The sequence below is a fragment of the Aliiglaciecola sp. 3_MG-2023 genome, from assembly GCF_030548205.1.
Classification (GTDB): Bacteria; Pseudomonadota; Gammaproteobacteria; order Enterobacterales; family Alteromonadaceae; genus Aliiglaciecola.
The window spans coordinates 230687-346029 of record NZ_JAUORV010000001.1; the positions used below are offsets into that span (position 1 = coordinate 230687).

Below are 115343 nucleotides of genomic sequence, written 5' to 3' on the forward strand. Positions count from 1 at the left end.
TCATAGATTTGGTTAAGCAACATCATTTAACTGAACATGTTCAGTTTGAAGGATGGGTTGATAGCAATCAAATATATACTTATTTCAAATCCTCGGATGTTTTTGTCGGCCCATCCAAACAAAGTTCTACTGGCTGGATTGAGGCTCAAGGTCTCACGTTTGTAGAGGCAATGCTAGCGGAATGTGCGGTTATTGGCACCAGAAGTGGCGGTATCCCAGATGCGGTTCAACCGGGTAAAACGGGTTGGCTGTGTGAACCCAACAATGCGGAAGATTTATCGAAAACAATCGAAAACGTTTTATTTCATCAAGACAACGTTCCTGACATTATTCAAAATGCCCGAAAATTCGCAGTTGAAAACTACCTCGTAGAGCATGTAGCACGTAAATTTATCAGCTCAATTAATATTGGCAAAGTAGATGACTAAAAAGTATTTCAGGCGCATGGAACCGTTAACAACGTTACCACCTATGGTAAAAATATGTACGAATCCAATTTGAGGCAGTTTAGTTAATGGCTAATAAATATAAGCGCATACTTTTAATTGGAAACTGTTTTTCATCTAATATGGATATTTCTCAGAATACCCAATACCGTAGTTACAAATTACAAGAAGCATTCGCTGAATATGGTGTAGAGGTTAAATTAGTATTAATTAATTATAAAAATACTAAGTGCTATATTTCCGAACATAAAAAATTATGTGTGTTAAGTGCCCACCCTTCTAAATGGTTGAAAAGCCGAAATCTATTAAGAACATTTTTAGCCACCGACAAACCAGATGTTTATTGGTTTACTAATGGTCCAATAGTTGCTTTTATCTCTATGATATTTATAAATATATTCAAGAAAAAAATCATTTATGAAGTATTAGACAATTACTCTACTTATTACCCCAAAATACTTTTTCCAATAACGTTACTTGATAAGTATATTAGGAAGTCGGCATTACTTTGCATATACGTTACCGCTGAATTGGCGAAATTAGATAAAAATAAAACGACAAGAAGGCTTGTGAATATCAATGGCTATGACCCCGATATTTTCACAAAAATGGATAAAAACGTTGCAAGAGAACAGCTGGAAATACCAGCAGGAGTCCAAGTCATAGGATTTGCCGGGTCACTCGACCAAAGAGTGAACTGTAACCTTGAATATTTATTCGAATCTCCTAAATTTAAAAATTGCATATTTGTAGTAGCAAGCAATTCAACTGCCCCAGAGTTCATCAATAAAAGCAACGTATTATTTCTAGGGAAAATGGAGATGAACCAAATTCCTTTGCTTATCAATTCTGCAGATATAATGCTAATTCCAAATCGGCATGATGAGTTTACTAAGTTTTGTTTTCCAAGCAAGCTAATGGAGTACGAAGGTTGTGAAGCAAACTATATCTATACCCCAATGAATAAAACTGTTCGAAAGATATCATCGGGTTATGAATCTTCCTTTGATATGAGTATTTTTGCCAGTGACCTAGAGCAGCTATTAAATAAACCGCCTGCATTAATGAAACAAAATAGTAAAAAGTTTGACTGGCACTATTTAGTAAAACGTTTGCAACAAAGACTAGAGAGAACATCTTAATTTGAAATATTTAGCCTACAATCCAACATGAAGCTCAAAACTTATTTTTACAATGCTAATTGGCTCATTATTGAAAAGCTGATTAGTTTACCCATTGGATTAATTACTAGTATTTTTCTGGCTAGATACCTAGGGCCTGAATACTTTGGTGTATTTAGTTTTTTAATTTCAGCCGTTTATATTTTCCTTCCGTTAATGCAATTTGGTTTAAACTCCGTTTTAACAAAAGAGCTTGTCAGCCTTACTGAGAAAACCAGTGAAATACTATCAACTGCTCTGACTATACGTATATTGGCATCTCTATTTACGTTTATAATTGGCGCAATCTCAGCGGTATTATTTGATTGGATAGATGAACGTCATCTTCTTCTATTCTTTTTATTGCTTTTTTCTCACACATTCTCCGCTTTCGATATCTTTAATTTTTGGTTTGAATCTAAGAAAAATAATCGACCAGTAGCAATTGTAAGAGTATTAACCTTATTACTTTTCAGTATTTTAAAAGTATTTGTAGTCATTAAATTTGAATCATTAAGCTTACTGTTATTGGTGCAAGCTTGTGAGTTAATGACCGGCTATCTTCTATATTATTTTTTGGCGAAGGTTTACCAATGTCATTTTCAATGGCAACCTTCCTACTCCTATGGCAAACAACTCGTTAAAAAATGTTGGTGGTTAATTTTTTCTGGCATCGCAGCAGCGCTTTACATGAAAATCGACCAGGTAATGTTAGGCACAATTGCATCAAAATCTGAGGTCGGCATATACTCTGTTGCAGTTCGCTTTTCAGAGATGTCTTACTTCCTCCCTGTTGCAATTGTAACTGCATTTTTTCCTTACCTAATTGAGCGTAAACAGTTGAGCGCTCCAGCATACAACAACACTTTAGCTATATTTCTTGGCGGTTTGTGTTGGTTAGGTATAGCAGTTGCGATTGTCGTTACATTAATCGCTACTTACCTCATAAAGATATTGTACGGAACAGAATATAATGCCTCTGCCTCAATTCTAGCAGTGCATGTTTGGGGCGGGGTATTTGTTTATATGAGAGCATTACTAAGTAAGTGGTTAATCATTGAAGATCTTTTGTACTTTTCATTAGTGACTCAAGGAACTGGCGCAATCGTTAATATTATTCTAAATCTACTCCTGATACCTGAGTATGGCGCCCTTGGTGCTGCCTGGGCGACCATTCTATCACTCGCTTTTGCTAGTTGGTTTTCATTCTTTTTCACTAAAAAAACAGTTAAAATAGCGGTTATTATGACATGCGCCCCATTTATGTTTCCAAAGCATTGTTTAAGCCTGATAAATAACAAAAAGTAGGACTGTAATGAGTTTAAAGTTGATCAAGAAAATACTGCCGCGTCCTATAGTTACGTTTATACAATCAATACTCGCTAAATTAGGAGAATTAAAAGAAGGCATTGCTTTTCAATGTAGTAACAGCATGTTTCTTTCTTCTACCTATTATTTTTTATTTTCTCGCGCATTTGATAGAGAACATTTATCTGTTTTGCACGGAAAAAAGCGATATGCCAGTGATATAAAACATGGAAAAGCAGGCCTAACCCTTCTTCGTCGAAATGTTCACCGACTTGAGAAGGGCTTAATTATGAAACCTCGTAGGCCAATTTTCGCAAAGGACTATATAACTGAAACGGTAGAATTCTTACACAAAGTTGTTACCGAAAACCCTGAAACAGAGGTTGATGAACTTAACTGGTTTTGCGATGTTTTAACAACCTACTTTTTAGCTGTTCAGAGCGATCCTGTGATTGATAAAGCAAAAAGTTTGTTTGACGATACCGTTAAACTTAGAAATCTTAAGATTACAGACAAAATCCCCTATGTTAGGAATTTTTCAAACAATATCCCGAGTTTCGAGCAATTTGAAAACCTTAGCCTTAGAAGACGCTCCGTTAGGTGGTTCGAAGATAAAGCTGTCCCTCGCGACCTTATAGATCAAGCAATACTAGTTTCCTCTCAATCACCGAGTGCTTGCAACCGCCAACCTTTCAGATTTCATATTTTTGATGACCCATCTTTGGTACAAGAAGTGTCAAAAATTCCAGGTGGTACCGCAGGGTTCAATCACAACTTCCCTGTATTTATAGCTGTAATTGGCCAATTACGTGCCTATTTTGATGAACGTGATAGGCATGTAATTTATATTGATGCATCCTTAGCAAGTATGTCTTTTTTATTTGCTTTGGAAACTCTAGGATTAAGCAGTTGTGCGATTAATTGGCCTGATGTTCCGGAGCGAGAAAAGAAAATGAGCAAAGCCCTTGCCTTAGATGAAGATGAGAGGGTTATCATGTGCATAGCTGTTGGCTATCCAGACAAAAACGAAAAAGTACCGTTTTCACACAAGAAGTCCTTAAGTCAATTAAGGAAATATAACTAGGATGTCAAAAATGATTTTCGAAATTCACGGTGGCCAGTTTAAAAACAAAGGCGCAATGAAAATGCTCGTTACTTGTATCAAGCAACTCGAGCAACGGATCCCAAATGTTACTTTTGTTGTTGATGGCTGTGTCGGGAATGATCAGCAATTAGACTCATTAAATCTTAAAAAGCTCTTATTTAAACGTGGGTGGATGGGCTCTAAACGGTTTGGTCTTGGATTCTTAATACAACGAATTTTGGCAGTATTAGCCTCACTTTTTCCTTTTTTATTTAAGAATGCTTATACATTAAATAAAATCGACGGGGTAATTGACGTCGCAGGTTTTGCTTACACCGATCAATGGGGTTATAAACCAAGTGAGGATTTCGCTAAGCTCGCGAGCTATTATCACCGAAAAGGTAAGAAAGTTGTTATGCTTCCTCAAGCATTTGGCACATTTACACAACCTAAAATAATCAACGCCATAGAAAAGATTATTAATAACACAAACCTTATTTATGCCAGAGATTCTTCGTCATTTAAGCACCTTACAGAAATATCGAATAACACTGATGTTCTAAAAAGAGCCCCGGATATTACACTGTTTGTAAAAGCTAACAGTAATGAAAACCAAATTGTCAGCAATACAGTAGCAATAATTCCCAATATGCGCATGCTTGATCAAGGGAGCGAATTTTGGAAAGAGAACTACATCCCGTATCTCAATATGACCATCGATACCTGCATTGACAATAACTTAGATCCTATCTTTGTTATTCATGATCAAGCAGGTGAAGATATAAAAGTAGCTCAAAAAGCGTTGCTAGAAAGAACTGACGATATTCAAGTTCTGCAAATAGATGATCCTTGGGAGCTGAAATCAAAGTTAAGCACTATGCAATTTGTTGTTGGCTCTAGGTTTCATGGTTTAGTCGCAGCACTCTCCAACAATGTCCCTGTTATTTCTATAGGCTGGTCTCATAAATACGCTGAACTGCTAAGTGATTTTGGGTTGAGTGAGTTTCTTATTTCAGAGCAACATGGAAAAAAAGAGCTATCGTCACTCATTAACGTGTTAACAAATGAGAGTGAAAATAAACTTAAACGAGATATTGTTAAAGTCAATTTTGAAAAACAAAGAGACACTAACAAACGCATGTGGAATGAGGTTGTAGAAGTTTTACAAGGCAATTGCCGTTGAAAGTACTCCATTTAACCTCTGGCAAATTGTCAGGAGGGGCTGCAAAAGGCGCTTTACGCTTGCATAAAGGCTTGCTGGATATTGGCGTTGATTCGCATCTCTGCGGTTATAATAACACCCAAGAAAAAATAGAAAACTTAATTGAATGGAGTTTTTTTGATAAAATTAAATACTCCTTAAATCGTAAAAAAAATACGTTTGACCTCAAACACTATAAACACAAAAGTGATGAAATATTCAGTGTCGGTAATGACCTGTTTAATTGTTTCAAACACATCGACTTTAGCCATTACGATATCGTAAATTTGCACTGGGTAAATTACTCATTGAATATTCGGTTCATTGAGTATCTAAAATCTCAAACTAAAGTAGTTTGGACGTTGAGAGATATGTGGCCCTTCACTGGAGGATGCCATTACTCTTTGAACTGTATCGGATATAAAGAGGTGTGTGGAGATTGTCCGAAACTGAATTCAAATACCGAAACAGACATATCTAATTCTCTTCTTCTAAAAAAACAATGGGCTTTTAAAGATATTAACTTCATTGCCATCTCTAATTGGCTAAAATCAGAAGCGTTATCTAGCACTATTTTAAACAACTCATCAATTGATACTATTTATAATTCAGTGGATGTCTCCAAATTTAATATCATAAATGACCAAAATACGATTAATAATATAAAGAAGATATTTGGTATTGAAACAAGCAAAAAAATAATCATTACCGGTGCACAAGATGTTATGGATATTTATAAGGGTCCAGATTTTGTGCGTGAATTTATTAAATTACATGCTAATGACTTTTACTTTATTATTTTTGGCCAAAACGCTGAAATTCTAACTAAGGGTTTAAATCTTGAAAATATTAAACTTGTTGGTTTTCAAGACGAACCTTCTTTAGCTAAACTTTATAACATCGCTGATTACTTTTTGATGTGTTCTGTTCAAGAAGGTTTTGGTAAGACAATTGTTGAATCACTAGCATGCGGTACACCGGTTATCACGCTTTCCGGGGGAGCACCTGAAGAATTGATATTGGCGACAGATGGCGGATTCATATGGGATGGCGAATCGAAACTTGATTTAACTAGTCCCAAAACACCTGAAAAGTTAAGACTAAATGCAAAAAATAAATTTAGTCTAGAAACTATTGCAAAACTATATAAGTCAAAATACTCCCAGATTACTTCAGCTTAAACTTAATACTGCCCTAACCCTCTGAACTTCTCGGTAACTCATATTCAAAAGTTAATTAATCAAATATTTGAGTCGACGATAGGGAAGATAAATAAGCCAATATAATTTATGGATAAAAGTATTCAATTTAGTCGATGGGTTGGTAGCTTGCACTTTACGCTCTTCATCGAAACGAGCTTGTAAAGATTGCCAATCCTGTTTGGAGCTCACACCAGTATCTCGCATAAAAGATAAAGTGAGATCTACTGTTTTAGATCTTATTCCCTTTCTATAAATTCTGAGAAAAAAATCGTAGTCCATACAAATTTTGAAAGACTCATCAAATTGCCCATATTTTTGGAACAAAGTTCTCTTACAAACAGCTCCTTGATGATGAACACCTTTGAAATTAGTTTTCCAACTCAGTGGTCGAGCGATTAAAGTAGAATCGTTTCTACCATATTTAACATTGCATAGTACAACGTCATCATTTTCACTCATTTGACTGACTAATTGACTAATTGTAGTCGGCTCAAATAGATAATCATCTGAGTGAATAACAATAATGTAATCACCACTGCAGTTTTTGATCCCTTTGTTCATTGCATCAGAGATACCTTTATCCGGTTCGGAAATTAAAATATCTATTTTGTCTGAATATTTATTGGCAATATTTAAGGTTTTATCTGAAGAACCACCATCGATAAAAACATATTCAATATTGGTATATGTTTGCTCAACTATGCTGTTTATGCAGCTTTCAACATATTTTTCGCCATTAAAAACAGCGGTAACAATGGAGATTTTAGGTAAAAATTGAGTCACAACAAGATCGCCCTTAAATATGCGTAGGAATGAACTAACATTTATTGAATACCTTCAATTACATATTTTGCACATGCTATTTCTCTATCCTTACGATATTGAATCATGAACTTTTCAATTTTATCCTCGGTTAATTCAGATAAGTACTCATTATCTGAATCCGAGTAATGATAATCATTGTGATTGAAAACAGGACCATCTTCTAGATAATAACGACTAGTCAGGCTTATATTTAACATATTTAGCGTACCAAAAGCACCTAAAAATGCCATTAAGACGAGAACGCCTTTATTGTAACCTTTGCCTTCAATAACATTAATATACACAATCAACACTGTCGCAAGAGCTAATGGAGGCCAAAACTCTGTTATATAGCGGTGAGCAATTGTTGGATAGGTTAATTGAAAAAATGCACCTATTGAGCTAAAGACAAGTATGCCAATTAACAACAATGGGTTACCTTCCCTCCTCCTGCCAATTCCCTGAGCTAGAACCATCAAAAAACAAAGACATGATAGAGGCCACAATTGATAAATTGGGACGACGGGATCTTCAATTCTTCCAAAGCCAGTTTCTAAATTTAATCTTAAATACTTATAAATTTCCATATCAGCGGTAAAATAAATATAGAGATTTGGAATTATCCTAAGGACTTTTGCAAACTCCCCAACAGGTAAAACTGGACAACGCCGCTCGGTAAAACCTTCCAGAAAATTATAGCCATAGTTGTGCCCCATAAACTCTATGGCATCACCAAACTTCAAGTAATTTAATATCAAAACACTCGTACCAAAAACGAACATAATCAAGAGTGGTGTCGTATAGTTGCGAAAAACGATACTAAAGAAGTTAACTATATATTTTTGCTTAATACCTTGGCTACGCATGGTTCTTAAAATACAAATTAGCATTAAGAAGCAAGTTACACAGTAAAGTGCTAGTGCAGTAGGCATTCGAGTATGAACACATAAGCCAGCGATGAGTGCATAGAAAGCAAAATTATACTTTTTCTGTGTATCTAGGAAAAAATTGTCTTTGATTAATAAACCAAGAAATATGTTACTCAAACACAATGCTGCGGCATAGGGCTCATGATAAATCACCGAATTTTGAAGTATAATAAACGTTCCCGAGCCAAACCAAAGAACAATTAGTAACCCAAAAATCGCAAGTAAACTTGTTATAGAAAAACGATTAAACGCAACGTATCGCTTCCAAATACTAAAATGCAGAAAGACTTGTCCAAAAGTCGAAAACAAAAAAACCACCAATGTTGAAAGTGGTGTTGTTTCAAGATCTACGAATGGACTTAGGATAAACCTAGGCAATGTGGGAAGCATGCCATAATACATATAGACTTTTGAATCGATATAATTACCTTCTTGCCCAATAGCAAAGGCGGGTATGTCCAATCGCCCATCTAGCATAGCAAGGGTATAATAATTATAAGCTTTCCATAAAAATTGTGGCTGGAAGAAATCGAAGGTAAAATTCGTTGCAAATGCTGCATATGCAATGACCCCAATCACGACAAAAAGAAAATTGACCATTTCGATTTTTTTCAACTGAGTGGAATTATCCATAATTTCTCTTCAAAATATTAGTTATCTCAATCTGGACTTGATTAGCCGCCCATGAAACTTAAGAGCTGAGGTATCCCAAGGGGTAAACCGTTTTAATCGATGCAAATCGTCTCCATAAGCTGACGTTCCCCAATCTGTCACTACAGCGGTTTCATATCCAGCCTGTTTCACCAATTGTACGGTTTCATCGGTTAAATCTTTCCCATAAGACCCATTTGGATAAGCAAAGTGCTTCACGGGTTTCCCTGTCCAACTTTCCAATTGCACTTTACATTGATGAATTTCTTCAAATTGCTGCTCTTTAGAAAGCACTTTAAGAATGGGATGGTTAACGGTATGTCCGCCAATTTCAACGCCTGTTTCGGAAAGCTGTTTAATTTGCTGAGGATTCATCATCCTAGGTTCAGGATCGGCTAGGTTATTGTCATCATAAAGTTGTTGTACACCTGCAAGGCGCTCATCAATAGGAAGGTATTTTAGTCGCATCAACTGTTCTTCAGCTAACCGATTGCGATTGTTCCAATCCCCTAAAGCCACCTGTGTATTTTCTATGATCAAATTATCCAAGCGAGGATCTTTAAATAAATCCAACACCCTATCATTCCACATATCCGCCCCTTCGCTAAAAGCAGTGGCAACGTAGACAGTAGCAGGAACCTTATATTTGGCTAAGATAGGTTGGGCAACCGTTAAGTTATTTAAATATCCATCATCAAAAGTAACGCATATTGCGCGCTTAGGAACAGTATTGTTTTCTATGTGTCTAGCTGCTTCACACAAGCTAATGGGTGAAAAATGTTTGGATATCAGTTGCATATGCCAATCAAAAGTATCCGCAGTGACTTCATAGGGGCGCATGGGATCAAACTGTTCTAACACCTGATGGTAAATTAGAATACTGAGTTTATTGCCACCAAATAGACTATTTATCGCCCCTAGAATACTATGCACGAAAATCCTTAGCTTCTTTTTGTAGCCACAATTCTAATACCACCATTATCCAAATAAGCTCACCAAAATAGCCAGCATGCACACTACCATGTGATTCAAGTGCTTGTTCAACTAGACTTTGCTTAACAATGTTGCGTTTTTTAAAACTATTCAATGCCGTTATGGTTAAATCTTTTAATGTTTGATTTTCATTCATCCACACACCAAAGGGTAACCCAAAGCCATGTTTACTTTTATTAAGTGTTTCATCGGGTAAGAACCCTTTGCAGGTTTTTTTATAAAAATCTCGTAACTGACTCCCAGGCAATTTAACATCTGCAGGAATAGTACAACTAAAATCCACAATATTTTTATCTATCAATGGGTAACGTACTTCAACTCCTGCAAGTTCACACATTTTGTTGACCTTAACTAAGTCGTTATCAGCAAGGGTAAACTTCCAATCTAGATATAACATACCATCAACTGGGTGCTCGCTTTTGCAGTCATGGAAACGACTTTTGAGCTGTTGAGCAGGTTCTGTCACATCAACATTATCAAGTATTTCCTGTGAGAAAATGGCGTCGTTACCCAATTGATTTACGAAATTATGGGTTTGTAGCCGCCCCGGTAAAGCCACTTTTGCTTGGGCAATATAACTGGCGACTTTTTTAAATAACGGAAGTTTTCGTGTAAATCCATTATTCAATAATACGTCCAAACTATTGGCTAGCCATGTTGGTAACTTAGTGAAGTGCTCAAACACTTTTTGTTTAGCATAGCGCTCGTTTCCAGCAAAAAACTCATCTCCACCATCACCCGCCAAGAGGACCTCAATGCCCTTGCTTTTCGCAAATGTTGCACAAAAATATGCAGCCATAGCCGAAGAGTTACCAAATGGCTCATCAAAATACTGTGCGACCTTAACAAACTCCTTGGCTGCTTCTTCCGGTTTTAAATATAAGACTTCATGATTTGTGTCGAAGTGTTTAGCGGTGATCAGTGCATATTCCGTTTCATCATATCCCGGCACTTCAAAACCAATGGAAAACGTTTTGGCTTTTTCAGGCTGATCTTTTCTACCTTGAATTTTAGCCAGCATACCCGCCACGGTTGAACTATCTAAGCCTCCACTTAAAAAAGCTCCTACATTATCTGTAGAATGGGACTCAACCGCTGTTTCAATGGTATTTAAACAGGTTTTTAAAGCCTCGTTGGGATCCTTAATATGAGTGGCAAATTCAGGGCAATATAATAATTCATTGTTTACCACACCATCTACACCAAAATATATTGCTTTACCTGGCTCGACTTTATAGACATCTTCGTAAACAGTTTTTGGTGCAGGAATACAGTGAAAGTAGATATAGTTGTATAAAGCTTGTTTGCTGATCATTAGTGACACATTATCAATGGCTTTTATGGCCCGTAACGAATCACTAATAAACAACTGATTGCCCCTTTGATAATAAAAACAAGGTTTGGTCGCAAGGTGATCGGTCAACACAATAACTGGCGAATTTTTTTCACTAATGACTAACCAAAACTGCCCGGAAAGCTGCTCATAAAAATCACTTAAAGAAGCACTTGAAGAATACGCATCTAACACTAATTCTGGGTCGACTTTAACGCCATTAAGCAGAATATAACCGTGAACGATTAGACTTCTTTGCTCAGAAGTACAAGAACTCGTTTGTTTATGATGATGAACGAACAGCTCTAACTCATTATCATCGGCTATTTGATACCAATCGGCTAATTGCACGCTGATTTATCCTTTATAAGTACGAAACAAATTTATTTATAACCAAAAGCCTTATTTAAAGCTAGGCTTTCAAGTGTGTTTTCAGGTTTTCCTCGTAAAACGTAAAGTAACATTATGGTAGCTAAATAACTCATTCCACCAACAGCAACTTTGGCCAATAGAACGATAAATAGAGGCCATTGGAGAACAGGAAAGAAGGTTAAAACGGCAAACATAGCAAAAGCGCCGGTCAATGCCGGCCACCAGCTACCAAAAATACGTTGCAAAGATATATCCAGTTCACGACTGATACTTACCAAAACCATAGGCAGTGCAAGTAAAGCACTAAAAAACAACATTTTAGGTAAGTCGGAAACTTGCTTAAATGAAAGCGTTAGGACTATGGTACTGATCAAAATGATATTGCGAGCCCACATCAATCGATTAGAAACAACCTCTTTTTCCATCATGACCAAAAACTGCTCACTAAAAAACATCATTATCCCGCCAATCATGGCATACAAGCTAAACCACTGCAGCATAGGGATGGCTGCGAGCCACTTGTCACCCAAAAATACAGGAACAAACTCTTGCGCTACCATTGATAGACCAATACCAACAGGCAGAAACACATACACAGCAGCGGCAAAGGTAATTAGTAAGATATCTTTAAAATTAGCACTTTCCCTAAGTACAGCCAAATTAGGTATTAGACCTCGGATAACTGGCATCAGTAATTCTTTGGTGAATAGACCAGCTAAATTAACCGCTATATGATAAATACCAAGAAACTGCGCTGAGGCGACTCTACCTACAATGGCAACATCAGCCTGATTATTGATATACCTGGCGATACTCAGAGGCACAGTGGCTTTCGAGTATTTAAGCATATCTCGCCAATTATATAGAGATAATTTAGGACGGAACGGGTGTAAGAAATAACTTAATATACAGCCAATAATTGACGATACTAATTGACCAATAACCAATGCCCAAAAACTTTCTAAATACCAAGCAAAACCAATTGTTGCAGTGAGATAACTCAATCGCGTCCAAATAGTTAACACGAAATCGATTTTAAAGTTCATCTCTTTCTGGGCAATGATTATTCCAAAATTGTTCAGCCCCTGAATAACGCGAACAACGGCTAAACAATATATCACCTCGGTAAGTACAGGTTGACTGTAAAAATCTGAGATAAAAGGGGCGATTATCACCAGTGGTACTGCAATCAAAAACGATTGAATTATGCCGACTGTCCAAGCTGCGTTAAATACACGGTTATCATGCTCTTTATATCTTAATATATACAAGTTTAAACCAGCTTGAGTTAATGATTCCAACAACGCAACGACGATTGTCGCCATTGCAATTATTCCGAAATCAGCAGGTGCAAGCAGCCTGGCAAGTACAAAAGTACTTACCATTCCGATGAGCTTAGAGCCCCACTTAGAAAGAATTGACCAGACAATACTAAAAAGCGTATTGGTCTTTATTTCGTTACTCATAATTGAAAGGCAAAATACCGTAGATAGCGTCTATTAAACCTTCTGGTGTAGTGTAAATTCTCTCAACTTTTTTAGTTCTGATGTTCAAAGCAACAATCAAAGAGTTGTTACCAGAAGAATATTTAAAGTTTCCTTTGGTTAAAAATTTGATTTTGGATTTCAAATTGGTTTTTCTTAATTTCGAATACCCAATGTAAAAAATATCACCATCAATATGCAATCCACGGCACCATCCCATAGGACGATTTAATGCTCCACTGAAAGGATCAAAAGTATCGAGTGTCTTTTTAGATTTGGGATCACTAAACACAAGGTAACCATCTACTCGCGTAAATACGAGCTTATTCTCCCACCAGATACCATCATGAACACTGACTTCACCGCCAAGGCTAATATCGATAATTTCTGTAGGTTTACTCAAATTCACCGCATCTTCTTGAGTACAGCGCGTTGCCCAAAGGTCTTCGTCAATTTTAAACACAAAATTAGGATGACTATCGTGGGGTCTGGTGGAATGAACTAAGCGATAATCCACATGCTTATCAAATCTATGCCAAGGATCTTTACCTTCGGTATTTAAAATGGACTTAATCTCGCCATTTTCAATATCCATTACCACAACGTTATCTAATCCTGTAGAAGTCACTACCAGATCGCCATTTAAAACATGAACAGAATGAATATTGTGAAAACAAGGATGAGAAAAAATAGACAAGGGTTTTAACCCTGGCAGACTATAACAATGCACTTCTGTATCGGTAGGTAACCATAATTTATCCCCATCGACACAGCCTGCTGTAAATTGTAAATTTGGGTGTTCTTTAGGATAATTTTCACCACCTTCAGTTTTAGTTAGAAGTTGAGAGAATTCTCCGGATTCTAAATCTAATAACACTAAACTGGCTTTTCCGTAATACTTACCTTCCCCCAACTCAAACCCATTCGGGCGTAGGCAACCGCCAGATAACATCAGCTTTTTAGACACCCTAAACTCCTAATTATTTTTAGCTTTTTCTAGCTCTGCAATTTTCATTTTTAAACCTGGCAAAGGATAACCTAATTTATAGGCCGCTTCGGCATACTTTTTCGCGTTAGCAATATCATTCACTTCGGCATATGCAAGCCCAACATTGTATTTTGTCTCTGCTGAACCAGGCGATAGCTTATCCGCTTCCAAAAACTTCTCTAACGCACTTTGGTGTTCTCCACGACGATAGTGATAAATTCCCCATGTTAAATATGTTGATGCCTGACCAGGATAAATTTTAGCTGCACGTTCAAAAAAACAACCGGCGTCATATTTAGGCGCACCAGTATTTAAATTGGCCTTAAATGAGCGTGAATTCTCCCACTGGTATTCATAACGTGCATAAGCGTCTAGTGCAGCAGGATGATTGGGGATAGACCCTAACACGAACAACAAATCTCCAGGCTGCTTACCGGTATTTCCCTCGGTAAGACGACGAACTTTTTTAGGAAAATGTGCGGATTCTACCAAATACAGTAAACCGCCTCGGTATGTACCGGTACTTTGCCTAGTCTCAGCAGCATAATAATCAAATGGCTTCCCTCGTCGCCATTTCATTTCCATACAATTAGATTTAGCAAAAGCTTCGCCTACTTGCCCCAAAACCAATAAGGCGAGAAAACCTGACTGTATCAATACCGTTTTCGTTATTTTAATCTTAGCCATAGTTAACATCTTATACCTGCTTAATAGGTTGTCTTCCAAAAGCATTATTTTCTATTACTTTCTTTGGATTCACAATATGAATAGAAATCGCACAAACTATACCCACTATGGTATAAAATAAATCAAAATAAGCCAAACTCACGTTTCCACCAGTAATACAGTAACCAACCAGGGTAAGCGTTAAGGCTTTACTTAAATTGACTAGCCAAACTTGGTTATTCTTCTCTGCCCACTTTTTATTTTTAAAATTCATTCTTAAGGTGCCCAACAATATCATCATAAAAATAAATAAGCCGCCAAAGCCATGATCACCCAATACTTGCATATAAATATTGTGTGCGGCTTTTGCACCTAGAGTCGGCGGAATAGGTGGCGTTTCAATGGGACCAAAATTGGGAGTCATAGGCGCGTAATAGCGCCAAAGCGGTTGGTTTTTAACCGCATGGAAGCCGCCACCAGTCAACGGGTAATCAAGGGCAATTAGAGTAGATATTTTCCACGCCCACAGTCGCCCGATAAATGAACCATCTTTGCTCGCCGCTGTAGAAACCGTGTTTTGCCTTTCTTTCCACTCTCCTGGGGCAAAAGCAAAAAACAAAGGAATGATGATTGCGGCCACAACTCCGTACAACACCTTTCGTTTCGAGGTCCACCAAAATGCGGCTCCCAAAATAACCAAACCTATAAATCCACCTCGAGAATAGGTACCGATAATTGCCAATATGTTCAGAACTAGTATTATTTTTAAACCACGTTTAATTACGAAGTTTTCAGTTACCGATATTAAATAAATAACTAATGGAATACACATATTGATAGCAACCGCCAGGTCATTTCTATCCCGTATAATACCGGCCTTACCCACTATGCGGTGGCTTCCTCCAGATAACATGAATTTCACAGCTTCCATTGCTGCAAAAGAGGAAATAGCCAAAACTATGGCCCAAATCATCGTATTGAGGTGTAGTTTTTTATAAATAGTCAAAGTAATAAATAAAAACAATAGAATGACTTTTATAAACTGATTCCAATAATCCCACACATAAGCGGAGTAAGAGGTTTGATTGGTTGCTGTAGAGATCAATGTCCATATTGCAAAAATTAACATCCAAAATGTTAGTCCATTAAACTTCCACTGTTTATATTTTTGGACAATGATGTATGACAGAGCTGTTATCACCACTATGGTTAAATTCAGACGAAAATGACTGGAAAAACCAAAAGCCCATTTCGCAGGTGCAGTTAGTGCTATCCATACCCACGCAGCAGTGCCGATATACGGACGTTTAAAACTGTAATAAATGGCAACAAATAGGAAGCCAACGAGTAGCAGGTCGCGCATTAATCATCATCCTGCAAACTTGACCACCAAAACATATAACAAATTGCTGCAATATCAGCCATAAGATACAAACTATCTATCATGTTATGCTCACTTTACTTATTACATAGCGATATTTGCCCGACTTTTCCGGAGCAATTTCGTTTAAAGATTCTACAGTAACAGATACATTATCTCCAAGTCTCGCTTGAATCCCGGTCACAATAATATTTTGTATCTGCTCATCCACTTCGCCCGTTTTTGATACAACTTGAACGTGAGTATGCTGTTTCGTTTCTTGAACTATCTTGAAGGCTTCAATACTTTTAATATCCCGCAAGATATAAATCAAAGAAAGCCCATGTAAAATCGTGCCATCTGCAGCCACCACGAAATCAGTACTACGCCCCTCAATTGACTCAAGCATAGGTAATCCGCGACCACAGGCACATTTTTTATCGGACATAATCGCAATATCACCTGTGCGATATCGGATAAAAGGAAATTCAGATGTTCCCATGTGGGTTACAACAATTTCCCCAGACTGACCTGGTGGCAGAGGATTGCCTTGAGGATCAATTATCTCCACCACTATGTCTTCGTAAGACAAGTGCATGCCCCCTTCTGGGCATTGATGGGCAATAAACCCAGCATCTCTGCCGCCATAACCATTAGCCACCGGGCAACCGAAAACAGCCTCAATATTTTCCCGTTGATATGGATACAATCTTTCTGAGGTTACGAACGCAACCTTGATACCTAAATTATCCATCTGCATACCATGTTGTTTAGCGGTTTTAGCCAACAAATCAAATACTGATGGATAACCAAATAGCATTTTAGGCTTGGTTTTTTGGATGGTGTTCAAAAATGACATTAACTTTTGTTCTGTCATATCAAATGCGGGAATTAATTCTGAACGAAATAATCCATCTCGTATTAAACGCACTTTATCTTGCGCGCCAAGTTCTATGGGAGAGCCCCAAGCAACAATCTCTTTGTCGCCTATATCTACATCCCACCAGCGAGTGGCGCGCCATTTTTCAGCGACATCAAAGGACACACGTTCATTGCCCAAAAGAAATATCAAGGGCTGGCCACTGGATCCTCCAGTATTGAATCGCGCCAGTGGACCGGCTATATCCGATTTTAGAGCATCAAAATTCGCGGAAATTTTGCTTTTATCTAAAAATGGCAGCTTAACCAAATCTTCCGCAGATTGAATCTCATCAGGAGTGATATTCAATGAATCAAACAATTCTCGGTAGTAAGGTACATGTTTGTAGACTGTTTGCATAAACCCCTGCAAACGCAGGGATTGTTGTTGTTTTAAGGTCTCTTGATCAAGCCATTGAGACTTTTCTAAAGACTTACGAATTTTGACCGTATCGTGCTTTTTGAGCTTTTCATGTAATGGAAATAATACGTTAGATACAAATTGAGTATATAGACCAGTCATCCACTAATGCTCCCTTAAGCTGACTAAATTGTTGTAAATTTCCATAATCTTGGCCATCCTTGTATCCCAATGATTTTGTTGGGCGTAGTTAACGATTGCCTGCCTATCCCACTCTTTATTGAGGCCTTGCTTAATCGAGGTAAACAATGCCGGATGGTCATCAAATGGCACAATCTCGCCAACATCGTCACTGTTTATCACTTCGCTATTACCGCCCACATCACTTGCAATAACCGGCGTGCCGCAGGCCATACTTTCAAGAATAACATTTGCCCACCCCTCATTGGCTGTTGAGAGCACAAAAAGATCAGCAGATGACAATGGTGCACTGAGTTTATTCGGTGGTAAAGAACCTAAAAACTTAACATGCTCCTCTAAATCCAAGCTGTTAACTTGGGCACGCAATTCAGCTTCAATATTGCCCTCTGCACTTGCCCCCCCCACAATTAAATACACCAGATTAGGATAGCTCAACAGTAACTCAGGAAGGCAGTCGATCACTCGATGAAAACCTTTTCGTCTAACTAAACCACCAACCGTAATCAGCACTTTAGCATCTTCATCAATGCCCATTTGTCTTCGCGCGTTTTTCGGCTCCAAAGCAGAAAACTTATGGGTATCGACTCCGTTACCTACAACAGTAAATTTGTCTTCTTGAGCTCCCAGTGAGACAGCAAGCTGCTTCAATGAGTTTGCCACACAGAACATGTGATCGGCATCTTGCCAAGCCTGTAACATTAACTTTAACTTTTCAGGATCTTGACTATGTGTCAATTCAGTACCGCGAAGTGTAATAGTAACCTTCTTATTGAGTCGCTGGGCAACTTTGGTTGCGGCTAATCCATCAGGATAGGTAAAGTGACTATCGATAATATCAATTGTTTGTTGCAGTTCTAATTGCTTAGCAACTTTGTAAGCCGCTCTAGCCATCATTGTTCCGTCTAGTTTTCGAAAAAATTTGGGGATAGATAAAAAACGCGGGAAATGCACAGTGATCCCTTGCTGAACTTCCTTTTTTGCTGGCATTGGACGATAGTTTGGTTTGAATAATCGGATCAAACCTTGCCCAGGAAACCAAGGGACGGGACTGATGACCTCAATGTCTGCGAATTCTGCGACCCGAAACATCCTTTCACGCACGAACAAGCCTGATTGCTTTCGCACTGAGTTTGGAAACAAGGAACTCAATACAACAATTCGAAGGCGTTTCATGCTCATTTTCTCAGTAAATTTTCGTAAATAGACTGATAATTAGCCACTGAGTTTTTCCAGTTTCTAATTTGCATCACAAAGTTGCGGCCATTTTCAATCATGTCAGGCCAAGAATCACGGTTCGATAAAACGTTTACCGCGGTACTCGCAAGTTGGTCTATATTGCCACTGTCGAATAACCACCCTGTTTTACCATCTTCAATGAGCTCTTTATGCCCTCCCACATCGGATGCCAGAACCAATTTACCTTGCGCCATCGCTTCTAGCGGTTTAAGTGGCGTCACTAATTCGGTTAAGCGCATTGGCTTTCGAGGATAAACCAGTAAATCGACCAAACTATAATACTTGTCAACTTCAGAATGAGGAACACGACCAGGCATAATCACATGTTTTTGCAAGCCAAGTTGGTTAATCTGATTTTTCAAATTTTGTTCTTGAGGCCCACCACCGACGAATAAAAAGACAGCATTAGGAATAGATTGAAGTATTTTGGGCATAGCAGCAACGATCAAGTCTAAACCTTCATAACCATAGAAAGATCCCAGAAAACCTAATACCACCTTGTCTTTTAATTGGTATTGATTTTCTAACGACTCATTGCGCTCAGTGATAATATTAAATTGTTCAATATTGACGGCATTGGGTATGACCGTGATTTTATTGTCTGCAATCCCCCTTGAAAGTAAATCTTGTCGCAGTCCTTCACATATGGTGGTCACTGCATTCGCCTTGTTGACCACATGAGTTTCCATTTTTTGGGTCAAACGATAGCGTAAATCCCCTTCTTTACAAGTACCGTGGTCAACCGCCGCATCTTCCCAAAACGCGCGGATCTCATAGACTAGGGGCAATCCTGTTTTTTTTGCCGCTTTGATAGCAGCTAAGCCGTTTAGTGCTGGAGAGTGGGCATGTAAAATATCAGGTTTTTCAATTTCAATGGCTTCTAAAATCCTGTCTCTTAACGGATTAACTAAAGACAATTGATTCAAAACCGGTAATTTACTGGCAATGCCATCGGGCGGCGTAGTGCGATAAAATTTTAGGCCATCAACCTCTTCAATGTTGGCCTCACATATTCCTTGTTTAGCACTAGTAACATGACAAGTTTCCCAGCCCCTTGCACGCTGCTGATTCAGGATAGAGCGAGTACGAAACGTATAACCGCTATGCAAAGGGATAGAATGATCCAAAATATGCATTATTTTCACAACTTACTGGGCCTTCTGTTGACGTAAAAACGACTCAAACATCATTAATGTCCATAATGACGCACTATTATCTCGTCGCCCCGAGACATGATCATTAATCAATCGTTGTAACTGAGATTTGTTAAAATAACCTGATTCTGTCATTTGCTTCGACAGGACGCCTTCGTAGAGACGCTCTTTCAAGGGCCCTCTAAACCAATTTGCTAACGGCACCGCAAAACCCATTTTTTTGCGATAAAGAACATCGTGGGGAAGATGTGGTTCTAACGCCTTTTTAAATGAGAGCTTACCCACGCCATTTGCAAGGTTTTTACTTGTGGGAACATTAAACGCCCACTCTACAAATTTGTGATCGATAATAGGCACTCGGACTTCCAATGAATGGGCCATAGATGCCCTATCCACTTTAGTTAAAATATCGCCAACTAAATAGGTCTTCATATCGATATATTGTGCAATTTTGGTTTCATCCAAATGCTTAACTTTGTCACCGTATTTTCTAAAAATCTCTAGTGACGTATAGCCATTAAGGCTTTGTTTATAGTCTTCAGAAAATAATTTAGCTCGATCACCTGTGCGCAGAATACTCATGGTATTGTGATACCCTTCGACGGTATCCATAGCCATAGATTGAAAGGTTGTTTTTGCTCGCAGAAACTTCGGTGCCCAATCGGCTTTAGGATATAACTTGCCCAGTGGACCAAAGATAGGTTTGCGTATTCCCAGCGGCAATAAATTACGAATTTTTTCTTCCCCCTGGTGCATTCTGTAGCGACTATAACCAGCAAATAGCTCATCACCACCATCACCAGATAAGGCAACGGTCACATGCTTCCTGGCTAATTCGCACACCCTAAAAGTGGGGATTGCCGAACTATCCGCGTAAGGCTCATCGTATAAATGTGCCAACTGATCCACCAGGTCAAAATCATCCTGCCCAACGACTTCAACTCGATGATTAGTTTTATAGCGATCTGCCACTGATTGAGCATATTCGGTTTCATTGAACTCTTTGACATCAAATCCTATGGCGCAGGTATTCACGGGATCGGATTGTAACTGTGACATCATGGCGACAACCGCACTTGAATCTACACCACCGGATAAAAATGAACCTAGAGGCACATCAGCCACCATGCGAATATCTACAGCTTCCTTAAGACGTTCGATAAGTTGTTCATCGATTTCTTTTGGATCAATAGGCTGCTCATAGTTGAGTGGCACATCCCAATACTCTTTCGGTTCGGCTATCCCTTTATCACCTTTATGTAACATTAAAGTATGACCAGGGGATAACTTAAATGCGTTTTGATAGATGGTGTTCGGCTCAGGTACATAACCTAAGCTGAAATAATCTTCGATTGTGGTATTCCTAAGATCACGATTAAATGCCGGATGAGCTGTAATGACTTTTAATTCAGAGCCAAATATAAATTCGCCACTGGGCAATAAACTATAGAAAAAAGGTTTGATTCCTAAACGGTCACGGGCAATAAATAAACACTCTTTTTGCCTATCCCAAATAGCAAAAGCAAACATTCCCCTTAACTTATGTACACAATCTTCACCCCACTCCAACCAAGCATTGAGGATGGTTTCAGTATCACCGTGGGTGTTGAATGTATAACCTTTAGCTGAGAGTTCTTTGTGTAACTCTTTGAAGTTATATATCTCACCATTGAAGACAACACATGCACGCTTATCAGCGCTTAACATGGGTTGTGGGCTACCTTCTAGATCAATTATCGACAATCGTCTGTGCGCTAAGGCCACACCGGGATCAAAAAAGTAATCTCCTGCGTCTGGGCCTCGATGAATTTGTCGATCATTCATCTTTGCAATCAAATCCGCATCAATTCGGGATTGATCTGATAGGTGAAAAATACCGGCTATTCCGCACATTTGTTAATCCTTAATTGCTAAAGGTTTGATAAAGCTCATTATATTTCTCTACCATTGTATTTATACTAAAATTTTCCACGCAGTGCTTTCTTACTAACTGACTATTTTTTTGTATAAGCTCAGGCGACACAACATACTGGCTCATTGCATCAGTCAGTTCAGTGACATTGTTTACTTCAACTAAATGGGATTTTTGCAACGCGTTTGCAATCAACTCAGGGTTACCGCCAACATCGGTGGCGATGACAGGTAAGCCACTTGCCGAAGCTTCAAGTATGGTGTTAGAAATCCCTTCGGCTAAAGAAGGCAACACAAAAATATCCATGCAGTTCATTAATTCCGCTACATCGGAGCGGTTTCCAGCAAACCAAACTTGGGATATCAAATCAGCTTCAATGACTCTAGCTTGCATCTTTTCCAGCAAGACACCAGCACCTACGATAATCAAACGAAGACGCTCTTTATGTTCCGGAAACTGAATAGTAAGGGCAATGAATGCTTCGAGTAAGAAAGTCTGATTTTTAACTTCGGCTAAACGACCAACAGTGCCGAAAATCAGCATATTGTCGGTTACGAAACTGGAAGGAAGAATACTAGGATCAGATTGCTTAGGCGTAAACTTGTCCACGTCTACGCCATTACATATATGATTGATATCATCAACGCAGACCCCTATGGTATCTCTTAGGTAATCAAACGCTTCAGTTGATAGGGCCACATACTTATGAATATAGGTTTTCATAAAGCGTCTTAGCATCTGATATTTTTTGTTTTGGCCATGCATATCGTTGACATCCCAACCATGTTCACCATGAATACGGTAAGGCACACGACACCACCACCCTACTAGTTGGTTTTCTAGCGTCGCGGTATTGCGTGTATGCAGAATATCGGGTTCGAGCTGTTTTAATAATTTGCGTAGCTTAAAAAAGATACTGATATCATTACCATCTTTTTTGGCTAAATCAAAAAACTGTACATTTTGAGTTTCAATACGCTGACAAAAAACCTCTGAGTACCCTTTCAGAGTAACAATAGTATGTTGATACTGTTGTGAATCTAAACGGTTTATCAGATTGACCACGCCATTTTCTAATCCACCGGTATCAAACCGATAAATAATATGCATGATATGCGTTTTTTTGAAATCCATATCGGTGTCATTCCCCTCGTGATAATGCTTACTGCCTGCCAACCTTATTTATAACGGTAATATGTATCATCCACCATTACGCTCACTCAGTATTGATTGTAATTCACTGTTAAAAAGCTCTTCTGACATATCTTCTAAGGCTTGCTTGCCTTTCTCATTCTTATTATCAGGCACTGATAACATGATTAAATAGCCATTTTGCGCTTGACCTAACAAAGCTTGAACTGCCTGAACTAATTTAATCTCTAAGGGTTTATGTGTCACCCGCCAAGGAGAAACATAGGTATAGGTTAATAAACGTTTATTCCCATAATTATCAATTATCTGCATAGTTCGATAAGTTGGATTTCTATCTTCTGACACGATTGACCATCTTTCGATGTTATACAATTTATTACGACCGTTAATCAGTTCTTGCCCTTGAATATTGGCATTGTAATACGCGATATAAAATTCAACCCCACCTTTAGTGCCACGATAAACATTGGTTGGATTATGAAAAACAGGCAACCATGTCGCGTCATTGTTAATTCCCTTTAAGTTAAAGGCCTTGGCAAAATCAGGATTGACAGGGCTAACTGGGTTTTCAAAAGCCGACTTATAAGTAATGCTTAGGGACAAAATAACCACTAAAGCACCAATTGGTTTGATAATTGATGAAATTGGATATTTAGGCCCAAATTCATTTTCTAACTTTTCAGCTTTTGGCAGCGGATCGGCCCAGCGCCCCCCTACCGTAAACATAATCAGAATAACCAAACCAAAAAATAGCCAACCATATATTAAATGATCAACACCAGTGGCGTACTGCATATCTGACAGATGGGCTATCATAACGATACCGTAAGCTCTAATGCCATTAGCAATTAGTGGTAGAAAGATGGAAAACAGGATAAAAATTATGCGTTTTTTAGCATTGTTATAGTTTAAATAGGCAAACAAGGTACCTAGGGTAAATGAAGCGATTAAATAACGAATACCTGAGCAGGCGACTGCCACCTCAAATAACCCACCAGGAATAGCGATATAAAGTCCTTCGCGAAAAACAGGGATACCGGTTAATTGAATAGCAAAGACGGTAATATCTGCGGTTAATTCCTGAAGCTGAGGGATCAAAAACTCGCCTGCAGGAACACTAAACAACCAAAAGAAGGAGGTAAATAGCATAATTCGCGCGACTTGATTACCCATGACGCACCAAATCATCATAGGTAACATCGCAAAACTTGCGAGCTGCTCTATCACCAGTACTTGTGCCATACTGCCAAACAACCAGACAAAAACTGTACCTAAAACAAAAATCAACGATATATAGGATGGTTTAAGGCTAGCGTTGTTTAATTTAGTCCATTTGAGTTTAATCAGATAAATACAAATGGGAAGAATAATAAAACAATGGGTGAAGGTTTCAGATCGAATCCAGATGGCCACAGTTGACGCGATACTGTCATGGAAAACCGCGCCCCATAATACAAATATCGTGATTAAATATTTAAAGATGCTACTTTTCCAAAATGTCATAACTAAACCTTAAATAGTGCAGGTAACTTGCCCATAGTGGCAGTCCACTGTAAATTTTCCATAATCCACTGACGACTCTCAGGTACTTCAGTTTTCGAATCCAAATAATCACACACGGCCGAACAAAAATGTTCAGCATCATCAGTCACTTTGATATGCACATTCTTTGCATCAATGCCTTCAATTGCCATATTTGTTGCAACAACAGGTTTTGCCATTGCTAACGCTTCTAATACTTTATTCTGAATGCCTCTGGCAATCTGCAATGGCGCTACAGACACTTTAGCGAGACGAATGAAAGGTCGAACATCTTTCACTCTTCCAGTCACCACAATTCCATCGGTGTTATTTAACGACAATATTTGAGCCGTTGGATTGCCCCCTACCACATAAAAACTGGCTTTGGGATATCGCCTTCGAACGCTAGGCCAAACATGGTTAACAAACCAAATCACAGCATCTACATTGGCCCAATAATCCATCGCTCCGGTAAACACAACATCAACATTCGACGAGATGGGTTCCATCTCTGAATCCGGTGAAAAATATTCGACATCAACCCCATTTAACAACCCTTGCACTTTGTGAAATTGCGTATCGGCTAGTTGTTGTTTGAATAAATCGGCTTCAGGATCGGAAACAAATAAAGCATATTGTGAGCGCTCGCAAACTCGGGTTTCAAATGCTTGCAGTTTATGATGTTCACGATGATAAACCCACTTGGAGATACCTGATTTATTTTCTGCGTATTGGCGCCACTTGTCAGAATCTACGTCCACGTAATCAACAACTTGATGAATACTTTTGCTATGGGCAGAGGTATACATTGCCATCACTGAGGAATAAATAAACACTTGCGTAATATTTTGTTGATCCAGTGTTTTGTTAACCCATCGCTGCATTTTAGAATTGGCATAATAGGGTTCAGATATGGATTTGCCGGTGATAAAAGCGGTTAACCCTTTTACTTTAGCCCAGGTTTTATTCTGCCCAAGTAGAAAAACTTGCTTGCAATATTTATCTAATTTAGACGCATACTGCCAATCATAAGGATCATCAACAAAACTACCTAAATAAATATCGAATTGCTCGCTCAAGACTTTGAGCATATTGAACGAGCGAATCTTGTCGCCCTTGTTAGGCGGAAATGGTATACGGTGACACAAAAACAGCAGTGGTGGCTTAGTCATTCACTTCTATCCCAAAAATTTGGATAGAAAGGGGCCGATACGACGGCTCAACCAAACAGGTAACTTTTGCCACATTTTAATAAAAAACTGATATTTTGGATTATTAGGACTTAAATTAGGTAAGGCCTGGCTTTTTACCAAATGAAATTGGTAATGCAATGCAACGGGTTCCATTCCCCAGGTGCGTTTGTATTTAAATGCACCGGAATCATCCTTACTTCGACCAAAATCGAAATACGAGCACTCCTTGTTTTCTCGTGCATAGCACATTAATTGATAATACATAAAGTCATTACTTTTTAATGCTCTAGCATCAAACAAACCACCACCGTAAAAAGGTAACACTTGATTCTTATAATAAAAACTTAGTACCGACGAGACCGCTTTTTGATCTTTTTCCACGGTTAACACATCGCAATTATCACCAAACTCTTGTTTCAGTGATGCAAAATACTTCTTCGGAAAAACCGGTGTACCTAGGTTTCGTACACTTTCTGAATAAACATCGTAGGCGGTTTTAGTATCTTCTTCGATACGAAAATTCAAGTCGTTTTTCAACGAGTGCCTGACTACCGCTCTCTGTTTCTTTTTAATTCCCGCAAGAATGGCCTCAGGTGTTTCCGCAAGCTCCCATCCAAAGGAAGAATGAGCGCATTTTTCAGTCAATTCAGGGTTATTACGAGTAAAAGGGTAACGCATTTCTAAATAATCGACGCCCAATTTGTGCGCAAGTGCAATAGCCTGGTTTTCGAGAAATAAGGTAGCGTCTTCAGAGTTAGAAGCAACGCCACCATAAACACAAAATGGTGTGGAAATAAGAGCATGGCCAAAGAGTAAACTTTTTTGTTCAACTAAGGGAAGCACACCGACAATTTTGTTATCGGTTGTGGCGTAGAGATAATGACAGGCATGCCCGTAGACTGATTCGATAACCCGCTTCCAGCCGGTCAAGTGGAAAAAGGTGCCGGTTTCAATACTATCTACAAAATCATCCCATTTTTGCGACTCTTGCGCGTCATCACCTAACCTACAGAGTTGGTAGTTTTCCGTCACTTATGCTACTCCATATACATCTTTCATCGTCGACCAATTAAAGTCTGCCAGTAATCTCTCTAATTTTGCCTCAGTTTTATCCAAATTTATATAATGTCTAAATCGAGACTTTAATGGTGCATTGGTTAACCTAGGTTGCTCACCGTCAATCTCCCACGGGTGAAAATAGAAAGAATAAGGTTGCTTTTCCTGATTCAAATAACGATTGACTAGCATTCGAGTCATCTTATAAGGATATAAACGAAAGTAACCACCGCCACCAATAGGAACTTGTTTTCCCATTAATTTCAATGTCGGAATAGGAATTTCAATGATATTTTCAGGACGTTGGTAGGCAAACCTTGGCCAGTCTGGCGTGCCGTACAAATCGTGTTTGACCGGATAGGTACTCGAACTATACTTAAATTTAAGCTCCGCCAAGACTTCAAACGCCCACTCATTGTCATAACCGATTGAAAAGCTCGGTGCTCGATAACCAATGACATCTTCACCAATAAGATCTTCTAAATGATTTTTTGAGCGAATAATATCTGCGGTCAGTTCTTCACGTGTTTGCTGGTAAGCCCGCCTATGAGCATATCCATGACTGGCAATTTCATGACCTTGGGCATGAATATCTTTAATCAATTGAGGATAAAGTTCAGCCACCCAACCGAGTACAAAAAATGTCGATTTCACATTCGCTTTGGCAAAAACATCGAGCAACCTTCGGGTGTTAGCGTCAACACGGGGTTTGTACTGATCCCAATCTTCAGGCTTGATAATTGAGTCGAACGCAGAGACGTGAAAAAAATCTTCAACATCAACTGTCATTGCATTTAGAGCCGTATTTTTCGCCACTTCATCGTCCCTTTCCAAACAGCACCACTTCGACTGTTCGAATAAAAATAAGCATATCTAACAATAAACTTTGATGTTTTACGTAATAAAGATCAAATTTCAACTTTTCCATTGAATCTTCCACACTCGCGCCATAAGGGTAATTGAGTTGAGCCCAACCAGCTAATCCGGGTTTGACGTTATGGCGCTGATTGTAATATGGAATTTCTCTAATTAATTGCTCAACAAATTGAGGCCTTTCCGGACGCGGACCAATAAAAGCCATTTCACCTTTTAGCACATTAATTAACTGAGGTAATTCATCAATACGATACTTACGTATAAAAGCCCCTATGCGGGTAACGCGGTTATCATTTGCCGAAGCCCACTTCGCACCATCTTTTTCGGCATCTGGGCGCATACTACGAAACTTGATAATTTTAAATAGCTTACCGTTTAGCCCTACCCGTTCTTGCTTATAAAAAACTGAAGTTCCTGTACGTCGACCATCATCCAGATAAATAATGACGGCGGTTAGCAACATGAAAGGCCAGGTAAACAGCATCACAAAAATCGCCACAAAGGCATTGATACCATATTCAAGAATATCTCTTAAATAGTTTTGCGAATTAAATCCATTCGAATATACCACCCAACTCGGATACATCAAGTTCACCACAATTTGGCCCGTTTCCCGTTCCATGAAATCAAGCAAATCGGTAATCTCAACACCGCGTAACCTGCAATCAAATAAAACTTCGATCGGTAAGGTACCTCTTCGCTGGTCGCAGGCAATAATAATTTCGTCAATTTCATTATCAATAACGTAATTACGGAAATTGTCGTCAATTTTCACATGTACAAGGCGCTCATTACGAATACCGTCTTCTCGATTGTCTCCCGGGATAGGGATGAAGCCCAATAATTCAAAACCTAACCTATCCACATCTCGGCGCATGCGCTTTTCAATAATAGAGGCTCTTTCCCCCGCCCCAATGACGACAATTCGAGTACGCCCGAGTCCCAGTAGTCCTAAACGATTGGTAAAATAGCGGAATGTCACCAGAGACAGAATCACCACGCCTGAAGCAACCGGCAAAAAATAAGGATGCATCCTCAGTTCTTCCATGAAGGTACTGGTAATGACCTCGACGACAAAATAGGTTAACGCTAGGCTGACAAAAATGCGTCTTATAATTCCGCGGAATGTTTCTCTTAGTTTAGCTTCGTATAATCCCACAGAAAGTGAGGAAACTAAGACTAAAAATGTCATCAAAGATATATTTGCGGCAAGCTTTAAAAAGCTTGGTGACTCCACATCTAGAATACTCACTACTAGAAAGTTTGCTAAGTAAGCTGAGTACGAAACGATCACTGCTTCTGCTATAACAAGAGCATTGGACCTTTTATTTTGTTTGTTGGTCGCTGCCATTAGCTCTTACCTATGGATTTATTTGATAAATTTATCATATGCTAAACGAATTATTTGAGATAGACTAACTTTTCTGGTCAGCTATTATAGAGATTAAAACGCTCGGGTAAATGGCTGATTTGCTACATTTGTTTCTGTTTGGATAGGAAAGACATAATATGAAAGCAAGTAGAATAGCTCAGTTACTGATTGCAGCAGCTGCATTTACGGCAATAAATGCATGTACTAGCTCAGGCAGTTCGTTGCCTCAGGCAACAACAAGAGCATCTTTAACCACTAATATCGATGACTATAGCTATTTGATTGGTCCAGGTGATAACCTTTCGATTTTTGTATGGCGCAACCCCGATGTATCCGGATCATTTTTAGTGCGTCCAGATGGTATGATTACCACCTCGTTGGTAGAAGATATCCCAGTTTCTGGTAAAACCCCTACCGCCCTGGCTCGAGACTTGGAACAAGAGTTGGGTAAATATATTCGCGATCCTATTGTCACAGTTAGCGTCAGCGGGTTTAATGGCCCCTTTAGCGAACAAGTTCGAGTGGTAGGTGAAGCTTCATCACCTAGAGCGATTAGTTATTCAGAAGACATGACATTATTAGATTTAATGATTCAAGTTGGTGGTTTAACTGAGTTTGCTGATGGCGACGGTGCAAAATTAATTAGAGTCGTTAATGGTGAGCAAAAGGAATTTTCAGTGAAATTGGATTCACTGGTCAAAGAAGGGAATATTTCAGATAATGTAGACATACTTCCCGGTGACATATTAATTATTCCAGAAGCTTGGTTTTAGGCTTTTACACTTAGCAATAATTAATAATTTAAAGGTTAAGAAGACATATCTATGTTAGGAATTCAGGAAGCGATAGATCAAATCCAAACCTATGTAAAAGGTGTATGGATAAAGAAACGCTATATTATTATATCTACTTGGTTAATTTGCCCTCTCGGTTGGGCATATGTAGCTAATTTACCCGATCAATATGCATCATCTGCACGTTTATTTGTTGATACTAGTAGCCTGTTACGTCCTCTTTTGAGAGGCTTAGCGGTCTATAATAACCCTAGTGAGCAAGTTAATCTTGTGGCTCGAACCTTGTTAAGTCGTCCTAATTTAGAAAAAATTGCGAGGGAAGCGGATTTAGATATCACCGTGACCACGCAAGCTGAAATGGATGACTTGATAAATAATATGCGCAGGGATATTAAGCTTAATAGTACTGCTGAACAGAATATTTATAATATTAGGTATAATTCCCAATCTCCTGAATTAGCTCAGAAAATCGTGCAAATCACCCTCAATGAATTTGTTGAAAACTCTTTGGGTAATAACCGCCAAAGTAGCGATTCCGCTGAAGAATTTATCAATCGACAAATTGAAGAATATGAACAACGCCTGGAAGAAGCCGAACAACGATTGGCGGCTTTCAAGGTGAGTCGTATTGACCGAGCTCCGGGCTCAAGTCGTGATTATTACAGTCAGTTGCAGCGTCAAATAAGTGAATTGCAATCCACAGAGTTGCGAATTCTCGAATTAAACTCCCAACTAGAAGCGGCAAAAGCGCAAATGGTTGGCGAGGCACCTGTATTCGGTTTGGCCGCTCCCGATTCACGCGTCGCGCCTTCAATTGCTACAAAGTATGACGACCGTATTGCCGCACTCGAAAGTAATATCGATGACTTACTGATCCAATATACAGAGATTCACCCTGAAGTTATCAAAACCAAAAACCTACTCGAGAACTTATATGATGAGCGAGAAGCTCACATTAAAAGTTTGAGCGATGTAGCTGAAGAAACGGGTTCTTATAGCCAATTTGGTAATATTAATCAAAACCCGGTTTATCAAGAATTAAAACTGTCTGTTGCCCAATATGAAGGACAGTTATCACAACTGAATGTACGAGCGGACAACATACGGGCGAAAATCGTTGAGTTAGAAAAAATTGTTGATTTGGTTCCGCAAATTGAAGCGGAAGCCCAAGGGTTGAACCGTGATTATCAGATAACCAAAGAAAAGTACCTAGAGCTAATCAGCAGACGCGAACAAGCTGAATTGTCTCGTAAAGCAGAGGCCACCTCAGATGATGTGCAATTTAGGGTAATCGATCCTCCCACATTGCCAACTAAGCCTTCTGGCCCTAATCGGGTGTTGTTTTATTCGATGATTTTATTTGTAGGTTTTGGTACAGGCCTGGGTATTGCATTTTTAGTGAGTCAAATTAACCCCGTTGTATTAAGTCCAAGTCAATTGGTCAGCAATTTTGGTATACCTGTTTTTGGTAAAGTATCTCATATTGATGCAAAAGCTATCGCGAAAGTGGATAGGCGAAGAATGTTGGTATTCAGCGCATCTAGCCTCGCACTATTTTTGATTTTCATTGGTTTAGTCTATGCCGATATTGTCTACGGAAGATTGCCTATTTATCTTTTGGGGAATTTAATATGAGTACTATAGAAAAGGCATTGCAAAAGAATAAACAATTGAAGGCTGAAAACTCAGAGAAATCGACTTTGGAAGCCGCCCAGGAAAAAGCCCAAGAAATAGCGGCAGGTACAAAACAAGAACAGGTTGACCAGAGCAATAGTCCAGTTAGTGGTAGCAGCGTAGATGCTCAAATACAAAGTTCAGTAACGGAATCTAGTGCCACTCAGAGTCAATCAAATGTAAAGCAAGAACCTGTCATTTCTACAGAAGAAACGGGCACTTTGTCGTACGAGACTTCTAAAGAAAAATTTATTCCTTTAACTCATATTCAAAAAGACGGTTTTGTCTCAAATATGGGTAGAAATACTATTAATGAAGAATATCGAGCCATTAAACGAAAAGTGCTTAGCAATGCGTTCGGCCCTTTGTCTAAAACATTGACCAACGCCAATATTGTGATGGTCACTAGCCCTAACCCTAATGAAGGGAAAACATTCACAGCTATTAATTTAGCCTTGAGTATCGCCTTAGAGCAAGATAAGACGGTGTTATTGGTTGATGCAGATGTGCTTAGACCAAGCGTTATGAAAACCATTGATCAACCGTTCGAAAGTGGCTTGATGGAATATTTATTAGGGGAAGTGGATGATTTGGCCGATGTGATCCACCACACCAGTCTAGATACGTTGAGGATTATCCCGGCGGGTAAATCTCACCATTTGTCCACCGAACTATTAGCCAGTGAGAAAATGCTGGAGTCTGTGAGCGAATTTGCGAATCGTTATCCAGATAGGGTAGTTATTATCGATAGCCCTCCTCTGTTAGGCATTAATGAGACCGCTATTTTGGCTAATCTGGCAGGTCAAGCTGTGGTGGTAGTTCAAGAAGGCAAAACTTCGTTGAATAGATTATCTCAAGCCGTTGAGCACCTTAATCCAGACATGGCTAAAGGGTTTGTACTGAACAAATCTAAGCAGAATAATAGCGATAGCGCTGGGTATTACGGTTATTACTATGGTAGTGACGATAAAAAGTAGTAGGGAAGAATTTTGAGACTAGTTTATGTTTTTGCCTCTGGGACGTTGATACTTTCGTCATTAGCTAATGCCGAACTAAAATTTAATTCTGACGTCACAACTTCTTACGTGAGGCACTCATCTAACTCCGAAGCATTTAGCAAGCGGGATTCTGACATATTCACCTTTGAACCTTCTTTGGGGGCAACGTATGAAGCCAACAAAATACAAGGGGCGGCAACGGTTCGGTATTTACAGGTCAGCAACAATGCAAGCAGTGCATCGACCGATTTAAACCTCGATCAAAACTACAATTTCACTAGCTTTAACTATAACGGCAGACTCACAGCAATAGATAATGTGCTGTCGTTTACCGCAAGAGGTTCCCAGTCTTACCGAAACACCATTGCAGGGAACGCGTTAGTAAATGATGAGCTGTATGGAAGTCAGGAACTTTCAAAGACACAAAGCAATTCTGCAGGCTTTAATTTTAGCTTGTCGCAAGGAGACTGGGTACGAATGGGCTTAGAGGGTAATTACTCTAAGGTTAAAAGTGATCGACAGGTTTTTTTAGATAGTGATTTAGACACGAGCAATACATCAATAACGTCGCAAATATATTCTGGTGATGAGGTTAAACGCGTAAACTGGAATTTATCTGGTACCTATAATGAAACCCTAGGCTCTGGCTTCAATGACTCTAGATCAGAATTATACAGCGGTGACTTTCGCATTGGTTTGATTAATGAATTTAGTCTAGTTTTTACTGGGCAACACGAAAAAAATGAGTTAAGTAGTGAAAGCGACGGGTCTGACGTTAGTAGTAATTTTAACTATAGTAGCTACGGTGCTGGACTTTCGTGGTATCAATCATCCCAACGTTTTATAGACCTAACTTACAATCGTTCTACTGAAAACGAAGATGAATCCGAGAATTTTTTGGGTTTAAAATTTAATTGGCGTTTTACGTCTCGCACATCGTTAGATGGGGAATACGGGAGACGTTTTTATGGTGAAAGTGGAAACTTAAACCTCACTCATAAAATAAGAAAATTTCAAACACAAGTTACTTACGAAGAAAATATAACTAACTACACTCGCTTGATCGCAGGAGATACCGTAACGGGCTCTTTTGTATGTCCGATTGGGGCTTCACAAATTACTGAATGTTTCCAACCTGCAACTATAGATTACGTCCTTCAACCTGGTGAAGAATTTTCTAACTTTAATTTCATTATTCCAGACATTACAGAATCAGACATCATCAGAAAAAGTCTATCTACAAATATTGGATACAGCTATCGAAAAGTTCAGAGTAGTTTAACTTACAGAAGTACAAATACTGAATATATTGATGGCTCGAGAGAACAAAAAACACAAACAATTTCCCTAGACTCAAGTCTACAAATGAATCGAAAAACGACGCTCAGTGGCTCAATAATATACACGACTTATGATAATACTGTAGATGATGATAGATTAAGTGCTGATAATGATGATGTGTATACAGTCACAGTAAATTATACAAGAAAGTTAAATCGTGACCTTAACGCAACGGTAGGCTTCCAGCACACCACTCGCGCCTCCCCTGTAGAAAACAGAGATTATGATTCTAATCGCCTATCCTTAGAACTGGTTTACACATTATTTTAATAAGGTAATCAAACTCGTTTGAATTAGTGCGTTTTTGAAGAGGAAACGGGAAGTAAGTCAACCCCCTATAGTTAGAGTGTTACCTAAGGTAGGAGCTAATTTTAAGCAGTAGCTTTTATGCCTGAAGCGAATAACCTTTGAACAGTGAACATTGAACAGTGAACATTGATTAGTATAAAAAACGGTCAACCATATAGTGTTGAGTTAACTCACACTTTCAATATTGACAGGCTTTAAATAACCTTCGCACTATTTAAAATCCAGCTTAAAATAGATATAGCAATGATCAGGGTAAATATTTCTTTATTATATTTCCCATGAAAATAAGCCTTTCTTCTATTTCTAAATTGTTCGTGAAATCTAGCTCCGCTGCTACCCGAACTTTTTAACGGTCGCATAACGCCCCCTTGAATATAGGTAAAATATATACTCTTCATCGGTTAGATATCTATACACACAATTAGTTCAATTTTCAACCAATTGTTCTGATATTTTTTACAATGTTGCAGTATTTTTACCTAAATCACTAATTAATTCAATAAATTAGTAACAAATCAAGGTCTAGTTTTTAATCATCAGATTTTAAGCGAACATAGGTTTTGTATTTTTTCTTTAATAAATTATCTATATATCGAGTCAACTTTATTTTGTGGCTGATGGCGTCGTCTAACGCATCAGTCAACTCATTTAGCATGGTTTTGTAATATTGCACATCTTTGACTCTGCCATCAGGTGTCAATTCTGACATCACCTCAGCCCCGCCATCGGTCTGGGCTTCACTAACGTTAACCTTAGGTTGAGGTTGCCCGGCTGCGGGTAATGGGGGCTGTGTGGCTCCCGTGCCTTCCTCTGGGCGAAACATTTCATCTGCCACTTCGGCTGTAACTGTGTCTACTGCGGTTTCATCTAACAGGGTTAATTCTTCTAAAAATCCATACAGTAGAATTCTATCCATTAGGGTGTTAATTCTGCGAGGAACACCATTGGTGAACTTGAATATCTTGTCAAATGCACCATCGGCAAACAACTCGTTGTTTTCTAACCCTGCATGTTTCAATCGGTACTCGATGTACTCTCGGCACTCAGGTTCGTTTAACGGCGCTAGGTGACACGACGCCACAATACGCTGTCGAAACTGCTCCATATTAGGCGCCCTTAATATTGGCTGTAACTCTTCTTGACCTAATAAAAAGCTTTGCAGAAGAGGTTTTCCCTGTTGTTGAAAATTGGATAGCATGCGCAATTCTTCAATGGTTTCTAAGGGTAAATTCTGCGCCTCATCTACAATTAATAACGCCCGTTTACCTGACTTATGTAAATCAAACAGGTATTTTTCCAAGTCTTTAAGAATATCGGCTTTGGTTTTGTTAAGGGTGCCAACTTCAAATTTACTAGCAACCATTTTGACCAATTCATCTGGTGACAGCTTTGGCGTAACAATTTGCGCGGCAACTATATCATCTTCGATGTTATCGAGAAGGCTATTGGCTATGGTTGTTTTACCAGTACCAATATCCCCTGTAATGACAATAAATCCTTCTGCCTGAGACAAACCATACTGAAGATAAGACATAGCTCTTTTGTGCCATTTACTGGCGAAAAAGAAGCTAGGATCAGGTGTCAGTTGGAAAGGCTTCGACGTGAGTCCATAATAATTTTCATACATAGAGCAAAATCACCTGAGAAACTGATTATTTTTTGAGTTGCGTAGCTTAGCGGGGAGCGCTGCAAGTCGCAAATTTTTTATACAAAATGACAACGTTTAGTCTTTGAAGACTTTAATATTACAATCCATAGAATAAAATTTATGCTTTTTTGTCTAAACTTTGCAATACTTTTGTTTCAATAAAACACGAAACGGTACAGAAAATGGACGAAACTATACAAAATGGCTCAGATACGATCGATATGATCACTGAGACAGGAATAGAGTTATCGATGACCTACGGACCAAAGCTGTTATTAGCCTTGGTGGTTTTAGTTGTCGGTTTTTGGGTCATTGGCATCATTTTAAAAGGAATAGATAAAGCACTAGCTGGCGCTAAAGTTGATGAAACATTAAATAAGTTTTTACATAGTATAATAAGTGTCACGCTTAAATTAATGTTAATAATCGTATTTGCATCAATGATAGGGGTAGAGACAGCATCATTAATCGCCATGCTCGGTGCAGCTGGATTAGCCATAGGTCTAGCACTACAAGGCAGTTTAGCCAATTTTGCTGGCGGGGTGCTGATCTTATTGTTTAAACCGTTTAAATCTGGAGATGTGATTGAAGCTCAGGGTTTTTTGGGGACCGTCAAAGAGATACAGATTTTTAATACTATTGTGCTGACGTTGGACAATAGAAGAGTAGTTATCCCTAATTCATTGCTGTCTAACGGTTGTGTAACTAACTTATTTTGTGAAGAAACTCGTCGTGTAGATGTCACTTTTGGGATCAGTTACGATGATGATATTGGCAAAGTAAAACAGATACTAAAAGAGGTAATAAGCGCGGATGAACGTATTTTAACTGATCCAGAAATGGAAATTTATGTATCTGCACATGCCGATAGCTCTATCAATATATTGACCCGTTGTTGGGTTAAAAGTGAAGACTATTGGCCTGTACATTTTGGATTGCATGAAAAAGTGAAATACGCATTTGATGAGAACGATATCACAATTCCTTTCCCACAAAGGGATGTGCATTTATTCCAAGCCAAATAAATTAACGAGGGTTATTTCAAACCTAGATTAAACACTCCCAATTTACGGATACTTAACTAAGTATCCGTGGATTGTACAATGGTGTTTATAATACTAGTGGTGGAAACACCATCTTCAAAATTAAGCACTTTCACTTCCCCACCATTTGCAATGACTTGCTTGCCACCAGCAATTTCAGAAACTTTATAGTCCCCTCCTTTGACTAGCACATCGGGTAATAACTCGCTGATCAATCGCTCAGGGGTATCTTCATTAAATTCCACTACCCAATAAACCGACGCTAAGCCAGCTAGAACTGACATGCGCCGATTAACATTGTTCACAGGTCTACCAGGGCCTTTCAATTCGCGAACGGAATTATCGGAATTAACCGCCACTATTAACTTATCACCGAGTTGTGCAGCATTTTCTAAATAGGAAACGTGACCTGCATGGAGAATATCAAAACAACCATTGGTCATGACGATTTTGTCACCACTGCGCTTTGCGCTTTGAACGGCAATAGACAGCTGTTGTTGAGTCATAACACCGCGGCCATAATGCTCTACCTTCTCCACAGCTTGTCGCAACTCTGAACTGCTTACGGTTGAAGTTCCTAGCTTACCAACTACGATGCTAGCGGCGGTATTAGCAAGGAAACTTGCCTCGGAAAAACTGCAACCAGCAGCAATGGCCACAGACAAAGTGGAAATAACGGTGTCGCCAGCCCCTGTGACGTCATACACTTCTTTTGCTTTGGCGGGGAAATGGGTTTCATCCTGATCAGACTGCAGCAGCGTCATGCCATTTTCCGAGCGTGTCAGTAAAAATGCATCCAAATTCAAGTTGGAGATCAGCTTCTGAGCCTTCTCCACCAGTATACTTTCATCATCGCACTGCCCCACTATAGCTTCGAACTCCCCCATGTTGGGTGTCAGCAAAGTAGCGCCAGAATACTTTTCGAAATCTTCACCTTTAGGATCGACAACCACGGGAACGTTATGCTGTTTAGCCAGGGCGATTAAGGTTTTTACCTCACTCAATGCACCTTTCGCATAATCGGATAATATAACCAAATCGGCATTCTCAAGGTGTTGTGTAAAACGCTCTTGCAATGATGTTTTATCTACTTGCGCAAAACTTTTTTCAAAATCTAAGCGAATTAATTGTTGATTACGACTTAACACCCTAAGTTTAGTGATGGTATCAAATTCAGATATTTGACAGAAATCACACAAAACCCCTAATGAGTTTAGGCTGCGCTGTAGAATTTGTGCAGACTCATCCTGCCCTGTCATGCCCAATAATGTCACTTTAGCGCCCAAGGCGGCCACATTCATCGCGACATTTGCCGCCCCTCCAGGTCTATCTTCGATATCACGAATTGCCACGACTGGCACTGGTGCTTCTGGAGAAATGCGGCCTGTAGGACCATTCCAATATCGGTCAAGCATAACATCGCCCACGACTAAGATGCGACATTGTGAAAAATCAGGTAACAGCATAAACCTATTCCGTACTTAAAATGAATTACCTGAATTATACTGAAGTTGCAGGGAATTGCTTTACTCTAAATAACAAAATAGTAAATCGCGAAATAATGGCATGCGCAGCCAGCAATAACAAAAAGATGCCAAATCGCATGGGTAAATGCTAAATGTTTTTTAACATAAAAAATCACGCCAATACTAAAAAACAGCCCTCCCGACAAAAGTAACAGTAGACCGTAAGTGGCTAGGTTTTGGTATAAAGGGTAAATTAAAATAATCGATAACCAGCCCATCACCAAATAGGTAATCACCGACACTTTAGGAAAACGGTGGCGTACAAAACACTTAAACACCACCCCAAAAATTGCAATTGACCAGATAACCCCTGTGGATATCCAGCCTATCCATCCGCCAATACTAATAGCCAAAATAGGCGTGTAAGTACCCGCTATCAATAAATAAATTGCACTATGGTCTAACAGTTTGAAAAATTGTTTAGCTTGGCTTCCCCTTACCCAGTGATAAATTGTGGAAGACAAAAACATAATGGTTAAACTTGCGCCATAAACCGCAGATGCGGTGACAGATGTTGCTGTGTCGCTTCTCAAGACAAGATATACTAAGCCAACTATAGCGAAAATTAAGCCAATACCGTGACTCACGACATTCATCACTTCTTCTTTCACAGAATAAGCCTGATGGGATGTATTGAATAGTGGAACGGGTTTCACATTAATTTCCACACAAAAACTTTTGGGGAGTTAAGTCTACCCATTGAGCGTACACTTGTACACTGAAAAAATAAATAAGGATTGCATGGCTGATACAAAATGGTTTATTTACGTGGTCGAAAACCGTTTAGGAATGACCTATTGTGGAATTTGCACTGATTTAGCTCGGCGCTTCCATGAACATGCGAGCAACTCAAAGCGTTGTGCGAAAGCGCTAAGGGGAAAAGGCCCTTTAAAACTCAAATTTGCAGCCCAAATGGAGGGGCATTCTAATGCTTTAAAAACCGAATACTGGTTCAAAAAACAAAGCAAGACGGCTAAATTGAAAATCATCAACGGCGAGGTAAATCTTCCCTCTAATCCAATCAAAGTGTCACCAATCCAGCTTCAGAATCTGCAATCTACAGTAGAAGAGAGGATCTCAAAAAACGCCTCGTCAGAAAACTAACCTAAAGACGAATTATTTAAGTAAATAATCCGCTAACGATCAACGCCAGACCAACACTAAGCACCATTTCAATACTGGCTACACCCACATTGTGTTGCTGTTCGACTTCTTGCGCTAGGTTTAATCCGGCTAATATGATTTTTTTAGCCACAATAACTAAAACCAACAACATCAGGGTTAAGCCCATGCCCACAATTAGCCAACCAGTCAAATTGCTAACGTAACCTTGCGGGGTGTAAATTAATAGGCTGCTACTTGCAGACACCACTATTGCTGTGGCGAGTAAATTACCGGAATGTTGAACCGCAACAGCCAATTGGCCTTTCGCAATGGTTTGTTGAAAAGTATTGCTTTGGCTTAGAGCTAAAAAGCGTCGTTCATAGATCCGCGTGCGCAACAATAATATGGCTTGGGTAACGATAAACCCCGATATAACGGCGAACAATGCATTTAGATCAGTACCAATTACCCACAACATAACGTTGCTGACTATCAAAGCGGTAGACACCGAACTCGCAGCATCGACAATGGCAACACTGGTATTGCGATCTTTAATCATCGCTTCTTTGTTAATACGATTAAGGATAATTTTGTCGTTTAAAATGCGGCCAATTTTAATCAATAAAATACCAACTAAGCCGTACAACAACATACTCATTGCTGCTTCTTCAAAACCATTGGTATCAGAACTGGCTGCCGCGGCTGATAATACAAGACACAGTGCTAACATTCGTCCAGCAACACTGATCCCAAATGCAATATTATCCTGAGAGCCGAGCTCCTCTGTTGTGCTCACTGAAGCCATTTTCCCAGACATCAGCCTCAAGGCATATAACAGACAAATGGCAATGCAAATATCAATTCCAAGATAAAACCAAGTTTCAGGTAATAATGGCACCAAATTAACCAAATCTTGCATAAACAATTATTCCAAACTGCAGGGTGTCGAAAAGCAATATTAACAGTTAAACGTCAAAAACAAATTAAAAGTTCAGAATTAGCAACGAATTAACTTAACCTATTGATTGTACCGACACATGATATAGCATTGGCAATTAAGAATTATCAAGACGACTCAAAATTGGCTGCAATCATTATGAATACATCTTTCCCATTACTCACTAGCACCGCCGATAAATATTGGCAGCAATTATGCGAAATATCGTCTATCGAGGAACAGCCGGAACCCATTCAAACACAAATAAAACGACTCCTTGGTTTAAGTGACTTCATCCGAGACACCGTGTTATCTGATCCGTTAAAACTTCCCCCGTTGATCGAAACCCTAACGAATCCAAGACAAAATATTGATTACCAGAAAGAATTAACGACTCAACTTGAAAAGGTGTCAACTGAGGCCGAGTTACTGGATTGTTTACGTATATTTCGCAAACAGCACATGGTGGCAATCGCAGCGCTGGATTTATTAAACCTGCAATCTATAGAACACTCTTTGACGGTAACCTCTGAATTAGCGGATGTCCTCATAAAGGGCACGTATTTTTGGTTGTACGAGCATTTTTGCGCCCGTTATGGCACGCCAATGGGTGAGTTCGGCCCCCAACCTCTATTAATACTGGGGATGGGTAAACTTGGTGGCAAAGAACTCAACTTTTCGTCCGATATCGATCTGATTTTTTGCTATCCAAGCAAAGGGGAAATTGAGAACGGTAAAAAAACCTTAGAGCACCAACAGTTTTTTAATCGTCTAGCACAACGCATTATTCACGCCCTTCATCATACCAACCAGCAAGGACAGGTATTTCGTGTGGATATGCGATTACGCCCGTTGGGTGAAAGTGGTCCACTGGTTATGCACATGGCCGCGTTTGAAGATTATTATCAAGAGCAGGGCCGAGAATGGGAACGCTATGCCATGGTCAAAGCGCGTATCCTAAATGATCAATCTGAATACGCTGAGGAACTACATAACATACTCAAACCATTTATTTACCGACGTTACCTAGACTACAGCGCCATCGATTCCCTCAGAGAAATGAAATCCTTGATCAATCAAGAAGTCAGACGTCGAGGTTTAACCAATAATATTAAACTAGGTTCAGGCGGGATCCGTGAAGTAGAGTTTATTGCCCAAAGTTTCCAACTCATAAAAGGCGGCCGGGAACCACGATTGCAATTTCCTAGCATCCTATACACTCTTGCCCAATTAACTGAGCTAGATCTGCTGCCTGAAGAAGAGTATTTGCAGTTGAAGAAAAGCTACTTGTTTTTACGTAAAGTAGAGCATTGTTTGCAGCAATTTGCTGATAAACAAACCCAAGTACTGCCAGATACGCCGTTAGATCAAGCGCGCTTAAGTGCGGTAATGAATTGTGACGATTATTGCCAATTGCAGCAACAGTTGAATGAGCATAGCAGTTGGATTAATCAACAATTTCAAATGCTAATTGGCGACAATTCTAATGAAAATGAAGCACAAGATATGACACAAACGAGTGCGTTTGTAGATGCTTGGAAGTTGGATTTAACACCACAAGAAATTTCCGATTTATTTACTCAAGTGGCGTCGAAAGAGACATCAGAATCACTTGCTCATCACATCCTAGAATTGAAAAGTTCGGTAGAGAAAAAACACCCCTCGCCTAAGGCAATCGTTGCGCTGAACACATTAGTGCCGCAATTATTAGCAAGTATTATCTGTTTAGATGAGAGCAATTTAGATGGTAGCGAACTATCCGTTTTACTAGATAGAATTGCCCACATTCTGTTGACCGTGTTAAGACGAACAACCTATCTACAGTTACTCGTAGAGAATCAAGGTGCGCAACAACAACTAGTGAGATTGTGTCATGCTAGCCCATGGATAGCGGAGCAAATAGCCAAATACCCAATTCTATTAGATGAATTACTTAACCCTGTGCTGCTTTATCATCCCACAGAGCTAAAAGAGTACCCAGATGAATTGCGCCAATCATTGTTGCGAGTGGAACCCGATGATCTAGAGCTACAGATGGAAACCCTTCGTCAATTCAAACAAATTCAGCAGCTAAAAATTGCAGCAGCAGATGTCACTGGTGTATTGCCAATAATGAAGGTCAGTGATCACCTTACCTTTTTGGCTGAGGCAATTATCAATGAAGTGGTGAATATGGCGTGGGAGCAAATGAAACAAAAGTACGGCATTCCTGACGGGAGTTCGGACCAAAATAAAAAGTTTGCCGTCATCGGATACGGCAAGTTAGGCGGAATAGAGCTAGGTTATGGGTCAGATTTAGATTTAGTATTTGTCCACCAATGTGATTCACAAATTACCACTAATGGCAAAAAATCAATCGAAGCTAACCAGTTTTATACCAAACTAGCCCAACGCATTATGCATTTGTTTATGACCAAGACCCCATCAGGCCAATTGTATGAAATAGATATGCGCTTGCGCCCTTCCGGTAATGCAGGTTTGTTAGTATGCCACGTAAATGGGTTTGAACAGTATCAATTGCAAGAAGCGTGGACCTGGGAGCATCAAGCATTAGTTCGCGCAAGAGTCGTGATTGGCAGTCCAGAGCTCACCCAGCATATTGAAGCAATCAGACGGGACGTTTTATGCAAACCTCGAGATATAGAAACTCTGCAACAAGATGTGACTAGCATGCGACACAAAATGCGAGAGCATTTAAACAAGGGCAACGAAAACTGGCTGGACGTAAAACAAGATGCCGGAGCAATGGCTGACATAGAGTTTTTAGTGCAGTTTTGGGTACTCAAGAATGCCCAACATTGTCCTAAAATGGTAGATTGGTCAGATAACGTTAGATTACTGCAACAGTTATGCTCAGCCAATTACATTAGTGCTGATGATAAAACGCGATTAACAGAAGCTTACCTTGATTATCGTAACCGCTCACATCGATTAACCCTATTAGAAAAAGATAACCTGGTTGATAAAAGCCAATATTCAGAGCATCAAAAGAATGTAAAAGCAATTTGGGAAACCACATTTGAGCAACCCAGTTAAATCTGCAGATTTAGATTAAATGCTTGTTGATAACATTGTTATTCAAGCAAATAACAATTCTTTAGAACATAATCATTGGTTTCTTGAGTAACAATCATTGAGCGCTGTTTAGGGCAAATATAGGCTTTAACCTCCTTTTCAAAACTGCCATTCACTGCGCTGGCAATTTCGGCCATTGAGCCGGTAATGGTATCGTCTAATTGAAACTGACTTTTGATAATAAAATCTTTATCCAGCTCCCATAATACTTGCATCCCCTCAGATTGCGCATAATTAGTGATGGCTTCTCGCAGAGTACTGCCCGCGCGGAAACTCCGATATTTATGCTCCCCTACCCACCTAGAATTAATATTACTCTGAATACTTACCATCTTTCGCAAACGTTGCTCTAAGGGCTCTTTAGGAGGATTAACCGGCAAAACAAAGTCACCGATGTCATCTTCAAACGGTTTTGAGGAAGACATTCTATAGGCCGCATAAAAATCCGTCATGCCTTGGGACACACTTTTTTGTTCAGACTTTCCTTCAGGTTTGGGACTAGACATATTGAAACGTTGTAAATTAAGCACGATGGCAGCGATAATAATTAACGCTATCGCTAAGCCAATGTGTCTAGCCCAAAACAAAAAGTTAGATGTTTTTTTGCTCATTTTAAGAGCCTCATTTCTCAATTAAATCGCTAATCATAGAGTGAAGGATCATCCTCATTAGGACGCGTTTTAAAACGTTTATGCATCCAAAGGTATTGCTCTGGTGCTAAATTGACTAACTCTTCCACTCTCTGATTTATTCTCGCTATATCTTGTTTATCGTCCCCAGACGGGAAATGATTAAGGCCAGGGACAAACTTAACCTTATAACCATCTTTTGTGCGTATGGAAACAATAAAGACCATTTCACTATTGGAATTTTTCGCAAATAACATGGTTCCTTTGGTTGATGCCACTTCCTTTACGGCAAAAAAAGGAACGAACTCACTAAACTGACGGCCATAATCCTGATCGGGTAAATAGAAGCACACTTCTTTTTGATTTAATGCTTTAATTAACCCTTTAGCATTACGTTTATGGATCATGTATTTGTTAGAACGTGCCCTGCCGTGATACTGCATGTATTCCATTAACGCATTATTATGTTTGCGATAAAACGCCACTGATGGATTTTTTAGACCTGCGATTCGGCAACCAAGTTCCAAATTCATATTATGAATCGCCAAACCAAACACCCCTTTGCCTTTATCTAAAATGGCCTGGACATGCTCATAACCTTCTATTTCTGAATGTCGTCTTACTCGCCAGTCCGGCCACCACCAGCCCATACTAGATTCAAGAACCGCCATTCCGGCATACTCGATATTTTTTGCTAACATGGCTTCTCGCTGTGCTTCCGTTTTTTCTGGGAAACACAACTCAATATTACGTTTTGCCACTGCAACACGCTTTTTACCTAAGACTTTTAATAAAAAACTAATTCCTTTGCCGATAATTACCTGCAACCGGTAGGGTAACCATGAAATGCTATAAAGTAGTCCAATACTCAACCAAACCGGCCAATATTGAGGTAATAGAAAAGACATTTTAAATGGTGGGGCTTTAACCCGAGCGTTTGACAAGCGATAACCTCTCGTTTGAAATTTTCGCTATTGTAATTAACAAATGGCGCAGTTACCAATACTGTCACTGTGAAAAGTAAGTGGCTAACACAACCAAGTCTAATAACTAACGCATGCAGATGACTAAGTGTCACGATTTCAGCCTCTAGATTTCAATCTCAAAATAAAGGTTAAAAATAAGATTAGAACGAAGAGAATGCCCATCGATTTGAGCTAGCCTTTAGATCTTTTATATATTCAGCGGTATTCAACTGCACTTCATTACTGCGAGCAGCGTATTTTTTAAATAAATTAGGACTGACTGTAAACTTTATGTTTTTTTAGGACACCGTTTACGTCAATATGCTTACTGTCTTTCGATTTATCCTAGTTTTGCTTTTTCAATCAATTAGCAGCACTAAATAATGATATAGTTTGAGCTGAAATTGTGTTTCATTATAGTTTTAAAGGCTTGACGAAAGTTAAAAAATTGACCGTAAAAATGAGTAATTAATCTATAATTAAATTGATGGAGAACTTTATTATTAGGATCTTAGAAAGTGGCAAAGCAAAATAATTGGAACCAAGCTATTGCTCACTGTTTATTTGAGCAAAGTTCCATAGCAATGATAGTGTGTGATTTAAAAGGTAAAATCGCAAACGCAAACTTGGCTGCTGGGCAATTATTTGATGTAGATGCATCTTCCATAAATGGAAAACAGGTTTGTGATCTTTTCACTTTAAGCTTTAGTAAGTCCATCTTTGTCGCCTTTTTTGAACAACTGCTAAGCTCTCAAACACCTGAAAAACACACTAAGTTGAATAACGAAGAGCCAATTGCTATTTCAACGCCCACTTTCGCCATCCACTATGTTACAGCAGTCATTGACCTATTACCTAAGGACCAATTTGAAGGATTGGTGATAACACTTAGCCCAGCTAAAAAACTCGTATCGGCACAAACGGTAGTAAATAATTTATTGGCAAGGTATGAAGTCGCTAAACAGTCAGGTATTGGTGTGTGGCAATATGACTTTTCGTCAAAGAAAGTCATCTGGGACGAACAGATGTGCCGCTTGTACGACATTGATGCTGATCACTATGCAACAGATCTTCAAGACTGGTTCTCATTTATCCATCCCGAAGACCGGGAAATGGCGTTTAATGAATTTCAACAAGCCGATTCCCTAAATAGTAAATACCAAGCGGAATTTAGAATCAAAACCTCGTCGGGGAAAGAAAAATACATTCAAGCTTTTGGGCAAGTAATTGATACATCAGGCAATCATGTACTTAAACATACTGGCATTAATATAGATTTAACCGAACAGTATGAAACCCAACAAAAATTGTTAGACAGTAAAGCGGAAAACGAATTTTTAGCGTCAATTGTGCAGGAAGCCGAAAATGCAATAGTCGTTTGCTCACCCGACATGGCAATTGAATGGGTCAACCCAGCATTTATAAAACTAAGTGGCTACACGTCTGCTGAAGTTTTTGGGCAATCACTACGAGATTTTGTATTTGGCCCTAAGACCGACGCTGCGACAGTACAGAAAATTAAGCAGGCCATTGCAGAAGGTAAAAGCTATAGCTATGAGTTGATAAATTATAATAAGCAAGGGCAACCTGTTTGGCTACGTGCAAATATTAAACCCCTAAAAGAAAATGATAAAATTGAACGAATTGTTATTGTTGCCACTGATATTTCGAAACCAAAACAACAAGAGCTGGAACTTTTAAATTATAGTAATCTGCAAGAAGCTATTCTAAATAGCGCTAACCTAATCGTTATGTCTACTAATCTATCGGGTCACATCATTACCTATAATAGTTTTGCACAAAGAACGCTGGAATATGATCGTAATGAGGTAGTTGGCCAAGTAAGGCCGGAACTATTTTTTGCCCCAGAATCTTTGATTGAACACGCAAAACAGCTGAGCAACAAAGTCGGCAAGACAATTCCTTCAGGTATAGAATCAATTACTTACTCTGCCAGACAAGGCATAGCAGACGAATATGAAACTCAATTTGTTAGCCGCAGTGGGAAAAAAATCCCAATTCAACTGGCGGTAACCGCCGTAATGGATTCTCAAAAGGAAGTTGAAGGCTTTTTGTTAATTGGCCGAGACATTTCGAAGCTCAAGTATATTGAAGGTGAAAAAGAGCGCAGTGCATCCTTATTAAAAGCCACAGGAAAAGTCGCAAAATTAGGTGCCTGGGAAGTCAATATAAACACCAACGATATATATTGGTCTGAAGAAGTTTACCGTATTCATGAGCTCCCCATTGGCAGTGAAATCGAGCTTGAAAATGCGATTAATTTCTACCTTCCTGAACATCGACAAAAAGTAAAAGATGCGTTAGACGAAGCGATTAATAATAATGTCCCATTCGATTTTCAACTGCCCTTTATCACTGCCAAAAACAATAAAATATGGGTGAAATCATTTGGCTTTAGAGAACTTAACCAACATGGGGAAATGATTCTACGTGGTGCATTCCAAGACATAACAGAATTAAAAGAGGCCGAAGAAAATGCCAAAGTCGCCAGTCAGGCGAAAAGTGATTTCTTAGCAAATATGAGTCACGAAATTCGCACCCCCATAAACGGCATTATTGGAATGAACGACCTTTTGCTAAATACCCCTTTGACTGAGCAACAGCACAAATATGCAGAGCTTGCACAAAACAGTGGTCACATTTTACTTACCTTGATTAACGATATTCTAGATTTTTCCAAGATTGAAGCGGGCAAATTAGAAATCGAAAATATAGAGTATGATTTGCACGAAATGCTAAACAAATTTGTTGAAAGCTTCTCACTGCGAGCCCAAGAAAAGAAACTAGAACTCATTTTTTCTATGCACCCTAAGGTTCCGCGGTGGATCAAAGGAGATCCCGGCAGAACAAGGCAAATACTGGCAAACCTTACCAGTAATGCCATCAAATTTACCCAAAAAGGCGAAATCGTCATTAAAGTAAATTTGGCTAGTGAAAATAGCCTCATTTTTTGTGTAGTCGACTCAGGAATTGGTATTTCACAAGAAAAGCAGAAACAGTTATTCCTTAAATTCAGTCAAATTGACGCGTCAACCACTCGTAAATTCGGTGGTACAGGTTTGGGGTTGTCTATCGCGAAAGAACTTGTTGAGTTGTTATCTGGAGAAATAGGGGTTAATAGCGAATGGCAAAAAGGTTCCGAATTTTGGTTTACCCTTGAATTTGAGCCAGCAAAAAATAACCACGATCAGCAGATTTACGATTTATCTAACACCAATTTGGCGGATCTGAGGGTATTAGTTGTTGATGATAACCAAACCAATCGAGAAGTATTATCTTCTATACTGTCTTCTGAAAATATCACTGTGATCCAGGCAAAGAATTCACCAGAAGCATTAAAGTTACTGCGTAAGCATTGTGATATTAAGCAGAATATCGATATTGCCATTATTGATGCTGATATGCCTGGGATAAGTGGTACTGAATTAGGAAAAGCGATTAAAAGTGACGAAAGATTTGCTCAGTTAAATATGATTTTAATGACATCCGCGGCAAAACGAGGGGATGCTCAGAAATTTAAAAGTATCGGCTTTGATGCGTTTTTCCATAAGCCCGTTAAGAATGACGACCTATTTTCCGCAATCTGCCAAATAGCGAACCAAAAAAACCAACCATTAGAGCACTCACAGCACGAGCTTATCACCCGTCACAATGCAAGTAATAGGATAGTTGGGCGGCCACGTATATTGCTAGTTGAAGATAATCAAATTAACCAAGTGGTTGCGAATGAAATGCTTAACAAATTAAATTGTCTTACTGAAGTAGCAAATAACGGTTTAGAGGCCATTGAACAGTTAAGTCGCGCGTCGACTCCTTTTGATATTGTACTGATGGACTGCCAAATGCCTGTTATGGATGGGTATGAAGCCACTAGAATCATTCGCGCACACAAAGGTGATAAGTTTAATCCTAACATCCCAATTATTGCATTAACCGCAAACGCCATGAAAGGGGATAAAGAGAAGTGTTTTAACGCTGGAATGGATGGTTATCTTAGTAAACCTATTATTATTGAGGATTTGAAACAAGGCTTACTTAAATGGAATAACAAGCGGCACTGATTAAAACGACTAATTAGAGCGGAAAAGAAAAAGGGTGTGTCTAAAATAAATTAGACACACCCCAGAGAATTTTGAGAATCCCTCTCAGCTATCCTTCGCTATTAAACCATCCCGGTCAACATCCATATACGCCCCTTTCCTTCTATTCTCGCTCATCCCTAAGTGAGTCACTCTCCCTGAGTGAGTCCCTTTCCATTGATCCTAAAATAACTGTACATCCATATTGACAGTATTTCTCATCCTTAAGATTGTCCTCAAGCTTCCCTAACTATCCCTGTGTTTGTCTTCCGTTACTTAATGTTCACCTTGAACATTTACTTTCATCCAATGAAAGTGTCCTTTTGGCTTTCCCTAAGTCTTCCTGACCCGTCGTATTTCCCTGTGACGAGGTATAAGATAGAGGAATTAAAAGTTTCTACTAGTACCCCAAAAACATTTTTTTTGTAAGCCATCAGACTAAAGTCTAAATTAAAAATTTTAATTTAATAAATTCAGTCACTTAATAAAACAGTAAGCCTTACTCTAGGGGTTTATTCCGCTTAAAACCTACAGCCATGTAAGAAATATCGTACAAATTAAATAGCCCTTTTCTTACGCGCCAGTTTGAGTCTATTTAAACTATTCAGGTCAATTTCAATATTTTGTCGATTTCAATGATGTTCTTTGCTTAAAAAGTGACATTAGAAGCCTGTCATTAAAGTAAAATAGAATGAGCGAAAGAGGATAGGAAAGAAGAATAGAAGCAGAGAAGAAAAGTATTAATTTAGCTTTTCTTCTCCTGTGAGATGAGCCCCTATTGCTCTGAGCGGGGTTTAAACATTATTTGACCATTGATACGAGACACTTTGAGTTCCTCTATGTGTTCATATTTACCATCAGTAAAAAACGATAAACATTTAGGCAAGGTCACGTATACACCCACACCTTCACTTTTTTGCTCTTCAAGGACAATACTATCAATAGCGCTCATGAGTATATGACCAAGACCTCGATGTTGATGATCTGGATGCACGCCAATAAACGACAGCATATGATATTTTTCGTGGGGAATACGCTCCCTAACACGCTGTTCCTTTTCAATCATTTGCTTAGTACCTATATACCCAGCGGTAAGTAACATCTTCAAGCGCCAGTGCCAGAAGCGGTCTGGGTTGAAAGCACTATCAGGTTTAATTAAGCAGGCCACCGCCAATAAACGGTCATCTTCAAACAGCCCAATCATAGGTTGCTTAGCGCTCCAAAACGCATTTAGTTCTTCTCGGATAGCACCGCGCAACCGGGATTCATACCCCTCTTTCTCAGAGTCGAAAATATCTAAAAACAGCGGATCATCATGATAAGCTTGGTATAAAATCGAAGCAGCGATCTTGAGATCTTCAGCAGCAAGGTAAACAGCTTTGATATTATTTAACGGGGTTATGTCTTGTGCAGTATTTGACATAGTTCGACTCTCTTCAGTTAGGAATTTTCACTTTACATAATTATTAACCATTTGTTAACAACTCATTAAACACAAGGTCAAACAATTTGTACTATTTTGTGCTGAACAGGTTGATTTATAGCCTATTCCCCCCAAGACTTAAAGAGTGCAATCTAAAAGTATTCGCAGCACAAGAAAAGTAGCTAGGCGAGCAAAGATAACAGCAATTGTTGTATTGAGTATCAATTGAACTGAAATGCCAAGATGTTAAAGAATAGAGTTTCATAAAGGAGACATTAGATGTTAACTGAAAATCTAGAGATGAAAGATTTGTTTATGCAATTAGGTTTAGCCAATGATGATGAGGCAATTGAGCGTTTTATTAGTGAACATAAAGGGTTAGATAAATCGGTTAAACTTGAAGAAGCCAGCTTCTGGACCCAAACGCAATCGACCTTTATACGTCAGTCCTTTTTTGAAGATGCGGAATGGACAGAATTAATAGACCAACTTGATAATCGACTGCGTTAACATACCTCGCTAGCCAAGCAAACAGCCTGGCTAGCGTAAATTCGCTTACATGACGTTTAGAATGGTACAACTTATATATTGCTGTACGCAGAATCTCCCCACCCAATCAAATTGCCATTTTTAAAAACTAGAGGGGTACATTCGTCTTTGGTGGTAACCCCATCTCCTTCGCGACGCTGCGTGCGGTAAAACAACACATTGATTTCATCGTTATTTTCTTGATACAACTCACTGAAATCAGGCGTACCTAGACGGCTTCTAATATCTTCGATGGCGGTATTTGACTCTAACCTAGCAATTGCCTTCCTGTTTTTACGTTCTTTTTGTTCCCAATCAGATTGATACGAGTAGTCTCCTTCTCCACCAACAGATATCACACATCCGGATAAGGTTAGAGGTAAGGCTAATGCTGCAGCAACAAGTATTTTTTTCATTTTAGTTTCCCTGTAGTTCCATTTGTATTATTGAATTGAATTGCATTCCACAATACAAAATTAAGGCCAAAATATAACTTGTTGTTTTATAAGTAGATATATAAATGCATGTGATTCTCAATACCGCTAAAATAGTCACATTAACTAATTATTAGCGTTTTTCATCATGTCAAATCAGTTCCAGTACATTGCTTCCCTATGTAAAAATATACAATCTAACGGGAAAGTGCCAAGTGTCGCATTAATTAAAAAAGCATCTAACCGGCCATTACCCCTGCGGGAGGTGATTGAGGTATTAAGACGCTGGCAAAACGAACCAGAACAGTTCTCAGAGATAGTTGAGGACGAAGCACCAGTGCAACAACCCACTGATTTAACACAGCACGTAAAACAATTAGAAAAACGCATCGAGTCATTGGAACAGCAAGTGTTACATTTAACCCGCACGCTGAAAAAATAATTCCCCTCACCTGTAGTCGGGTGCTTTAGCCCCGAGGCACACGAGAAAACCCGGCCCCTCGGCCCCATGGCCTAAAGACCATGCTACAGAACACCTGTAGTCGGTGGCTTTAGCCCCGAGGCACCCCGAGAAGAAACCGCGTAAACCCGACAACCCCATGGCCTAAAGACCATGCTACAAAACACCTGTAGTCGGTGGCTTTAGCCCCGAGCCACACGAGAAAACCCGGCCCCATGGCACCATGGCCCCCCATGGCCTAAAGACCATGCTACAAAAACACCTGTAGTCGGGTGCTTTAGCCCCGAGGCAATCATCGCCGCTAAATCCATGGGCCAAAACCCCATGGCCTAAAGACCATGCTACAAAAACACCTGTAGTCGGTGGCTTTAGCCCCGAGGCAATCATCGCCGCTAAATCCATGGGCCAAAACCCCATGGGCCCCTCGGCCCCCATGGCACCTCCATGGCCTAAAGGCCATGCTACAGGCGGGGGGTGAGCTGCTGGATAAATTCGGTTAATGAATCGGCCAAGGTTTCTTGGGGCTCTAGGCCTATCTGTTCCAACATTACCCGTCCTGTCTGATTGTGTACGCTAACAATAAAATCATCTTCATCGGTAATGGCGAAGAACAAGGTGTCGTCTTGTCCTAAGCGCCTTTTCATCAACACATGGGCAACTAAATTTTGTTGTAACCGCTCAAAATCGTCATCGTTCCAAGGCATCAATAATTGCAGGTTTCCCCTTGGGGTTTTCGCATTTAGATTATCACTCCAAAAGCAGGTATAGTACTGCTTAAGTTGTTCATCCATTTTAATTTCAAGGGCGTTTTCAAAGTGTTCGAAATGCTGGTCACTTGTTTGTTTAACCGGTAACCAAGGCACCCATTCATCTTGTTCACCACGTTGCTGATAACATTTTGATGGCCAATTTTCATCGAATTGAATAACCAATGGGTGTTGATTGCGTTGATGACAATCGACATATTCAGAAACAAAATTTTGTAGTGCCGAATCAATGCTCACAGACTACACTTCCTTTAATTTTAATTAAGATGACTTGAAACAACCTAAGTGAATACCAATTAATTGCACTAATATGCGAAATGAATGTGAAAATGGCAAAAACGCCTAAGATAAAAAGATAAATCAACACACAAGGTATATACACTGCATAAGCATTGTATAACGAGAAGATTAAATGACAAATAAAACCGATGAGATAAGTACTTCATCTTCGGCTCTAGACAAACTGACACTCGGTAAAGCAGTTGAATATGTACAAACCTATTCTCCAGAACTCTTGCAGGCGGTTCCACGCAGCTTAAGTCGAGAAGCCATAGGGCTAACCGATAAATTGCCGTTTACCGGCGAAGATATCTGGAACGCTTATGAACTGTCATGGCTCAACTCACGGGGAAAGCCCGAGGTTGCCATAATGCAATGTGTAGTTCCGTTTGACTCCCCCAATTTAATTGAATCAAAAAGCTTCAAACTCTATTTAAACAGCTTCAATCAATCTAAAATCGAATCCGTTGAATCCTTAACGACGACCCTAGAAACAGATTTATCACACTGCGCCGGCAAACCTGTGGCAGTAAAAGTGATATTACCCAAGGATTTTGCCAGTCAAAAAATTGAAGACATGCCGGGGCAAAATATCGATGATCAAGATATCGAATTTAGTGACTATCAACTCGATGCCTCAGCATTAAAAACCCACGCTAACCAAGTTAGTGAAACACTTAGCAGTAACTTACTTAAATCCAATTGCCTGATCACAAATCAGCCTGATTGGGGAAGTATTATGATCCGTTATTCTGGTACTCAAATAGACCGAGAATCACTGCTGCGCTACCTCATTTCTTTTCGCATGCACAATGAATTTCATGAACAATGTGTAGAGCGAATTTTTCGCGATATAAAGCACTTCTGCAAACCATCTGAGCTAACCGTTTATGCGCGATACACTCGTCGAGGAGGTCTTGATATCAACCCCTTCAGAAGCGATTTCGAAACGCCATATAACATGCCAAGACAGGCTCGTCAGTAAGGTCGGAAATAGGACAATCTATGCTTTCAATTCAATTAAATCCAGTTGGCCCCCTGAGTCAATTGTCACAGTTCGAAGTAGATAGACTAAAACAATCAGTCAATAGTGACCTGTATAAATTATTCAGGAACTGCTGCTTAGCCGTATTGAATTCAGGAGTGGAAGAGGATGATTTCGAACAACTCTTCACTCCCTATGAAGACTTTGAAGTGAATCTAATTAGACGTGAGCGCGGCGTTAAAATAGAGTTGGTCAATCCCCCCGCAGTGGCATTTGTTGATGGCCAACTTATCAAAGGTGTCCACGAGCATCTGTTTGCCGTTCTCCGAGATATCTTACATATGGGTGTAAAATATCGATTTAGTGAAGCTCATCTCATTGATTCAAAAGATTTAACTGACATCGTGTTTGATATGTTGCGTCATGCTGAAGTAATTAAAGTGGGCAGCGATCCAAATATGGTTGTTTGCTGGGGCGGTCACTCCATCGGAGAAGTGGAATATAAATACACCAAAGAAGTGGGCTACCAACTTGGCCTTCGGGAAATGAACATTTGTACCGGCTGTGGCCCTGGGGCGATGAAAGGCCCCATGAAAGGAGCCGCTATTGGACATGCTAAACAGCGCTATAAAAACGGACGCTATTTAGGCATGACCGAGCCTTCGATCATTGCCGCAGAGCCACCTAACGCCATAGTCAATGAACTGGTGATTATGCCCGATATTGAAAAACGCTTAGAAGCCTTTGTGCGAATTGCCCATGCTATTGTTATTTTCCCAGGCGGCGTAGGAACAGCTGAAGAACTTTTATATTTGCTGGGCGTGATGTTAAATGAAGATAATCGCGAGCAAATAGTGCCTATTATTTTAACGGGCCCTGCCCACAGCAAAGACTATTTTGAATCCATCGACAAATTTGTTGGCGAAACCCTAGGGCCAGAAGCCCAAGCTTTGTATGAAATTGTAGTGGATGATGCAGTTAAAGTTGCGCAAAAAATAAAGAGTAAACAACTTGATGTGCGCACCCATAGGCGAAATACCGGCGACTCCTACCTGTTCAATTGGCTGTTAAAAATTGAACCTGAATTTCAGCAGCCTTTTGAGCCTACTCATCAAAGCATGCAAGAGCTGAATTTGCATTTTTCCCAGCCCAAGGCAGAATTAGCCGCAGCATTGCGCAAAGCTTTTTCTGGGATTGTTGCTGGCAACGTAAAATCCGAAGGCATTACCCAAATACGAAAGCACGGACCTTTTAAAATCAATGGCGATCCGAAATTAATGAGTATGCTTGATACGTTATTGGAATCCTTTGTTAAACAACAACGTATGAAACTGCCGGGTAGCGACTATAGCCCATGCTATCAGGTAATCACCTAAGGCAAGCGATACGCTTTTCGCGTTTAGTGGCCTTTATTCATCCCAGTGATTTGATTACCATGGGGTTAATTAAACATGAGATATAATTATGAATACTAAAGTAATACAACGTATCGGAATTGGCGTATTTATCTACGTATCTCTAGTTGTAATGCTGATAATATTTAACCCTGACGATACCACCAGCATGGGATGGGAAGATCGTCAGGAGTATAATAAAGTTCAGTTAACTAAAATCAAGATTGGCGATCTTCGTTCAAGTATTGTTGAATTGTTAGGTCCGCCAGATATAAGCGAAGCCAAACAGGTAGGCGATGCGCAGTTGCAAGTGATGTTTTACCGCACGACCTGGAATCAATCAGACGGTATCACCACACAAGATGAGTGCACCCCACTGCTATTTCAAAATGATAAGTTAATTGCTTGGGGTGAAGGCACATATCAAAGTTATTTAAAGCGCTAGTGTTGCACCCACATTCGCCAGAGTTACCTGTAGCATGCCAACTCAAGGCTTAATAAAAAGCTTTGGGCAGGTTTCCACCGTACTGGATGAAGTGCGGCAGAACCCTGTTGGCCCTGAACAAATCAAACGGATCGTTAAAGTATCTGAACATTTTCTAGGGGCATTTAAACTCGCCCCTGACATTTTTGTATCCCAACCCTTATTGTATAAATCCAGAAGTGGCTTTTTAAACAACTTTGTATTCAATGGCTTGGTCTATTGCGCCCTCATTTGCAATCGAGCACGCATCAATGACTTATGCTGCCAACAGTTATTAAGCTGCTTATTAGCACTGTATTGCGAACGCCAAGAAGATCTGGAAAAGTTTTTCGAGGAAAATAAACGCCCTTCACACCACCGTAAAAGCGTTCGGCTGTTACAAATTCTGAATAAAGCACACTTACAAACGTGGATGGACGGCTATCATGCATATAAATGGTTATTCTCTAAATTTGAGACTAGCCGTTCCTGGCCATTAACCTTAACCAAAAACCAGCAAATCATCTTATTAGCCCATCAACTTGCTTCCCGCGTAACGCCATGCCAATCGAAAAAGCCTGTGCATTTTTCCGCGGCGCTGCGACAACTGATACAAACCGTGCCGGAAAATTATGCATTCAATCTAGATGGCTTATTAGAATACCCATCGTTACTTAGCCCCGGTAGCCTAGTGAAACTAGACAAACAAGATCCGGCAATAATACTCAGTATTTGCGAAGACAAGGTGCTGGTAGCGATAATTAACCCCAATAGCACTGGCGTGCCGCAACTAAAACGCGTTTTTAGTGACAACATCCAACGGGTGTCCGCTACACAAACTCTATCAGGTTTTAGTCAAATTCAACGATGGTGGGATATCAACTGGCAACTGGAAAAGAGCGATTGTTTTGATCCAATAGAAACAAATTTCCCATTAGACAAGCCACCAGCCCTGCTACTCGAAGTACAAAAGCACTTAAATAGCGGAGCTGTAGATATCGACAGGTTGGCACTGCAAATCAATTCAGAACCGGCTTTTGCCGATTATTTAAAACAAACCGCGACAATTTCAAATAGAAATAAACTGCCCATTCAACAAGTTAAACATGGCTTAATGATGCATGGGTATGTGAAAGCAAACTCCATGCTGATACAACAGGCACTATTGCTAAGGTTGAATCAAAGTCACTTTCCATTGCAGCAAAACTTCACCCAGTTCATACGCTTAGCCAGTCAAATTGCGGCTAACCTCAGTTCTCAGAATAAACACTTATCTCCTGAGGAAGCCTCCACGTTATTGTGCTTTGCATGTAGTGGTTTATTTACCCAGCCAGCCCTTAAAACCCGCACAAAATGGAGCCTCAGTGTTGAACGTCAGCAGGATATTCGTTGTCTGTTCGATTTTCGCAATGCTGAGACACTGCGCAGTCATTGTTTAAAGTTATGCCAAGCGTGGCAACAACCTGCTTTGTATGCCGAAGCGATTGTTGCAAATGGTTTGCTATCGGATGAACTACCCAAAAAACCCATACTTAAAACCATGATCATGACCCTTGGCTTGAGTTTATTATTAGCCAGAAGAATTTATTTCAGTGAACAGATAGCCAATAACCCCTCTCAAAATTATTATTCTCAGTGCCTAAGCTTTTTTAAATTAAATGAACAAAACGTTAGTGAATTGTTAGCCAATTCACTGCAACTCAGCCATAGTTACTGTGCACTCCCCTAATATCCGTAAATTCAGCAACAAAACTGCGGAAATCGTCGTAATACATGGAAAATCAGCGCTAAAAATGGTATAAATCTGCCCCTTAAATTCAGTCTGTACGCCGGCTAACTCCCCAGCCCTCGAAAGTGTAAAATAGGAATAGATCATGACACAACAACGCATTACCGTTATCAAAGGAGATGGTATCGGACCTGATATCGTCGATTCGGCCCTCCAAATATTAGAAAAAGTTGGCTGCGACTTTGAGTATGACTTCGCCGATGCAGGTTTGATGGCGTTGGAAAACCACGGTGAGTTATTACCTCAAGAGACTCTAGATCTTATTGAAAAAAATAAAGTCGCGTTAAAAGGCCCACTAACTACCCCAGTAGGCGAAGGCTTTACCTCCATTAACGTTAGCTTGCGTAAAAAGTTCCAAATGTACGCAAACGTGCGCCCAGTATTGTCCTTTAAAGGAACGAAAGCACGTTATGAAGACATCGACATCATTACCGTCAGAGAAAACACTGAAGGCATGTACTCGGGCCTAGGACAAGTGGTTTCTGATGATGGTACAGAAGCAGAAGCGAAAAGTATTATTACCCGTGAAGGCGCTGAGCGCATTATTACTTTCGCATATGAATTAGCCCGTCGCGAAGGTCGTAAAAAAGTAACCGCCGTTCACAAAGCCAATATCTTAAAATCGACTTCAGGTTTATTTTTAAAAGTGGCCAGAGAAATAGCCGACAAATATCCCGACATCGAATCAACAGAAATGATCGTGGATAACGCCTGCATGCAATTGGTGATGAACCCTCATCAATTTGATGTAATGGTAACAACCAACTTGTTTGGCGATATTCTTTCCGATCTTTGTGCTGGATTAGTCGGTGGTTTAGGCATGGCTCCTGGGGCTAACATTGGCTCAGACTGCGCTATTTTTGAAGCGGTTCATGGATCTGCACCAGATATCGCAGGTAAAAACCTAGCCAACCCAACGTCAGTTATTTTAGCGTCAGTACAAATGCTTGAATATTTACAAATGGGTGATAAAGCCGAAAAAATTCGTAATGCCCTTAAAGACGTTATCGAATCAGGTGATCGCACCACACGTGATTTAGGTGGTGAGCACGGCACAACTGACTTCACTCAAGCGGTTTTAGATAGACTTTAAACAAAAGATTTAGAAGCTCTCTACACAAGCCGTTGCATTGAATAATGTAACGGCTTTTTTCATTTTGAACTGTCAAAATATTTTACACAACTAATCCGACCACTCGCAAAAACACAAATAAATCAATTAAAATCAACAATTTAAATGTTGGCACAAGTTGTGCTTAATCATGTTTTTAAATAATTTTTAGTATCATAGGAAGCAGTCATGATAAATCTTTTAAAATCTGCCTTATTGGCAAGCTTTGTAATTTCCGCATCAGTTAACGCAACTGTCATCACCCTAGAATCTCGCGACATTGCTGGTAGTTTTGATAGCAGTGATCTGCAAGCCGCATTCGATTTATTGCCTTCATCTTCAGTGAATAGCATTAGCTCTACTGATAACTTCAATACAGCTCAAGATAGCGTGAACTTATTAACTGTTGAATTTAATATGGGCTATGAAGGAAGTTGGACACTTGAAGCAGGCCTAGACGCCGGTTATGGAGCCGAGCTTTACTTAGATGGAACGTTAGTATCTGAACGCACTGACAACCTTTGGTGGAAATATAATTGGGGTAACTCAGATGTATTTTCTGTTGATTTGAACGACATCGCCATTGGTAGCCACACAATCGAATTGTTTTGGGCTGAAAACTGTTGTAGTGGTAACAACTCAATTAGGCTAACCGAAGTCAGCTCTGGCGACGTTCAAGCTTTATCACTTGCTTCAGTAGAAGCGGCTAGCGTACCTGAGCCAGCAGGCATTCTATTACTAGGTATGGGTTTATTAGCGCTTCGCCGTAAAAAATAACCCTGCGTAAAGCTAACCTGAATATTCTACTAAACAGTAGAGTCTAGCTAAGGTCCTTTTCAAGGGCCTTTTTTAATTGCTTAGAAAAGTGATTATTTAAATACTCTCCTCGACACGCTTTCCCCCTCTAACTATGTGGCACCCCCAAAAACTAGACTTTACATATAAACAAAGCCGGACTAATTTTAAATCGTGCAAATGACGCACTCACGGATTAAAAATGAACACGGAGATTCAATATGAAAAAGTTCTTACCCACTTTAGTTATTGCTTGCGCAGTTTTTCTGGCAGGCAGCCCACTCACCCTTCATGCTAAAAGTTTAAATCAAAAAATGGACACTGCGAAAACCCAATTGCAGGCGCAAGCAACACCTATCAATCTGAATACGGCTACCGCCAACGATTTAGAAGCCTTACCTGGTATTGGTGCGAAAAAAGCGCAAGATATTGTGGCCTATCGAAAAGCCAATGGCAGTTTTAAGCGTGTGGAAGATATTACCAATGTGAAAGGGATTGGTGATCGCATGTTAGAAAAACTGAAAACTTCGGTTTCTGTAAAATAAAAAAATGGCGCCGATTGGCGCCACTTTCATGCAGTTTTAACACCTATTTAATGGTTTCTTTTAAGAACTCAAGAAACTCATCTTTGATTTCTTCATGGCGTAAACCGTACTCAATGTTGGCTTTCATATAACCAAGTTTACTGCCGCAATCATGGCTCTTACCCGTCATGTAATACGCATCAACCTGCTCTTTTTCCATCATTGTGTCTATGGCATCGGTTAATTGAATTTCATCACCCGCACCAGGCTGAGTTTTTTCCAACTCATCCCAAATACTTTCAGATAAAACGTAACGACCCACTACGGCTAAGTTAGATGGCGCTTCTTCCAATGGTGGCTTTTCTACCATTCTGTGTATCTTAGCTGACTCACCTTCACCTAAGTCTTTACCTTCTAAATCAACCACGCCGTATTTATGTACCAACTCTTCAGGTACAGCTTCAACCATAATTTGACTGACCTGGCTGGTATTAAAGGTAGCGACCATGTCGGCTAAGTTGTCCTTTTTAGGGTTACAAGCAGCATCATCAATGATGACGTCTGGCAAAACCACTGCAAAAGGGTTATCACCGATCATTGGACGAGCACACAAGATAGCGTGGCCCAAACCTTTCGCTACACCTTGGCGTACGTGCATAATAGTCACGTCTTTAGGACAGATAGCTTGCACCGCTTCTAACAATTGGCGCTTAACACGTTTCTCAAGTGTTGCTTCTAACTCAAAACTAGTATCAAAATGGTTCTCAATGCTGTTCTTACTTGCATGGGTCACCAATATAATTTCTTTCAAACCCGCGGCGACACACTCCGCTACCACATACTGAATCAGTGGTTTGTCTACAACTGGCAGCATTTCCTTTGGAATAGCTTTTGTTGCGGGTAACATTCTTGTCCCCAGTCCTGCAACTGGAATGACTGCTTTTTTAACCTGACTCATATTAACGTTCCTTTATTGATAATCCACGACCTATAGCATAGTAATGCAATCCGTATTCCTGCATTAGCTTAGGTTCAAATAAATTTCGTCCATCGAATAATAATGGCTCAGTTAGCGACTGTTTTAATAATTCAAAATCAGGTGCTCTAAATGCCTGCCACTCGGTGCAGATAACTAAGAAGTCAGCACCTTTAAGGGCCGCTTCTTTGGTGCCAGTTAGGCTCAGATCGTCACGTACACCGTAAATACGCTGAGTCTCTTCCATGGCCTCAGGGTCGTAGGCCTGTACCTTAGCGCCAGCTTCCCATAAATGTTCCATTAAAACGCGGCTGGATGCTTCGCGCATGTCATCTGTATTAGGTTTAAATGACAATCCCCAAATAGCCGCAGTCTTGCCTTTTAAGTCATTATTGAAATGCCCAGAGATATACTCGAACAGCTTTTCTTTCTGTTTGTAGTTTACCGCTTCCACAGACTCAAGAATTTTAGCTGTGTAACCCGCCTCAGTTGCACTACGAGCGAGCGCTTGCACATCTTTGGGGAAACAAGAGCCGCCATAACCACAACCAGGATAAATAAACTGGTAACCAATTCGTGGGTCAGAACCAATACCTAGTCTCACATTTTCAATGTCAGCACCGAAAACTTCGGCTAAATTCGCCATTTCATTCATAAAACTGATTTTAGTTGCCAACATACAGTTCGCTGCATATTTAGTTAGTTCAGCGCTACGGATATCCATAACAATAATTTTGTCATGGTTGCGGTTAAATGGTGCATAAAGCTCTCTTAGCTTCTTCTCTGCACCAACACTGTCAGTACCGATAATAATACGGTCAGGTCGCATGCAATCATTAACCGCTGCGCCTTCTTTTAAAAACTCTGGGTTAGAAACCACATCGAAGGTAATTGATTTACCAAGTGACTCTTGTACGTCAGTAATTTTTGCTCTGACTTTATCCGCAGTCCCCACTGGAACCGTAGATTTGTTGATTACAATTTTATGCTGATCCATCGCTTCAGATATGGTTTTAGCCACAGCTAGCACGTATTTAAGATCGGCAGAACCATCTTCATCGGGCGGCGTACCTACAGCAATAAAAATTACATCGCCGTGCTTCACTCCAGCCTCTGCATCGGTGGTGAACTCCACCCTACCGGCATCAAAATTAGATTTAACTAAAGGTGTTAAACCGGGTTCATAAATAGGAATAATTCCTTTCTCAAGGTTGTCGACTTTGCTTTGGTCAACATCAACACAAACAACTTGATGCCCAACTTCAGCTAATACAGCTGCTTGTACTAACCCCACATAACCAATACCAAATACGGTTACCTTCATTATCTTTAGTTCCTTTAATCAATTAGCTGTATTTCTGACAGCAATTATCGTGCAAATATTTTAAACTACGAATGTTGTGATTCATATTACAAACGGCAGTTAGTGTATAACTTCAAAATTAAAAAATATAGGTAGAAAATAGCGAGTAAAGATCTTTACTCAGAAGGTATTACCAGTTGTCGGAAAATGCGCCATCTTTTTTACAAATTCCGTCCCATAAACCGCACAACATAAATTTCAGGCGTTCTAATTTACGATCTTGTAATAAACTATTGGCAAAAAAACGAATGGGTAACACACATAAATTGCGAGTTTTCCAATATTTAGGCACATAGCCTCTGCGTGATAACAACAAAATATTGCGAAACTGATAATATAACCTTACGGGGCTGCCTACTTTATAAGTAATGCCAGCAAATTTGCTGCGGGAGTCGCCCAGGCGGTGGATCATCTCAACTTTGTCGGCAATCGCCACCATTAAGTTCTGCTGTTTCGCCCGCCAGCACCACTCGTGATCGACCCCATCAATAAACAAGCTTTCATCTTTATAACCAATGGCTTCCAAATGAGACAAGTCAATCATCATGCCCGAGGATATAATTTGGGTCACACAGACAATCTCGTCATACACCAAAACTTCCCGCTGCACTCTGGGTTTAACGGTTTTTTCAGAAAATGAACAAATAATACGTGGGCCAATGGCAACAACAGGTCGCTTTTCCACCTTAGATGCCACCAGCAACGAAGACAGTCTAAAAGCGAAGTCTTCATCTATAGTGCTGTCTTGGTCCAGCAACATGCCATACTCACAGCCAGCGGCACGCAGATCTCGCAAGCCCACATTATGGGCTGCAGCAATACCAATATTATTAGGAAAATGATGATAATGCAGATTGGTTTTATCGAAACGTAACTCGGTGGCAACCGGGGAATTATCCACAATGGAAACCACATCAACTTGTTTTAAAACCGCTTCAAGAAGATCTTGGGTGATCCCCATATCCGGTTTATATAAAATGACTGTCGCGCCTATCACTCGTGTCTAACCCGCTTATTCAAAAGATAACGGTCTATTTTATACGCTAATTTTACAATTTTGGAAGGCATGAGCCGTAAAAAGAGTACCGCACAAGCGTAAACTATATTGCCTAAACTGTAGCGCTTTAATACTTTCATGGCATAAAAACGGGCTTTAAACTCATTAATTGACTTACTCAAACCACGGCGTTTATAAAAATCATTCACTCGCCGAAATTCCAGCAAAGGCTCTACAAGATTAGCAAATTTGTATCCTGCAGCACATAACTCTATCCACAGAAAGTAATCTTGGGTGTTCGCCAACATTTCTTTGTATCGATGACCAGCTAAAAGAACATTTGAACGAATAGCAACTGTAGGATGATTTATTGCGCAGCGTTTGGGTAAAATACGAATAATTTGATGATGGGCAGTAGGTAACTTTCTTTTACCAACTGCTTTACCAAATTCATTTATTTCAATTAAAGCTGTACCTAAGACTGAGATTTTTGGATTAGAATCTAAAAACTCTATTTGCTTCTGAATTCGATCATTAGTTGAAATGTCATCGGCATCCATCCTTAGGAAATACTTAGTCGTCTTTTTAACAAAAAGATCGATAATTAAGTTCATGCAACAACTTAATCCTGAATTAATCTTATTATCGATTAATATTAGATGAGAATTTTCTGATTCTATTTTTATCAAATATTCAAAAATTGCTTTATTTACGGGACCATCTAAAACAATAACCAATGTAAAATCAACGTCTTGCGACAAAATACTTTCTACAGCCCGAGATAACCATTCAACACGGTCTCCAGAATAAACAGCCATACCAACTATAGTCGTTGATATATGTTTGTTTTCAATATGGCTTAATAATGAATAAGAACGAGTCAAACGATGTCACTACCTAATAATAAGAAAATTCTAAATGTCAAAAAAGCGAAACAGTATACCAGATAATTAAAACGCATATTTAATTTATAACTTTTCACTGGAATTGTGTTTTAAATACTCTTTATATGCTTCCTCAACATCCAACAATTCAACATTTTTAAGTATTTTTTGAAGTGTGGTATTTTCAGATTTAGGAGCCGTTCTAATCATATTTAAAACACTGATATACCGTTCTAAAACAAGCTCTTTACCCTTTTTAATCTTTTCTTCGAGTTTATACTTACTAATAAATAGTCTTTTTTGTGATAGATAGTGTTTAATTAAATCCTTTGGTAAATTAATATTTTGATTTTTAGAGTTATCAAAAATACCGCTACGATTGTTTTTGAAAATTGACCCTTGTTTATCTCCACTCATTGGTCTGCCGCGTTTTAATGCGGCGATGTATTCCATTTCACTGCGTATCATTCGATGTAAAATAAACGCCTGTTTCACTTCTTTTCGTAATTCGATTACTGGAACTCGCGAAAAATTGTCAAGACTCACTTTATATTCCGTACCATCTGCCAATTGATAACGGCATTTACTAGATAGCATATTATGGGGATTGGCGTTTGTTGGTAATATGGAAGTAGATACAATTGACTTTACTTGCTGTGCTCGTCTCCCAACAAGTTTACTTTGAAATGGCTCAAGAAAAGGGCTATTTTCATCCATTCTATGGATCCATTCTAAACAACACACATCCGCCCACATTTGACTCACAAAACCTTTAATACTTAATTGAAAATCAGATGGCGTGTAAAATTCATCAATATCTAAAAACATCACGTGTGAATACCCTTCCCATCGCGATAAACTGAGTTCTCTTTGATAGATGGCCATTTGTGGTGAACGTTGCCTATCGTCAAAATATGGATCACCATCTTTAAATTTAACAGACGATAAACTTTTTAAACTCTTAACTATTTCATCAGAATTGTCTGACGTATTATTGATATAAATGACAAGCTGATCAAAATCAAAATATAAGTGATGAAAAATCCAATCAGTTAGGTAAGCGGCTTCGTCTTTTGCAATTGCTACTAGCTTTATTTTAGGTTTAATTTGTTCCTTTGGATATTTCGTTTTGACATACATACAGCCCAAAACGTCTAGACTTCTGCGCATATTATTAAGAAGCCGATTTACGCCTGACTTATTTAAGATTCGCTTCAATTTTTATACTCTTTTATGGCAAAATTTTCGCGAGATAAAGTTAAATTTGGATTATACGCAGGATCATACTCGATATAATTTGCCCAAGACGTTTGCAAATAATTGAGTTCTCGCATAAACCGAGTTCGCTTTTCATGTGTGTCGTCGAACCCTCGACTAATCGACTCATAGTGATAGAGCTCAGCCTCTGCACAATATACATTCCTTTTTCCAAGGGAAAGCACTTTAAGACAAAAATCGACATCGTTAAAGGCAACCTGTAAAGACTCGTCTAAGCCCCCCACTTTCAAATAATCCGTTTTTTTAACTAATAAACATGCTGCAGTAACCGCACTATAATTACCTGTCGCAGCTAATCGCTTTAGATAACCTGGATGGTATCTAGGAAAATATTTGTGTGCATGGCCAGCACCTCCACCATAGCCAAGAACAACCCCTGCATGTTGTATTCTACCGTCTGAATATAGCAATTTTGCTCCTACGCAACCGATCTCTTCCTTTAAGACCCAGCCTAACATTGACGATAACCAGTTTTCAGAGATGACTTCTATGTCGTTATTAATTAAGCCAATAACAGAACCTTTTGCTTTACTTACTGCAAAGTTATTTATTGACGAATAATTAAACGCTTGAGGATACTTTAACAAGCGTATTTTGGGGTGCTTATTAAGTTCAGCGAAGTAATTAAGGCTTTCTATTTCATCAGAATTATTGTCAACTAGTAATATTTCAAAGTTAACATAGCTCGTTTTATGTAAGATAGATTCTATACATGCTTGCACTAAATCTTTGCCGTTTTTAGTTGGAATAATAAGACTTACCAATGGCTCTGAATCTATAGGCCACTGTAAAGCAATAACCTCAGTCGATTTATCAAAACTCATATTTACACTGCTCCCTACAATGGATGAAAGCAATGTACTAAATTTATCTAAGCTAATTGATTCTTTCCTAACTCGACTTAACAGCACCAGAGGGATATGGCCAACTTCAATATTATTGGTTAAAGCAAATTTAGCTACTTGAATAGCGACACTTTCAATTTTTGCTTTGAAATTATCATCAAGTAATACTTTAATATTTGAAATCCATACACCTGTATTCACATAAGCTGTAGATAACTGCAATTCAGGGTTCCAGTCTGGCAACATGTGTGGGTTTGTATGCTTTTGTTTTTCTATACAATCAGTATCGACATACAAGATATCACTATATTTTGCAGCGTAATGCAATATAACAAATCCAATTAATGGGTGTAATATATCCCCAGAATACATAAAAAATGCTGAAGTATTTTTGTTTGATGCAAGAGTTGAATCTAATTTTATATTGTTAAAAGACGACAAATATTTATCGCTAATATTTTTACACTCGATTAAATAACGGTCATCGCACAGTATAAAAACACTTAAATCTGTATCAACTAACTTACTAAGGCTTTCTAAGGTAACCTGCAATAGCCCTTGTTTGCCATTAGGTACAAGGATTACGATGCTAAATTCACACCTTTGAAACCGTTTATAATCGCTAATTAAATTATTTTGTATTAAACGGTTCTTCGTATATAAAGCATCTAATTTTTTACGAGAAGGAAAACCATAAAATAAGCCTGATTTTTGTAAGCTTCGACTGTAAAACGAAGTGAGTACAGGAGATTGCTTAAACCAAGCTCTGATACCTTTAGGAAAGAGTCCAACAGCGAACTTTATGAATAACATTAAATACTTTTTCAAAACTCTGCTTGGATTCAATTTTCATTTACCTTTTGTGGCGAAAACCTAGGCTCAAGAAGTGAAGAAATTTGCTGTTGAGCACGTTCAGGCGAAAACCTAGACAAAACGTATTTACAGTTTTCTTCGCCCATAGAAAGTCTATCGCTTTCACTCATTTCATACACCTGAGCCATAAGCTCGGAAGCGTGATTTAAATTGGGTTCAGCCCAAATTTGATCTTTAGAAAATGGGTAATCCATTTCTGCTAAAGGCTTCAGCTCAAAGGAAACTAACAGTTCAGAGTTTGGGGGTATGATGTCATTGCTACCAGACCAAGAAGTAGCGATAATCGGTAAATTATGCATTGCAGCCTCTGCAATAGTGCGCCCAAACCCCTCTGAGCGATGAAGTGAGACATAACAATCAGCTTTGCTGTACAACGATGTTAGCTCAGGTTTATTCAATTGCTGCTCAATTAGTTTAATTCTATTATCGGCAGAGCAGGCTGATTTTAGCGTGGAATATTCATCATTATTCTTTGCATTGCTGACTTTCAACAGCAACAACACCTCTTCATTGTTATAAAATGCGCGTTGGAAGGCTGTAATTAAACCTAAGGGATTTTTTCGCGTTAAGTATGAACCAGCATCAAAGATATACAGGAAAGTAAATGGCTTCTTTTGAACTAAATGAGTAACGTTAGGTTGTACTTTCACCGTTTCAATTGCAGGGTATACATGAGACACATTCGTTAAATTTGCTTCAATTAGTGCACTTTCAACAAATGTAGAAATCGCCCAAAATTCATTTACTGTTTGTACTGCATGAATAAACTCAACTGGCAAACGCGGTAATTCCCAGGGCGCTTGAAGAATAATATGTCCGAAGGCATCCATATTGTCGAAATTAGCAACAAATTTTTGATACTCGATAATATTCATACAAAAAATGGATGTGGAGTACCTTGGAAAATAAGTTTCATTTACTACACATGAATAAATAGCTGAATCAGAAATATGTCTAAGAGAAATAGTACAAAATGGTATACCAAGATTTTCAATTGTATGAATAATGGTTCTAACATCTTCACCAAGACCAGTAAGTGACCTAGCGTAACCAACAATGTTGACACCCGTTTTTTCCTTGGTTAACTCGTCTCTATTTAGGAAAGTATTGTCAGTGTCAAGTAGCGTCACTAGGTGATCAATTGCAAATGATTTTTCCCCAATTGAAAGATACCATTCTACAAGCGCGTAGCGCTGTCGATAGTCATTGAGGTTCACATTTTGATGGGTTTTAGAATAAATCAGAACCATCAGGTGGGTAATGGGAATGGATTGATCTTGCTCTACGCTAGGATCAACCTCAAATAATACTAACAGGTCTTTGCGTTGAAATTGTGAAAGATGCTTCTTTGACCAGGGCATCACATCTTGGATAAGATTCATTTTTTGTTTAGCTCTGGATCGGTTGGTAGATTCAACTGCTCTTGGTATTCCGCCAATTTAGCAGTAATCACAGGTCCATTGGGTCTTAAATTATTTGCTTCTTTCATCAATCTAAATGCAAACTGGATTTCGCCATTTTGTTCGCAATATAACGCTAATTCACGAAAAATCTCTGCATCAGAGACTTCATTACTAATCATTAACGCATGGCGAATACGCATGCTATCAGTAACAGGAGTATTTATATCACTCGACGCCTTTCTTGTAGTGGTCATATACAACTGCTTGACGTGATATTTAAACTTGAAATAACGTTCTCTTAAAGCAGTACGATATAAATATTTTTTAGGGACACAAGACCTAATAATATCGATAAACTCTGACTTTTTAACAACTAAACTAGAACGCTTTTTAGCAAGTTGGGCTAGACCGTAGACCAATCCGGTATCATAGCTAGCCAAGTTGTTCATCACAGCACGAAAGTCATCAGGATTAATGTTTTGAGGAATAAAAGGCTTCTGTTCTTTCGCCTTTAATTCGAGCAAATACTCTTGACTATTATCAACTGAGTACTCTTCAAAAAACCTTTCCAACTTATCAATAAAAAACTGCTTAAAATACTCATACTTTTTAGGCTGAACAAGTGAGTATATTGTGGTTCCAGAACTTAGTGATTGTAAGAAACCGTCTACCCTGTCTTGATATTCTGGAATTAAAAATTGATTCAACCAACGTTTCACTTCAAGAGATTCAAAAGTATATGATGGATTTACAACGATCTGCTTAGATTCGGGCTCAACTTCAATACCAAATATAGATAGAAAATCGCAAACAATATCTCCCTTATAAAAAATATTTTTCGAATAAAATCTAATTAGAAAGGATTCTTGGGTAAATTTACCCAACATTAATTCTAGTTGACGTAAATGGTAAGCCTGTGGCTCTTCGGCAATTCCGAGAGCCTTGACCTCGGAATGTCGTTTAACACTCTGGTTGTACGAAGACTCTATTACATCTAGAGGGAAACGAATATAAGCAATAAATTTAGCTTCAGGAAAAACAGATAACAATTCAGTTATCTGGAAGAAAAAAAATTCAGAGGACAGCAATAGAATTTTGCACCCTGAAGATTCGCAGTCAGTTACAACTCTATCTACTTTTTGAGGAGATAAAACAAGTTTCTTATCTACCGTACGCTCAAAGATATTTAGTACATTACCCGAACTGACACCATTATTATCCGTTTCATGTTGCGGATAAAAAATACCTTTCTCTTTTAAAAAAATAGTATTATTTGACAGCCATTTTTGAATGGCAGAAGTTCCTGTCTTAGGAGGACCGATGTGAATAAATACTTTCAATCAACAACACTCTATAATTAATGCGAATAAACGCCAAGGCTTTTTAATTTATGCTCTATGATATCAATATAATTTGGTATTTTAGCTCTAGGAGTATCGCTTTCTCTATCTAAATAATTGAAAACATCTTCTTTAATTGATTGCTTAAACTCACTTTCTGACCAAGAATCTAAAGAAATTTTCAGGATTTTAAACAAGTCACTTATTTTATTAGTTTGAGCAATCGTTATACCCGTGCTCATTGCAGGCTGACCAACTGCATTTATGCCGCAAACCAACTCTCCAGCCGGATAATATCTTAGGGTTTTACAACGTTTAGTTAGAAACATTTTAGACATCAAATGATTAGGTCTACGACATAAAATATGCACATCAGATTTAATATGACCAAGCAATTGTAAACCATGCAAGGCGGAGCCTTCTCCAAAAACCAACTCCTTGGCTTTTGAATAAATTTCAAGCTGCTCCCTCAACTTCATATTTTCAGGACGAATTATAGTTATTCCATGTAGTTCTAAATAATTTTCTATATACCTTTCACCAGCAATAACTCCGTTTGGAATATTTGAACGAGAAATATAAAATCGTCCTTCCTTATTTTCAGAAAAAGTCCCTTGTTGTTTGGCATTTTCATCTAGCTTTTGTAAATATAAATCACTTGGGCCTTCTTGTGGAAGTTGCTCTTGCTGGCCACAAACCCATAATTTTTCCAATAACATCGGCGATTCTACAAAAAGTACTTGGTCAATATCTATTTGAAACCATTCTAAAATTGCCACGAAAAAGGCAGGAACATCATTTTTGCCAAACCCACTTCCTTTGCGCACAGAAAATACAAATTTACCTTTCATTTTCAGTTCGGAATACATTATTAGTCTAGTAGAAAAGTCAGCGATTTGATGTCCAAAGTGATTGACTATCGGCCCCCCCCAAAAGAAATTGCCTGTCTTGTAAGTTAACTTTTCATTTTCCTGTAACTCAGGACAATCATCTTTAACTTTACCCTTTCGTTTAAAACGCTCCTCTTCACACTTTTCCCAATCAGGCCAAATAGGACCCAACTTATGTTCAGACCTTCCATGCGGAGATCCCAACACCTGACTAATCGGCAAAACAGGTACATTTTCGTATAATTTAAACAAGCAGCAACCCCGGAATGTTAATACCAAAAATCCGAAAAATGACTTTTTTCATTCTCGATCATTTTAATTTCGGATGGGCTTAAGTAATGAGTAAGTTCAACTTCATTCACTACAGGCAATTGATTTAGTAGTGGATCCCAGTCTTGGGTCTTTCTTTCTTTTTGAATATTTTCTGGATTAATATTTTCAACCCCAATAAAGGAATAAATGTCTTTCAAAGTATTGACAGGAGATTGAGTCAATTTTCCGTAAGGCACAATCTTAACTTGCACTGCATATTGTTTATTTAGCCTTTGAACAATACCCTCAATATTTGCTAGGTATTTCAAATAGTTCTCAACGGAATGAGCTAACCAGGCAATGCTCGGATCATCTGCTGATTTTCCTAATTCAATCTCTTTTTTAAATCGTTTTTTGTGAGAAGCTATGATTTCCCCAATATCTCGTGTAGAAACCAAAATCTTAGCTTTAGGAAAAGTTGCTATAATCTCGTCTATGCAACGTATATGAGCTGGTGTTTTCTCAACTAGCTTTTTACCACCTAAATTTATTGATGAATCATGAAAAAATGCTCTAAGTACATGCTTGTAACGCCTTTCAAACCAGATATCTTTGCGTTGTGGTTCGTTTATATAAGCTAAGGGCATTCCATTTTCTGTAAGTCGTTTATTTCTCTCTACAAGTTGCCGAATTGATTCTTGAAACTTAGTAAAGTTTGCAGCTCCTAGATAAACTCTCATTTCGTAATTTTGAGAACCTGCAACTTCCAGTAGTTGCCATGGCCTAATAAAGCTAAAAGTTTCCACTGTTGCATGACTGAAATCACAGAAAGAAGGATGATTCGATACTTGTTGAAACAATAAACTGGTGCCACTTCTTTCAGGTCCGACAATAAAAACAGGCTCCTGTTCAAAAGCCCATTCTCTCAACATTTTTTTATAACTTTGAAAATCTGACACGTTAATTAAATAACTCCCTAAACCTTGCAATAAATCTTTGATTGTAAGTATTAAAAGCCTTTTCAGAATTTGTTATCAACTCAGCTAAGCGCTCACTATCAAGTAATTTTAAACCCCTAGCCAAGTCAGATAATGATTCATATTTTTGCATATCGTCGAACACTTCAATACCTACCATCGCATCAAGCGTTCCAATCAAAGGTTTTCCGTATGATAACGCTTCCAGAGATTTAATCTTTAGTCCCGTACCACCAACCATTGGATTAATAGCTACATCAATTTCGCGGTAAAAATCACTCAACTCTTGAACTTTTCCAATTATTTTAAATACCTTGTTGACACTAGATATTGAATTACAGATTGTCCCAGCCAAGTAGAACTCGAATTTTGAAAACATTTCATTGTTAATGAGTAATTCATTTTGCAATGCAATGATAGATTGCACATTAAAAGGATTGGCACTCCCTATGTACCCAATACGAATTTTTTCCTCATCAACAGGGTTGCGCGTTAACAGTTGTTGCTGAGGAACCACGTACCCCATAACTTCAACAGGCGTATTTGTAATGCTTTCAAAATATCGAGCTTCTTCATCCTGAATCGCAATAACAATATCAGCCCTATCTAAAGCAAATGCCTCTAATTCTTTAGTGGTATAAAACCAAGCTGGTTCTAACCCTGCTTTGCGTGCAACTAAGTGACGATCACCAAAAACGTCATGGGTATCGATTATTTTTTGCGTTTTTTGCGGAACAACCTCAAGTACTTTAGAAAACCAAACATAATTGGTTAAACACACACTGAAATCATATCGCATACAAAGCTTTTCAACTAGAGCTGATACTCTTTGATCGTACCAATCATCAATATCAAAATATGTTTCATATGAAGGCTCTGCGGCAGGACCAATAGGTTGAACAAAGTGAAAAAAGTCCCAACATGCTCGCATTTCACGTTCTTGCTTTGGAGTTAAACCCTCCATCCCAAAATACACAAAATGCACTTTATAGCCCAGCATCTGATACATTCTGGTTAAACGGTATATTCGTGCACTGTTGCCTTGGAACTGAGGGTGAGAAGGAATTGGGCTTACAATTAAAATATGGTTCACTGCAATTCATCCTTAGGCACAAACATCTCAAGTTTATTGATGGCAATACCCATTGTTTTGCCATCGATAGTTACCAGTTTATCCGTTTCTAAAACTAAAATGGCATTCTCATCAAATCCAACGGGCTCGAAATTTACTCCAAATTCAATTACTGATCCGGAATACACGGATTCAAAAGCAACCTGTTTCCCGTTGAGAAACACAGATACAAGATTCGATTCTAAAGAATTAGGTAAATCACCTAAATGAATTCGCAAAAAATAGTACCCTGCAGCAGGGATAGCTAACTGGATAATGGATTGACGTGCGGCGCCAGACCAGCGCCATTGCTGGTTCTCATAACGCTCCAGCGGATGCAGTCCTTTTGAAAAAAAAGTATCTAAAGGCACATTGTTATTATCTGCAAATAAACATGACTCAAGCAATCTCGTTGATTTAGTTTCGTAATTTAAAAGTGACAAATAATAGCGTTTTATATGCTCAGCTTGATGTCTATCGGTATTTGCATAATTAAGCACATTAGAAAATTTGGTTGCCTTAGTCAGCAAATCTAGCACATTCGAATGCGCTGGAATTGCGATTAACATAGTTGAGGATCGCCAAATTTCGTTTGATTCATCTAAGGGTTGTAACCCACTGTCATAAATAACATAACCCAAGCCACTAAAATAAGTTTTATATTCTTTAATAGAAGCACTGATTGCTTTTCCACTGAGAGTAACAACGGGTAAGTCCTGGTTAATCCGATTACTTAATCCCTTAAGAATAGCCAGCACATTATCATAGGCTATGTGCACCCAACTCACATGTTTAACGGCAAAGTACTGTTCGTCAAATCTAACTTTACGAATTTTTTCAGGAGAGTGTGAGAGCTGTTCAAAACCGGCCTCAACTCTAGGTGTCATGTGATACTCTAGATTTTCATCACCAAGTAAATACTGCTCGTAGCCAAACGACCTTGACTCATTCCAATACCAAAAACCATAGCGCTTTAATTTTGATTCATCTGCATAGTACATTAAATCAAACCCAGCCTGTGCAGCAAATCCAGCCATCATACTATGTTGATTGGCGCATACTATTGCGGTTGTGGGTTTATTAATAACAAGTGAAATGGCCCAATTTAAAACTGCACTCACGTGATAGTGGTTGCACTCAATTGCCTGATATATTGTTGCTTGAGTTGATGATCCTGAACGATTATGCATTCGAATCACCTTGTGTAAACGAAACCGACATATTTTTAAGGCTAGAGTAACAACCTGAATAATAAGGTTGCGGTGAAAGGTTTACCATATCTGATACTTTGGTCAGAGAAAAACACCACTCTTGTTCATAAACATTAGGCAATGGCATAAAATCGATATTTTGTGCTCCAGTAACAAAGTGATTTATCGCAAAACCCGCCGCTGTCCAATATGCGATTAAAGAGTTGCGACTGAATTCCACGTCGTTAATAACGTCTGAATCCCAAACTAATGTGACACAACCTAATGCACCAACCTCTAATAAGTTATTGATTGCAGCGAAAACTTTAACAGGATCACTCTGTATAAGCCTAACCGGTAGGATAATAAGAAAACGCTCTTGTCTTTTCATTCCATTGATTATTGAACCAAAAGATAGTGATTCAGCCGTACACTTAAAAGTATTTTCAGGATTCACATCACACAATTTTTCAGCAATATTTAAACCATCTAATTTATCAGAAATATATAAGAAGTCTCTGTCGGTACAAAGGGGTAAAAAAGAATTTCTCCACCAATGTTGACCTGCAAATTGATTGCTCTGAATTAATGACATTTCTTCTGAAACAAAACTTTCCACAACTGATTCAGTGGGATAACAATTTAGTTCAAAGTTAGTATCACAATAGACTTCCGTGCGTGTAAGATGCTCTTTTTTATCTAAACAAGATAATCGTTTTCTTTCTGCCGCAATAGCACCTAAGTAAGCACTGGTAGTAGTTTGAATATTATGGTTTTTTTCAACCCAACGGCGTGCATTTAATCCTAGTTCCACACGTTTATTAGGTTGAGAAATTAGTTCATCCAATACCGCTGTTAATTTCTCTGAAAAGTCTTGATTATAATCAATTTTAATTGCGCAATTATCTGGTATTTCAGCAAACGGACCAATATTTACCACAATACATCCTAAACCTAATCCAAACGCACGAGTAAGGGTCCCGGAAGATTCCCCACCGCTGGGATAACGTAAATTGACAATAAAATCAGAGGCTATCAAATATTTAAAGAAGTCTGCGTGACTAAGAAAACCTGTGACCAAAACATTACTTTGTAACCCAAACTCGGCGATGTCTTGATAAACATCATACTCGTGTTGCTTACATTGCCCAGCTAAAACATAAAGAAAATCTCGCCCCTGCTGTTTCAAAACACTCAAAGAAGCCAAAACGGCTCGAATTTGTTTAGCTTTTGCAATGAATCCCATTGAGGTTATTACGGGTTTATTACCAGGTAGTCCTAACTGCCCCCTGTAACTCATTTTCAGCTTAGTTTGATGATGTCTTATTTCAGGCGAAAGGTGGTGTGGAATAATGTGAACGTTTTTATGCCCTTCAGCTTTAATAAAGTTAGCTGAGTATTCAGAATGAACAATGACACTTGATGCTGCGGAAATGATAGACCTGTTCATCATTAATTCATGGGGCATGTGTTTCCCCTTCCAGCCAAATTTAGACACTTGACTACCGATTATTTCGCCGGCACTGCCATACTGATTAAACATTGCGCGAGTGTAACTTTCCTCATCGCCAAGGCTTAAATTGGTCAAATCGATTAAGTAATGCAGATTAAGATCGTGTACAACAACGATTCCAGGGCGTTTTAACAATATTTCGAGCATATAGCGAGTGTCAGGGTTATTCCCCACATGATAAAGATGCGGAACCAGTGCAAGTTGAAATTGTGCCGCCAAATACTCTTCTAATCTGATGATTACAACTGACTGTGGAATATCTACTGGTTTAGGTGCTGCGTTTTCGATAACGACGCAAACACGAAGTTCTTGACTCAAGTAGGGTAACTGTTCCGCTAGGTAATCAGCGATGCCGTTCGGTTTAGGTGGTAACGGACAAAATATCACTAAATCAGGTACAACTAGCAACATGCTATTTATCCGCTGATTGTTTTAACTGATCTTTAAGATAGTTGAATTCACGTTCCATCCGCTCTGTTTGAATTGATAACATCGCATCCATACGCTTTTCCACTTCTACTGCAAAATCACCCAAAATGTCAGTGAAACTGCTTTTAAGCTGAATGGCAGTTTGGGTTACGCGTTTGCCATTAATAAACAAATGCACTTCCCGTGCTTCTGCAGAAAAAGGCAACATATTAAGCTCAATTGAAAACCCATGGCAACCATTACCAATGCCCGCAGCAACGAGATCTTCACGCAAGGTCGCTGCTTTTGTTTCAGCGATAACTTTATCACCTTGTTTCAACTCTACTTTACAAGGACTAGAAGGTTTTAAAGTGTTACAAGCCCATCCCGAAACCGTGTCAGCAGATACTGCATCGATATGGTATTGAAGCCCACTGCGCCCCAATAGGCGTTTGACAACATTTTTTAGTTTTCGATTCATCTCGACAGCCCTTAACATCCGATTTTAAAGCGGCGAAGTTTACAATATTCGTAAGTTTCTTGCACCCATTAATGGTAGCTTTGCATAAATTGCGCTAGGCATTCTTATATCCAAATCTGATATATCCAAGTTATGTAGTAGTGCTGTAGTGGCATAGTTCATTTGACCACTACAACCCGCTTTCATATTAGCTCCATCACTATATTCACCATCCCAGTTATATGTAGTTGAAGCCTCTAAAAATCGAGTTTCTTCTGGAATTATCATGGAATTTAAGGTAGAAATAGGATTCAATAGCAAAACCCTATTAATATTAAGTAAATTAGCAAACACTGATACTCCAAACCCTCCCATGGAACTACCATAGCCTAATCTAGTGGGGAAACACTTTATATCTAAACTTATCTTCTTCAAGAACTTTGCAAAGACTTGCGAACGATACCAATTAGGTTTATTGATACAAGCAAACGATAGTACATTAACTCCTTTAGAACGAATGTACTCAAAGCCCCAGGGGCTAACAGCACCTCTTAGAGCATCGTCAAAACAGACCGATGTCCCCAGTTGCCCAAAAGTAATCACGACAGGCAAATTTATATCTATAAAGTCAAAACTCATATAGACATCATCAAGAATTTCATAACCGTGTGACGGAATTTGATTTATTTTATATTCAATTAACTGAAAATGAGTTTTTAAATTATAGGTTCATAACCCAATTGCTCTTCAGGATTTCCAAATAGTTTTCGATATTCAGCTAAAACTTTATCTGTAAAATGCTCTTCCCAATCACTGGAAACACCGGTTGTAGAATGTTTTGGTAATACTTTCAAATTCCATAAACAATTTTCTTTGCAAGCTTCCAACCAATAAGGCTTTATATGGTCTTCAATTTCACAAAAATCTAATGCACTTTTTATTTCTCGCATCTGATGGTCACTTGATACATTCCAATCTTTTGGTTTTTTTCTACTTTCTGGATTTGCATTACGATCCCATAATTTAATTTTTTCTTTTTTGTGCAATGTAGTTAAAACTTTTAAGAAAAAATTTGTTCCTGATTTATGGTGAGTACCAATTATTATCTTACTCATATTCTCTTCCTATAAATTGATATATCATTTCTATTTATTTCGATACTCTGCTTTTAGTAAGTTTTGTTCCATAAATTTAAATAAATAGGTACTCACACAGTGATTTTTAAAGTTTCCTGAAAGCCAACCAAAAGTTACAGCGTATCCAGAAGAAAAACATTGCAATAGTATTCGACATATTTCTCATTTGCGTTCAAAAAAAGCTTTTAACACAATAGTCATTAAAATACTGTTCTCCAGTCTCGCTGAGTTTTATATCTAGCTAAAAAATCAATATTTTGAACTGTATGCACTTTTCTTACATGAAATAAATAGTTTAAAATACTAAATATAATTCCGATAAGGACATGTTTTATAAAGTTCATTTATTCATGGATAATTACAGTACACGATTGAGAATCTTTGACTCTATCTGATACCAAATGATACACAAACTACTTTTTCAAACTTATAGCTACAAGCTTATTAGGTGAAATCCTTTGATATCTGAATCCCATAAGATCAAATCATAGACCTCATTATCCAATAAGTTGTTCACCTATTACTCAATAAACTAAGTCCGCCACCAAATGCTGTGAATAATATTTCCCCAAAGATACTAGCTTACTTCTAAAGCAAATTACGTACCTTCTTTATTTTTTCAAACCAGCTTTTCGCTAAAGCAAAAATTAGGAAGAGCCTAATTTTTGCGACTTTTAGCATGTGAAACAATAGAAATGTTAAAATTTCACTTACCGTCTATTTTTCGGTTAAAATACTTGATTTCAAAAACCTAAGATTTAACGTTTACTACTAGTTTAATTATAATTCACATGTGAGTGAATCTTTATTACCCTCCAGCCGGAAGAAAGTCGAATCTATAACCAGCTAAAGGCATACTAGTACTTATAAACTCTTTCTTAACATTTGATTCAATATAATCATGAAGCAAACTTAAAACTTCTCTGTTAGAGACCCTTTCAATAGCCTCCATGTTATATTTCGCATATTCGATGGCATCAAAATGAGATAACGGAAACGGTTTGTTTATATAAGTGCGCCTTGGCAATACAAATAAACCGGTTACTTTTAAACCTAAGTCTCGCTCATTCACTTTTTTTATAGGAGAAAAATTCAAATAATACTCATACAATTCATTAAGTTGAATGCTAGGTTCAATTAATATATATGTATTTCCTAAATATGAATAAGAAGTAAATTTAATGGTATTTGTGAACTGATCTGTAATATGTAGGGTTTTGAGCATTGTTTTACAAAAAGCTGCCTCGACCTTAATGACGATTAAACTCTTATCAACAACCATTTTGTCGAAAGTAAATACTAACTTTGCAGGCTCTGATGCCTTGGAAAAAAGTGCTGTTTTCCCTTTTATTTTTTCTGGTTCATGCCAGCCTGAATTGAAAACTTCATCTAATAAAGAGAAAGAAAGATAATGTTTATGCAAAGTATGAGTCCGCACACTATGATTCAAACAGCGCAAAGCTATATTGTATTCAGTGTCATTAGACTCAAAATCCGACAATTCTTGTAAAAACTTTTCCCTCCAAAAATTACCTTCAAGTAAAACCTGTTTAGAATGAAACGCAATATTTTCGTATTCTTTACCTAATTTTCTCTCACTCTTTAAAAACTCAGTTACTGTTGAGAACTCAAAATCCTTTACCAATGACTTAGGATTTAAGTTTTTCACATCAACAGGAAAGTCTTTTATGCTGTTAGCTACTTTATTCCATGATCTAACATGTAAATTTGGATGAGGGTTTGGTGGATTAAATTTATCACCTTTGGCTTGATAACCATCAAAAAAATAATTTGGATTAGAGTTATTATCCTTTTCTATTTCTAAGATACGTCCCTTTATTAGCTCTGCACCCTCGACCTTTTCGACATAATCTAAATCAACTCCCAAAATATTTACTCGGCGATAGCCAAGATATATAGCCCATAGCAATGAATAGCTACCCGTTGTGACTTTATCCATATCAAACATAGAATACTCTTGTTCAACGATATCTTCTAAATAGGTAATGCAACTCTTGTCAACTAATTCTGGATACCAAGTTAAAAAACATTTTCTAAGAAAAAAGTGCTTAATACCATTTTCACTTTTTTCTAATATCAACCTTTTAATCTCATGCTTATGTGACTCAAGCACAACTGTATCCATACAACAATAATAAGTCGGATAAAGCCCTTTTTCATCCCAAAATCTATAAGCTGCATTCATTCCTATAGTATCAAACTCAAATATATCTTCGAATGGAGCATCGCGAAGTGAAGGGCCGTTGCCCAGGATGAAAATGACGTCGTTATTTCTTTTAAATCTCATCCCATCTAAATTATGATATACACCTCTATGGTGGTAAATTTTCACACCTTCATCAATCGCATCCAAGTTACTACGAGAACTAATTTTGTTTGTATCTATTGCCGACTCTTTCCAATTTCTAACGGATGCATTTGAAGAAATATCATTAGACATTCTATATATTTTCCCACTAAAACTTGGTGCATTATATCGACTTGCTAAAATAGAATAAATTGCTTGGGTTCTGTGACCGTAATAATCAAACAGCTTGCTCAACTCCTCGAAATCAATATTTCTCTTAGTGTTTTGTTTTAGCAACTGGTTTTTTTTACGTTGCATATCCTTATTAAGCTTTGCTTTGAATTTTTCATTGGGAACTTTAGGCCAAATCACAATTTCTTTAACCTTTCCAAGCTCCGCTGCCTGATCGATTAGAGCTTGAAACTCTCCATGAACTTTATATCCGACCAAACATGAACATAAATGAGGTGCAAGTAATTCATCTGAGGAAGCCTTTAATCTTTTTACTGCTTCGGGGTGCGTGAAATTAATATTATAGAAAGGCCAAGATTCCTTATCATCGTGATCAGGAATAAAAAAATCATACTCTTCTATTAAACTAAATACACATTCTATGTCTTCTAGACAACTAAGACCAGCGTCCATCCAAAGTACTGAATCACCAGAACCTAAACCATCAGCCATATTTTGTATTACAAAACTTTTGTAAGCTCGATGTTTAGGTTCTAAAAATTCATCAAATATAGAATTAACGGTCTCAGGAAAGTATCTTAACTCAACTTTGTCAATTGAATTTAAAATCTCTATATTCTTAGTGCTCAAGCCTAGCGGATAAACAATAATTCTCTCAAAAGTATTGAAGCTAGTCCTATGCAAACTTGCAATAAGATTTAAGCCTTGATTAAAGTATTTTTCATCAAATGCAGTAGCGATGACTCTATTATTAACTTTTTCTAACATAAACATTTAGTCCTTGATATACAGCTGACTCTAAATCTAGGGTCAATTTATCTTTTTTAATATTTTTGGTGACCTTGCGATCTTCTCCAGTAGCATAAAACTCAGCATATCTTTTCAACCAACTATCATGAATGAATCCATATTGTTCTTGCATTAAAAATAGACATTCGTTTAATTGTTCTTTACGTTGTCCTGTGCTTTTAGCATCTTGATGGACAGTTGCTCTCGAAAAAATTTTATTGACTTTTCCAAATTTAAAATTTGCTTTTGCTATTCTAATCCAATACTCATAATCCAATTGCAAATTATACTTATCATCTAATCCGCCAACAGTATCAAAGACTCTTCTTTTAAAAAATAAAGAAGGCTGTAAAATACCTATCGATGACTTTAAAGTTTCCTTAAAGTCAGTTTTATCAGGGTGTACAAAAGCTTCCGATAGCTTTTCCCCTCTATGGTCTACCCTCAACCCTCTACCATAAAGCACTGAAATCTGCTTATCCCGTCCAAACCCTTCACACACGTCGTTTAGAACATTTGAATTGTCATAATAGTCATCACTATTCAGCCAAGTTAACACTTCCCCCTCTGCTAAAGTTAACCCTTTATTTATAGCATCAACTTGACCATCATCTGGTTCAAATATCTTTACTACATTTTTATTAGATTTGGCATATTCTTCTATTAGTTCTCGGCTACCATCATTAGAGCCTGGATCAATAATTATATGTTCATAATCATCATAAATTTGAGAAGCTACTGAATCTAAATTTTTCTGTAAATAATTAGCTTGATTAAACGACGTTGTAACAATACTTACTTTCATTCTAAATCCTACTTAAAGCATACTTTTCTATAGCAATTTCACTTATCGCTTTGCCTTTAACCAAAATTAGTTAAACAAACTAACTAGGGTCACTTAAACACCCTTGAATTCCCCCAGAGGCGCTAATACAAGCCCCATGCACAAAACTCGCTTTATCTGAACAAAGAAACAAGGCTAACTCGGCAACCTCTTGAGGAGAGGCAATTCTTGCCATCGGATGGAAAAGCTCTAAAGTTTTGAAACTCTCCTCTTTGCCATCAAAACCGGCTTTTAACATATCTGTGCCGACGGCAGCGGGTTCTATGGCATTGATTCTAATTCTATTGCCTAAATCAATTGCTAAATTTCGCGTTAGAGAACTTAATCCAGCCTTTGTTGTTGCATAAGCCACAAAACTTTTTTTCGTTTGCGTTGCGTGGATACTACTAACGTTAACTACTGCACCAGCGTTTTTAGACAGATCATTCAAAAATGTCTGAACCATAAAAAATGGTGCAGATAAATTGACATCAAAACTGTTTTGCCATTGCGCACGGCTTAGACTTTGACAATCGCCTAATATCTGGATGGCGGCATTATTAATTAATGCAGAAATGCCATCCCCATTGGTAATTTCAGTTACTTGTGTTAAAAAATCTGCCGCATACATTTCGTCCAACACGAATTTCTGTAAATCAATCTGTAAAAAAACAACTTGATCATTGGCTATATCCATTCGATGAGATATATCAGTAGCGATTACACGATAGTCATTTTCAACAAATTCAGCGACTAATGCTTTACCTATGCCACCGTTAGCACCAGTTATAAGTGCCCAAGGTTTATCTTTGATGGTCATTTAAGAACTCGGCTATTTTACTGACTGCTTCTTGAGTTGCACGTCGAACTCCCTCTTTGGTATTAGACCCATTGTGAGTACCAAAAATACATTGCGGCATATCACGCAAAGGGGATGCTTTAGGTAAGGGCTCTTCTTCGAAAACATCTAGTGCTGCTGCAGATACGTGGCCACTTTGCAAAGCAGAGATCAATGCAGGTTCATCAATCAACGGTCCCCTTGCAACATTAACCACTTTACAGCCTGCTTTTAACTTAGCAATTGTCTCTGCACTGAGCATATGAAAATTATGCTTATTTAATGCACAGGTAAAAATAAGAAAATCAAGCTCTTCCAAGCCTTCAGGAAACGACTTGCGTGTGACAAAGTCAAACCCTTGATTTCCTTCTACACCAGGATCATAAACGACAACATTTACATCAAAACCTGACAATCGTTTAACTGTATTCAAGCCAATATCACCAAAACCAACAACGCCAACGGTTTTACCCGAAACACTCATTCCAGGAGGCTTAGGCCATGCAAAGTTACTGCGGATTTCTCTATCAATATAAAACGTTTCGCGTGCTAAACCCAACATAAAACCGACGGCTAGATCAGCTACTTCACCACCAAACATGTTTGGTGTGTTAGTAATCGGAATACCTAATTCTTCACAAGCTTTAAAATCTACGTTGTCAACACCTATACCCCATTTAACTGCTGCTTTTAATTGTCCATTTTGGGCAGCACGAAAAACTTTTTCTGTTGCAGGATCATCACCAATAATCCAACCATCGTAATCAGGCAATAAAGAAATTAGCTCTTCTTCACTTAATATTTGGGTTGTTTTCGCTGCAACGAGCTCAACCCCTAACTCCTCGGCTGGGGTATAAAACTCTTCAATCATGCCCAACATTGGTGGGCATGTCACTAATACTTTTTTCATAAAACCTCTCATTTTGATCAGGGTTTGATCAATCCCTTTTGAATAAAATAATGTGTTGTAACAATTGCTCTATCCCAGTCATCTGGGGTATCGATATCAGAAGATTCCATTGAGGGTGTTTCAAACATCATGGGTTTTTTACCTATTCGAGCTTGTGTATTGGCAAAGCTGTCACGGGTAAATATATAAAGGTTTGAGTTTTCTTCATACCAAGGTTCTAAATTTTGCGTTGGTATCAGATTATCTGGATCATGGTTAATGGGGGAGCAATCTTGACGGTAAAATCGAGTTTGAATTTTATTGACGGTGAAAAGAGAATCTACATCTCGGTCATTTCGCGCTTTCGAAAACTCACTAATTGCTTTACTTATCGTAACCGGACTAAGTAGTGGATTGGTTGTGTGTGTCATTAAATACATATCTGCTTCAATATTAGCGATATCATCGGCCAACACTAAATTCATTGATACATCGTCACCACAAATTTCTGGTTTGCGATCACGAATTCGAATTCGCTTAGTATCGACCAATCCGTTTTCAGCTAAAATTTCTCTCGCATCAGTATTGATTATTACTTCGTCAATTTCTTCAACTGCCAACAAACTATCAAGTATCCAACGGAAAAGTGGCTTGCCACAAAATTCCCTGAAATTCTTTCCTTTCACACGCGTACTATTTGCCTTCATCGGCAACAGGGCGACAATTTTTTTAGTCATGATAAAACTCTTTTTCTACATCTTTAGGATAAAAATAATGAAACTTTTGTTTTGCTGAAAGCTTCCTCATTTCATGATTTCCTTTGTAAGTACCCCAATAGTGATTATATCTAAACAACACAATTTCAATACATCGTTTTAGGAATACTTTTTCTCGAATAGCCGCCGCAAAATCCGTCATTACACCCGACACTAAGAAACGTAGAAAATCAGAAAAGGAAAAGTGTACTTCCGGCATAATCTTTTGTAGAGCGTAAGCTTCTCTTTCATAACGCGTTCGAAGTTTGCTCCAGGATTCATCGTGTATATGATAAACCGGTGCACTCGATACATAGCCTATTTTTGAGCCGATCTCCACTAACTGCTTGGCCAGATACATATCTTCCAAACCGGTGAGCTCTTCATTGAAGCCAAATTTCTTCCAAGCTACTCTAGAAACAGCAGCATTGGCATTATTACAAAAGAAACCTTCTTGAGGTATTTTGGAATACTCTGGAAACCATTTATCAAAATGTTTAGTTTCCGAATACTTAGTTGTATCTCGCCCCATTTGACGCCCATATGTATAGACAGCAATTTGTTCGACTATGGGCCGGCACAACTCATCTAGCCAATCAACACTTGCAGGAATACAATGCCCGCTTACAAACACGAGTATATCGCCTTTAGCAAATTCACACCCGATGTTAAGGGATCGACCAAAGGTAAACTCTGATTGTTTGATATGAGTTATTCTACAGTTATGTTTTTGGGCGATTTCAAGAGTATTATCTGTTGAACCTGAGTCTACAATAACCACTTCATTTTCAACTATTTTTGTATTTTGTTTGCTTATTTCACTAAGTAACTCATCAAGATAACGTGCTTCGTTGAACGTTCTTATTACCACTGTTGCTAACTTTTTCACGCAGTCATCCTAAACTTGGGAAGCGACTTTCCCTTTACCGAAAGTTGGCGCATTAAAACCTCACCAGAATCAGGGTACTCATCAAGTTGTTCATCTGATAATCCCTCTGTGGCGGTTGTAATTAATAAACAGTCCATATTCTGACCACCAAAAGCACAAGAAGTAGGTTGCAGGGCTTGTAGCTGGATTTTGTCAAGTAACACTCCACTGGCCGAATATTTATGAATTGCCGCCCCTCCCCATATTGCTAACCAAACATTCCCGTCTTCATCAAGTGCACCACCATCAGGTGTGCCTTCTGTTTCAGACAAATCCAGCCAAACAGTTCGATTTTCCCAATCCAATCTACCATTTGTCGTTAAACTGATTTTGAAGGTTTTTTGCACTAAGGAGTCTGAAATTAAAATTGAAGATTCATCTAACCAAATGAAAGAATTGGGAATACCGATAGGAGCATTTTGTGGAACTAGCTTCAAATTCTCATCTAAAGAGTATATCTCGCCATTTAAACCAGTTGGACTTTTTTCCATTGTGCCAAACCAATACTTACCATCTGGGCCCACACTGCCATCGTTACAGCGAAATTTGTTTGAATGGGATAGTTTGATTACTGTATCAATTTGATTTGAAGAACGATTAACTTTAAAGATACTGTCTTCACCTGTCGCTAATATATAGTTATCGCTAAGCACGAGTAGATTAGACACCATTTGAGGCACGTATTTTCTATTATATTTATTTTCACCAACCATAGAGCAATTCGATGATTGGTAAATATGCTTATCCTGAATATCAGTCCACATCCAGTTGTTTATAGAATCATTCCATAAAGGTGATTCTGAAAGGTAAAACTTCATCATTATTCTTTTATATTTCTCTGATTATCGATAACTTACAGATCAGTTATTTACAATTATTTAGTATATACCAATATCGTTCATATTAACTGCAAGAAAAAAGCTGAAAAAACTTTGCTCTACTTGGGTATTTTGGCAAGTTTTGATCCACAATACATCATAAAGTTATTCTGATTCGTATACTCTAATTAAGTAGTTATAGAAAAACCGATTTATAATTAACTTTTTCAAAAATATCACAATTACCATTGACTGTAGCGTCAAATATGCGTCTATTATTTTGTTCGTAAACTTGCCTTGCAATCTCATATGAGCGTTCAGAGTTTTCTAAATCAGGATTGTCCCATTTACACCCTTTCGAGAAGTAGTCTGGACTAAAATGATTTGGATCGCTCTGTGTCATAACACTTTCTGCATTTGGTGCGCCATTATAGTGGAAACGGTGATCCATACCAATGATAAATATTTCTTTAAAACCCAAATAAAATGCAACTTGCAAAGCAGCATAGGTAACAGTCCAGCCTTCTTCCAAACCGAACGCAATATCTTTGCAGAATCTAGTCGGGGGATTTTTGGTATTTAGTATGTGCGTTAAACAATCATTTTTGAATAAATTATCACAACGGTTACTCAAGAACTTTTGACATGTCAGTTGGTTAATTTCTCGATGAGATTGTTCTAATACTTTCTTATTAACAGCAACATAATAATTTGAATAAAAATTAAACTTTTTAAATCCAAGATAAATCTTATTTAAACCAATGGTTTTTTCTCTTTTTAAAAATGAAAGGTCCATTTTGTTTAAGGAGGGTCCATTGCATACAATCACGGCTCGTTGACCAAAATGTCTATTTTGGAGTATTTCAATCATTTAGGTCTCGTAATTTTATTAGTTTATAGATATCCATTATTCTGCAACCAACCTCCATGTTGGCTTTCTATTGTTTTAATTTCGTTTTCTGACAATGTATCCACATAACTTAAATTCCGAGAGGGATCGGTGATATGAGATGGGCTCAACAAAGTCACTCCATATTGGTCAGTAGGTAACTCCATAACTTGATTATAAATAAATGCGCTATCGACCTTTCCCAACCCAATAGCGCTTAACACTTTTTCAATAACGAAAAGAGGATGTTGGATAAATTCTTCATAAGTAAATTCAAAGTTACTCTTATTAGACCACTGCTCATAAATCGAACGATTATATTTCGCATACTCTGTGACCCCTCCAACTTTTGGAACTGTGGGGAACTTTCTGCGTACAGCAGAAGCAACTGAATCTCTTAAATCTCTTTTTGTTGTGTAAATGAACGAGGCTCGCTGCAATATATCGTCACGTAATTCATGTGTTTTCAACAATTCAACTGGAGCTTGATTAGCATCAAGATTTTCAATCGATATTTTTTCAGAATAACCGCTAACAAAATCAACTTTGCTTTTCTCAAGGGCTAGCCGAACTATGTTAAACAGTGCTGTTGAACCTGCATGTCGCATCCCTGCCACGAGTATTGTTGTTTTTTGTTTTTTTAACATCAACTCAGGTAAATTAATGCAGCCTGCTAAAATAGGTGCGTCTACAACTGAAGAAATAGATTTTTCCCTTACACTTTTTTTTAAACGCAACAACTCTTGTTGGAGAAATGTTATTTTTGAATTTGCCGAAATATTTTCTTCAGTATGATTTGCTGAGACATTATCTAGTACTTCTATTGCTTGATCCATCAGTCCAATATTTGTCAACTCTCTAATTGTCCTAGAATGTTTAACTAACCTGTTTTCGGTAAACGACCCCAAATTCACAGCATGACTAAAATGGTAAACAACCATGTTTTTTTTGTTTTTTAACGCTGCTATTTTACCAAGGGAATTATGTACTCCAGATATCAAAAGGCGTGAAATGAACACATTGTCGCAACCAAGACTTTGGGCTATTTGCATATACTTTCGACAATTTGCAATATCCCCTAACTGTTGAAATCCTGCTGCTTTTAGTGCAGCTAATTTGTCAATATCTGGGTGCGAATGTAACTGCTCAATATCAATAGCTGCGAGTTTGTCCCATTCGCCAAAATACCAATTTTCTTTAATTGTAGAAATATCAACGGCATTCGTTGCTTCTAGTACTTTTTTAGAGTTGAGTTGTTCAGTGATAGCACTTGATTTACTAAAAGGCTTTTTCACGAATCACGATATCCTTAATTAATTCAATCTGAGCCTCTACTTTTGTCATTTCTAAATCGATTGATTGCTGTTTTTCAAGCATAATGGCTCGTTCTGACTCCAATTCTCGCGTATGTTTAGTGAGCGCAATTATTTGTTGCTTTTTCAAGGAACTCTGAACTATTTCATTTTCAAGTTTTTGTTTGGTATCTGCTAATGATTTACTTAGAGTATCTGAACTAGCCAACAATTGCACTTTAGTCTCCGAGGCCTTTTCCAATTCATTTTTAAATTTCTCGACCTCTGTTTTTATTGCTTCCATTTGTAACGAACTATCGTTTTTATCATTTTCCAATTTATCAACAACTTCCGTTTTTTCTTTTAATTGAGTTTCAGCATCGAGCTTATATTTTTGAAAGGAATCAGTTTGAGTTTTTGTTTGTAATTTTAGAGAAGCCACTTCTTCTAGTAAAGTTTGCTCCCTTTGTTTTAGTGAAGCATGCTTTTCTTCTAATTTATTAACTTGTTGTTGCCCTTCTTCAAACTGAATTTTTAATAAATCAACCTGTTTATTAACGTTGGCTAAATCTGCTTGCAATTTCGCTAAAGCTTGTTGCTTCTGTGTAGTGATTTGTTCTTGCTCTTTTAGTTGGTATTGCAATGTACTCTGGCTTACCTCGAGCTTTTTATTTTGTTTTTGTTTTTCGACTAACTGATTTTTTACTGATTCTAACTGTTTATTAGCTTCGATTAAATCTGCTTGCAATTTCGCTAAAGCTTGATGATTCTGTGTAGCAATTTGGTCTTGCTCTTTTAGTTGGTGTTGCAACGTACTCTGGCTTTCCTCGAGCTTTTTATTTTGTTTTTGTTTTTCGACTAACTGATTTTTTACTGATTCTAACTGTTTATTAACTTCGGTTAATTCTGCTTGCAATTTCGCTAAAGCTTGATGCTTCTGTGTAGCAATTTGGTCTTGCTCTTTTAGTTTAGTTAGTGTTACTTCATTGCTCTGGGTTAAATTTGTCAATTGTAGCCGCAATTGGTCAACTAACGTGGCATTCTCAGTCAGCTGTTTTTCTTTTTGCTCATTCAATCCTACAAGTTCTTCAATCTTGCTCGATTGTTGTTTAATCGTGATGTCTGATTGTTCTAACGCTGTTTGTGTTTTACTACAACGTTCATTCAGTTCAGCATTGTTACGTTTTATTTTCTTTAACTCTTCCTGAGTAGCTTTATTTTTTTTAGCTATGCGCTGTTGTTGATAAAAATGTTCAACAAAAGGCTGATGTTCGTCATCTGTTAATCTGAGTGCAAAATCTCTTTCACCTAAAAGATCCATCAATTTATCTGTGTTAATACTATTTTCATATAGAATTTCGGAGCTTGACCTAACAACAACCCATTCAAAAAAGTTTAATACTTCATTTGAGCAAGCTTCTATAAGCATTGCCTCTGCGCCCAGCACGTCTAATACCAGTATATTGTCTTGCTCTGGATCAAATTCTCCTAAATTTAAAATAAACTCATTAATACCCAGTGCCTGCACTGTTTTTTGTTCGCTTTTTTTTAAATTAGCAAAATGGTTAGCTAGATTGCTTGCAGGTAAGAGTGAATTAAATCTTGGGTTATCAAAATAATATACGCTTGTATTACCTGATTTAGGCCCAATCCAATGGTTTTCTACTTGCAAGTTATCCGCTCGTTTTGCTTTATTATTGAGTTTTTTGAATAATACTGCATCCGCTTCAACTGCAACCACACGATTAAAAGGGAAAGTTTGGTAAAGTCCAACTTCCTGACCAACACCAGCACCAATATGAACAACTGTGCCCATTGATTTACTAGAGTGAGCTAAAAGATTAGGTAGAAAAGCTAGCATTTGATTATCCTATTATCCAACTTTAATGATTTACCAGCCAATTCATCAGCGGCTCGAACATTAATTTCTTGTATGACAAAATATCGCTGTCTTGCATAGTTTGTTCAACTATAGAGTCTTGTATAGTTAAACCTGCGCTTATTTCATAGCTTACTCCCAAACGCTGAGCTTCGCGGGTGAGCCAACACGAACCCCCAATGATAAGTGGAACATTAAAATAAGCCAACATCCAAAGCAACCCAGAACTCTTATTTTGATAAACTTGTGTATCATAAGTACACACAGCCATTTTGATACGCCGCATAACGTGCGCCATTTCTAGGTTTGACAAAAAACCATGGTGTAATATCAAACGTGGTTCTTTTTTGGTCCAATTTCGCAGTTTTTTTAAAGTGTCATTAAGCTCAGGGTATTCCCATGCCAATGTATATTGGATTAAAAAGTGAGTGTTTTCGGGGGTATTTGCAAGACTACGTGTCAGCAACTCAGGTAAACGATTAAAACCTTTGTCTTCTTTCGCATCTCCCAAGTATAGTAACACCGTATTTTCTGGCAGTACCAACGTACTGGATTGAGTTAAATTAGGCTGAATAGCACTCCAATCCATTAAATAACATGGATGAGTACGGATAATACTGCAGTCCAACAATTCTTGATATGTCTGAGAAAGTTCATATTCACTGCAATACAAATTAAGATTTTTCACTGACATCAAGCCTTGAAAACCTAATCGATACCACATTTTTTTGCAGGATGAACTCGAACCACTTATTGGGCTATACATAGCGCAACAAACTAATTTCAATTTAGGATTTTCTACTTGTGCTCGATGTAGGCTTATCGCTAAATTTAACGCCCATGCATGCTCCCAGTTTAAACAGGGAAAAAATAAAAGGTGATTTTCCCCACTTATATTTATCTGATCACATGCATTTAAAAGTGCAATTTCGTACTCGCTGCAAAGTTTGCGTACATACCTTTGTATGCCCGCTGGCCCAAGCACAGCCCCATCATGAAAGTGTTTATAGAATAACGTTTCAAAAAACAAGTTTACTGTTATACCTGCATTTTCAAGTTTAACTTTTAAATTGTGATCAAGAAGTTGATGACTATAGGCAGTAACACTTACATTATTTTCATCAGCAATTAGACCTTGGTTCTGAAACTGGCAAAAAGATTCAGCCAAAGCGGCATGATGCCCCCCTGCTTCCATCAGTCCTGGGTCGACTACCCATATCGATAGGGGTTTTATAGGTGACAAATCAGACTTCTATTATTCACTAACCCAGCTTATCCAATTTATCTGCGCTTGGTCATCAAAATCTTGAATTGTTTCGATTAGGGCAGGCAGAGCACCGATAAATCCTTGTAATAAAGCACGATGTTCAATCTCGAGGGTTTCATCTGAAATAAGCATTTCTACTTCACTGAGGTCAAACAAAACGCGAGGCCCATATTCATCTTCAGCGAAATAGTCACTATTTGCCAAAGGAACGAGTTCATCTCCTGTACGTAATTCCAACGCCACCTTTGCATCACCATTTTCAAAGTTAATCTCTTCTGCTCTTACCTTTAACTTTAATTTAGTGTCATCATCCACTGTATAGTCAAATACCAGGTGTTGATAACCACCTAAATCAACAAACTCAGCAAATTGAAATTTATCTTCAAGATGTTTTTCTTCTTTTTCTTCTATTTGTTCGTTCTCGTTTACTAGTTCGGCACCGGCGAACCCATTTACTTGTTGGAGCAATAATCCAATGCTATTCCAATCTACTTTTTCACTAAGCAAAACTGAACCTTGGTGCAAAGTTGCCTGAATAAAATTGCTTAGATTTTTTATTAAGTGGCTAATCAGTTGCTTGTCTTGCATCGAGGTTTTATCTGCCGCCGAGATTTCCAAAGAGTCACTATGTAAATTGATATTTGCCAGGAATTTATAGCCAAAATCATCTTTAAGTTCTGGCGGCCAAGCTTGTAGCGGTGAAAAGCCGGAAGGTAACTCACGCAATTCAAGGATGATCTGATCCGTAGAAAAATTTTCATCACTATTGCCAATAGCGGCAAATTTCACTTCGAATTCTGGAAAATATTGATCATTTATTAAGAAATTTTCAAATTTAAACCATAAATGTTCATATCCTTCTCCATGAAACTCCTCTAGCAGTGAAATTCCATCAAAACTCAACCACTCTGGAAGCGACTCTATTTGGCTTTTGAGTTCGATTGCATTCAAACGCCAATCCCGTAACTCACTCTCTTCCATATCTTTACTGATGATAAGGTCACCTTTTTGCAAAGCTTCATAGATTAGAGAACCAATGCTTAAAATGGCCAATCTATCACTAGCACGTAAACTTTGGTCTACTTTCTGCTGGCGTGCTGACTGACTTTCGCTCGGGTTAGGAACATATGTAATATAATGGCCATATTCATCATTTAATTCATCAATCCACTGCAATTCAAGGCTATTATCTAGCGGTCTAAACTCAATGCCAGGTCGGCCATCAACCTCTAACAATTTACAATATACTGACTCAAAAAACCTGCCATCCGCAATAGCTACTTGACTTAATTTGAGCTGAATATCACGGTAACCATCAGTGTTGTAACCCGCTAATATCTCTGCTGTTTTTACCGCACATTTTTCATATACTTTTTGCACAGGTTTATTGCCAAGTTCACTATTTAACATTGAAGACGAATCCTTTTCTTGTAATTTTTGGTAATAATATTCAAGTTCTTCTTGAAGCTGATGAATCTGCATCGTAGTCAGACTTTTCTCAACTTCGAGATCACGAATTTTGTCAACATAAACATTTTGTTCGGTTAATACCTGATTTTTGTAAGCTAAAAATTGTTCTTGTATTTTTGAATGCTTTGAACAAGTAAACTCTAATTCTTCTTGCAATTGACCAATTTGTAGCAACATTAATTCTGAACCATTCGAAGCTTGCTCCAATTGATTTTCTAATTGGATACATTTCTGATTGGTGTCAGTAAATGTTTCTATACTCTGTTTTAGTTCTTTTTGAAGTTTAGAAACTAGCTGTTTTTGAACCTCTGTTTCAGATCTAGTTTCAACAAGTTTACGTTCTAATTGATGAATTTTTTGAGTATTGAGTTTCGACTGCTCATATTTCAACTCCAACTCCTCTTGAAGCTGATTAATAAGCAACATTTGAAGACCTGACTCTTCACTCCCTTCTTTAATCTGTGATTTTAACTTATCTTTTTCATCATAAAGATCAGAAAGTTTTTGAGATAAAATTTCACAATTAGTTTTTAAGCTTTCTTGTTCCTGGAGCAAATCTGAGTACTGCTTTTTATCATATTGTATTTTTGATTCTAGCCTAGCTATATCTTCTAAATGTTTTTTAACCGATTGAGTTAAATTATGTGCAACTATTTGATGCTCTTCAATAACATCCAAAGCAAATGCGGAAAGCTCTGACACTTCTCCCCCCCCACTAACTTTAAATTTTCCAAAGACTGGCAGATCACTTCGAATCTCATCATAATAATCAAATAAATCATCTTGTTCTTGCAACAGCAATTTAGCTGCTAATAGCCTGTCTTGGGGCACAAACAGTTGTTTGTGTTTAATCTGCATTTGAGTTTTTACAAAAGCAGAGATTGCAGACTGTGACTCATTGCTATTTTCGAATACATCTTGGCAGCTCACCAACAAACAACTTGTTTTATATTTACGATATATTTTAAAAGCACTTTGTACTTCTTGTTTCCAAGTTTCCGACGCAGCTAAACATTCCTCTGCAGTCATCAATTTTTCAGCTAAAGCATGAGCGACAGATAGGTCAGGCTCACAATAAAACACTAAAGATTTAACTGATCCGTTTTGCATCAGAGTATTTAGATAAGACAAACAACTGGGCAAATACACTACCTGGGGCTTTTTAGAATCAATCTTTTGAATAACTTCTCGAACTTTTTTAGTCAAAACCTTTTTATTATTTATTGAACCAAGAGATTCCAATTTTGACTGGATTTCTGCTGAAACAACTTGAAAAGGAATCTCCATAGCATCAATGTATTCCATCCAATTACTGTGAGATATTCCAGTTACTACCAAAAGTTTCATTTATGCTCCAATTTTCTCAATGTCTACCTTATTAGATGTAAATATATTTGAGAATGTTATGTAAATTAGTATTTATCCAAAAATAAAAATCGGATTCTACAGTGTTATGTGACTTTTTAGCAACGGCAAAGCTAAGTAGATGCTCTATTACTATACTTGCGAGATATCACTTTAATAGAGGTTCCCACCAACTTTCATTTTCTAAATACCACTCAATAGTTTTCGTAATGCCAGTCTCAAAAAATTCAACAGGTTGATACTTCAGTTCATTATTCGTCTTAGTTGCATCAATGGCATAACGTCTATCATGCCCTGCTCTATCGGTAACGTACGTTATTAACGCTTCGGCATTGCCTTCAACAGCTTTAGTTGCCAAAGGATACTTTACTATTAAATCAGGCTTATTGGCGAATGCCTGGTTCATCTTGTTGCACACTAGTTTAACTATATCGATATTCGCCCATTCGTTGTGACCGCCAATATTGTAATTTTCACCAATATGGCCGTTTTTGAGTACTAGCTCAATTCCCCGAGCATGATCTTCAACGTAAAGCCAATCTCGTATTTGCTGGCCATCACCATAAACAGGCAAAGGTTTATTGTACAGAATATTTGTAATTATCAGCGGAATTAGCTTTTCTGGGAAATGGTATGGGCCATAGTTATTGGAACAGTTACTGGTAGTCACTTCTAAACCATAGGTATGATGATAAGCTCGTACTAGATGATCACTGGCCGCCTTGCTGGCTGAATAAGGAGAATTAGGCGCATAAGCAGTATCTTCGGTAAATGCCGGATCATTTGGCTCTAAGCTACCATAGACTTCATCGGTACTCACATGATGGAACCTGTGGGGAATTGCTTCTTTGCCTTCATCTTTAGGAAGTTCAATCCATACTTTTTTAGCGGCTTTAAGCAGGCTATAAGTACCAATAATATTAGTTTCAATAAAGGCATCGGGGCCGGTAATTGAGCGGTCAACATGAGACTCAGCGGCAAAATGCACAATAGTATCTACTTGGTATTCGACTAATAGTGATTCCACCAATGACGTGTCGCAAATATCACCTTTCACAAAGACGAATTTCTCATTGGATTCTACAGATACTAAGTTCGCTCGATTACCTGCGTAAGTCAGGGCATCTAACACTACCACTTTATCTTCTGGGTTATTCTGCATCCAATACAATACGAAATTTGCACCGATAAATCCGGCTCCACCAGTGACAAGTAGGGTTTTATTTTTAGTCATTTTTCATATCTTTTAATTGTTTTTGAGTTGCTAATTGCTGAATCACAATCTCTAATTCGTTACGCCAATGCTTAGGTTGAAGCCCATTAAATGCGTCTTTAAGGGTTGATTTATCCAATACACTGTAGCTGGGTCTTTTAGCTGGAGTGGGGTAGGCGGATGTGGGAATAGGCTTAACCGGTATGGGTTTCTCTAAAAGTCCATGCTTTATTGCCAACTCTTGAATCGCCAAGGCAAAATCGTACCAACTGCATACTCCTGAATCGGTGAAATGATGCACACCCGTTACCTTATGATTAACCGCATATAAACACGCATGAGCCAGTGCCTTGGCAGATGTAGGTGAACCAATTTGATCATCTATCACACCAAGTTCAGGCTTTTCTGCCATTAATCTGAGCATAGTTTTTACGAAGTTATTGCCGAACTGGGAATACACCCAGCTGGTTCGAATAATACAACTCACTTCTGCAGCGTATTGTTGAATGGCCTTCTCACCCGCAGCTTTACTCGCTCCATAAGCACCAATAGGTGCATGTACTTCATCAACCTGATAGGGAGAACCTTTATCACCAGAAAACACATAATCCGTTGAAACATGTACAAATGGCACTGCTTTTTGCTTTGCGACCTTTGCCAAATTCCCTACGGCGCTAGCATTAATTTCAAAGGCTTGCTGTTGTTCTGATTCAGCTTTATCTACTGCGGTATAAGCGGAAGCATTAATAATGCCTGCCACGTCATACTTGTTTAGGGTAGAGTTCAGTTTTTCAGGATCGGTGATATTAATATCGCTACGGCCTAAACAAACAACTTTGTCATTTAGTAGTTTTAATTCTTGGGCTAACTGGCCAGTTTTTCCGATTACAATTATTGTCATTTAAATCTCGTATTGAATGCGCGATATATTAATCGAAACTGGATGCAGATTCAAAATCTAAACCGGCTTCATCTTTTGCAGATAAGCTCGGTTTTATACCGTTTACCAAAGGCCAGTCAATACCAAGCATAGCATCGTTGTATCGTATAGAAACTTCTGACTCAGGGTGATAATAATCAGTACAGCGATAAACAAACTCGGCAAATTCGGAAGTCACATAAAAACCATGAGCAAATCCGGCAGGCACCCACAATTGCTTTTTATTTTCTGCTGACAGCAGAATGCCAAAACTCCGGCCAAAAGTAGGTGATGATTTGCGCATATCCACCGCTACATCGTACACTTCGCCGCTTATCACTCGCACCAGTTTTCCTTGAGTATGCTCTAGTTGATAATGTAAACCTCGAAGAATGCCATGCTTAGATTTACTATGATTATCTTGTACAAACTCTACGTCAGCTACATTTTCTTTGAACCAGTCATCACGGAAAGTTTCCATAAAAAAACCACGTTCATCACCAAACACTTTAGGTTCGATAATTTTTACGTCAGGAATACTAGTCTCTACTACTTTCATTATGACTTCACTTTCTCAGTTAATAATTTAGATAGGTACTTGCCGTATCCGCTTTTAATAAGTGGTTTTGCTAACTTTTTAAGTTGCTCTGCATCAATAAATCCTTTTCGGAAGGCAATTTCTTCCGGACAGCATATTTTTAACCCCTGGCGTTTTTCTATCGCGGCAATGAAATTTGACGCATCCAATAAGCTATCAATGGTGCCAGTATCTAGCCAGGCTGATCCTCGGCCCATTAACTCTACTCTTAAATTACCTTGTTCTAAGTATAAGTTATTGAGATCGGTTATCTCTAATTCACCGCGATGGGAAGGCTTCACTTGTTTCGCTAACTCAACAACATGGTTATCATAGAAATACAAACCTGTTACTGCATAATTTGATTTGGGTTTTTGGGGTTTTTCTTCGATGGACAACGCCTTCCAGTCATCATCAAAATCCACTACCCCATATCGCTCGGGGTCGGTAACATGATAACCGAATACAGTTGCTCCTGAGGTTTGCTTATTCGCATTAGTCAAAGACAACGGTAAATCATGGCCATAATACAAATTATCTCCAAGGACCAGTGCACAATGATCATCACCAATGAATTCTTCACCTAATATAAACGCTTGTGCAAGGCCATCTGGAGACGGTTGTTCAACGTAACTAAAATTAACGCCCCAAGCTTCTCCTGTACCCAATAAAGACTGGAACCGAGGCAACTCTAACGGTGTAGAGATAATAAGAATATCTTTAATCCCCGCCAACATTAAGGTTGAAATAGGATAGTAAATCATCGGTTTATCATACACTGGCATCAATTGTTTACTGATAACAGATGTTAGGGGGTGGAGACGAGTTCCAGAGCCACCAGCTAAAACGATTCCTTTTCTATTCATAAATACTTTTATCCGTTTTTTAATTATTTTATCTTAGTTCATTAACCGTAGCTGAAATAATTTTGCCTATGGTAAAGAGCATCAGAAGGACGGCTAAAAATAGCATCAAATTGTAAACGACTTCTGGATACTTTGCTTCTTCTGGTAATGTAGATGTCTCTACGGTTACCAAATACTTTAACTGTCGATACGCCTCTATACGAGATTTTTCAAGTGACACTTGGGAAGCAGAATAGGCAGTGAGTGCGAGCTCCAAATTAATTTTCAAATCACTAAACTTGGCAAGTATTTGTCCAACGGATTGATTATCGGGGTCGCCATTTTTTGCCCCGCGACTCAATCTTGCTCTTTGAGCGAACAGTTCATTTTCAAGACTATTAAGTTCAGCTCGAAGTTGCATTACCTGTGGGGCTTTTTCACTCATTCCGCTTAATAATGCCGACAATTTAGCTTGTGTACTCGCTATTTTACCTTCAAGTTCATAGGTAATTTGTTGAAATGCCGCTCCTTCCGCTTCTGGATCTAGTAGATCATGTGTTCTTTGAAATGCTAATAATTCACCTTTTGCTTTTTGTAACCGCTGCTCAACCATCAAATGTTCATTCTGTGCAAAAGCTAGCTGCTCTTTGGCTAACGAATGCCCGATTTCATTAATATACCACTCAGCTTTTTTTACTATTGTTTCAGCAAGTTGTTGAGAAAACTGGGGCTCAAAACCTTGTACAGCAATTGAAATAAGACCAGAAACATCATCACTTTCAATGTCTACCATCGAATTATAGTATTTATGCAAATCTTCCTTTGTCGCATCACTTTTCAAACGACTAAAAACATCCCAGGCTGAGTCACTATAATGAGAGCGTATCTCTAATTCAGCGTCTAAATATTCAATCATATCTGTAGATAAAATAAACGCCTTGATTAATTCATTGTCGTTTGTGGGAGCTGCGGCACCAAACCCAGATAAGATTGCTAATGATGGATCCAATGTACTCATACCATCAGGCTGTTTAATTATAAGTTGGGTTCGACTTTCGAACCGATCACTTGCCCAAATGATCTGATAAAACGCAAACAGTACGAATGGAATCAGTACAAATAACGTAAAAGGTTTTAAAAGTTTCTGCCAATTCGCTTTTTTTGCTGATACTTTAAATTTGTCGACTGCTAATTTGGCCCCCTCTTTCACTCTATCTCCAGTTGACGAACTAGTTGAATGCGTCGCCATTAATTCCGGATGCTCTGAAAGCATAAGTTGTTTCAAATGATTAAATTGTTTATTCGCCTCAGCCCCAGGTTGCAAATTTTTAACGCGTTGCATTAATCTATACGCTAGGGCAATGTCGTACTGCACTAGCTCGTCGACTTTCTCATTGAGTATTTCAGCATTATTCCACTGTTTTTCAGTAAACTGCTTTCGCAAAGCGAGAAATCTATCTTCTACATCTTGTATTGTTTTATCTGTCATTTTTATAAAGCTCGATATGCCTCGATCCCTTGTTCAAGATCGTTATAAAACGTAAAATTACCCTTATCTAACACAATGGTACTATCACAAAACTGTCTGATCTCATCCATGTCATGACTGACCATGATCACATTTGCGTTTTCGCTTCGTTCTAACAACGCTTCTTTGGCTTTTCTTCTAAATTTGGCATCACCAACTGATGTAACCTCATCAATCAGATACACATCAAAGTCGATGGCAATTGAACAAGCAAAAGCCAACCGGGGTCTCATACCACTGGAATAGAACCTCACCGGTAAATCATACTTTTGCCCTAGCTCAGCGAATTTTTGTACACGCTGTTCATAAGCTGCCAAATCGGCCACGCCATTAATTCGTCCGATAAACCGAGTATTTTCTCTGCCTGTCATATGCGGGTGAATACCGCTTGATAAAGCCACAGGCCAGGACAAATTCAAATCTGTCACAATTCTCCCCTTGTTGGGATATTCACTTCCCGCAAGTAGGCGAAACAGGGTAGACTTTCCGGCACCGTTTGAACCCAAGATGCCAATGTTATGATTAGAAGGTATCTCGAAATTAATATCTTTAAAGATATACTGATTACCTATTTTTGATGGGTAATATTTAGTCAAACGCTCTAACTTAATCATCGACTAATCGCCTGTCGCCATCGAGAATAATAAACAGACAAAGACAAGAATGTTGTGACTAAAACAGTGCCAGCAACATAACTAAAGCTGACTCCTTCAGTCCCATATTCTGTATAGGCAGCATATCTTGCTAGCTCTATGGCGTGTAAAATAGGGTTCCAATCCAGATAAGACCAATACTCTTTTGGGATATCTTGCAATGAAAAGAATGTTCCTGAAATGAAAAATAATGGGCGGGTGGCTAAACCAACTAATTTGTTTACTTCTGGTACATATAAAATCAATATACCCACCGCTAATCCTAACACCACTGCAAACCACCAAAGTACAAAAATACAAAATATCATCAATAATGGGTTAGCAATTTTAATTTCCATTTTGAGAAAGTACATAACAATGAAAATGCCAAGAATAACAAATATTTTTACTAAGACTTCAAACATTGCTGTGGCAATGACAGCACTAATAGGTTGAACTTGTCTAAATGCAAAAAGCGCTTTATTTTTCTTGATAGCGCCCGAACAATTATTGAATGTTTGTAAAAACATTTGAATAAAAACCAGTCCATAAGCCATAAACACAAATGTAGGCACACCATGGGTGTCGCCACCCGCAATACGACCCCGAATAAAAGAGAGCACAAATATAAACGCTATAGGATTCACCACCGCCCAACTCAAACCAAACTTATCATTAAACCCCGTGCGAATTTCGCGGGCAAAAAGGGCGAATATGACGTCTCGCCATATTTCCCATTTGTTGCGTTTAATAACTGTTGTCATGAATTAAGCTTGCTTGTGCAATTAGCTCGCAGCATTAGCTGCTACAGCAATTTGATAGATGATTTGGGTGACATCTTTGATGGATTGCATGATCTTCGCATCCACTTTTGGCAGTACCAAAATTTGATCGCCGGCTTCTAAGGTGGCGTTTTCATCATCGGTGTACCAGTGTTGGCCTGCATCGGATGATACAAAACTGGTAATTCCGTTAGCGTGCACAATGGCTATGCGGTCATCGTCGGCTCGCTCGCTAAATCCACCGGCCCATGCAATGTAGTCTGATACCGTCGCTTCTGGGTTGTATACCACCGCTTGGGGCATCAATACTTCACCAGCAATTTGAATGAGGTCGGTTTGTGCCGGGATAACAATTTCATCCCCTTGTTCTAGGCGAATATTCGCCACTTTGCCGTTTTCAGAGACGATCACTTTGCCAAGGGGTTCTATTCTTCTTGCTCTGGCTATAAATTGTGAAACTAACTGGGCTTCTTGAGCACGAATTGACGCTTCGCCGCTGCTTGAAGCTGGGGCCGTAAACAAACTGCGTTCTAGGCGATCTAAGGATTCGTTGATCAGCATTTTTTGCTGTTCCATCACGCTTTCACGTTTAACGTAAATCGAACCATAGTTGGCTTGTTCCGGGTCAATCTCAATATAGCTTAGGAGGTCGAGTAAACGAGTATCTTTTTCCACCGCGTAATATGACGGTCCTTCATAACTGCCCGAGATTTGGACGCTGATCACTTGCGGTCTAATGTCATCATTAAACAACACGGTATCACCATCAGCCATGGTGAATTGATCGAATTCATTCACTGGCAAATAAACTGAAATTGGGCCAGATTCACGATTACCGGTAATGGCTACATGGCTGGTTTTTGATAGGGGTCGCGCGTAATTCATCAAGGCAGTGCCAGAACGTTTAGTGCTTTCCAGTTCAAATCTGAACGGATATCTAGCGGCACCTTCAACGTTAACCATAGCCCCCTGCTCCCCCACAAAAATCACGTCTTCATCTTTAAAAGAGAATGCGGGTAATTTGCCGAGTTTGAGGAAGTCGTATAAATCGTAGCTTAGTACTTTTTCGCCTTTACGCATGACCGTAATGTTGCGATAACTGCCGCGATGGGGGTCAATTCCACCGGCTCGTTTAAGATAAAAAAGCACTGAATCTGAGGCTAAACCTGCATATTGGCCAGGTCTTAACACTGGCCCTGCCACAAACACACTCACGGGTGTTGCAGTAAGCAAGTTAACATACACACTCACATTATTGGTGTATATGGATTTAATCCCTTGGGTGACGACTGAGTTTACCCGATTGGCAGGCACATCTTGAACTTTAATCGGGCCAATATCGGGAATAAAAATATTACCTTGGTTATCCACGGTTACCACTTCTGAGCTGTTTACCGTTCCCCACATTTGAATGGCAATTTTGTCACCTGGGGCAACCAAGTAAGAAGAATTTAGGCCATCGCTACGTTCAGTTTCGAACCCGCCTTTAAAGAGGTTGGCGCCATAAGGTGGGGGTAATCCTTCTTCACCTGCAGGCATAGGGCCGGCCTCAGAAGGCAGGTTAACACTCCCGCCTCTGCCTGTGCTATTGCCGCCTGATTGAATATATTGTGACAGGTCAACGCGCTGACTTTGACTCGCTTGTTGCGCTTGTTGAAGCTGTTCTTGAGTGGGGGCTTGTTGCGCGAAAACAGAACTGGCAAACAAAACACTTGTAATAACAAATATGCACTTCACTATGCTGGCTGATACAAAACGATTAGACAGTACCATTATTGATTACCTCCAGTTGCAGCTTCACTATAACTGGCTAACACAGGGCTAACAGCATACCAATCTCCGCTGTTGGCTTGACAATAAACACGTTGGCCATCACTCACAAACTGGGCCTTGCGACAGGTTTTGCCACTTGCAGCAAAAAAAGTTTTTCCTAGCACCGCTGGCTTACCATTAATTTGAACCTGTTTAGACAAAGAAGACTGAGACAATATAGCTTGCAGTGCAGTAGACACAGGCACAGCGTCTGAAACAAATTCATGTTCAACCAGTGCGCGACTTGCCACAGGTTGATCAATAGACGTACAGCCTTGAAGAAGGATGCTCAGTAAAAAGAAACTACTCAGTTTTTTCATAAAATATTTTTAGCTTTTGTTCACAACAGTTCATACTAACCCGTCACCCTGATTTTGCAAAGAATGGGTTTGCGAAGTTACCCTAAAAGGAAGGGCAACCCGTTGGTTGCCCTTAATGCTTTTCTAGGACGCTATTTTTCGTTTACCTCTAATAAAGCGTAAAATAGTCCAGATATTTTGAATCACGAAGCTGTATACAATCAGCGACACCATGAACCCCCAGAACATAATATATTCCGGTACTTGGTAGAGTTCGCATAAAATTCCAACCGCTGCGTAACACAATCCCATGAGCAGAATTGCCGCCAATGAACGACGAGAAGAGAAGCCTGCTCGCATAAATATATTGTGTAGATGTTGACGATCAGGTTTGAGTACTGACTGACCTTTTTTAGCTCGTCTGTACATAATGGCTGCCATGTCCATTAGTGGCAAACCAATAATCCACACGGCGGTCATAGGTCGCATTGCCGCTTCTGGCCCTTGGGTAAAGTCAACCATCAACCAAACAATCGTCAGGCCAACAAACATACTGCCACTGTCACCCATGAAAATTTTATTTCCCTTGAACCCTTTCCAGCTCAAATTAAATGCCATAAAGGGGACAATGGCTGCGATCACCATCATAGGTGCCATAATGGCGTTACCATTATTCGAGATCAACAACAGGAAGACCACAGCGAGCAGCACAATTAAGCTCATACCACCGGCAAGCCCGTCGATACCATCAATCATATTAAATGCGTTGATCACACCCACCACACAAATGAGAGTGAAGAAGTAGCCGAACAGGCCAAAGGATGTTTCACCAAAGCCAAATATATCACCTAACGAGGTAATATAGTTTTGTGCAGCCCAGGCCATAATTGCCGCCACCCCAAATTGACACATCAGTCGCCCTTTGGCGCTTAGATCGAACTTGTCGTCGAGCATGCCCAGCAAAATGATGAAGAAGGATGCAGTAAAAAATAAAGAACCGTTTTTAAACCAAACATCAGTGAGAATGCTAGTGATTAACACTGCACCAAAAATGGCCACACCACCGGTAAGCGGTACCATCCCATTGTGCTGTTTTCTGGCACTTGGGTGGTCAACCAAACCAAGTTGGTGAGCAAAGGGAGTCATGACGATCAACAAAATTACTGCGACAAAAAATGCAGTAAAAAGTGGAACAAACTCCAAATAGGCAAACATATATGACACGATTCCTTGTTAATTCGTTAATGCTGCAGAAGCAATAATCGAGCCTGTATGCAGCAAGGCGTTCCAGCAAAATAGGTGGTTTCATCTAGAATCAAGTTATACCCTCTTGATATTTATGAGAAAAACGTATTTTTCTTAGTATTCCCACTAATTAGCTAACGCCGCTAATTCTAAAATTCGCGGGGATGATAACAAATATCAATCAATGAAAACCAGTAAAATCGTGTTACTAAATGCAATCGGCTTATTAACCGTTCGTATAATATACAGGAAAAACAATTACCCATCAAAGAACTGTATGTTTTTCGCAACACGGAGAAAAATAACCACCAATCTGTTTGTTTTTTAAGCGAAAAATTTTCGCGTAGATTTGACTGCCCTGAAAATGAATCCCTGCACCAATTCCGATGCACTAGTCATGTGCAACATTGCTGTTAATTTAGGGCAAAAATAAGGTGTTTAAGTCGGGAACGCCTGTGCGATCCTGTTGCAACAGCAAAATCCGCCTTACAATTTGCGCAAATAAAGTACAATAAAAAGGTCGAATCTTGTTTTCAGGCAAGAGCTCTAGTATAAACAACGAGTTTACTAGTTTTCTTCTCGTTCATTTGATGCAGATAATCAATCGAATAATGAGGCAAACAACAATAATTAAAATAAAGCAGTTCACACTTTTTTTGCGGTTTTACGCTCGTGTTGAACTCACCTAAAGGCAGCAACAATGAATTCAAAAACACCTGATTTTTTTGGTCACCCTGGTGGCCTGCAAACGCTCTTTTATACTGAAATGTGGGAACGAATGAGCTACTACGGCATGCGTGCTTTGTTAGTTTTATTCATGACCGCCAGTATTCAAGAAGAAGGAATGGCGATAACAGTAGCCTCTGCTACTGCAATATATGGATTGTACACAGGTGCAGTTTATTTCATGGGGTTACCCGGCGGCTGGATAGCAGACCGTCTGATTGGTAGCCAAAAAGCGGTGTGGTATGGCGGTATTGTGATCATGTGTGGTCACATCGTCTTGGCCATTCCCGCAAGCTGGAGTTTCTTCATTGGTCTGATATTGGTGGTAATAGGCACAGGCCTGTTAAAACCGAATGTTGGTATTCTGGTTGGACAACTGTACTCCCCTGAAGATCAAAGACGTGATGCTGGTTACACCATTTATTATATGGGAATTAACTTAGGCTCATTGATTGGTTATTTCGTGTGTGGCTGGCTGCAAGTGAATGCCGGTTACCATTATGCCTTCGGCGCAGCGGCTGTAGGTATGGCAATAGGTCTACTTCAATATCGCGCCACCATAGGCAGACTTGGCGGCGTTGGTGCTGAACCTTTGCTTAAAATGACCCCGTCTGGCGAAAAGAAAAGTTGGACAGTGATAGTGGCATTTTTGGTGGGCATTGCCGTGCTAACCTTCGCCATGATGACAGGCATGTTAAGTATTGACCCTGTCACCCTGGCTCAGTATGTTGCAGTTGCCATTACTGTGGTGTTTTTAGCCTATTATGCGGGTATTTATGCCTTTGGGAATTTATCTTCCGATGAAAAACGTACCTTAGGCGCTTTGTTTGTGGTGTGTTTGGCGTCGATATTTTTCTGGTCGGGTTTCGAACAAGCTGGCTCGTCGTTAAACCTATTTGGCCGTGACTACACGGAACGTATGATAGGTTCCTTCGAAATTCCGCCCGCTTGGTTCCAATCAGCCAACTCATTCTTCATTATCACCTTGTCACCTTTCTTTGCAGCCCTTTGGGTAAACCTTGGTAAACGCATGATAACTCCCTCCTACGGCATCAAATGTGCCATTGGTTTGGTAATTATGGCTACCGGCTTTATCGTGATGTTCTTCGCAGCACAAATTGCGGCAAGTGGTTTGAAAGCTGCGCCTTACTTCTTAGTTGCCACTTACTTCTTACATACTGTTGGTGAGCTTTGTTTAAGCCCCGTTGCCTTGGCTGCGGTGAGTAAATTGTCGCCTAAACGTTTTGCAGGTCAAATGATGGGCGTGTTTGTACTTACTTACTCAATTGGTAATGTGACTGCTGGTTTATTAGCGGGCGGACTCGATCCTGACAACTTAAGTGATATGCCGAATCTGTTTTGGGGAATAGGACAAATTACAGTGGCCGCGGCCCTGGTTGTTGGTCTGTTAACCTTGAAAACTCGTAAGTGGGAAAAACTGGCAGAGAAGAAAAGTTTTAACCATGAAGAAGAGCAACCTACTATTTTGTAATGGTAGAAAATCGTTTTTTAAACTAGATGAAAACATCTCGTCAGTTTTAAGCACTCAGATTTATTTTTAAAGTAGTATGAAGCCTCGAAATAAAAATCCTATTTCGGGGCTTTTTTGATCTAAATTGTTTGTATAATGCGCGTATATTATTTGAATATCTCAAGGTAGTACTTTTGAAATTTTATTTTTCAACCCGTCAAATACCCCAATTGAAAAATTTGAGTATTGACGAGCGTTTCACCAGAATACGAGCTGCTGAAAGTAAACTCACTGCGCCTGAAAAGTTGCTAGTGAACGTTATTAAATTATTGATTATGGTGCCTGTGTTTGTCTTTGTTTTAAGGACGTTTCAAGATTGGTCATCATTATTGTGGGCGGGACTGATAATCTTAGCTTATCCACTGATTTTGAAACCCTTTCAATACAGTTTATGTGCGAAATATTTAAAACAACCTGATGACACAAATACAAAGGAATAATATGTCTACAATACTCGTTACAGGCGGCGCTGGTTATATTGGTAGCCACACAGTTTTACAATTATTGGAAAATGGTGATCAGGTCATAGTGCTTGATAATTTGTGCAACTCTTCACCTGAGTCGTTAAAAAGAGTGTCTGAATTAACAGGTAAAGAAATTGGCTTTGTAGAAGGAGATATTCAAGATCCCACCGTTCTAGAAAAGGTATTTAGGGAAAATAAGGTTGATTCGGTTATCCATTTCGCGGGGTTAAAAGCCGTGGGTGAATCCGTTGAAAAGCCGCTACTTTATTATCGAAATAATGTTTACGGCACATTGAATTTATGTGAAGTCATGGCGAAGCACAATGTGAAAAATATTGTGTTTAGTTCATCTGCCACGGTTTACGGTGACCCGACTACCCTGCCACTCCATGAAAACCTGCCAACCGGACAACCAACCAATCCTTATGGCCAATCTAAACTCATGGTGGAGTTGGTATTACAAGACTTGTTTAAATCAGATAACAGTTGGAATATCGCTATTTTGCGCTATTTCAATCCAGCAGGTGCCCATCCATCAGGCAGAATTGGTGAAGATCCCAATGGTATTCCCAATAACTTGATGCCGTTCATCACCCAAGTGGCGACCAAAAAGCGTGAAGCCTTGTCTGTGTTTGGTGATGATTACGACACCCCAGACGGTACAGGTGTGCGCGATTATATTCACGTGGAAGATTTAGCCAATGGTCATTTAAAAGCCTTGGAAAAACTCTCGCAAAATGTAGGATTAGTCACTTACAACCTGGGAACAGGCCAAGGATACAGTGTTTTAGATATGGTCAAAGAGTTCGAAAAACAAAGTGGCCAGTCAATCCCGTATAATATAGTCCCCAGACGCAGCGGCGACGTAGCAGCTTGTTATGCGGATCCAAAATTAGCCAAACAAGAGCTGAATTGGAGCGCGGAAAAAGGCTTAGCAGAAATGTGCCGCGACTCATGGAACTGGCAATCCAACAACCCCAACGGCTATAAATAAATCCCCCCGTAGCATGGTCTTTAGGCCATGGGGTTTTCATCACCCTGTAGCATGGTCTTTAGGCCATGGGGATCTACGCCATGGAATGCTACGCCATGGTCTTCGGCCACATTCCCCCGGGGCTAAAGCCACCGACTACAGGGTTACCCAGTGGATTTATACCACCCCGTAGCATGGCCTTTAGGCCATGAGATGCTACGCCGTGGTCTTCGGCCACATTCCCTCGGGGCTAAAGCCACCGACTACAGGGTTACCCTGTGGATTTATACCCCCCTGTAGCATGGTCTTTAGGCCATGGAATGCTACGCCGTGGTCTTAGGCCATATTTCTCGGGGCTAAAGCCGCAGACTACAGGCACCTTTGCCTTAAAAACAAAAACGTCAGCTTAAGCTGACGTTTTTTTATGGACTAAAAATGATGTTTTAAACAGTCACGTTTGCCGCTTGTGGGCCTTTTTGGCCTTGCTCGATATCGAAGGTTACTTGCTGGCCTTCGTCTAGTGTTTTGTAACCATCAGAAGCGATAGCACGAAAATGTACAAACACATCTGATCCGCCATTATCTGGAGTGATAAAGCCGAACCCTTTTTCTGCGTTGAACCATTTAACAATTCCAGTAGATTTGGACATAGTCTTTTCCTAATTTTTGTCAATAAATAGCGCATGCACGCCTGTTTAGCTGTGTAGAACGATGGAAATAATGCATGTTACTAACAGAAATTATTCAAAACGAACTGGTAAAACAGATGTAAAAATATTCTTAAGTAAAATGTAATTCACGTTTATGTTACACGCTGATTATTAGGTTAACAGATAATTTTGAGGTGTGCATAAAATTCACGTTTTATACGACTAAAAGCTTATAAAATCAGTTCGTTAACCTAATCGTTTTGCACAACCTAGTGAGCGATGCTACCCATTGTTTATGACTCTAACATGACATCCAAATTAAATATTTTGGTCGCTTTTTTCGGCTATGACTATCACAGCGCAAATCCAAAATAAGCAACTCCTAACCTAGCCGCTTATACCCTGTACCTGTTTTTAACGGCCCTTTTATTTAGGTGCAGCGCGACATATTCTAGTTATCAAAAAACGAATCCTATAAAATTCAATTAAGATCCTAAGTCAGAAAGTATTGACTCTGCATTTAAACAAGTCATAGTGATTTTCAATCACTATCCGCATGCCATGAATTTTAGCATGTTACAGGTTCAACAATTTAGATTGCATCCTGTTCAGCAAACTGGCAGTGACCCAATTGTCAACACGGCTTCAACCGAAAAGTTTGGGTTTAATGTGCCAGAATTAACAGTCGAAGTATTCGTTCGATAAATCTTTCGAACAAGAAATAGAAGGAAATAAGATGTTAGTGCAATTAACCCCGCTTCAATGCCGCATAATTGGAGTACTACTGGAAAAAGAAGTCACCACACCTGACCAATATCCCCTATCAATTAATAGCTTAACCTTGGGTTGCAATCAAAAAAGCAATCGTGATCCGGTAATGAATCTAACCGAAAGTGAAGTACAGCAAGCACTTGATGAGCTAAAGGAGCTCAAGCAAATCAATGAGCATACAGGCTTTGGTAGTCGAGTGGTAAAGTATCAGCATCGTTTTTGTAATACTGAATTTGGCGATTTAAAGCTCAGTCGCCAACAGTTCGCAATTGTTTGTGTACTGCTTTTACGCGGCCCTCAGACTCCAGGTGAACTGCGAAGCCGCACCAATCGCCTTGCAGAATTTAAAAATGTAGACGAAGTAGAAGAAAACCTTGAATACATGAAAACCCTCAATGGTGAATGCTTGGTCACCAAGCTCCCCAGAGAACCCGGCAAACGAGAATCAAGATACATGCATTTGTTTTCCGGAGAACCTGATCTCAGCGAGTTTGAAACGCCACGGGAAAGCGCACCATCATCATCGGTGCCGCAAAATTCGTTATCCCAAAGAGTCGATTCGTTAGAAGCCGAAATCGCCGAATTAAAAGAGCAATTCAAACAATTTAAACAAGAACTAGGCATGTAGGCGGGTGCTTTAGCCCCGCGCCCCCGCGCCAATCATTGCCGCGAAAAAATTCATGGCCTAACATCTCATGGCCTAAAATCCATGGCCTAAAGACCATGCTACAGGAGGGTATAAATCCATGGAATGTTCCACCTGTAGGAGGGTGCTTTAGCCCCGCGCGCCCGCGCCAATCATTGCCGCGAAAAAATTCATGGCATAACATCTCATGGCCTAAAGACCATGCTACAGGGAGGTTATAAATCCAAGGAATGTTCCACCTGTAGGCGGGTGCTTTAGCCCCGCGCCCCCGCGCCAATCATTACCGCGAAAAAATTCATGGCCTAACATCTCATGGCCTAAAGACCATGCTACGGTTTGGCGATAACCAATTTGTTATTTATACGCTCTAATCGTTTGGGGATGGGCAATGGTGCCACCTGCAGGCCAAAAGACGATTGCAAGAATGTATCTACGTCGACCTTTTTCTCCTCGTCAAATCCGTTGTACAAATCAATCACTCGTTGGAATTTCCATTGATGGAACGGCATAATTGCACGTTTTTCGGTGATACCACCAATACTAAATTGCTGAAATCCGATACTCCGTGGCATGCTATCAACCTTGGGATTTTCCACTATCCATTGCTGTATCTTTTCCACACTTTGGGTAAGCACCGGCCAAAATTCCTCAAAAATTCTCGACATTAGAGGAATTAAAGTCTCAGGTATTTGATCATTTTCGAGCCAATTACCAGCACTTTCAGGGGAATTTTGCAGCCGTTCAATCCATTTAACCAAATGTGGGGCTTTTTCTCTAATTATTGCGCCAGGCGCTGGATCTCGATAAAGGTGTGCGTAAAGGGGGCCATATAATCCAAAGTCACCTGCACAAGGTCTGCCACCTAGTAAAAAGTCATGGGTAGCAAAATGCGTATCTAATTCTACTAAAACGTGATTTTCGAACCAATCTTCAATCGCCGGAATTGTTTTTTCCGTAATCCCTAAAACAGGCACAAACCCTTTAAATCTGCTCGCTAATTTTTTACCAAAAAACCTGCGTACAAATGCGGGCATATTTGGTGCAGCTACTCGGCCAAACTCTTCATAAATGAACGGGTAGTTATTTTTATTCCACCGATAATGCATAGCTGGAATGAGTAACCACTCATCACCCCATAACTGGAATATTTCTGATACTAAGTGTTGTTTTGCGGTGGCGGGATAGATACTTGATTCAACGAAACGTTGCTCTAAATCGTCAATAATTTGCACAGTATCCTGGATAAATTCACCCTCAGGGGTTTCAACCACAGGGATGAACCGGACCCCAGTTTTGGGTTGTATAATGGATTTATACACCTTGACTGAAGAAAACACCTCTCGAAATGGAATTTGTTTGTAGGTTAAATAAGCTCTTGCCTTTCCCGTATAAAGTGACATTTGAGCGCCATACAAGGTAAACATTTTAGACATAATTAACTACTTATTGTTGTTTAGAAAGTCAACCAAAGCCGTTATCATTTCAGCATGTTGCGGATTTGCTTTTGGAACTTTACAAGCTTCAGATGCATCGACAGCAGAAGCATCATATTGCATATCAATCAATTGTGACTCACTTACCACTAGATCTGCATGGCAAACCTGGTAACTGCTATCAATAAAAAATGTCTCACTGGGTCCGGCATTTTGTTTTATAAGATCTTTGACACCTTTAATGGGAGTGGTGGAATCAGCCTCTGAATGTGCCGAAAAAATGGGTAAATTCAACTTGTTACCATTGGCCAATTTATCTCTTACGTCAAAAATGATTTCAGTTAACATAAACGCAGAGTGCCGAGACACTTCTGGATATTTATACGGATTGGGGCCTTGGGTTTCATAACTCCAATCAAGCAGTTTTGCCAAAGATTTAATCCCCCAGATCCCTGCCATTCCTTCAACGGATTCATCCAGTGCTAACGCACCGGAAAATAGCAGTAGTCCTTTTTGCTGATCGGGATGAGTCAACACATGTTGCGTTGATAACGCACCACCGGTAGAAAATCCACCAATATAAACATTGGGACTTAAGGTGTGAGCATAAGCCATAACTTCGTCTACATGGGCAGTCCAGCGTTTAGCTAGCTTCCCATCCTCCATATCATCATCTGCATCTAATTTGCCGTGTCCAGGCAATAACGGCACTATCACGGTATAACCAAGTTGATGTAATTCAGGCGCAATAGACCGGAAAAAGAAAGGAGAATCGCTAAGCCCATGAAATAACACCACTGTTGTATCTGTGGGTTGATTGTGATGATAAACATAGGGCGCATTTCCGTCATTTTTAAGGGCAGAAGAGCAGACAACATAAACAGATGGTTCACTATTTTGGCAATCCGATGTTTCCCCAAGCTCCGTGTTATAGAAAGCTTGAAAAGGAACTAGCCAATCAGGCGATTGCGCATAGGAAATATGGTTAAAAAATAGAGAGAGTACGAAGACAGATATGGATAATTTTGACATTGCAATGAGCCATGAAAACAGGAGTTAAAATACTATAAACAGCCCCTTCCCGCATTGCTACGTTTTTTTAAAGTTATCTGTAGTCGGCGGCTTCAGCCCCGAGGCCCTCCGAAAAAATCCCAGAGAAAAACATGGCCTGTAGTCGGGTGCTTTAGCCCCGAGGCCCTCCGAAAAACCAATGGCCTGAAGACCATGCTACGGGTTTGTGGAGGCCAAAAAAAAACGGGCGAGTGCCCGTTTTTTGTTTTGGTATTTATTGCTTAAGCTTTGAAATAAGCTTCCAAGTCTTCGCTTCCACCGATGTGTTTTCCACCGATGAATACCTGAGGCACAGTATCACGTCCGCTCACAGCTTTAAGCGTTGTCAACGTAGCTCCTGCTCCCATTACCACTTCTTCAAAGTCATAACCTTTGTCTTTCAACAATGCTTTGGCTTTCGAGCAGAAAGGACAACCAGGTTTAGAGAAAACAGTCACGGCCTCTGGCTTAGCTGCTCCTGGTGCAACATATTCAAGCATAGTGTCGGCGTCAGATACTTCAAACGGGTCGCCTGGTAAGTCTGGCTCGATAAACATTTTGTCTACCACACCATCTTTTACCAACATGGAATAGCGCCAGCTACGCTTGCCGAACCCAAGGTCATTTTTATCAACTAACAAACCCATGCCGTCGGTAAATTCACCGTTTCCGTCTGGGATCAAAGTAACATTGTCACTTTCTTGGTCCGCAGCCCATGCATTCATTACGAAGGTATCGTTTACAGACATACAAATAATGTCATCTACACCGTTATCTTTAAACGTTTTTGCCAACTCATTGTAACGCGGCAAGTGAGTAGATGAACAAGTTGGCGTAAATGCGCCTGGAAGGGAGAAAACGACAACGGTTTTTCCAGAAAAAAGTTCGTCGCTCGTCACGTTAACCCACTCGTCATTTCGACGTGTGCGGAAAGTAACTGATGGGACTTTTTGACCTGATTTGTCTTCAAAGTTAGGATTTGCTTGTGTCATGTAAATCTCCAATTAAATAAATAGTTTCGGCTAGTTGAGATAATAGTACATCGCATTATTGTTTGTGAATAGTGATTATAATCAATCACGTTAATCTAAAAAACAGATTAGAAAGGTTTACTATTGCTAATCACTTCAAAAGATTAACAAATTAGTCATTTCCATTATGAATAGATAATTCAGTAACTTTGTTACCCTAAGGTTACATATGGGTGTTATTTCCATCGAATTCAATGAAATTATTGTAAAGATAGTGGCTTTATTAAAATAATTGAAAATAAATTACATATTATCCTTGCAATTTTTGCTCATGCTGGCAAATTCACCCGTTGGAAAAGGATATACGTCATAAAAATCTGAGCTGTTCGAAAAAGTTATTTCCTTTATCAGCCTCATTCTTGCGATACTTTTCCCTTACCTTAAACTTGGATATAAGAGAGATAAACCTTTATGTGTGGAATATTCGGCATTCTGGACATCAAAACTGATGTATCAGAACTTAGGACGCAAGCGTTAGAGCTTTCCAAATTGCTACGCCATCGTGGCCCTGACTGGTCAGGCGTTTGGAATAATAATAGCGCTATCTTGAGTCACGAACGCTTGGCGATCGTAGACGTGGATACTGGAGCGCAACCTTTAATTAGCCGCAATAATAATCACGTTCTGGCTGTCAATGGTGAAATCTATAACCACAAAGCGTTAGAAAAAGATCTTGCGCAACCTTACGACTTCAAAACAAAGTCTGACTGTGAAGTGATTCTTCCTTTATATCAACAAAAAGGCATTGAGTTTATCGATGAGCTTCAAGGCATGTTCGCGTTCATTTTATATGATGAAGAGCAAGATGCTTATTTAATCGCCCGTGACCATATTGGTATCATTCCTCTCTATACTGGCTTTGATGAACATGGAAATTTCTATGTTGCCTCGGAAATGAAAGCCTTGGTGCCAGTGTGTAAAACTGTTTCAGAGTTTCCCCCAGGTCATTACCTGTGGAGCAAAACTGGCGAGTTGAAAAAATACTACCAGCGCGACTGGATGTCTTATGACGCAGTTAAAGACAACACCACAGACTTAGACGAGTTGAAAACCGCTTTTGAAAAGTCAGTGAAGTCGCACATGATGTCAGATGTACCTTACGCGGTATTGTTATCCGGTGGCTTAGATTCATCATTAGTATCTGCGATTGCCGCGAAGTACGTTGCCAAGCGAATTGAAGATGAAGATAAGTCAGACGCATGGTGGCCTCGCCTGCATTCATTTGCAGTGGGTTTAGAAGGTGCGCCAGATTTAGTTGCGGCTAAAAAAGTGGCCGACATGATAGGCACAGTGCATCATGAAATTCATTTCACTATTCAAGAAGGAATTGATGCCATTCGTGACGTTATTTACTATCTTGAAACTTACGACACAACAACCATCCGTGCTGCTACGCCAATGTATCTAATGAGCCGTAAAATCAAGGCTATGGGTATTAAGATGGTTCTGTCTGGTGAAGGTGCAGATGAAATATTTGGTGGTTATTTGTATTTCCATAAAGCGCCAAATGCAAAAGAATTTCATGAAGAGACAGTGCGAAAATTAGACCGTCTGCATATGTTTGATTGTGCTCGTGCAAACAAAGCAACTGCAGCTTGGGGTGTAGAGGCACGAGTTCCGTTCTTAGATAAAGAATTCTTAGATGTGGCTATGCGTCTTAACCCTCAAGATAAAATGTGTCTTGATGGCAAAATGGAAAAATGGATCCTGCGTAAAGCCTTTGATAACGGCGAATACTTGCCTGCTGAAGTATTGTGGCGTCAAAAAGAACAATTCGGTGACGGTGTAGG

99 protein-coding genes (2 of these 99 running past the window's edge) are annotated in these 115343 nt (G+C 38.9%); 29 read left to right on the forward strand and 70 right to left on the reverse strand.

Annotated features, from left to right (window positions below):
• From Q4574_RS01135 to Q4574_RS01160, 6 genes are all read left to right on the forward strand, one after another.
• A protein-coding gene (locus Q4574_RS01135) for a glycosyltransferase family 4 protein (protein ID WP_303470512.1) crosses the window boundary here: on the forward strand, window positions 1-428 show its 3' end. The gene continues 799 nt to the left of window position 1, outside the view; only the last 428 of its 1227 coding nucleotides appear in the window; its start codon lies beyond the left edge, outside the window; its stop codon occupies window positions 426-428.
• Between the two features lie 86 nt (window positions 429-514).
• On the forward strand, window positions 515-1588 hold the full coding sequence (locus tag Q4574_RS01140) for a hypothetical protein (protein ID WP_303470514.1): 1074 nt from the start codon (window positions 515-517) through the stop codon (window positions 1586-1588).
• Between the two features lie 27 nt (window positions 1589-1615).
• On the forward strand, window positions 1616-2914 hold the full coding sequence (locus tag Q4574_RS01145; protein WP_303470517.1) for a flippase: 1299 nt from the start codon (window positions 1616-1618) through the stop codon (window positions 2912-2914).
• A 7-nt stretch (window positions 2915-2921) separates the two neighbouring features.
• The gene (locus Q4574_RS01150) at window positions 2922-3998 is read left to right on the forward strand and encodes a nitroreductase family protein (RefSeq protein WP_303470520.1); all 1077 of its coding nucleotides are present in this window, start codon (window positions 2922-2924) and stop codon (window positions 3996-3998) included.
• Window position 3999: 1 nt separating this feature from the next.
• Window positions 4000-5181: a polysaccharide pyruvyl transferase family protein gene (locus Q4574_RS01155; protein ID WP_303470523.1), complete on the forward strand. Its 1182-nt coding sequence runs from the start codon at window positions 4000-4002 to the stop codon at window positions 5179-5181.
• Window positions 5178-6380 carry a glycosyltransferase gene (locus Q4574_RS01160; RefSeq protein ID WP_303470526.1) on the forward strand — a complete coding sequence of 401 codons (1203 nt, stop codon included), beginning with the start codon at window positions 5178-5180 and terminating at the stop codon, window positions 6378-6380. Before Q4574_RS01155 ends, Q4574_RS01160 begins: the two co-directional genes overlap by 4 nt.
• Window positions 6381-6431: 51 nt before the next feature.
• Here the strand turns inward: Q4574_RS01160 and Q4574_RS01165 are convergent, their stop codons facing one another.
• From Q4574_RS01165 to Q4574_RS01250, 18 genes are all read right to left on the reverse strand, one after another.
• Window positions 6432-7184 (reverse strand): glycosyltransferase family 2 protein, encoded by a 753-nt coding sequence (locus Q4574_RS01165; RefSeq protein ID WP_303470527.1) that lies wholly within the window; start codon window positions 7182-7184, stop codon window positions 6432-6434.
• A gap of 41 nt (window positions 7185-7225) precedes the next feature.
• Window positions 7226-8767 (reverse strand): hypothetical protein, encoded by a 1542-nt coding sequence (locus Q4574_RS01170; RefSeq protein ID WP_303470529.1) that lies wholly within the window; start codon window positions 8765-8767, stop codon window positions 7226-7228.
• A gap of 21 nt (window positions 8768-8788) precedes the next feature.
• Window positions 8789-9718, reverse strand: a complete 930-nt coding sequence (locus Q4574_RS01175) for a polysaccharide deacetylase family protein (protein ID WP_303470531.1) — start codon at window positions 9716-9718, stop codon at window positions 8789-8791.
• Entirely contained in the window at window positions 9711-11462 is a 1752-nt protein-coding gene (locus tag Q4574_RS01180; RefSeq protein WP_303470533.1) for an asparagine synthetase B, read from the reverse strand. Before Q4574_RS01180 ends, Q4574_RS01175 begins: the two co-directional genes overlap by 8 nt.
• A gap of 32 nt (window positions 11463-11494) precedes the next feature.
• Window positions 11495-12949 (reverse strand): oligosaccharide flippase family protein, encoded by a 1455-nt coding sequence (locus Q4574_RS01185; RefSeq protein ID WP_303470535.1) that lies wholly within the window; start codon window positions 12947-12949, stop codon window positions 11495-11497.
• Complete coding sequence (locus Q4574_RS01190; protein WP_303470537.1) at window positions 12942-13934, reverse strand: hypothetical protein; 993 nt, start codon at window positions 13932-13934, stop codon at window positions 12942-12944. Before Q4574_RS01190 ends, Q4574_RS01185 begins: the two co-directional genes overlap by 8 nt.
• 9 nt (window positions 13935-13943) lie before the next feature.
• Window positions 13944-14642, reverse strand: coding sequence for a tetratricopeptide repeat protein (locus tag Q4574_RS01195; RefSeq protein ID WP_303470539.1), 699 nt, complete (start codon window positions 14640-14642; stop codon window positions 13944-13946).
• A gap of 10 nt (window positions 14643-14652) precedes the next feature.
• Window positions 14653-15984: a putative O-glycosylation ligase, exosortase A system-associated gene (locus Q4574_RS01200; RefSeq protein WP_303470541.1), complete on the reverse strand. Its 1332-nt coding sequence runs from the start codon at window positions 15982-15984 to the stop codon at window positions 14653-14655.
• 79 nt (window positions 15985-16063) lie between these two features.
• A complete protein-coding gene (locus tag Q4574_RS01205) occupies window positions 16064-17422 on the reverse strand; it encodes a phenylacetate--CoA ligase family protein (protein ID WP_303470543.1) in 1359 nt (452 codons plus the stop codon).
• A gap of 3 nt (window positions 17423-17425) precedes the next feature.
• Complete coding sequence (locus Q4574_RS01210; protein WP_303470544.1) at window positions 17426-18634, reverse strand: glycosyltransferase; 1209 nt, start codon at window positions 18632-18634, stop codon at window positions 17426-17428.
• Window positions 18635-18636: 2 nt separating this feature from the next.
• Window positions 18637-19833: a TIGR04063 family PEP-CTERM/XrtA system glycosyltransferase gene (locus tag Q4574_RS01215; protein ID WP_303470832.1), complete on the reverse strand. Its 1197-nt coding sequence runs from the start codon at window positions 19831-19833 to the stop codon at window positions 18637-18639.
• Between the two features lie 12 nt (window positions 19834-19845).
• Window positions 19846-21744: an XrtA/PEP-CTERM system amidotransferase gene (locus Q4574_RS01220; protein ID WP_303470546.1), complete on the reverse strand. Its 1899-nt coding sequence runs from the start codon at window positions 21742-21744 to the stop codon at window positions 19846-19848.
• A 10-nt stretch (window positions 21745-21754) separates the two neighbouring features.
• Window positions 21755-22897, reverse strand: coding sequence for a TIGR03088 family PEP-CTERM/XrtA system glycosyltransferase (locus Q4574_RS01225; protein WP_303470548.1), 1143 nt, complete (start codon window positions 22895-22897; stop codon window positions 21755-21757).
• Between the two features lie 66 nt (window positions 22898-22963).
• On the reverse strand, window positions 22964-24418 hold the full coding sequence (gene xrtA / locus Q4574_RS01230; RefSeq protein ID WP_303470550.1) for an exosortase A: 1455 nt from the start codon (window positions 24416-24418) through the stop codon (window positions 22964-22966).
• A gap of 2 nt (window positions 24419-24420) precedes the next feature.
• Window positions 24421-25608, reverse strand: a complete 1188-nt coding sequence (locus tag Q4574_RS01235) for a TIGR03087 family PEP-CTERM/XrtA system glycosyltransferase (RefSeq protein ID WP_303470553.1) — start codon at window positions 25606-25608, stop codon at window positions 24421-24423.
• 6 nt (window positions 25609-25614) lie between these two features.
• Window positions 25615-26661, reverse strand: a complete 1047-nt coding sequence (locus Q4574_RS01240; protein WP_303470555.1) for a FemAB family XrtA/PEP-CTERM system-associated protein — start codon at window positions 26659-26661, stop codon at window positions 25615-25617.
• Window positions 26662-27474 carry an XrtA system polysaccharide deacetylase gene (locus Q4574_RS01245; protein ID WP_303470834.1) on the reverse strand — a complete coding sequence of 271 codons (813 nt, stop codon included), beginning with the start codon at window positions 27472-27474 and terminating at the stop codon, window positions 26662-26664.
• 28 nt (window positions 27475-27502) lie between these two features.
• Window positions 27503-28912 (reverse strand): TIGR03013 family XrtA/PEP-CTERM system glycosyltransferase, encoded by a 1410-nt coding sequence (locus Q4574_RS01250; RefSeq protein ID WP_303470557.1) that lies wholly within the window; start codon window positions 28910-28912, stop codon window positions 27503-27505.
• 158 nt (window positions 28913-29070) lie between these two features.
• Here Q4574_RS01250 and Q4574_RS01255 point away from each other — a divergent pair, with 158 nt between their 5' ends.
• Genes Q4574_RS01255 through Q4574_RS01270 form a run of 4 tightly spaced genes read left to right on the forward strand, consistent with a single transcriptional unit; the run spans window position 29071 to window position 34010 of the window.
• Window positions 29071-29706, forward strand: coding sequence for an XrtA/PEP-CTERM system exopolysaccharide export protein (locus Q4574_RS01255; RefSeq protein ID WP_303470559.1), 636 nt, complete (start codon window positions 29071-29073; stop codon window positions 29704-29706).
• Window positions 29707-29757: 51 nt separating this feature from the next.
• Entirely contained in the window at window positions 29758-31362 is a 1605-nt protein-coding gene (locus tag Q4574_RS01260; protein WP_303470561.1) for an XrtA system polysaccharide chain length determinant, read from the forward strand.
• Window positions 31359-32378 carry an XrtA-associated tyrosine autokinase gene (locus Q4574_RS01265; protein WP_303470563.1) on the forward strand — a complete coding sequence of 340 codons (1020 nt, stop codon included), beginning with the start codon at window positions 31359-31361 and terminating at the stop codon, window positions 32376-32378. The genes Q4574_RS01260 and Q4574_RS01265 overlap by 4 nt, the downstream gene beginning before the upstream one ends.
• A 12-nt stretch (window positions 32379-32390) precedes the next feature.
• Window positions 32391-34010 (forward strand): hypothetical protein, encoded by a 1620-nt coding sequence (locus Q4574_RS01270; protein WP_303470565.1) that lies wholly within the window; start codon window positions 32391-32393, stop codon window positions 34008-34010.
• A 233-nt stretch (window positions 34011-34243) separates the two neighbouring features.
• Here Q4574_RS01270 and Q4574_RS01275 read toward each other — a convergent pair whose 3' ends face one another.
• Entirely contained in the window at window positions 34244-34408 is a 165-nt protein-coding gene (locus Q4574_RS01275) for a hypothetical protein (protein ID WP_303470567.1), read from the reverse strand.
• A 170-nt stretch (window positions 34409-34578) separates the two neighbouring features.
• Window positions 34579-35676, reverse strand: coding sequence for an XrtA/PEP-CTERM system-associated ATPase (locus Q4574_RS01280; RefSeq protein ID WP_303470570.1), 1098 nt, complete (start codon window positions 35674-35676; stop codon window positions 34579-34581).
• A 203-nt stretch (window positions 35677-35879) separates the two neighbouring features.
• Here Q4574_RS01280 and Q4574_RS01285 point away from each other — a divergent pair, with 203 nt between their 5' ends.
• Window positions 35880-36722 (forward strand): mechanosensitive ion channel family protein, encoded by an 843-nt coding sequence (locus Q4574_RS01285; protein ID WP_303470573.1) that lies wholly within the window; start codon window positions 35880-35882, stop codon window positions 36720-36722.
• 56 nt (window positions 36723-36778) lie between these two features.
• Here Q4574_RS01285 and hldE read toward each other — a convergent pair whose 3' ends face one another.
• Together hldE and Q4574_RS01295 are read right to left on the reverse strand one after the other, a co-directional pair.
• The gene (gene hldE, locus Q4574_RS01290) at window positions 36779-38206 is read right to left on the reverse strand and encodes a bifunctional D-glycero-beta-D-manno-heptose-7-phosphate kinase/D-glycero-beta-D-manno-heptose 1-phosphate adenylyltransferase HldE (RefSeq protein WP_303470576.1); all 1428 of its coding nucleotides are present in this window, start codon (window positions 38204-38206) and stop codon (window positions 36779-36781) included.
• A 65-nt stretch (window positions 38207-38271) separates the two neighbouring features.
• Window positions 38272-38922 (reverse strand): hemolysin III family protein, encoded by a 651-nt coding sequence (locus Q4574_RS01295; protein ID WP_303470579.1) that lies wholly within the window; start codon window positions 38920-38922, stop codon window positions 38272-38274.
• A gap of 85 nt (window positions 38923-39007) precedes the next feature.
• Here Q4574_RS01295 and Q4574_RS01300 point away from each other — a divergent pair, with 85 nt between their 5' ends.
• Window positions 39008-39370 (forward strand): GIY-YIG nuclease family protein, encoded by a 363-nt coding sequence (locus Q4574_RS01300; protein WP_303470581.1) that lies wholly within the window; start codon window positions 39008-39010, stop codon window positions 39368-39370.
• A 16-nt stretch (window positions 39371-39386) separates the two neighbouring features.
• On the opposite strand, the gene Q4574_RS01305 is transcribed toward Q4574_RS01300, so the two are convergent.
• Complete coding sequence (locus Q4574_RS01305) at window positions 39387-40289, reverse strand: DUF350 domain-containing protein (protein WP_303470583.1); 903 nt, start codon at window positions 40287-40289, stop codon at window positions 39387-39389.
• Between the two features lie 129 nt (window positions 40290-40418).
• Here Q4574_RS01305 and glnE point away from each other — a divergent pair, with 129 nt between their 5' ends.
• Window positions 40419-43343 (forward strand): bifunctional [glutamate--ammonia ligase]-adenylyl-L-tyrosine phosphorylase/[glutamate--ammonia-ligase] adenylyltransferase, encoded by a 2925-nt coding sequence (gene glnE / locus Q4574_RS01310; protein WP_303470586.1) that lies wholly within the window; start codon window positions 40419-40421, stop codon window positions 43341-43343.
• 38 nt (window positions 43344-43381) lie between these two features.
• Here glnE and Q4574_RS01315 read toward each other — a convergent pair whose 3' ends face one another.
• The gene (locus tag Q4574_RS01315) at window positions 43382-43993 is read right to left on the reverse strand and encodes a TcpQ domain-containing protein (RefSeq protein ID WP_303470588.1); all 612 of its coding nucleotides are present in this window, start codon (window positions 43991-43993) and stop codon (window positions 43382-43384) included.
• 29 nt (window positions 43994-44022) lie between these two features.
• Window positions 44023-44955 carry an LpxL/LpxP family Kdo(2)-lipid IV(A) lauroyl/palmitoleoyl acyltransferase gene (gene lpxL, locus Q4574_RS01320; RefSeq protein ID WP_303470590.1) on the reverse strand — a complete coding sequence of 311 codons (933 nt, stop codon included), beginning with the start codon at window positions 44953-44955 and terminating at the stop codon, window positions 44023-44025.
• Window positions 44956-45494: 539 nt separating this feature from the next.
• Between lpxL and Q4574_RS01325 the strand changes: the two genes are divergently transcribed.
• Entirely contained in the window at window positions 45495-49058 is a 3564-nt protein-coding gene (locus tag Q4574_RS01325; protein WP_303470592.1) for a response regulator, read from the forward strand.
• 793 nt (window positions 49059-49851) lie between these two features.
• Here the strand turns inward: Q4574_RS01325 and Q4574_RS01330 are convergent.
• Window positions 49852-50499, reverse strand: a complete 648-nt coding sequence (locus Q4574_RS01330) for a GNAT family N-acetyltransferase (RefSeq protein ID WP_303470595.1) — start codon at window positions 50497-50499, stop codon at window positions 49852-49854.
• Window positions 50500-50778: 279 nt separating this feature from the next.
• Between Q4574_RS01330 and Q4574_RS01335 the strand changes: the two genes are divergently transcribed.
• Entirely contained in the window at window positions 50779-51009 is a 231-nt protein-coding gene (locus Q4574_RS01335; RefSeq protein WP_303470597.1) for a DUF2789 family protein, read from the forward strand.
• Between the two features lie 71 nt (window positions 51010-51080).
• Here Q4574_RS01335 and Q4574_RS01340 read toward each other — a convergent pair whose 3' ends face one another.
• The gene (locus tag Q4574_RS01340; protein WP_303470600.1) at window positions 51081-51443 is read right to left on the reverse strand and encodes a DUF3192 domain-containing protein; all 363 of its coding nucleotides are present in this window, start codon (window positions 51441-51443) and stop codon (window positions 51081-51083) included.
• A gap of 166 nt (window positions 51444-51609) precedes the next feature.
• Here Q4574_RS01340 and Q4574_RS01345 point away from each other — a divergent pair, with 166 nt between their 5' ends.
• Window positions 51610-51903: a hypothetical protein gene (locus Q4574_RS01345; RefSeq protein WP_303470601.1), complete on the forward strand. Its 294-nt coding sequence runs from the start codon at window positions 51610-51612 to the stop codon at window positions 51901-51903.
• 479 nt (window positions 51904-52382) lie between these two features.
• On the opposite strand, the gene syd is transcribed toward Q4574_RS01345, so the two are convergent.
• Window positions 52383-52925: a SecY-interacting protein gene (syd, locus tag Q4574_RS01350; RefSeq protein WP_303470603.1), complete on the reverse strand. Its 543-nt coding sequence runs from the start codon at window positions 52923-52925 to the stop codon at window positions 52383-52385.
• A gap of 175 nt (window positions 52926-53100) precedes the next feature.
• On the opposite strand from syd, the gene queF reads away from it, so the two are divergent.
• The 7 genes from queF to Q4574_RS01385 all read left to right on the forward strand — a co-directional run bounded on the left by queF (window position 53101) and on the right by Q4574_RS01385 (window position 60049).
• Window positions 53101-53952 (forward strand): NADPH-dependent 7-cyano-7-deazaguanine reductase QueF, encoded by an 852-nt coding sequence (gene queF, locus Q4574_RS01355; RefSeq protein WP_303470605.1) that lies wholly within the window; start codon window positions 53101-53103, stop codon window positions 53950-53952.
• A gap of 20 nt (window positions 53953-53972) precedes the next feature.
• A complete protein-coding gene (gene ppnN / locus Q4574_RS01360; protein ID WP_303470607.1) occupies window positions 53973-55328 on the forward strand; it encodes a nucleotide 5'-monophosphate nucleosidase PpnN in 1356 nt (451 codons plus the stop codon).
• A gap of 88 nt (window positions 55329-55416) precedes the next feature.
• The gene (locus tag Q4574_RS01365; RefSeq protein ID WP_303470610.1) at window positions 55417-55791 is read left to right on the forward strand and encodes a DUF3192 domain-containing protein; all 375 of its coding nucleotides are present in this window, start codon (window positions 55417-55419) and stop codon (window positions 55789-55791) included.
• Window positions 55792-55825: 34 nt separating this feature from the next.
• Window positions 55826-57538, forward strand: a complete 1713-nt coding sequence (locus Q4574_RS01370) for a hypothetical protein (protein WP_303470613.1) — start codon at window positions 55826-55828, stop codon at window positions 57536-57538.
• Between the two features lie 145 nt (window positions 57539-57683).
• Window positions 57684-58691, forward strand: coding sequence for an isocitrate dehydrogenase (locus tag Q4574_RS01375; protein ID WP_303470616.1), 1008 nt, complete (start codon window positions 57684-57686; stop codon window positions 58689-58691).
• Window positions 58692-58898: 207 nt separating this feature from the next.
• Window positions 58899-59486: a CCXG family PEP-CTERM protein gene (locus Q4574_RS01380; RefSeq protein WP_303470619.1), complete on the forward strand. Its 588-nt coding sequence runs from the start codon at window positions 58899-58901 to the stop codon at window positions 59484-59486.
• A 239-nt stretch (window positions 59487-59725) separates the two neighbouring features.
• On the forward strand, window positions 59726-60049 hold the full coding sequence (locus tag Q4574_RS01385) for a ComEA family DNA-binding protein (RefSeq protein ID WP_303470621.1): 324 nt from the start codon (window positions 59726-59728) through the stop codon (window positions 60047-60049).
• 43 nt (window positions 60050-60092) lie between these two features.
• On the opposite strand, the gene galU is transcribed toward Q4574_RS01385, so the two are convergent.
• The 38 genes from galU to wecA all read right to left on the reverse strand — a co-directional run bounded on the left by galU (window position 60093) and on the right by wecA (window position 104248).
• Complete coding sequence (gene galU / locus Q4574_RS01390; protein WP_303470622.1) at window positions 60093-60986, reverse strand: UTP--glucose-1-phosphate uridylyltransferase GalU; 894 nt, start codon at window positions 60984-60986, stop codon at window positions 60093-60095.
• A gap of 1 nt (window position 60987) precedes the next feature.
• Entirely contained in the window at window positions 60988-62328 is a 1341-nt protein-coding gene (locus Q4574_RS01395) for a UDP-glucose/GDP-mannose dehydrogenase family protein (RefSeq protein WP_303470624.1), read from the reverse strand.
• 169 nt (window positions 62329-62497) lie between these two features.
• The gene (locus tag Q4574_RS01400; protein WP_303470625.1) at window positions 62498-63364 is read right to left on the reverse strand and encodes a glycosyltransferase family 2 protein; all 867 of its coding nucleotides are present in this window, start codon (window positions 63362-63364) and stop codon (window positions 62498-62500) included.
• A complete protein-coding gene (locus Q4574_RS01405; RefSeq protein ID WP_368411626.1) occupies window positions 63361-64248 on the reverse strand; it encodes a glycosyltransferase in 888 nt (295 codons plus the stop codon). Before Q4574_RS01405 ends, Q4574_RS01400 begins: the two co-directional genes overlap by 4 nt.
• 84 nt (window positions 64249-64332) lie before the next feature.
• The gene (locus Q4574_RS01410) at window positions 64333-65418 is read right to left on the reverse strand and encodes a glycosyltransferase family 2 protein (protein WP_303470627.1); all 1086 of its coding nucleotides are present in this window, start codon (window positions 65416-65418) and stop codon (window positions 64333-64335) included.
• A gap of 44 nt (window positions 65419-65462) precedes the next feature.
• Window positions 65463-67217, reverse strand: a complete 1755-nt coding sequence (locus Q4574_RS01415) for a glycosyltransferase (RefSeq protein WP_368411627.1) — start codon at window positions 67215-67217, stop codon at window positions 65463-65465.
• Window positions 67214-68626 carry a glycosyltransferase gene (locus Q4574_RS01420; RefSeq protein ID WP_303470629.1) on the reverse strand — a complete coding sequence of 471 codons (1413 nt, stop codon included), beginning with the start codon at window positions 68624-68626 and terminating at the stop codon, window positions 67214-67216. The genes Q4574_RS01415 and Q4574_RS01420 overlap by 4 nt, the downstream gene beginning before the upstream one ends.
• Window positions 68623-69987, reverse strand: coding sequence for a hypothetical protein (locus Q4574_RS01425; RefSeq protein WP_303470631.1), 1365 nt, complete (start codon window positions 69985-69987; stop codon window positions 68623-68625). Before Q4574_RS01425 ends, Q4574_RS01420 begins: the two co-directional genes overlap by 4 nt.
• Window positions 69988-70004: 17 nt before the next feature.
• Window positions 70005-71129 carry a glycosyltransferase 61 family protein gene (locus Q4574_RS01430; protein WP_303470633.1) on the reverse strand — a complete coding sequence of 375 codons (1125 nt, stop codon included), beginning with the start codon at window positions 71127-71129 and terminating at the stop codon, window positions 70005-70007.
• A gap of 17 nt (window positions 71130-71146) precedes the next feature.
• Window positions 71147-72088: a sulfotransferase gene (locus Q4574_RS01435; protein ID WP_303470635.1), complete on the reverse strand. Its 942-nt coding sequence runs from the start codon at window positions 72086-72088 to the stop codon at window positions 71147-71149.
• A gap of 1 nt (window position 72089) precedes the next feature.
• Window positions 72090-73199 carry a glycosyltransferase gene (locus Q4574_RS01440; RefSeq protein WP_303470638.1) on the reverse strand — a complete coding sequence of 370 codons (1110 nt, stop codon included), beginning with the start codon at window positions 73197-73199 and terminating at the stop codon, window positions 72090-72092.
• Complete coding sequence (locus Q4574_RS01445) at window positions 73196-74407, reverse strand: hypothetical protein (protein WP_303470639.1); 1212 nt, start codon at window positions 74405-74407, stop codon at window positions 73196-73198. Before Q4574_RS01445 ends, Q4574_RS01440 begins: the two co-directional genes overlap by 4 nt.
• Window positions 74400-76331, reverse strand: coding sequence for a glycosyltransferase (locus tag Q4574_RS01450; RefSeq protein WP_303470641.1), 1932 nt, complete (start codon window positions 76329-76331; stop codon window positions 74400-74402). Before Q4574_RS01450 ends, Q4574_RS01445 begins: the two co-directional genes overlap by 8 nt.
• Before the next feature lies 1 nt (window position 76332).
• Window positions 76333-76809: a hypothetical protein gene (locus Q4574_RS01455; protein ID WP_303470643.1), complete on the reverse strand. Its 477-nt coding sequence runs from the start codon at window positions 76807-76809 to the stop codon at window positions 76333-76335.
• Window positions 76810-76848: 39 nt separating this feature from the next.
• On the reverse strand, window positions 76849-77427 hold the full coding sequence (locus Q4574_RS01460) for a hypothetical protein (protein WP_303470645.1): 579 nt from the start codon (window positions 77425-77427) through the stop codon (window positions 76849-76851).
• Between the two features lie 77 nt (window positions 77428-77504).
• Window positions 77505-77903 carry a hypothetical protein gene (locus Q4574_RS01465; protein ID WP_303470647.1) on the reverse strand — a complete coding sequence of 133 codons (399 nt, stop codon included), beginning with the start codon at window positions 77901-77903 and terminating at the stop codon, window positions 77505-77507.
• A gap of 829 nt (window positions 77904-78732) precedes the next feature.
• Window positions 78733-81192 carry a hypothetical protein gene (locus Q4574_RS01470; RefSeq protein ID WP_303470650.1) on the reverse strand — a complete coding sequence of 820 codons (2460 nt, stop codon included), beginning with the start codon at window positions 81190-81192 and terminating at the stop codon, window positions 78733-78735.
• Window positions 81176-82018 carry a glycosyltransferase family 2 protein gene (locus Q4574_RS01475; protein WP_303470653.1) on the reverse strand — a complete coding sequence of 281 codons (843 nt, stop codon included), beginning with the start codon at window positions 82016-82018 and terminating at the stop codon, window positions 81176-81178. The genes Q4574_RS01470 and Q4574_RS01475 overlap by 17 nt, the downstream gene beginning before the upstream one ends.
• 79 nt (window positions 82019-82097) lie before the next feature.
• Entirely contained in the window at window positions 82098-82856 is a 759-nt protein-coding gene (locus Q4574_RS01480; protein WP_303470655.1) for an SDR family NAD(P)-dependent oxidoreductase, read from the reverse strand.
• The gene (locus tag Q4574_RS01485) at window positions 82840-83784 is read right to left on the reverse strand and encodes a phosphoglycerate dehydrogenase (protein WP_303470657.1); all 945 of its coding nucleotides are present in this window, start codon (window positions 83782-83784) and stop codon (window positions 82840-82842) included. Before Q4574_RS01485 ends, Q4574_RS01480 begins: the two co-directional genes overlap by 17 nt.
• Before the next feature lie 17 nt (window positions 83785-83801).
• Complete coding sequence (locus tag Q4574_RS01490) at window positions 83802-84500, reverse strand: acylneuraminate cytidylyltransferase family protein (RefSeq protein ID WP_303470659.1); 699 nt, start codon at window positions 84498-84500, stop codon at window positions 83802-83804.
• Window positions 84493-85407, reverse strand: coding sequence for a glycosyltransferase family 2 protein (locus Q4574_RS01495; protein ID WP_303470660.1), 915 nt, complete (start codon window positions 85405-85407; stop codon window positions 84493-84495). Before Q4574_RS01495 ends, Q4574_RS01490 begins: the two co-directional genes overlap by 8 nt.
• A complete protein-coding gene (locus Q4574_RS01500) occupies window positions 85404-86264 on the reverse strand; it encodes an SMP-30/gluconolactonase/LRE family protein (RefSeq protein WP_303470664.1) in 861 nt (286 codons plus the stop codon). Before Q4574_RS01500 ends, Q4574_RS01495 begins: the two co-directional genes overlap by 4 nt.
• A 196-nt stretch (window positions 86265-86460) precedes the next feature.
• Window positions 86461-87135: a 6-hydroxymethylpterin diphosphokinase MptE-like protein gene (locus Q4574_RS01505; RefSeq protein WP_303470667.1), complete on the reverse strand. Its 675-nt coding sequence runs from the start codon at window positions 87133-87135 to the stop codon at window positions 86461-86463.
• A gap of 23 nt (window positions 87136-87158) precedes the next feature.
• Window positions 87159-88448: a hypothetical protein gene (locus tag Q4574_RS01510; RefSeq protein ID WP_303470669.1), complete on the reverse strand. Its 1290-nt coding sequence runs from the start codon at window positions 88446-88448 to the stop codon at window positions 87159-87161.
• Complete coding sequence (locus Q4574_RS01515; RefSeq protein WP_303470671.1) at window positions 88432-90306, reverse strand: FkbM family methyltransferase; 1875 nt, start codon at window positions 90304-90306, stop codon at window positions 88432-88434. The genes Q4574_RS01510 and Q4574_RS01515 overlap by 17 nt, the downstream gene beginning before the upstream one ends.
• Window positions 90307-90328: 22 nt before the next feature.
• Window positions 90329-91567 (reverse strand): hypothetical protein, encoded by a 1239-nt coding sequence (locus Q4574_RS01520; protein WP_303470672.1) that lies wholly within the window; start codon window positions 91565-91567, stop codon window positions 90329-90331.
• A gap of 12 nt (window positions 91568-91579) precedes the next feature.
• Window positions 91580-94408 carry a hypothetical protein gene (locus Q4574_RS01525; protein ID WP_303470674.1) on the reverse strand — a complete coding sequence of 943 codons (2829 nt, stop codon included), beginning with the start codon at window positions 94406-94408 and terminating at the stop codon, window positions 91580-91582.
• 166 nt (window positions 94409-94574) lie between these two features.
• Window positions 94575-95660, reverse strand: a complete 1086-nt coding sequence (rfbB, locus tag Q4574_RS01530; RefSeq protein WP_303470676.1) for a dTDP-glucose 4,6-dehydratase — start codon at window positions 95658-95660, stop codon at window positions 94575-94577.
• Entirely contained in the window at window positions 95653-96540 is an 888-nt protein-coding gene (rfbD, locus tag Q4574_RS01535; RefSeq protein WP_303470678.1) for a dTDP-4-dehydrorhamnose reductase, read from the reverse strand. Before rfbD ends, rfbB begins: the two co-directional genes overlap by 8 nt.
• Before the next feature lie 28 nt (window positions 96541-96568).
• Entirely contained in the window at window positions 96569-97117 is a 549-nt protein-coding gene (gene rfbC, locus Q4574_RS01540; RefSeq protein ID WP_303470681.1) for a dTDP-4-dehydrorhamnose 3,5-epimerase, read from the reverse strand.
• Window positions 97117-98001: a glucose-1-phosphate thymidylyltransferase RfbA gene (gene rfbA / locus Q4574_RS01545; protein ID WP_303470684.1), complete on the reverse strand. Its 885-nt coding sequence runs from the start codon at window positions 97999-98001 to the stop codon at window positions 97117-97119. Before rfbA ends, rfbC begins: the two co-directional genes overlap by 1 nt.
• A 28-nt stretch (window positions 98002-98029) precedes the next feature.
• The gene (locus Q4574_RS01550; RefSeq protein ID WP_303470686.1) at window positions 98030-99469 is read right to left on the reverse strand and encodes a lipopolysaccharide biosynthesis protein; all 1440 of its coding nucleotides are present in this window, start codon (window positions 99467-99469) and stop codon (window positions 98030-98032) included.
• Window positions 99470-99471: 2 nt separating this feature from the next.
• Entirely contained in the window at window positions 99472-100122 is a 651-nt protein-coding gene (locus Q4574_RS01555) for an ABC transporter ATP-binding protein (RefSeq protein WP_303470688.1), read from the reverse strand.
• A complete protein-coding gene (locus Q4574_RS01560; protein ID WP_303470689.1) occupies window positions 100119-100904 on the reverse strand; it encodes an ABC transporter permease in 786 nt (261 codons plus the stop codon). Before Q4574_RS01560 ends, Q4574_RS01555 begins: the two co-directional genes overlap by 4 nt.
• A 21-nt stretch (window positions 100905-100925) precedes the next feature.
• Window positions 100926-102695 carry a polysaccharide biosynthesis/export family protein gene (locus tag Q4574_RS01565; RefSeq protein WP_303470691.1) on the reverse strand — a complete coding sequence of 590 codons (1770 nt, stop codon included), beginning with the start codon at window positions 102693-102695 and terminating at the stop codon, window positions 100926-100928.
• Window positions 102695-103054: a DVU3141 family protein gene (locus Q4574_RS01570; protein ID WP_303470692.1), complete on the reverse strand. Its 360-nt coding sequence runs from the start codon at window positions 103052-103054 to the stop codon at window positions 102695-102697. Before Q4574_RS01570 ends, Q4574_RS01565 begins: the two co-directional genes overlap by 1 nt.
• A 123-nt stretch (window positions 103055-103177) precedes the next feature.
• A complete protein-coding gene (gene wecA, locus Q4574_RS01575) occupies window positions 103178-104248 on the reverse strand; it encodes a UDP-N-acetylglucosamine--undecaprenyl-phosphate N-acetylglucosaminephosphotransferase (protein ID WP_303470694.1) in 1071 nt (356 codons plus the stop codon).
• A gap of 730 nt (window positions 104249-104978) precedes the next feature.
• Here wecA and Q4574_RS01580 point away from each other — a divergent pair.
• From Q4574_RS01580 to galE, 3 genes are all read left to right on the forward strand, one after another.
• Entirely contained in the window at window positions 104979-106496 is a 1518-nt protein-coding gene (locus Q4574_RS01580) for a peptide MFS transporter (RefSeq protein WP_303470696.1), read from the forward strand.
• A 173-nt stretch (window positions 106497-106669) separates the two neighbouring features.
• Window positions 106670-106975: a DUF6170 family protein gene (locus Q4574_RS01585; RefSeq protein ID WP_303470698.1), complete on the forward strand. Its 306-nt coding sequence runs from the start codon at window positions 106670-106672 to the stop codon at window positions 106973-106975.
• 1 nt (window position 106976) lies between these two features.
• Window positions 106977-107993 (forward strand): UDP-glucose 4-epimerase GalE, encoded by a 1017-nt coding sequence (gene galE, locus Q4574_RS01590; RefSeq protein ID WP_303470699.1) that lies wholly within the window; start codon window positions 106977-106979, stop codon window positions 107991-107993.
• Window positions 107994-108415: 422 nt separating this feature from the next.
• Here galE and Q4574_RS01595 read toward each other — a convergent pair whose 3' ends face one another.
• The gene (locus Q4574_RS01595) at window positions 108416-108622 is read right to left on the reverse strand and encodes a cold-shock protein (RefSeq protein ID WP_303470701.1); all 207 of its coding nucleotides are present in this window, start codon (window positions 108620-108622) and stop codon (window positions 108416-108418) included.
• A 507-nt stretch (window positions 108623-109129) separates the two neighbouring features.
• On the opposite strand from Q4574_RS01595, the gene Q4574_RS01600 reads away from it, so the two are divergent.
• Together Q4574_RS01600 and Q4574_RS01605 are read left to right on the forward strand one after the other, a co-directional pair.
• A complete protein-coding gene (locus Q4574_RS01600; RefSeq protein ID WP_303470837.1) occupies window positions 109130-109327 on the forward strand; it encodes an alpha-1,6-glucosidase domain-containing protein in 198 nt (65 codons plus the stop codon).
• Window positions 109328-109358: 31 nt separating this feature from the next.
• On the forward strand, window positions 109359-110021 hold the full coding sequence (locus Q4574_RS01605; RefSeq protein WP_303470703.1) for a YceH family protein: 663 nt from the start codon (window positions 109359-109361) through the stop codon (window positions 110019-110021).
• A gap of 347 nt (window positions 110022-110368) precedes the next feature.
• Here Q4574_RS01605 and Q4574_RS01610 read toward each other — a convergent pair whose 3' ends face one another.
• From Q4574_RS01610 to Q4574_RS01620, 3 genes are all read right to left on the reverse strand, one after another.
• A complete protein-coding gene (locus tag Q4574_RS01610; RefSeq protein WP_303470704.1) occupies window positions 110369-111472 on the reverse strand; it encodes a glutathione S-transferase family protein in 1104 nt (367 codons plus the stop codon).
• 6 nt (window positions 111473-111478) lie between these two features.
• On the reverse strand, window positions 111479-112504 hold the full coding sequence (locus Q4574_RS01615; protein WP_303470705.1) for a carboxylesterase: 1026 nt from the start codon (window positions 112502-112504) through the stop codon (window positions 111479-111481).
• A 260-nt stretch (window positions 112505-112764) separates the two neighbouring features.
• On the reverse strand, window positions 112765-113514 hold the full coding sequence (locus Q4574_RS01620; protein ID WP_303470707.1) for a glutathione peroxidase: 750 nt from the start codon (window positions 113512-113514) through the stop codon (window positions 112765-112767).
• 450 nt (window positions 113515-113964) lie between these two features.
• Here Q4574_RS01620 and asnB point away from each other — a divergent pair, with 450 nt between their 5' ends.
• On the forward strand, window positions 113965-115343 hold the 5' portion of the coding sequence (gene asnB, locus Q4574_RS01625) for an asparagine synthase B (RefSeq protein WP_303470709.1). The gene runs 289 nt beyond the window's last position; the window shows 1379 of its 1668 coding nt (coding positions 1-1379); it begins with the start codon at window positions 113965-113967; its stop codon lies beyond the right edge, outside the window.

Excerpts from the sequence above, each read along its gene's own strand:
- Q4574_RS01385 (WP_303470621.1), top strand. The coding sequence starts at position 59,726 with ATGAAAAAGTTCTTACCCACTTTAGTTATTGCTTGCGCAGTTTTTCTG.
- Q4574_RS01185 (WP_303470535.1), bottom strand. The coding sequence starts at position 12,949 with ATGAGTAACGAAATAAAGACCAATACGCTTTTTAGTATTGTCTGGTCA.
- Q4574_RS01620 (WP_303470707.1), bottom strand. The coding sequence starts at position 113,514 with ATGACACAAGCAAATCCTAACTTTGAAGACAAATCAGGTCAAAAAGTC.
- Q4574_RS01475 (WP_303470653.1), bottom strand. The coding sequence starts at position 82,018 with ATGAAAGTAAGTATTGTTACAACGTCGTTTAATCAAGCTAATTATTTA.
- Q4574_RS01490 (WP_303470659.1), bottom strand. The coding sequence starts at position 84,500 with ATGACTAAAAAAATTGTCGCCCTGTTGCCGATGAAGGCAAATAGTACG.
- Q4574_RS01340 (WP_303470600.1), bottom strand. The coding sequence starts at position 51,443 with ATGAAAAAAATACTTGTTGCTGCAGCATTAGCCTTACCTCTAACCTTA.
- Q4574_RS01550 (WP_303470686.1), bottom strand. The coding sequence starts at position 99,469 with ATGACAGATAAAACAATACAAGATGTAGAAGATAGATTTCTCGCTTTG.
- Q4574_RS01275 (WP_303470567.1), bottom strand. The coding sequence starts at position 34,408 with ATGCGACCGTTAAAAAGTTCGGGTAGCAGCGGAGCTAGATTTCACGAA.
- Q4574_RS01255 (WP_303470559.1), top strand. The coding sequence starts at position 29,071 with ATGAAAGCAAGTAGAATAGCTCAGTTACTGATTGCAGCAGCTGCATTT.
- Q4574_RS01515 (WP_303470671.1), bottom strand. The coding sequence starts at position 90,306 with ATGCTAGCTTTTCTACCTAATCTTTTAGCTCACTCTAGTAAATCAATG.
- queF (WP_303470605.1), top strand. The coding sequence starts at position 53,101 with ATGACAAATAAAACCGATGAGATAAGTACTTCATCTTCGGCTCTAGAC.
- Q4574_RS01460 (WP_303470645.1), bottom strand. The coding sequence starts at position 77,427 with ATGAGTTTTGACTTTATAGATATAAATTTGCCTGTCGTGATTACTTTT.
- Q4574_RS01375 (WP_303470616.1), top strand. The coding sequence starts at position 57,684 with ATGACACAACAACGCATTACCGTTATCAAAGGAGATGGTATCGGACCT.
- Q4574_RS01380 (WP_303470619.1), top strand. The coding sequence starts at position 58,899 with ATGATAAATCTTTTAAAATCTGCCTTATTGGCAAGCTTTGTAATTTCC.
- rfbB (WP_303470676.1), bottom strand. The coding sequence starts at position 95,660 with ATGACTAAAAATAAAACCCTACTTGTCACTGGTGGAGCCGGATTTATC.
- Q4574_RS01250 (WP_303470557.1), bottom strand. The coding sequence starts at position 28,912 with ATGGCAGCGACCAACAAACAAAATAAAAGGTCCAATGCTCTTGTTATA.
- rfbA (WP_303470684.1), bottom strand. The coding sequence starts at position 98,001 with ATGAATAGAAAAGGAATCGTTTTAGCTGGTGGCTCTGGAACTCGTCTC.
- Q4574_RS01470 (WP_303470650.1), bottom strand. The coding sequence starts at position 81,192 with ATGTTAGAAAAAGTTAATAATAGAGTCATCGCTACTGCATTTGATGAA.
- Q4574_RS01395 (WP_303470624.1), bottom strand. The coding sequence starts at position 62,328 with ATGAAGGTAACCGTATTTGGTATTGGTTATGTGGGGTTAGTACAAGCA.
- Q4574_RS01365 (WP_303470610.1), top strand. The coding sequence starts at position 55,417 with ATGAATACTAAAGTAATACAACGTATCGGAATTGGCGTATTTATCTAC.
- Q4574_RS01305 (WP_303470583.1), bottom strand. The coding sequence starts at position 40,289 with ATGCAAGATTTGGTTAATTTGGTGCCATTATTACCTGAAACTTGGTTT.
- Q4574_RS01265 (WP_303470563.1), top strand. The coding sequence starts at position 31,359 with ATGAGTACTATAGAAAAGGCATTGCAAAAGAATAAACAATTGAAGGCT.
- Q4574_RS01605 (WP_303470703.1), top strand. The coding sequence starts at position 109,359 with ATGTTAGTGCAATTAACCCCGCTTCAATGCCGCATAATTGGAGTACTA.
- Q4574_RS01565 (WP_303470691.1), bottom strand. The coding sequence starts at position 102,695 with ATGGTACTGTCTAATCGTTTTGTATCAGCCAGCATAGTGAAGTGCATA.
- Q4574_RS01485 (WP_303470657.1), bottom strand. The coding sequence starts at position 83,784 with ATGAAAAAAGTATTAGTGACATGCCCACCAATGTTGGGCATGATTGAA.
- Q4574_RS01205 (WP_303470543.1), bottom strand. The coding sequence starts at position 17,422 with ATGACTGGTCTATATACTCAATTTGTATCTAACGTATTATTTCCATTA.
- rfbC (WP_303470681.1), bottom strand. The coding sequence starts at position 97,117 with ATGAAAGTAGTAGAGACTAGTATTCCTGACGTAAAAATTATCGAACCT.
- Q4574_RS01480 (WP_303470655.1), bottom strand. The coding sequence starts at position 82,856 with ATGACCATCAAAGATAAACCTTGGGCACTTATAACTGGTGCTAACGGT.
- Q4574_RS01220 (WP_303470546.1), bottom strand. The coding sequence starts at position 21,744 with ATGTGCGGAATAGCCGGTATTTTTCACCTATCAGATCAATCCCGAATT.
- Q4574_RS01450 (WP_303470641.1), bottom strand. The coding sequence starts at position 76,331 with ATGTTGCTAGTTGTACCTGATTTAGTGATATTTTGTCCGTTACCACCT.
- Q4574_RS01140 (WP_303470514.1), top strand. The coding sequence starts at position 515 with ATGGCTAATAAATATAAGCGCATACTTTTAATTGGAAACTGTTTTTCA.
- Q4574_RS01580 (WP_303470696.1), top strand. The coding sequence starts at position 104,979 with ATGAATTCAAAAACACCTGATTTTTTTGGTCACCCTGGTGGCCTGCAA.
- Q4574_RS01555 (WP_303470688.1), bottom strand. The coding sequence starts at position 100,122 with ATGATTAAGTTAGAGCGTTTGACTAAATATTACCCATCAAAAATAGGT.
- Q4574_RS01195 (WP_303470539.1), bottom strand. The coding sequence starts at position 14,642 with ATGGCTAAGATTAAAATAACGAAAACGGTATTGATACAGTCAGGTTTT.
- Q4574_RS01315 (WP_303470588.1), bottom strand. The coding sequence starts at position 43,993 with ATGAGCAAAAAAACATCTAACTTTTTGTTTTGGGCTAGACACATTGGC.
- Q4574_RS01370 (WP_303470613.1), top strand. The coding sequence starts at position 55,826 with ATGCCAACTCAAGGCTTAATAAAAAGCTTTGGGCAGGTTTCCACCGTA.
- Q4574_RS01210 (WP_303470544.1), bottom strand. The coding sequence starts at position 18,634 with ATGAAACGCCTTCGAATTGTTGTATTGAGTTCCTTGTTTCCAAACTCA.
- Q4574_RS01215 (WP_303470832.1), bottom strand. The coding sequence starts at position 19,833 with ATGCATATTTTGGATCATTCTATCCCTTTGCATAGCGGTTATACGTTT.
- Q4574_RS01170 (WP_303470529.1), bottom strand. The coding sequence starts at position 8,767 with ATGGATAATTCCACTCAGTTGAAAAAAATCGAAATGGTCAATTTTCTT.
- Q4574_RS01330 (WP_303470595.1), bottom strand. The coding sequence starts at position 50,499 with ATGTCAAATACTGCACAAGACATAACCCCGTTAAATAATATCAAAGCT.
- Q4574_RS01285 (WP_303470573.1), top strand. The coding sequence starts at position 35,880 with ATGGACGAAACTATACAAAATGGCTCAGATACGATCGATATGATCACT.
- Q4574_RS01345 (WP_303470601.1), top strand. The coding sequence starts at position 51,610 with ATGTCAAATCAGTTCCAGTACATTGCTTCCCTATGTAAAAATATACAA.
- Q4574_RS01500 (WP_303470664.1), bottom strand. The coding sequence starts at position 86,264 with ATGAAGTTTTACCTTTCAGAATCACCTTTATGGAATGATTCTATAAAC.
- Q4574_RS01225 (WP_303470548.1), bottom strand. The coding sequence starts at position 22,897 with ATGGATTTCAAAAAAACGCATATCATGCATATTATTTATCGGTTTGAT.
- rfbD (WP_303470678.1), bottom strand. The coding sequence starts at position 96,540 with ATGACAATAATTGTAATCGGAAAAACTGGCCAGTTAGCCCAAGAATTA.
- wecA (WP_303470694.1), bottom strand. The coding sequence starts at position 104,248 with ATGTTTGCCTATTTGGAGTTTGTTCCACTTTTTACTGCATTTTTTGTC.
- Q4574_RS01155 (WP_303470523.1), top strand. The coding sequence starts at position 4,000 with ATGTCAAAAATGATTTTCGAAATTCACGGTGGCCAGTTTAAAAACAAA.
- Q4574_RS01200 (WP_303470541.1), bottom strand. The coding sequence starts at position 15,984 with ATGCGCGACCTGCTACTCGTTGGCTTCCTATTTGTTGCCATTTATTAC.
- Q4574_RS01445 (WP_303470639.1), bottom strand. The coding sequence starts at position 74,407 with ATGCATAATCGTTCAGGATCATCAACTCAAGCAACAATATATCAGGCA.
- Q4574_RS01610 (WP_303470704.1), bottom strand. The coding sequence starts at position 111,472 with ATGTCTAAAATGTTTACCTTGTATGGCGCTCAAATGTCACTTTATACG.
- Q4574_RS01300 (WP_303470581.1), top strand. The coding sequence starts at position 39,008 with ATGGCTGATACAAAATGGTTTATTTACGTGGTCGAAAACCGTTTAGGA.
- Q4574_RS01410 (WP_303470627.1), bottom strand. The coding sequence starts at position 65,418 with ATGCGCAGAAGTCTAGACGTTTTGGGCTGTATGTATGTCAAAACGAAA.
- galE (WP_303470699.1), top strand. The coding sequence starts at position 106,977 with ATGTCTACAATACTCGTTACAGGCGGCGCTGGTTATATTGGTAGCCAC.
- hldE (WP_303470576.1), bottom strand. The coding sequence starts at position 38,206 with ATGCTGTTACCTGATTTTTCACAATGTCGCATCTTAGTCGTGGGCGAT.
- Q4574_RS01150 (WP_303470520.1), top strand. The coding sequence starts at position 2,922 with ATGAGTTTAAAGTTGATCAAGAAAATACTGCCGCGTCCTATAGTTACG.
- Q4574_RS01335 (WP_303470597.1), top strand. The coding sequence starts at position 50,779 with ATGTTAACTGAAAATCTAGAGATGAAAGATTTGTTTATGCAATTAGGT.
- Q4574_RS01145 (WP_303470517.1), top strand. The coding sequence starts at position 1,616 with ATGAAGCTCAAAACTTATTTTTACAATGCTAATTGGCTCATTATTGAA.
- Q4574_RS01525 (WP_303470674.1), bottom strand. The coding sequence starts at position 94,408 with ATGAAACTTTTGGTAGTAACTGGAATATCTCACAGTAATTGGATGGAA.
- Q4574_RS01260 (WP_303470561.1), top strand. The coding sequence starts at position 29,758 with ATGTTAGGAATTCAGGAAGCGATAGATCAAATCCAAACCTATGTAAAA.
- ppnN (WP_303470607.1), top strand. The coding sequence starts at position 53,973 with ATGCTTTCAATTCAATTAAATCCAGTTGGCCCCCTGAGTCAATTGTCA.
- Q4574_RS01505 (WP_303470667.1), bottom strand. The coding sequence starts at position 87,135 with ATGATTGAAATACTCCAAAATAGACATTTTGGTCAACGAGCCGTGATT.
- galU (WP_303470622.1), bottom strand. The coding sequence starts at position 60,986 with ATGAGTCAGGTTAAAAAAGCAGTCATTCCAGTTGCAGGACTGGGGACA.
- Q4574_RS01570 (WP_303470692.1), bottom strand. The coding sequence starts at position 103,054 with ATGAAAAAACTGAGTAGTTTCTTTTTACTGAGCATCCTTCTTCAAGGC.
- Q4574_RS01420 (WP_303470629.1), bottom strand. The coding sequence starts at position 68,626 with ATGAATCTTATCCAAGATGTGATGCCCTGGTCAAAGAAGCATCTTTCA.
- Q4574_RS01615 (WP_303470705.1), bottom strand. The coding sequence starts at position 112,504 with ATGTCAAAATTATCCATATCTGTCTTCGTACTCTCTCTATTTTTTAAC.
- Q4574_RS01455 (WP_303470643.1), bottom strand. The coding sequence starts at position 76,809 with ATGAATCGAAAACTAAAAAATGTTGTCAAACGCCTATTGGGGCGCAGT.
- Q4574_RS01280 (WP_303470570.1), bottom strand. The coding sequence starts at position 35,676 with ATGTATGAAAATTATTATGGACTCACGTCGAAGCCTTTCCAACTGACA.
- Q4574_RS01465 (WP_303470647.1), bottom strand. The coding sequence starts at position 77,903 with ATGAGTAAGATAATAATTGGTACTCACCATAAATCAGGAACAAATTTT.
- Q4574_RS01235 (WP_303470553.1), bottom strand. The coding sequence starts at position 25,608 with ATGACTAAGCCACCACTGCTGTTTTTGTGTCACCGTATACCATTTCCG.
- xrtA (WP_303470550.1), bottom strand. The coding sequence starts at position 24,418 with ATGACATTTTGGAAAAGTAGCATCTTTAAATATTTAATCACGATATTT.
- Q4574_RS01245 (WP_303470834.1), bottom strand. The coding sequence starts at position 27,474 with ATGACAGTTGATGTTGAAGATTTTTTTCACGTCTCTGCGTTCGACTCA.
- Q4574_RS01595 (WP_303470701.1), bottom strand. The coding sequence starts at position 108,622 with ATGTCCAAATCTACTGGAATTGTTAAATGGTTCAACGCAGAAAAAGGG.
- Q4574_RS01560 (WP_303470689.1), bottom strand. The coding sequence starts at position 100,904 with ATGACAACAGTTATTAAACGCAACAAATGGGAAATATGGCGAGACGTC.